Source organism: Vibrio sp. D3, assembly GCF_043995865.1.
Classification (GTDB): Bacteria; Pseudomonadota; Gammaproteobacteria; order Enterobacterales; family Vibrionaceae; genus Vibrio; species Vibrio diabolicus.
In genome coordinates, this window is record NZ_CP171887.1 from 57,672 (window position 1) to 173,014 (window position 115,343).

The window sequence follows — 115,343 nt, forward strand, 5'->3', positions numbered from 1 at the left end:
ATCTTGTTTTAAGCCTTATGGGTTGGTGCTGTCCTCAGACGCACAATTTGGCTGACAACTCATTGGAGTAGTTAGGTGCTTCTTTGGCACCGGTGTCATCATCGCCAACAACATTTTTTGTTTTATATGTTTGGGGATATCTGGATTAGAGAGTATCCGCCTTCGTGTTAACTCCATCATGGAGCTCACTGAGAGGTGTTCGACATTCTGCCCCTTCGCGTGGAAGATAAGGCGAGTCATTTCGTACATCATATCTTCTGCAATCTTCTTCTCTTGTTGCAGTTGGATATTCTTTTGCATCATGGCGCTGCCAAATAGCACACCTGATAGCACGATGATGCCTGACAATGCAGAAGCAAGAGGGCGCCGTTGCACCAAGCGAAAGGCGCTATACAAAGGCCAGTGTTTTTTCTGCTCGATAGGGCGACGTTCGATAATTCGCTCGATATCAATGCGTAGCGCTCGCACATCTGGGTATCGCACTTGGGTGGCTGGACGCGTCGCCCGTCTTATCACCCAATACACATCAGACCAAACCGCTGGTGACGGAAACATCAAAGCGAGGATTTTGCCCAATGAATAAACATCGCTTTGCTCTGTCAGTACTTGTCCAGCCTGCTGCTCAGGGCTGGCAAAATTTTGGCTAAACGCAATCAGTGCCGAGGGTGAGCCCTCTCGGGTGGAGTGCGCTTTTTGAGTCAAGTTGAAGTCGAGCAGTTTGGGTCGTTTGCTACGATCAATCAGTATATTTTCTGGTTTTAGATCGGCATGCAAAACATGATGCTGGTGGGCGTGCTCCATCGCCTGACAAATCTGCTTAAACAGCAGCAGTTTTTCTGTCTTTTCCAGCTTATTTTCTGACAGGTATTCATCTAAGGTTTGACCAAATACCCGCTCCATCACGATGTAAACTGAATCTTGATGAAGACCGCCATCAAACACTTTCGCTATGTACGGATGGTTTAGACGCGCGAGCAGTTGTGCCTCATCGAAGAGTGCACGTTGTCCCAGCACATTACTCAAATTGCTTTGAATAAACTTGATGGCCAGATCTTGTTCGAACGTTTCATCTGCACGTAGGGCGGCGTAAACGACACCCATGCCACCGCGACCCAACTCATGAGTTAGGCGATACTTACTGATGACTTCTCCGCTTAGATCGACGTCTCGGTTCGTAGCCTGGTGAGCACCAAAGTAAAGTAACTGCGTTAGTTGTTCTTCAGGTGTCTCATTGGCTAAAAGAGGAACGAGTTGTTGATACAGCTCAGGTTGACTTTGTTGCAATGCTTGGAGGTATTGCTGCTTTTGGGAGTCGTCCAGATCAAGCAAGTGATAGTAAATCTGGGTTTCGCTAGAGCCTAACTGCACTGTGCCTAATGTCTTATTCTTTTAGGTACGGCATTTTATAAGAACTTTGATATAAATGTCATTTATTTATTCGGCTTTGACTCACAATGTATGAAACGCAATTTGGTGGCTAATAGAATAATAACGTCATGATTTTGCGAATTATTTTCACTGAGCTTGTCGGCAGAGAGTCTATTCGTCATAATGTTACTTGTAACATTACTGATAAATCACATATTTATGGCTCAACAGAATAAGAAAACTCGCACGACATTGCAGGATGTCGCAGACCAAGTTGGCGTCACGAAGATGACGGTTTCACGTTATATGCGTAACCCTGAATCGGTGGCAGAAAAGACTCGGGCCAAGATTGCGACTGCGATTGAAGAGATGGGATACATCGAAAACCGCGCCCCCGCTATGTTGTCAAAGTCGTCCAGTAAAGCCATTGGTATTTTACTGCCCTCATTGTCCAACCAAATTTTTGCTTCCTTTGTTCAGGGCATCGAGATGGTGACCAAAGCCAATGGTTATGAGACGCTTTTAGCGCATTTTAGCTACGATGAGCTTGAAGAAGAACGCAAGATCGCGTCATTACTCTCTTATCAGGTCGATGGACTTATTCTAACTGAAAGCCATCACACGCCGCGTACATTGCAAATGATAAAAAATGCAGGGATCCCTGTGGTGGAAACCATGGAGTTGCCTCCAGAGCCGATTGATATGGCGGTTGGGCTAGATCATGAAGATGCCTCGTACACGGCGGTTAAGCAGATGCTAGATTCAGGTAAGCGTACAATCGTTTATTTTGGGGCGCGTTTGGATACGCGAACCAAGCTGCGTATGCAAGGTTATGATCGCGCGATGACGGAAGCAGGGCTAGAACCTAAGCACGTATTAACGGGTGATCACTCTAGCTTCTCTTTAGCGCATGATTTGCTTGAACGCGCGCTAGAAACTCACCCAACGCTTGATGGCGTATTTTGTACCAACGATGACATCGCGATAGGGACCATGCTGAGCGCGCAACAACGTGGCATTCAAGTTCCGCAGCAGTTGGCTGTTGTGGGCTATAACGCGTTGGATATCGGTCAAACCATCAGCCCCAAACTGACTAGCGTCGATACGCCGCGTTTCAAAATCGGTGAAAAGAGCGCAGAGCTTTTGATCGCGCGTCTGAAAGGTGAAGCGCAAGAAGAAAAAGTGGTTGATATGGGGTATCAAATTACCTCCGGAGAGAGTGTTTAACTCGCAGTTAACTGCTCTCTGTATTCGCTCATCAATGGTATTGGCAGGTTAGGGTATGGCACATCAGCTGGATGCATTGGATCTCAACTTAATGCGTTTATTAAAGGCCGTGGTGGAAAACCGCAGCATCAAGCTGGCCGCGATGCAGCTGGGCATTTCTCAACCGAGTGCCAGTCGCGGCGTAATGAAGCTTAAGCAAGTGTTTGATGACCCGCTGTTTGTGCGTAAAGCGCATGGGGTTGAGCCGTCACCGATGGCGATACGTCTCGCCGCCGAGTTCGACAACATGATTGCACCACTGGAAAAAGTGGTGCAAGAGTTTGAAGTGTTCGACCCACTGCAATACCAAGGGCAGATCGCGATTGTAACCGACCCTTATTTGATGGATGAACAAGGGCAGCGATTGCTAACTGGCTGCCATCGAGCGTTCCCTAAAGCGCACTTTGCCTTTTCCAGCTGGAACAGTTATTCGCACGATGAAATGCTCGAAGGTGAGCACGATTACTGCATTCTCGACCAAGAGACCGAACTGTCGAAAGACATTTACATGCGCCCGTTATTCGTTGAAAAACGAGTGATTTTGGCGCGTAAAAACCATCCGACTTTGTCGAAAGTCAGCAATGATTGGGACACGGTCTCCAAACTGCCCCTTGTTTCTTTGCCTGCGCCCGCGTCATATAAACCTCTTTGTACCGTGGAGTCTGAGTATCGCCGCATGGGCTATGAGCCTGTGGTGTTATTGAAATCCTATAATTTGCGCGTGGCTTGCCAAATGCTGCAAGAAACCGACGCAATTATGTATGCCAGTCAAAGCTCGGCATTGTTGATGCCGGAACTGGCGTCCTACGCAATGCCACTCGTCAACCGTGAGTTTAGCCAGTTTGTCGTCTCTGGCGGTTTCTTACAAACCAATCGCAACCATCCTTTGCACCGACACTTACATAAAGTGGTACGCCAAACTCTGAAGACGCCATTAATTTTCGCACAGTGACGACTGATTATTGTCTCTCGTCAACGAGATTCTCTGCACAATTTAACCATGAAGAAAATGTGTGATTACATAGACAACTCGATCCTATAGATATTCAAAAATGAATATCTCAATTACCTGTCTCTTTTTCCTGCTCAGCGCTAACCTTATCTCAAATAGTCAGGAGAAGTGGCTCATTTTTATCTTTTTAACTTTTTGAATGTCGATATAGATGCGTGACATTCACCATTCTCCGTTATGCAGTTTTTTAATTTCTGATGGAGGATTCATCATGCTAGTTGCACGTCTATTTTTATTGCTCGCCATCGTTGCCGAAGTAGCAGGCACCAGCACCATGTCTTTTATCGGACAAGGTCATGGATGGTTGGGCTACATCGTGATGTACGTATTGATTGCGGTGTCGTACTACTTCCTCTCGATTGCTGCGAAAAAGATTTCTATCGGCGTGGCATACGCTGTTTGGGAAGGATTGGGTATCTCATTGATCACGGTCGTTTCGATCGTGTTGTTTGATTCTGACTTAAATTCCCAAGAGCTGCTTGGTTTGATGTTAGCTGTCATCGGCATCGTTTGTGTGACTTTAGGTGAGTCACACGGTCAATCTAACACCAAGAAAAACGCCGATAAACTGGCAAAAGAACGTTCATTTTCTACAAGTGTAAGGTGTGAATCATGAGTCAATTTTTTACGATGTCATTTGGATTTGTCGTGATGGCTGCCTTGGTCGACATTGTGGCTAACATGGCGCTCACACGTTCTCACGGCTTTAAATACAAAGGCTGGGGCATTACAGCGATTGTGTTGGTGCTGGCTGCATTCACGTTATTGGCGCAAGCGGTGAAAGAGATCGACTTAGCCATTGCTTATGCTTCTTGGGGCGCGATCGGTATCTTGGGTACCGCAGTAGGTGGTGCCTTGCTGTTTAAGCAGAAACTCAAGCCAATCGGCTGGTTTGGTATCTTTGTGGTGATTGCTGCGGTCGTGGTGATGAAAACCGCTTAATGCAATCCTCTGAGCCCCAGATATCTTCATTCGGAACAGCGAGGGACGAGCGTGATTCAGAACCTACCAACAAAAAGTGCTGTGACAGAGTTGTTTTCTCTGGCTTCACAGCACCTTGATAGTAGATTCCTGATCTCGCCTAGGCTCGTCGGAATGACGGATTTATTCGTTTTTTAGAAAGAACCGAGGCCAATTCCAAAGCTTGCCATTCTGAACAGCGAGGGACGAGCGTGATTCAGAATCTACCGACAGCAAAGTTCTGTGGGGTGTTTTCTCTGGCTTTACAGCACTTTGATAGTTGATTCCTGATCTCGCCTAGGCTCGTCGAAATGACGGAGTCATTCATTTTTAAGAAGAACAGTGACCAACCCCAAAGCTCGTCATTCTGAACAGCGAGGGACGAGCGTGATTCAGAATCTACTAACAAAAAAGTGCTGTGGCAGAGGGATTTTCTCTGGCTTCACAGCATTTTGCTATTAGATTCCTGATCTCGCTTAGGCTCGTCGGAATGACGGATTCATTTTTTAGAAAGAACCGTGATCAACCCCCAAAGTTTGTCATTCTGAACAGCGAGGGACGAGCAAGGTTCAGAACCTACCAACAAAAAGTGCTGTGGCAGAGGTGTTTTCTCTGGCTTCACAGCATTTTGCTATTAGATTCCTGATCTCGCCTAGGCTCGTCGGAATGACGGACTAATTCGTTTATTGAAAAAGAAAAATGACCAATCCCACATCTCGTCATTCTGAACAGCGAGGGACGAGCGTGATTCAGAATCTACCGACAACAAAGTGCTGTGGTAGGGGTGTTTTCTCTGGTTTCACAGCACGTTGATATTAAATTCCTGATCTTGCTTAGGCTCGTCGAAATGACGAGGTCTTTCATCTCGCCTTAAACAATGAAGCTTGCGCCTTCTTCTGCGCTAGAGATGTTTTGGCGGATCACGCTAAACAAGCCTCGTCCCCATGTTTGTTGGGTAGATTCGGTGTCGAAATGAATCAACTCGCGACCTGTGGTGTCGCTTAAGTTGTTCAATTCGCCCGTTTGGCAATCCAGGCGAATCAAATCACCGTTGCGCACTAAACCAATCGCGCCACCACGAATGGCTTCTGGAGAAACGTGAATCGCAGACGGAATTTTACCTGACGCACCAGATAAACGACCGTCCGTCACTAGCGCGACTTTAAAGCCCGCTTTCTGCACGTTGCTGAGAATTGGCATCAGTTTATGCAGTTCAGGCATGCCGTTTGCCGCTGGGCCATTGTGTGTGACCACAACGATGCAGTCTTTGTTCAGCTCGCCACGTTTGTACGCGGCTTCCACTTCATGTTGGCATTGGAATACGATCGCTGGTGCAACAATCACGCGTTGCTCTTCTTTCACCGCAGACACTTTCACCACGGCTTTGCCCAAGTTGCCAGTCAATACGCGAGTGCCGCCAGTATTTTGGAAAGTGGCGTCCGGTTTGGCGATCACGTCACCGTCTTGGCTGCCTTGGCACGGTGTCCAAGTCAGTTGTCCATCGACAAGACTCGGCAACGTCATTTGGTCTTCAAATTCACCAAACACGGGTTTCACATCGCGATGCAAAAGCTCGGATTCGTTCAAGCGGTGCAATAACGCAGGCACGCCCCCCGCATCTTGGAACGCGTTCATATCGGCTGGGCCGTTCGGGTAAACGCGAGCTAACAAAGGAACCACATCCGACAGATCGCTGATGTCTTGCCACGTGAGCAAGATGCCAGCAGCACGCGCCACGGCGATCATATGAATGGTGTGATTGGTGCTGCCGCCAGATGCAAGTAGAGCGATGATGCCGTTGACCAAGCTCTTTTCTGTGACCACCTCGGCCAGCGGACGGAAGTGTGCAGAACCCGCCGTCATTGAGGCGATTTTCAGAGCCGCGTGATCGGTTAACGCTTTACGCAGTTGGGTATGGGGATGAATGAATGCCGAACCTGGCAGCATCAAGCCCATGGCTTCGAACACCAACTGGTTGGTGTTGGCGGTGCCGTAAAACGTACACGTACCCGCAGAGTGGTAAGCCCGACACTCCATATCCAGCAGAGTGTCTTTGCCGACTTCTCCCGCTGCGTATTTTTGGCGCACGTCGACTTTCTCTTCGTTGCTGATGCCTGTTGCCATCAGACCCGCTGGTACAAACGCAGTCGGCAGGTGCGCGTAAGACAGCGCGCCCATCAGTTGCCCCGGGGCGATTTTGTCACAGATGCCAAGCAGTAATGTGGCATCAAAGACATTGTGGCTCAAAGACAACGCCGTTGATTGCGCAATTAAGTCTCTCGAAAACAGCGACATATCCATGCCTGCTTGACCTTGAGTCACCCCATCGCACATCGCTGGCACACAACCTGCGACTTGCGCTGTATGGCCGTAGTCCGCCAGCACTTGTTTGATTTGCGCTGGGTAGTCTTGGTACGGCTGGTGGGCGCTCAACATGTCGTTGTAGGCGCTGATCAGCGCGACATTGGCATGAGTAAAATCGAGAATATTTTTCTTTTCAGAAGAGCAAGATGCGGCGACTGCATGAGCTAAGTTACCACAAGATAAACCAACACGGCCTTTGCCTGCTTCGGCTTGCACTTCGGTGCGAGCAAGAAACGCAGCGCGCGCTTCACGGCTGCGCTCGGTCAAACGTTGTGTGACCTCAAGAACAACAGAGTGAGTCATTACGCCACCTCGATCGCTTGCATTTTGATTAGCTCAGCGGCAGAGCGTTCCACCACGTCGCTGATGTCTCCGTCGATACTGATGATCAGAGTTTGAGGCTCGTTGTCTGGGCGCTCTAGCGTCTCGAATTGGCTCTTCACCATGTTTTCTTTCATGAAGTGGCCTTTGCGCATACGCATGCGATTCAGGATCAACTCCATATCACCATCAAGGAACAGGAAGGTCACGTTGTCGTTGCCTTCGCGGATCTGATCGCGGTAAATCTTTTTCAGTGCTGAACAGACAATAATGCCGTGTTCGTTTTTGCTTTCTAGGCTGTACGCCGCATCACGAATGCGTTCTAGCCATGGCTTGCGATCATCATCGTTCAGAGGCTGGCCCGATGCCATTTTCTGAATGTTCGCTCGTGGATGAAGATCATCACCATCAATGAATTTACGCCCTAGCTTTTTCGCTAGATGCTCACCAATTGTGCTTTTACCACTAGCACAAACGCCCATAACGATGACACTACTACCAGCCATAACTTATCCTCATAACCAAATTTGCGCGTGATCTCAATTTTTGAATTCACTTTAAAATATGGGTTTATCTTATTCATGTTATCGGTAACATGTTACCGGTAACTGAAATAAATGTGAACCATAACACAAACAATAATTCTTAAAGGTGAACCTATGGAGCAATTAACCCAAGCCCCAGATCCTACGTTCCTACTGACGATTGCAGGCCTTGCCATTGCAGCGTTACTCGTTCTGATCATTAAACTGAAAGTCCATGCTTTTGCTTCCCTTACTATGGTGAGTTTAGGCACAGCAATCGCCACTGGCGTTCCTTCTGAGAAAGTCGTATCGACCATGATGGGCGGCTTCGGCGGCACACTGGCTTCCGTGGCATTACTGGTTGGTCTTGGTGCGATGATCGGTAAAATTCTTGAAGTGACTGGCGGTGCGAAAGTGCTGGCAGACACTTTGATTGGTCGCTTTGGTAAAGAGCGCGCACCATTTGCTTTGGGCGTCGCTTCATTACTGTTTGGCTTCCCAATCTTCTTCGATGCTGGCCTTGTAGTGATGATGCCAATCATCCTAAGTGTGGCGGCTCGTTTTGGTGGCTCACCAATTAAATACGCGTTGCCTGCTGCCGGTGCTTTTGCGGTTATGCACGCGTTTGTTCCACCACACCCAGGTCCGGTTGCAGCGGCAGAATTCCTTGGCGCAAACATCGGTCTGCTATTGGTGGTGGGTATTTTGGTTGCTATTCCCACTTGGTACCTTGGCGCTTACCTATTTGGCTTGTACGCGGGCAAAAAATTCGATATCCCACTATCTAAAGCCTTCTTTAATGGCGAAGCTATGGTGGATGAGCGCAACGCACCAAAATTTGGCACGGTTATGACCATCCTTGTGCTGCCAGTCCTGCTAATCTGTTTGGATACGGTATTGAACACACTGGCGGTTGCAGGTTTGATTGATGGCAAAACGGCACTAGTTGAGTTCCTACGTATGCTAGGTAAAACCCCAGTCGCGTTGCTGATTACTTTGATTGTCTGTCTGGCTGTGTTTGCCAAAGACTACGGCATGGCAAAACTAGAAAAATTGTGTGGTGAGTCATTGGCTCCAATCTGTGGCGTTATCCTTGTAACGGGTGCTGGTGGCATGTTTGGCGGCGTACTGCGCTCAAGCGGCATCGGTGATGCACTGGCTGACGTTCTTACAGACACAGGTATGCCTGTGATTGTGGCGGCGTTTGTGATTTCAACCTGTCTACGTGTTGCTCAAGGCTCGGCAACCGTAGCGCTAACCACTACGGCGGCTCTTATCGCGCCAGTTGTGGCTGCATCAACAGGTTTGAGTGAACTAGACCTTTGCTTTATCGTAATCGCGATTGCGGGTGGTGCAACGGTACTGTCTCACTTCAATGACTCTGGTTTCTGGTTGGTATCTCGCCTGCTTGAGATGGATGAGAAAACCACATTAAAAACTTGGACGGTAATGGAAACGTTACTTGGCGGTATCGCGTTTATTATCGTCGCAACATTAAGCTTTATTCTTTAGAGGTTCCCCATGACAACACTTGAACAACGATTAAGAGAAATCAAAATCGTCCCAGTTATCGCAATCAACGACGTAGCACACGCTCTGCCACTGGCAAAAGTGTTGGTAGAAAACGGTTTACCATGTGCGGAAGTGACATTCCGCACCGAAGCGGCGGCGGAGTCGATTCGCATCATGCGTGAAGCGTACCCAGAACTGTTGATTGGCGCGGGCACCGTTCTGACCACAGAACAAGTGGATATCGCCATCGAAGCGGGCGTGGACTTTATCGTTAGCCCAGGCTTCAACCCAACCACAGTGAAATACTGTCAGCAACGTGGCGTGACTATCGTACCGGGTGTAAACAACCCAAGCTTGGTTGAGCAAGCGATGGAAATGGGTCTGCGTACGTTGAAGTTCTTCCCTGCTGAGCCATCAGGCGGCGTAAACATGCTGAAAGCACTGACGGCGGTTTACCCAGTGGAATTCATGCCAACAGGTGGCGTAAGCCCATCCAACGTGGAAGATTACCTAGCGCTGAAATCGGTTGTAGCTTGTGGCGGTACTTGGATGGTGCCAACCGCAATGATGGACAACGGCGATTGGAAAGGCATTGCTGAATTGGTTCGTGCAGTTAAGTAAAACGCACAAACGGCTCCGAAATACCCCCGAACGTTAGAAAACGTGACACAAAAAAGGGTCATCAAGTTACTTGATGACCCTTTTGCTTTTGGGAATGAAACGGCTTTAGAAGTGATGCTTCATAAAGCGCTTAATAAAGCGAATGAAATCTGCTTCGGCTAGCTTCGCGCACTTCAATGTTTGGGCGTGAGACAATTCTACATCTCCCAAGCCTTCTGCCATGTTGGTGATCGCACACACTGCCAATACGGGTAAGCCGCAATGCGCCGCAGAAATCACTTCTGGCACGACCGACATGCCCACCACATCACCACCGATGATTTGCATCATGCGGATTTCGGCTGCGGTCTCAAAGTTGGGGCCTGTGTAAGAGACAAACACACCTTCATTCAGGTGAATGCCATTGGCTTTGCCGACTTCAAACGCTTCTGCGCGCAGGTCTTTGTCGTACGCATTGGCGAGGCTGAAGAACCTCGGGCCGTACTCTTCATCATTCGGACCGATCATTGGCGACTCAGGCATGGTGTTGATGTGGTCATGAAATACCACCAGAGAACCGACGTCGATGCGTTCAGGGCGAAGTGAGCCTGCCGCGTTGGTGACGAGCAGAAACTCACAGCCCAGCTTTTTAAAGGTGCGCACGGGCGTTGTCATGACCTTCATTGAGCCGTGTTCATAGTAGTGACCGCGACCTTTCATGCACACTACGTCTACGCCGCCCATGGTACCAAGTACCAACTCACCAGAGTGGCCTTGCACGGTGCTAACCGGAAAGCCTTCGATCTCTTCGTATGGAATGACCACTTTGTCTTGTAGCTCGTCTGCCAATACGCCTAAGCCAGAGCCTAAAATAAACGCCGCTTTAGGTTGGAAGTTTGGTTTGCGTTCGCGAATGGTTTGTAGCGCGCCGATTACTGGATCCTGATTCATGTTAGTCACCTTCTGGTTGTGTGTTGATTCCATTGTGTGACTTTCTGCGCTGGTTATCTTTGCTTTATTCGCTACTATCATCCTTAAAAAGAGGATGATGAAATTCGCTAGGACTCAATGCATGAAGTCAGAACCATTTGAGCGCGTGACGCTGAAGATGCTGCGTTACTTTTACGAGGTCGCACAAACCAAGCATTTCACTAAGGCCGCCGAGAACCTCAATATCACCAATTCGCCGTTGAGCAATCGCATCAAAGAGCTGGAAGAAGTGCTTAACGTCAAACTGTTTGAGCGTGATTCAAGAAACGTCATGCTGACGGAGGCCGGACGATTGTTGGAGTCCAAATGCCAACTGATTTTTCAGACCTTGGATGTCTCACTCAATCAAGTGCAGCAAGTGGGTTTGAACCAGAGAAATATCTTGCGAGTTGGTGTGGTAAGTAGTGCATTTTGGGGTGGCTTTGATCGCCTGTTGCAGCGCTTCCATGCTGAGCATGACACTTATCACGCCGACATTTTTGACCTTAACCCAGAGACGCAAAAGAAGCATCTGAGTGAGAAGAAAATCGACGTGGGCATTGTACGTTTTGCCGATGCACTCAACATTTATCCGTATCAGTCGGTGTCTTTGGGCAAAGATGTGTTTGTGGTGGCGGTGTCGGAGCAACATGAGTTAGCCAGCAAATCTTTGCTGCGGCTCCAAGATTTAAAGGCGTGTGAGTTTGCGTTTATGAGTTTGGCGAATTCTGCCTCGGCAAACTTCATCATCAATGCCTGTCTGCAAGAAGGCTTTTCACCCCATATTGGCAAACAAGTGGTGGAGCCAAGCACCTTGATGGCATATGTAGCAAACAGCAATACCGTGACGTTGGTGCCGTCGACGTTTTCTCAGCATCATTGGCATGGGATTCGTTTTATCAAGCTGAAAGAGTCACTGCGTGCAGACTTGTGTCTGATTCATGATGGTAAGCAGGAGAGTGCTATCAAAGCCGAGTTTATTCGCACGTTATTGGAGAATGCGAGTTAAGCATGGGCTAACAAAAAAAGGTCACCCTAAGGTGACCTTTTCAAATGATTCGCTGAAATCAGCAATGCGATTAGCGCGCAATTAACGCATCGTTGCAGGTTACTGACACACGTAAAATCTGAAAAAATTCTGTAAAACTTTTAACCGTAAAGTAAGTATGTGCTTTCCAGAAAAATGAGATTTAGTGGTTATTTTCCAAAAAACATCTCAATTACAATAGTAGTTTTCCAGAGTTTTTATGTGTTATACCTCACTTTTTTTATACAAAAGTTTCAGAAAAACTATATTTAGTTGCTGTAAGTTCATCTTCTTGATTATCTTCTAAAACTAGTGGTGTCATAAGCCTATAGTTTGATAATTTACAGTAGAATGTAGGTATGTGCGCGCGTATGATTATAAAAAACTATAGAACAAGGTTTTAATGACAATGGAAACAGTAATAACCTCGAAGCTATTTGAAAGTTTACCTTTAGCTAAGCTAGTGGTAGAGCACCTTAAAGCCAACAGTGAAGAATTAGGTCTGGATCAAGCCATTGTCTATTTTGGTTTTCCGAAGTTCTATGGTTATGAATCAGATGTAATGAAGACATCTGATCTAGTCATACTAAGCGAGCAACATGGTATTTTAGCTCTTCGTTTTAGTCAGTTTGATAACACTACTTCATCAGACCAAATCGATGAAGAATGGGATGAGTTTAGAAGTTTAATCTTTTCCAATCTTTACGAAAGTAAACTGCTTAGAACTAAAAAGAAGAGAACACAAGAGTTAAGTATTGGATTTGACGCATTATTCTATGTCGAATCTATTAAAGGTTTGGATTGTGATGCAGATCTCTTCGTAACGTCTATAACAGAGCTTGTCGATACTCTCAATATTATGAGGGATGAAGCTTCAACATTATCTCAAGAAAAATTCAATGAATGTCGTGCGATACTAGAGGGTACAAAAGCTCTATCTGCTGATAAACCAAGAAGCGTAAACGAAGGCGAAAAAGCTAAAAAGGCTTTTACGTTAATGAAGCTTGAAGAAGAAATTAAAATCTTCGATATTCGCCAAAGAAATAGCGCCGTAACTATTATTGATGGCCCACAACGAATTCGAGGATTAGCTGGTTCAGGAAAAACAGTTGTTTTAGCAATGAAAGCTGCTCACATTCACATGGAGTACCCTGAGAAAAAAATTCTATTTACGTTTTTTACTAAAAGCCTCTATGTACATGTAAAAAATCTTATCACTCGTTTTTATCGTCACTATAAGAAAGTGGATCCAAACTGGGATAATTTACAAATCAAACATGCTTGGGGTGGAGCTGGGGTCGATGGGGTCTATTACTCCGCGTGTAACGACAATGGTATTCCTATAGTAAGTTTTACTCAGGCAAAAGCACAATTACCAAGTAATCCGTTTGAGTATGTGTGTTCTGATGCGATCGCTAGTAATAAGCTTAGACCAGAATATGATTACGTATTGATGGATGAAGCTCAAGACATGACGTCAGCATTTTTCCGTCTTATATATCAGATAACAAAAGGGGATAAAGATACTAAGAATATAATTTGGGGTTATGACGAACTCCAAAATATTTTCAAGGTTAAAACACGTTCTCCTAAAGAACTATTTGGTCAAGATAAAAATGGAGAAGATTACATCGATCTTCAAAGAGCTGGGCGAAATTTGCCAGAGTATTTAGACAACGATATCGTACTTACTAAATGTTATCGAAACCCTCGAGAAGTGTTGATTGCTGCCCATGCTTTAGGGTTTGGTTTATATCGAAAGGATGGTTGTGTTCAGAACTTAGAAGACAAAGCTCATTGGGAGGATGTCGGGTATGATGTTTTACAGGGTAATTTTGAAGTTGGCAGTAAAATTCTTGTAGAAAGGCCAAGCCAAAATAGCCCTCTGTCGATATCGGCTTACGAACCTATAGAAGAACTCATTAAATTTAAATCTTTTGATAATCTATCACAGGAGTCTGATTGGGTAGTAGAAAATATAGTTTCTCTACTAAATGAAGGCTTGAAGCCAGAAGATATTATGATTATTGCATTGGATGATCGTAATGCTCGTAGTTATTTCAAAGCTATCCAAAACAGATTAATTGCGAAAGATATTTCATCAAACAATGTATTACTCAACCCGTATAGCTCAAAGTCTTTCATTGAAAAGGGGCAGGTTACAATGTCGACTATTCATAGAGCTAAAGGAAATGAGGCCCCTGCAGTACTTGTTATTGGAATTGACTCCTTGTTTTTCACAGAAGGCAGCCACTACTCACGAAACCGGATCTTTACTGCTTTCACTAGGGCAAAAGCTTGGCTTAGAGTTAGTGGTATTGGCTCGAATGCGGATCACTTTTTCAATGAACTGCAGAAATCTATTAGCAGTAGCCCACAGTTAGAATTTATTCAACCAGATCCTGATTTAATCGAAACGCTCCAAAGAGACTTATCAGAGAAGAGTCAAAAACTAAAAGATCTACAACGTAATTACCGCGAACAGCTAGAGCTACTAGGTGTTAGTGAGGAAGAAAAAGCTGAGTTTTTCAAAGGAATCTAAATGAAACAGCAAGACTTCGATAGCGGGATAACGCGTGCACTGGCGATATGTACCAAGCTGAAATTAGAACCAAGAATGGTTTCGCCAGTTAGCTTAAAGGTGAATAAGAATTTCAATAAGGTAGCATTAGCAAATGGATCGACACATGAGGAGATTTACTTTGCAGGGTTAAATGAAGGCTACTACAACTTCATTCTTAATGATTTCTCCTACTTTCACTTCTCGTTTCGAGAGGTGAAAGCTAAACCAGGACAACCTAAGTTATCTTATCCGTATGAAATTCGTATGGCTTTTTACCCAAACCCTATGAATTCTAGTACGTATACAGATACTCCTGACTCACCACAAGACTTATTACAAACTTATCACCAGTATTACATTGATGATGAATGGTCATTTGAGGACTACACACAAGCACTTTGTGAGCTAAGGGCGAATATAACAACTCCAATATTGAGGTATGACTTAAGTGAAGATCAGCATAAGAGAGTTAATCATCCCATAGCCCACCTTCATTTAGGTGTAAACAACAGTTCGAGAATTGCAACTAACAGAGTTTTTACACCAGAATTATTCACGACTTTTGTGCTTAGCAATTTTTATAGAGTTCAGTGGGAACTAATGAGTGGTAGTGACTTGAAGTTAGATGGGGAATACAAGCGAACTAAGAACAACTGCAAAACAATTAACGCGAGTTTTTACTGTGATATTCAGCGTGGTGCTCTAAATATTGTCTGATCTTTGATTATCAACGCATCGGTAGTTTGATCAATAAATAGTATTTTAAGGATAAGTGTCCAAAAACTATATGAACGGGCTACTCTATGAAGGGGCATCCTTATTAGTAGGTCTTTGCTAACAAGAATTAGCCCCAAAATATTACTTTTCTTTCTTGTGTATTTTTATTTAAGCTAGGCAACTAGTGGTGTTTTTATAAACTTTTGTATTTCACAAGGAACAGTTTTGATAATTTGGTTGAGGTTATCTTCTGATCCTGTCAATTGGATAAGTTTTTTAACGGTAGTTTTTAGATCTTCAGAGCGATCCCATTGCACTTTGTAACGACCTTTTCCCACCTTTTGCTCTACCGATTGTAAATACATACTTTTGCTATACGTGTATTTCATCGATATGCAGTTGATTTGATCATTATCATCTACTTCTTCAAATGAGTACGTCATCACTAAAGAGTCTGAGCTCTTTTTGATATTCATATCGACATAATGTTCCTCAAACATTGTGTCAACGATATCACTGGGTTGTACACCTTTTGATAAGTAGGTAGCTACTAGCTTTTCCAGTACTTTATTGGTTTGATTGCTTAACATGATAACATTTTCCTCAACTCATTCATGAGCGATGGCACTTGATTGATTGAGTCTAGCAAAGCTTTGTTATCGCGGTCGTTAACTTTACCGTACTTCTTTGCCAGCTTTGTGTTTATATACCTAACTAATACTCCATCATTTGGGGTATCAGCTTTGAGGTAGGGGATTATACTCATAAATCTAGGTGCTAGCTCGCAATTTTTTTCATTGATTCCTAGATCACTTAGAAGGCTAGCAGCTTCATCTTGAGCTTTCTTCGTCAGCAATTCTCTTAGTCTTTTTCGAGCTAAATCAGGTCTTTTTTCGATTAGTGCGGGGTCAATTTCAGATGATATCTTGTTTGTTTCTTTTTCAATTAATTTGTTTTTGATTACCTCAAAATCATCTTCATCAAGAATACCGGCTTGTTTCAAGGCTTCGATTTTCCCTGAGACATTATCTCTAATTTCAGCTCTTTTTTTCTCAAAAATGTCGTTAAAGTCTATGTCATTCAAGTAGGAGTCTTTGTCACTAATGTAGACATTTTCACTTGAAACTCCAGCTAAGCTAGTAGTTCTTTCTGCATACTCCCCAGATAGACCAGTGTAATCACGAACTCTTTGTTGTTTAGCTCTGTCGACTTCTTGTTGAAACTTGTTCCACATGAAGTTGAGTCCCGTTTCTTCATGGAAGATAACAACAGCGTTATTATCTAACTCAAATGCAGTTGTCTCTTCTTCTGGAATTGCGCGAAGAACTCGTCCTACTATTTGTGCAAAAGCGTTGATACTTCTATATGGCCTAAACAGCGCGAGTATTGTGAGGTAACGATGGTCATATCCCTCCATGAGCATGTTTACTGAAATTATAACTTGGCACCCATGCCTATTTATTTGTTCAAAAGCAGCTTGAAGAGCATCTGGGGCCATTTCGCTGTGAACAATAATGCTGTCCAAGCCTTTAGATTTATACCATCTTAGTAAATCTTCTGCGTGCTTTATACTACAGCCAACTGCAAGTATTTTGTGGGGCACATTTGGGCTGAGATCTTCTAGTTCTTTTAGACGTTGTATACTGTTTTCTATAACATCAAGTGAACATGCCTCTGATAATGCTACGCTTTTCTCTAACCACTCTTTATCTTTAAGTTGAAGTACTTCGTCTTTGGTTAACTTAACATCCGGTTGCTCTGCTATTGTAAAGTAAAGTTCGTTGGCATTGACTGTTTCTTTCCTAAGCCATTTGACGTAGCGATCTCTCATTACTTCAGATAGCGGTGTTTCGTGGATTTTTTCACCAGGGATAGCTTGGTTATCACCACGATACGGTGTTCCAGTAACATGTAGTTTTTTTGCATTTGGAAAGTACTCTAAAACTTCTTGCCATGTGGATGCAGGGGCATGATGTGCTTCATCTATGATAACCATATCAAAGAAATTATGATCTACGATATTTCGACTCAAAAGGCCAGACTCTCGGCTACTAGTGAGTTTTTGTATATTAGAGTAAATAATATGACTTGCTCTTAGGTGCTCATCAGATAGTTGAGAACGATATTCAGATATGACGGGAAGATGTGAGGGATTGAAGATTACGTCATAATTTACCCAAAAATTATCATCTAAAACCTCTTGGGTTTTTTGAATACTTTGTTTCGTTACTAAGCCTGGTGTGATGATTAAAACTCGTCCCTTGCAGATGCCAAAGGGAGCAATAGATATTAGTCCACTTTTACCGGTGCCGGTTGGTAGAACAACTAGTGCTTCACCGCTCGGGCTATCCTGGAAATAGTCTTGGATTTTTATGTAGGCTTCAATTTGTGGATTTCGTAGTTTTTGATTTGCCTCGATATTAACAGGCGTGGTCATGAAGTAAGACATTTAGGAAGTGCTCTTATACGTATTGTTACATACTCCCATTGTTGTATATGATGCTCTTTTGAACAATCATACTGCTGTGCTAAACAGAGCAATTGTGAGCTTTAATAAGTTTCTATATTGCAAATCCGCAGTAACTCGCGAAATGTGAGGTCGGTTTAGGTGATCCCTATTTCCTGCCAATGATTAATTTCAATAAAATACAACAATAAATCAATATTTGTGATTGCTCGGAAAAATGACGCATCCTGTTCGTATAGGGAACTTAGCCATGGCCACCGTAGTGCAGTATTGTCTTCTTTTAGCGCTGTTTTTGTATCTCGTACAAGGAATTGAGGACGTTTGAAAGAGCGTTTAAGTTCCCTAAAAGTTCTACCGAACGTTCATGAGCTTTTTGAGTAAGGGGATAAACTATCTTTACAAGTTTGGGGAAACGCTCCTCTAGTTGCTTGTACCTTGTTATTTCACATAAAGTAATTTCAAGTTCAGCTTCCACTGCCCTTTTTTCATTTTTAATTGTTTCAACTTCACACGCGGGAACTTTATTACCTCGAAGATGAGGTGAGCTTTCTAAAGGGGAGCTCAGTTTGTTCGGAGTGACGCAGAGACTCTTAAAATCTTCGGTTACGGAATACCTCTTAGTTCGCCCTTTTCCAGAACTACTTAACCATCCCTTTTGTTCGAACTTGTAGAGCTGTTGATACAGAGATTTTCTAACATCATTTAATTCTAGGATTTCCCCAGTCGAAGATATCAGATTATTACTGGCTTCCGTGACAGTAAACTTATCCATCTGATTAGTTACCAGAATGGTATACATATTCGCGTTGATTTTATTGGTTTTTGTCATTCTTCTAGTTACCACATGAAAACTTAGGATTGCTAAGTATACGTGAATCAGTAAAACTTAGACAATCTAAGTCATCAAGGCCTCTAGTTATGAACATACTGTGGAACAAAATCCGATACCATATAGACTCAAAATGGCTCGTAAGAAAGCCGGCATCACCCAAAAAAATCTCGGGGTGATTATTGGTATGGATGAAGGTTCAGCAAGTGGTCGAATGAACCACTACGAAAAAGGAAGGCATACTCCAGATATAAGTACATTAAAAAAAATGGCTGAAGCACTTGGAGTTCCACTAAATTACTTTTTTTGTGAAGATGATGATTCTGCAGAGTTGGCTTGTTTGATCGCCAAATTGAATGAAACTGATAAGAAGAACCTTATCGAACACATAAAAAGTCTTTCAACTGATGCTGACGAATAATAATCTTATCGTCGTATTCGAAAGCTCACCTGATTGAAACAATCTGACTTCGCTTGAGTTGCGCTAATTCCTCACGTAACTTCGCATTTTCTATCTCTAGCTCTTCGATGGCACTCAGCGCTTTTACCAGTTTATCATTGAGGTGATGTTGTGCTGAAGCGAACAATGCTAACTGTTCTTTTTTAGTCTCAAACTTCTCTTTGTAGTTTTCTTTTATACGCTTTTGATCTCGAAGTTTAATTTTTACGGATTCAATTTCTGGTTTAACATATTCGCCCTTGGTTTCGGCAATATCAGCTTTGACCTGTTTTACCTTTTGAACGAAGTCAGGGTAGTAATAACCACTACCATTACCTAAATTTGCCTCTTCCTCTACAGCTCTTACGCTAAGTTTTCGTGTGGAGGGAATACGCTTTTGTTGACCTTGGACAATCCTCTCAAGAGCAGCTTCTAGCGCCAGTAGTGTATTTTCACCTTTACCCATGCGAAACAATCTCCTTCATATTTAATCCAGCTTCAAAGGGCGTAAAATCCATTTCAAAGTCGGTCATCACATTTTCGGCTGCTCTAATCTGGGTAATATAATGACTTCGTTCAATGACGGATATATCTTCACCAGACTCCATATAGGCGACTAAACTACGATGTTTTTTTTGCCACCATTTAGCTTGTTGTTCATCTATGATGCTACTACCAGATCTACAATCAACACAGAATTGAGGAGTGACAATTCCATCCATATCGCACTCATATCCTGATTTGCAGTAGCTATGCGCTGTACCATGTAGAGTTAGCTTTCCTTCTTTTACTGCCTTATAGATAATGTCCCAGGAGCTATAAATGATCGGCACATCTCCTCGCATTTTCATGATCGCTTTGCCATGACTGCCCGAGAGCGTTTCGTCAGAGTGCCATTGTTTGAATATTTTATTGGCGGTGGTTTCTGCATTAATTTCATCGAGCAATTGCTGCATTTTAGGATCGACCTTTAAATCTCGAAGGCTCGCCAACTTGCCACCGTTGGTGTACCACTCAGTCATTGAGAGATACAGGTGTTTAAATTGCTGCTTAAGCGCAACCAGTGTCCCCAAACGATTCTTCACGCAGTAAAACGCTAGTGTGCGCCTAAATTGGTGAGTGCTCATAGGCCATGGTTTTCCGATAATAACTAATGTTTTTATTCTATCTAGCGAGCGAGGGTTGGAGGCTAAACATTCTTGATAATCATCTTCTGTGACTAGGAAACCAAATTGCTTGCAAAAACGCTTTAATCGCGTATTCCAATCCGTGATTACTCTAGGTGGTACTGAGCGCGCTCCCTGATTCAGCCATAATGAATCTGCATACTTTTCATCAGGGTATACAGTTTCATTTCGCCAGCGTTTAGTCAAAACTGTCATTAAGTCTATTGCTGTTTTGGAAGCTGCCGCTGTTACCCACGTCTCGCGTTTTTCTCCTAATTTAAAGGTATGAGATTGCAACATATGATGAACTCGACCGCTCAAGGAATCTTCGTAATAACTATTTGGTGTTATCTTGTCTAGCTCTGAGTCTCGCATTCCGCTGAACCCACCACAAACAATGTAGCTAGCAGTAATGAGTTGGCCCAAGTAACGTCTAAATTCATTTGCGTCGTTAAGAGCAATACTAGGCAATTCGTCTTTTAGTGGTTGAATGATATTTTTTCGCTCATGGGGTTGGTAGTGAGGAACGAGGGATGCGTATTTGCGGGTATTTATGCTCCCATCATCATTTAAAAAGGCATAGGTGTAACCCTGTTGAACCTTAAAATCTAAAGCTCTCTTGCCTTCAAGATAGTTGTCTTGTAGTGCGCTTTCGGTATTGGCCAAGAGCTCTGCATGAGGCAATGCTTCTTCAATTAGTGCTATCGCCTTGCCATAGATGGCATGACATAACTGTTCAGGAATGACCAGAAATTGCTGATCGCCTTTTTCACTTAGTCTTAGAGCTTCTTTTTTAGATTGTATAGGCTTGATACCCAGAGGTATGTTGTGCCAACCTTCGTAGTGGGTTACTCCATTTATAGCAACAAATGCCCTTAAAAGTGTTTGTTGAGCATAACCTTGCCGCTGAAGGTAATTGTCAAGTTTCAATCTTAATGATGCAGAGGATAGTGCAGATAATGATTTTTGGTTTTGTTGCATTAAGAATGTGTAAACTTTTTTTATGGAGCTAACTTGAGAATATACACTTAAAAAACGGAGTGTTTTTTTTGTTTTTTGATTGGAATAAAAAAGCCATCCAGAGGTGAACACTTTGAGTTCACGCTGTAATTCAGGTGCGGAGTCAAAGTTTGAAAAGTCGAGACTATTTTTTGCCCTGTTTCGCGAAAAAGGGTGGCAAGGCCAAATACTTTGTCCAAAAGTAGCTGTTACATTACCGTCTTTATCTTTGCAAATTACGACGTCATCCAATTCATCAAATCTCTTTTCGTGATACAGATTAATAATATCTATGGGATGTACTTTGTGGTTTTCGGGGAAATTCGAAGCATATAAGTGGTTATTTTTCATTTTGACATCCCTTGAGCTGAGGATGAGGTAAGATTAGTTACAGAGTCCGCATCATTCCAAAGAGGGTGATAGCTTTCATTATCAAGTTTAGTTTCTACTTGTTTTAGCAGTTTTTTGTTTATGTTGGGTAAGATTTTTTCGTCTATGAACGCCACGACTCTTTTAAAGTTTTGGTTGTAGTGATTGGCATCAAGGTGCAGATATAGTGATTCTTCTATACACGCTTTGAAGCTAAGTAGACACCAAATATCTGGGAGCGACTGAACAATCACCTGACTGGGACAACCAAAACAACCTAGCAAATCAGCACAAGACAGTTTTTCTCCTTCACTTAGCAATCCTCGCTTAAGGGCTTTCTTGGTGTACCTTTCGGACTTCTCACCAAAGGGAGTGGCGCAACTCGTACCATTTGGAGTTCGACTCAGATCAGGTAAATTGATTTTGTTTTCTTCTTCTATGACTAAAACATTAATATTTAAATTGGCTTGTGCCTCTTTTGTGTTAACACCCGCTTTAATCTCCTCTTCTCGTATCGACATCGTGTCTTGCATCATGCCAATGTTGGCTATTCGGTTTCCTTCGCTATAGCATTTTTTCCTCGTGTTAGGGGTGTTGCCTAACATGATGTCATTTACTATTTCTCCTTGCTGATAGGCCGTTAGTTGTGCACCTGTCTCACGAAATCGGCTTACCATTGGGCGTAATCGACGTCCAGTTTGATCGACGAATGCAAAATGTTTTTCAACCCAGATTTTTAAGAAGCTTTGAAGAACGACATTTTTCATCGGCGTGGCTTGCCGCTTTGTTACGGTTTGAAGTAGTGTTGCGCTCTTATCCGCTGATATTAAGCGAGAGGCTCTGAGCAAATTGTCGAAAAATTGCATTGCATATTTCGGAATGCCCAGTCTATGCCCGCCCACCTCAATCTGAATGGTTTTAAATGCTCTACGCTTAAATGCGGGCATGGTGTACCAAACTTCTCCAGCTGACATAGAGGCACTATGTGGCTGCGGGAGCCGTAATAAATCACTGGTGTTTGCATAGGTATAATAAGATAAAAGATACGTAGCTGCGCTCATCATTTTTGATATACCACCAAATAGCTCATAGGTTTGACCTTTCCACTCAAAGGTCATGGTGGGCCTGCCTTTGTTAGTGTTGATGTGCGTTTCAGGTGACTCAATGAATTGATAGTAGGTTTGTCTGAACAGACTACGCAAGAAAGGAAGTAACTGATTTAAATCGCTGCGAGTATAGGCTTCAAAAGGTTCCGAATCAGCCTTATCCATCATCGTTACTGCGTTGAAATAGCTTGATGGAAAATCTAAATAATCACGAAATATTACCAAAAGACAAGAGTACTGCCGTTGATAAGTTGAGCGTTTTAGTGTTCCTTGCATAACCCTTGTATGCAAGTGGGACATATAGCCTTCGAGTGATTTCTGCGTGAAGGCAACTGCATTCTTTTGATCACACCATCGGAAATATTGAGATAAAAGCATGTATTGAGAAAGTAGAGTGTTATGACTCGCCCCTTCTTCTATCTTTTCACCAAAGCAAGTTTTTATTTGATTCACAGAGCTTTTACGATTCGCGTCTTCAAATTTCCCGCCTTTCTGTAATTCATTCGTGGTAGGAAAGTGCTTAACCAAAAAACGATTAAAATCTACGAGGTTATTACTTTCCGTATCCAACTGGAAACAAAGCTTTGAATCCCAGCCGTGGAGGTATGAAACATTATCACTCATCCTCGCCACCTAGCGCTTCGTGCATAATGGAATCGAGGATGCCAAACTTCACTTTGAATGCCTCTTTGCGTTTTAGAAAGCGTAAATACTTCCAAGTGGTACTCTCGTCTTTATGTCCCATCCAGCTCATTAGAAGCTCCATACATTCGGTAACGGGCAATTTCGCCTCTAACATATCATTGAGACGGTAAGTGCAATAAGTGGCGCGTAAATCATGAAAGCGGTGTGTAAATGATCCTTCTACCTGTTTTAATTCAGCCCTAAATTCAACCCATCGAGCCTCAATGGATTTTCCTGTGGCAGGATTGCCTTGCTGACTAACAAAGAGGGGGTCATGACGCTCACAACGCTCCAGTATTTCAACGTTTTTTTGAGCGAAAGAAGGAGCATCACCATCCAATTGATCGATTTTTTCGTTGAGCTTGGTGACACGCTGAAGGCGGCGCTCTGATGTTCGATACTCATTCAATAAATGGAGTAAATCTGATGAAATCTCAACACGTCGCGTTTTTAGATACTTGGTTTGTACGCCCGTTGTTCGAGGGCATAACAACATTTCAAACCGATGCTGGCTTTCAGCAAGCGGGGTTGCAGTATCCAGCGCATCTAACGACAGCGTTGCTACTTCTTCAACTCGCATTCCTGTATCAATTGCAAGCAAGACTTGTAAGCGTAACTCTTCAGACGCTTGTGGTAGGTGTTGAGTTAAAATGCCAAGAGCATCACGGCTTAATGGGGATAGCGGTCTAATGTTTTTGCTATCTGCATCCCTCGGTACTTTTATGCGTAAATCACTGGTCTCAACAATAAAGGTTGGGGATAGATGGGCAAGCATCCCATTGTTCTGAATAGAGGCAAACTCCATTTTGAATGGGGCTTCTTTCTCTTTTTTTATGTTTATATAACCATCGTGCATCAGCCATTTATAGTAATTGACGATTTGGTTCATACGAACGCTGGCTGTGCTGTGGGCAAGCTCGCCTTTTTTTATCTGCTTAAGTAGGTGGGAGCGGAAAAGGTAAGTCGGCTTGAGCCGTTTGACTGGCGGGAATTTATTCCAACTCAGCTCATTATCCTCAAGAAATTGGTAATAGGCACGCAGAGCCTGTGCGCAGGGAGATAGGTCTTTTGCCTTTTTTATGGCCTTGAGATAAAACAGGTAGCTGTTAGCTTCGTGATTGAATACACCATCTTGCGAAAAGAGGGTTGGCAGCGAACCGATATTGTCATTGAAAGGCAGGCAATGGAATGTACCATTATCCAGTTTTTGCAGCTCTGTCTCATTGAAAACATCGCTGGAGTGTACAAGGTATGTCATAAATCATCCTGAAAAATATCACTGTCCATGTATACAATATGGACAGTGATTAATTATTTCCCAGATTTATTTACGTGTGTAAGATGCTTTTCCTACACTAACCCCTCATGGTAACGAACTCTTCTGAGCCCGTTGGGTGGATAGCCACAACAGAGTCGAAGTCTGCTTTGGTTGCGCCCATCTTCATTGCTACGCCGAAGCCTTGGATCATTTCATCTACCGTGAAACCGATGCCGTGCAGACCAACAACCGTTTCTTCTTCGCCCGCACATACAAGCTTCATCTTACATGGTTGACGGTGCTTAGTAACAGCGGTGTACATCGCAGTAAAGCCAGATGTGTAAACTTTGATGTTGTCTTTGCCGTACTTCTCTTCTGCTTCTTGCGTTGTAAGACCGATAGTGCCGATTGGTGGGTGGCTAAATACCACAGTTGGTACCAAATCGTAGTCCATCTTCGCGTTTGGTTTGTTGTTGAACAAACGCTCAGAAAGTTGACGACCCGCTTTCACTGCTACTGGTGTTAGTTCGATACCGCCTTCCATGATGTCACCCACACAGTAGATGCCTTTCACGTTAGTTTCTTGGTATTCGTCTACCTTGATGTAGCCTTTTTCGTTCGTTGCCACACCGGTTGACGCTAGGTTGATTGCGTCTGTCGCTGGGTGACGACCGATTGCCCAAATCAGTTGGTCAACGTTTTGGCTTTCACCGTTTTCTAGGTGCAGAGTTAGGCTGCCATCGGCTTCTTTTACCACTTCTTTTGGTACAGAGTGGGTGTGCAGTTTTGGACCTTCTGCGTCCATCACTTCAACCAATGTATCGATGATCATTGGATCGAAGCTACGCAGTGGTGACTCTTTACGTACGAACAGGTGCGTTTCTGTACCTAGCGCGTGCAGTACGCCAGCAATTTCAACTGCGATGTAGCCAGCGCCCACAACCGCAACGCGTTTTGGTTGCTCTGCTAGGTCGAAGAAGCCGTTTGAGTCGATGCCGTATTCAGCGCCTGGAATGTTTGGAATAGTAGGACGACCACCAACCGCGATCAGGATGTGATCTGCTGTGTAGTGTTCACCGTTTACTTCGACAGTTTTTTCGTCAACAAACTTAGCAAAGCCTTTAATCACGTTTACTTTATTGTTGCCTAGAACGCGATCGTAAGATTGGTGAATACGACCGATGTATGCCTGACGGCTCTCAACCAGTTTGCTCCAGTCGAAACCTTTCACGTCGACATCAAAACCGTAATCTTCTGCGTACAGGTTCATCGCTTCTGCGATTTGCGCGCCATGCCACATCACTTTTTTCGGTACACAACCTACGTTTACACAGGTACCGCCAAGGTCTTGAGCTTCGATTAGCGCAACTTTCGCGCCGTACATCGCCGCACGGTTTGCAGATGCGATGCCGCCACTGCCGCCACCGATACAGATATAGTCAAAATGAGTCGCCATTACTTTCTCCAAGAGCTTATAAATTTTATCTGGTACATAGATAGATTGGGATGACCTTGTCCGAACTCAATGCCACCGTTATCCCACTATCATAAATCGAATTCGACTAATTCCTAAATGGGAAAAAGCGACAATACTTATGACAAATAGCGATGAGAGGCACAAAAAGAAGAATAAGCACGACTGGAGGGAGAAGGTGAGAGCATAAAAAAGCGCAACGAGAATATCGTTGCGCTTGAAGATATCGGTACTGAAGTGCTTACTCTGGCACAATCCAGTCCACTTTCCAGTGGCCAGTTGCTGGTGCGATCGCGTCTTGCAGGAATGGCAGAATCTCTTTCATCTGGCTTTCCAGTTTCCATGGCGGGTTAATCACAATCATGCCGGATGCCGTCATGCCGCGCTCGTTGGTATCTGGTGCAACACCTAACTCGATTTGCAGAATTTTACGAATACCGAGTGCTTCCAAACCTTCGATCATATCTTCGATGTCGTGACGGTTTACCACTGGGTACCAAATCGCGTAGATACCGGTTGCCCAACGTTTATGGCTCTGATGAATCGCTCGCACCACATCGCGGTACTCTTTCGCGAGTTCGTATGGTGGGTCAATCAGCACCAAACCACGACGTTCTTGTGGCGGTAAGCTTGCTTTGAGGCGTTGGAACCCGTCCTCTTTGAAGATGCTCACTTGGCGATCACGATGGAATTCTTGCTCTAACAATGGGTGATCGGCCGGGTGCAACTCGGTCAGCACCATGCGATCTTGTGGGCGGATTTGCGCGCGCGCCACACGTGGTGAGCCTGGGTAGTAACGCAGTTTTTCGCCGTTGTTGAGTACTTTGATGGCATCGATGTAGCTTTTGATGTCTTCAGGAATATTTGGGTTATCCCAAATACGCGCGATGCCTTGTTTGTATTCGCCCGTTTTTTCAGACCATTCGTGAGTCAGATCGTAACGGCCCACACCCGAGTGGGTATCGTGATAAACGAATGGCTTATCTTTTTGTTTCAGCGCATCAAGAATGAGGCTTTGAACGATGTGTTTGACTACATCGGCATGGTTGCCAGCGTGGAAGCTGTGGCGGTAACTTAACAAATTAAACTCTCGAAACACTCTTTGGCTGAGTGTGGTCTGTGATTTTCACTCTATGGCGGTATTATACTCAAGTAACTTAAAGATGTAGAACTTCCAATCAAATCCGTTCCTCTAATAGGGGCTCACTATTGAAATTTCTTTAAGTCACCCACACTTACTATTGGTAATCGAATTGAACTAGGTGAGTTTCTCGTGCTCAAAGAGTGTGAAATCTCATTTAGGTATAACAAGACTCAAGGACAGAGTAGCGCTCGTTGACTATATGGTCATCGCAGCATAGAGAAAGGGAACGGAGCTCCCCCAATCCATGTTGCTGGCTCGTCTGTACATTGAGTTGGCCTATCTACACAAAATAGACAGGCAATCACAGAGTCAAAACACAAAAGGAATTATTCATGTCTAATCCTCTTCTGACGTTTACGGACTTACCTCCGTTTTCTCAAATTAAACCAGAACACATCAAGCCAGCCGTTGAACAAGCGATTGCTGACTGCCGAGCGAAAATCGATGAAGTTCTAAAAGATAATGCTCACCCAACTTGGGACAGTGTGATTGCGCCAATTGAAGAAGCGGATGACCGCTTAAGCCGCATTTGGTCGCCAGTGGGTCACATGAACTCCGTGGTGAACAGCGAAGATCTGCGTGAAGCGTACGAAAGTTGTTTGCCAATTTTGTCGGAATACGGCACTTGGGTTGGTCAGCACAAAGGCCTGTACGAAGCGTACAAAGCGATTAAAGCCAGTGATGCATTCGCAACGCTGACTCGCGCTCAACAAAAAACCATCACCGATGCGTTACGAGACTTTGAGCTATCGGGTATTGGTTTACCATCCGATGAGCAGCACCGTTACGGCGAAATCAGCAAGCGCATGTCTGAGCTCAGCTCTAAATTCTCTAACAATGTACTGGATGCCACCATGGGTTGGACCAAGCACATCACGGATGAGAAAGACCTTGCTGGCATGCCAGAATCGGCGCTGGCAGCAGCGAAAGCCGCGGCAGAAGCAAAAGAGCTCGATGGTTACCTCATTACGCTGGATATCCCATCTTACCTACCTGTCATGACGTACTGCGACAACCAAGAGTTGCGTAAAGAAGTGTACGAAGCGTATGTGACGCGCGCTTCTGATCGCGGTCCAAATGCTGGTAAGTGGGACAACTCAGAAATCATTACTGAGCAACTGAGACTGCGTCACGAAATTTCACGCATGTTGGGTTTCAATACTTACAGCGAGAAATCGTTAGCAACGAAAATGGCCGAAACGCCAGATCAAGTGTTGGGCTTCTTGAATGACCTAGCGACACGTGCGAAACCACAAGGTGAACGTGAAGTCGAAGAGTTGCGTCAGTTTGCGAAAAGTGAGTTTGGCGTTGAAGAATTGAATGTGTGGGATATTGCTTACTACAGCGAGAAACAAAAGCAGCACTTGTTCCAAATCTCGGATGAAGAACTGCGCCCGTACTTCCCAGAGTCAAAGGTTGTCAGTGGTCTGTTTGAAGTGCTAAACCGCGTGTTTGGCATGACAGTTACTGAGCGAGAAGGCGTGGACACTTGGCACGAATCTGTGCGTTTCTTCGATATCTTTGACGCTGAAGGCGCACTGCGTGGCAGTTTCTACTTAGATCTCTACGCACGTGAGCACAAACGTGGTGGCGCGTGGATGGATGACTGTCGTGGTCGTCGTATTACGCTCTCTGGCGAACTGCAAACGCCGGTGGCTTACCTAACGTGTAACTTCAACCGTCCAGTGGGCGACAAGCCAGCACTGTTTACGCACGATGAAGTTGTGACACTTTTCCATGAATTTGGTCACGGCATCCACCACATGCTGACGCAAGTCGAAACTGGCGCGGTATCAGGCATTAATGGCGTACCTTGGGATGCGGTTGAATTGCCAAGTCAGTTCCTGGAAAACTGGTGTTGGGAAGAGGACGCGCTTGCGTTTATTTCTGGTCACTATGAGACAGGCGAGCCGTTGCCAAAAGCGATGCTAGATAAGATGCTCGCGGCGAAGAACTTCCAGTCGGCGATGGGCATTTTGCGTCAGCTAGAATTCGGTTTGTTCGACTTTACTCTGCACACTGAATACGACCCAGAAGTGGGTGCACGCGTTTTAGAAACGCTGGCGAAAGTGAAAGAGAAAGTCGCGGTGGTTCCAGCCGTTGAGTGGGCGCGCTTCTCGCACAGCTTTGGTCACATCTTCGCTGGTGGTTACAGCGCGGGTTACTACAGCTATCTGTGGGCTGAAGTGCTGTCGTCAGACGCGTATTCTCGCTTTGAAGAAGAAGGCATCTTCAACAAAGAAACGGGTCAAAGCTTCCTGAATAACATCCTAGAAATGGGTGGTAGCGAAGAACCAATGGAGCTGTTTAAGCGCTTCCGTGGTCGTGAACCACAAATTGATGCGCTATTACGCCATTCTGGTATTGCAGCGTAAGCGCACGCTGTCTTTCCAAAAATACTAAGGCCAACCATTCGGTTGGCCTTTTTTGTCCATTTTTATAAAAAATTCACGGATTCACACTGCGGTTAATTGGGTTCTGCAGCGATATCAATGTCTCCGTAGACTGAACCTCATCAATGGCTTGCAGCTTGTCGATCAACACAAATTGCAGTTCTTCAATCGATTTGCACATCAATTTGACGAATATGTTATACGCGCCCGTGGTGTAGTAAGCTTCAACGACTTCGTCGAGCGCGTTGAGTTTTTCTAGCGCGGAATGGTAATCACGAGCTGCGTTTAGGTTAATACCAATGAAGCAGCACACATCGTAGCCGAGCTTTTTGGTATTTACGATCACCTCCGTTCCTTCGATGATGTCAGCCGATTTCATCTTCTCAATACGCACATGGATAGTGGCAGGGCTGACATCGAACTGCTTTGCCATTTCTGCGTAGGGCGTTCTGGCGTCAGCCATCAGTGTTTTTAATATTGCGCGGTCAAGGTCGTCGAGTTTCGGCAGGCTCGCATTCATACTATTATTTCCGTTAGGGATAGAGTTTTACCTCCCTTTTATACTCATAGCGGATAGGATTCACAAGGTTTGGCAGGAGTAACTGCGGGTTAACTCCGAGCTATGGAGATAATGTGCAGCGTTTTTTGGTTATTGTCGCGCTATGTTGGAGCGCGTTTGCCGCGGCCTCAGATCCGAAAGTTTTGGTCGTGCACTCCTATCATCAAGGTTTTTTCTGGACGGATTCCATACAGCGAGGTATCGAGCAGCAATTGGGTGATCGATCGCTGAATATGCGCGTGCTCTATTTAGACTCGAAACGTAACCAGAGTGAGCAGTTTTTCGCTCAGCTTGAATCCTTATATCGTACGAAATTAAGCAAAGAACGATTCGATGCCATTTTAGTGAGCGACAACAACGCGCTTGAACTGATGCAGCGTTTGGCGCCAATCATCAAAGACACCCCGGTTATATTTAATGGCATCAATAATTATCATCCTTCTTTGCACCAATCTCTGAACGCAACAGGAGTAACAGAAGATGTCGATTTGGAGGCAAATTTAGCCCTCATAGAGCGCCTACACCCTGATTACACCCAAATTCTTATTGTCAGTGACCATTCCGTAACGGGAGAGGTATTACGCTATCAAATCGACGATTTTGTACATGAACATCCGCAATATCGCGACAAAATCGTGCAAGTTATTCCCGATAGTATCATTGACTTAAAGCAACAAGTAGCGAAGCTGAATAAAGATAAAGTCGTCCTGTTTTGGACCTATTACCGAGATAAACAAGGTGTGGTTGGCAGTGAACGTGACTGGATTGGCGTCAACAGAGCCTCAAATGCGCCGCTGTTTATGGTGCACGATATTGGCTTAGGGCACGGTGCGGTTGGTGGCGTGATCCAAAGTGGTTATCGGCATGGCATAGAGAGCGCTGAGATACTTGAGTTTGTGTTGGATAACCCTGACCAAGCTCTGCCAGCCGTGAAGAAAAGTGATTCTGAAATCAAGCTCGATTATCAAGCTGTAGTGCGCTGGGGGCTGGGTGCTGAGCAAGAGGTCTCTGCGGTATTTTTTAATAAACCGATGAAGTTTTCTGAGCGTTTTGCCAAAGAAATTCGCTTGTTTGGTAGCCTGTTTGTGGTGATGTCGGTGGTCATTTTGTTGATGGGTTACTATTTACAGCGGATGCGTCGCAGCGAGAGTGCCGCGCGAGAAAGCCAAGCCATCTTAGAGTCGATTTTTGATCAGAGCATGCAGTATATAGGCATTTTGGATGCCAACGGTGTACTTAAATCGGGCAACGATCACCTGCAATCTTTGCTGTATCACCAAGGGCTGCGTTTAGACCGACCACTTTGGTTTCATCCCAATTGGAGTGAGAAAGCACAATCGTTGCTTGAGGCGTATTTCCACGCGCCTCACCATCAAGTGTCGACGTTTGAGGCTGAAATTTGGAGTAAAGAGCACGGTACATTGGTGTTGGAAATTTCACTCAAGCCTTTTTCTCAGCAAGTAGGAAATCAAAAGCAATACTTGTTTGAAGCGCGCGATATCACTAGTCGTAAGTTGATGGAAGATAAGCTCTATCAACGCGAATCAACCCTGCGTAACTATTATGAGCAACAGCCCGTCATGATGGTGACACTCGACAGCAATAACCGCATTCAAGAAGTGAATCGATTTGCTCAGCTACTCCTTGGCTACAAACCGATGGACATGCTCGGACACCGCCTAAGGGAGTTTTATTTTGATGACAAGGTACTGTTTCCTCGCCAAGTGCTATTGCAACCCAATCAACAGGTGCATGGGGTCTGGCGACGTGAAGTCGAGTATCGCCATGCAAACGGTCATCGTGTTTGGGTACGCGAGAACATTCGTCCACTGAGTGAATCTGATCAGCTATTGATTGTGGGTGAAGATATTACAGAAACCAAACAGCTTTCCGAGAAATTGGAATATCAAGCGCGTTATGACTTACTGACAGGGACTTATAACCGAAACCACTTTGAACTAGAGCTCAAGACCGCACTGCGTGAGGTGGACAGCCATCGTCGCGTCCACGCCATGCTGTACCTCGACTTAGATCAGCTAAAAGTCCTCAATGATACGGTTGGGCATGATGCGGGTGACGCGGCGATTCAATTTTGCGCCAGCATGTTAGAGGAAGTGCTGCCATACAATTCCATCTTGGCTCGAATGGGAGGCGATGAGTTTGCGGTACTACTCAAAGATTGCGACGAATACGGCGCCATTAATATCGCCAAACTGATCATCTCGACGTTGAGTGAACATCTCTTTATTTGGGAAGATACACGCTTGTTCATCAGTTGTTCTATTGGTATTCGTATCATCGACCATACGGCAGAGACGCCGCAAATGGTGCACGCTCAAGCAGACTCTGCGTGTCATGCCGCCAAGGAGCAAGGCCGTAACCGCTACAATCTGTTCAGCTTAGATAACGAAGAGCTACAACGTCGCCAGATGGAAATGCAGAGCGTCAATTTGGTGCATGAGGCATTGTCGAATCAGCGTTTAGAGTTGTTTGCTCAACCGATCAAAAGCTTACAACAGCACGATGCTCAGATGTATTTTGAGATTTTAGTGCGCATTCGCAATGGATATGGTGATTATGTTTCTCCTGCATTGTTTATTCCTGCCTCCGAGCGCTACAACATTGCGCATTGGATTGATAAACAGGTCATTACTCAAACGCTAGAATGGTTTGAGCAACGCCCGGAGGTGGTTGAAAAACTCGGTCGTTGTTCGATAAACCTTTCAGGTCAATCTATGGGGAATCAAGAGTTTATCGATTTCTTATTGGAGCGATTGGAACGTTCGTTCATGCCGTGTGAAAAAATCTGTCTAGAAATCACCGAGACAGCAGCGATGAGTAATCTTGAGCAAGCCATTGAGCTCTTCACCAAGCTCAAAGCGCTGGGTTGCATGATTGCATTGGATGACTTTGGTTCGGGCTTGTCTTCATTTGGTTACTTAAAGAAACTTCCCGTTGATATTGTGAAAATTGATGGCCTTTTCGTGCGAGATATCAACGTAAATGAAATGGACCGTGTAATGGTTCGCTCGATCAATGACTTGGCAAAACAGCTAGGCAAAGTGACGGTGGCGGAGTTTGTCGAAAACGAACAAGTCATGCAGCATTTGATCGATCTTGGTGTGGATTATGGCCAAGGCTACGGTATTGGGCATCCTCAACCGCTTTCTGAGTTAGTTGAGCGACTGACGGCTGAGTAGTCTTGTCATATCAAGCTCAACCTAGCATTGAGAGGTAACTTAGGTATACACTCAGCGCCAGTTACCGCGATTTTTTATTGGAGCCTCCTTTTGCAACTGCAATTGATCTGTGAAGACCCGTCTCAACAACCTCATCTGGATGAACTGGCTGCGCGCTGGCAGCTTTCTCACACTGACGAGAGCGATTTTGCTTTGGTGTTGACCACCGAGCGTTTAGAGCTGCGTAAAGTGGATGAGCCAAAGTTGGGCGCTATTTTTGTCGATTTAATTGGTGGCGCAGTGGGGCATCGCCGAAAATTTGGTGGTGGTAAGGGCCAAGCCATCGCAAAAGCCGCAGGTTTGAACAAAGGGGCAACGCCAACCGTTCTAGACGGCACGGCGGGGCTGGGACGTGACGCATTCGTTTTGGCTTCGCTCGGCTGTAAGGTACAGATGGTGGAGCGACACCCGGTAGTCGCAGCGTTGCTGGATGACGGGTTAGCGCGTGCGAAACAAGACCCTGAAATTGGAACTTGGGTATCAGAGCGTATGTCGCTGATCCATGCCTCCAGTCATGATGCATTGGAACAGCTGGCACAAGATGAAGACTTTGTTCAGCCAGATGTGGTGTATCTCGACCCTATGTATCCGCACCCAGAAAACAAGAAGAAATCGGCGCTCGTAAAAAAAGAGATGCGCGTTTTCCAATCGTTGGTTGGCGCCGATTTGGACGCCGATGGTTTGCTAGATCCTGCCATGGCGTTAGCCACAAAACGCGTGGTGGTGAAGCGGCCAGACTATGCAAACTGGCTGAACGAGCAAAAGCCGACTATGGCGATTGAAACCAAAAAAAATCGCTTTGATGTCTATGTTAAAGCCTCAATGGCATAACTTCCTGACCGCTCAACTTTTCTTGTCACAGTACGGTGTATCGTGCTGTGATCAAGCCTCTCTTTCTGAACCGTTACTGATAGTTTTCTCTTGCTAATTCTCCTCCCTGACTGTATATCTAACTAAGAATTATTATTATTTCACTTGTTGTGGTGCGGTCGATAATTGGGAAGCTGGAGTAGTAGAATGGCTAAACGCTTATGTAAAATGAGTCGTAAACAGATCGCGGCGGAGCTTGGCGACATCCATCGTTTAGTTGTCGCACCAAAGTTTGTTTGTCGCTCTTGCGCACGCTCTTCAGCGGCCAAAGATACCTTGTGTAAGCCAGCCGCTATTCCGCCGAAAAAGTGCCAAGACAAGCCATTGAACGAGCAACAATCATGTGGCTTATTGGCTGAAGCGTTGCCAGTACAACCGATTCCTGTGACAACAAAACAAAGCAACGAAAAAGCAGCGATTGTGAAGCGTGTTGTTGAGCGCGTGAAAGAGAAAAAGCAAGCCGAAAAATCCCTGGAGCCAGTAAGAACCGACGTACCAGTATGGTTTGATTTAGCGGATAAAAAATCGCTTAAGAAAGCGAAAAAAGCGCTGAAAAAGCATTATAAGCAGCAGAAGAAGTTGTTAAAAGTAGCGAAAAAGCAACAAAAGTTACTTAAGCGTCAGCGCAAGCTTGAAGCGTGCAATGCCAAGCTAGAGGCGTTGTTGCCAACGTCGCCCAAGGCGTTGATGAGCGCAAGCTCGCAAGTCAAAGTGCATTAATCTAATCCAAAAAAACGCTCTCCAGTTGGAGAGCGTTTTTTATTGTCGGTATGTGTGTTGGGAGCGGTCGCTTTACTTCTTGGCGTAGCTCATTTCGACGCGCTTTTTCACCCAGGTTTCGTTAATCCATAGCGATAGCATGATGATCGCACCGCCAATGGCGAGTCGCATGACATCAACATCGCGGTTCCAAATCACAATGTTCACAATCAAACCTGCTGGCACTAACGCGTTGTTCATTACTGCAAGTGCTCCTGCGTTTACCATGGTTGCGCCTTTGTTCCACGCGAAGTAACCAAAACCGGAAGCAATTAAACCAAGGTACGTCAGAATGCCCCATTGCGTTGCGGTGGTGGGTAGTTTGTCGAGGTTGCCCATCAGAGCGAAAGCCACGGTTGCTACACAAAGCGCACCTAAGTAGAAGTAACCAAACACGGTGTGTTGTGGCAAATCAACCGGCTCATTTTCCATGATGTATTTGTAGCCTACCTGACCAATGGCAAAACAGAGGTTTGCTCCTTGTACGACCAAAAAGCCCAGCAGGAAGTCTTCATTAATGCCTGCAAACTTAATCCAGGCTGCGCCAAATACAGCAATCGCCGCGGTAACCAAATACCAAGGTGAAAAGCGACCTTTCAAGAAGTCATAGATCAGCGTGACGTAAATGGGTGTGAATACGGTGAACAGCAATACTTCTGGCACGGAAAGGAGCAAAAAAGATTGGTAGTAGAAGCAGTACATCAGACCAAGCTGAAAGCCACCGACCGTCATCAGTTTCGCGATTAAGGATTTGCTAACGCCGCGGAATTTTAAAAAGGGAATGAAAACCAGACTCGCCAGTGCCACGCGCATGAACACCGAGAACCAAGAATCAACCTGACCAGCGAGGTAAACGCCGATCAGGCTAAATGAGAATGCCCAAAGTAGGGTAACTGCGGATAGATAAGCCATGGATGAGAATCTTTATCAACAACAAATGTGCCCGCAGTCTAACCAAGTTTTAACGTCGCGCCAATCAGTCTTTTAGCGGTACGACCAGCATATCGACTGGAGAGCAGTTAATCAGTTGTCGAGTCGAAGACAGAATCTTGCTCCAGAAATCTTGGTGATGACCACAAACCACCAAATCGATACTGTAGTCTTGAATGGTATCGCACAGCTCATTACTCAAATCGCCACTACCGACCAACGTATGGGCTATTGGGTATTGCGCATATTCTGCGAAATTCGCCAATTGTGTGCGCGACGCTTCCATTGCTTGATGTTGCGCTTCTGCCATATTGATGTCGATAAGCCCGGTGTAGAGCTCTGCGTAGTTCACGTCGATGTGAATAAAAGAGACTTTCGCATCCAGAGGTTTAGCCAGTGATACGGCTTTTTTAATCAACACTTTACTGTCGTCTGACAGGTCGACTGCCACAAGTATGTGTTTGTAACTCATATTGCTATCTCCTTGTAAGGTCATAGTTTTAGATTAGCACTAACCCCCAAAAAAATTTGCTGAAGTGATCTCATATCAGTGTCGTAGGTACAAAGTCTTGTCTCAGTAATCATGTTATAGTGGCGTTATACCCAAGTGACTTTGAGATGCGGAGTTCAGCGCTCCGTTACTGACTATAGTTCAAGTAAAACCTTGCCTCTGATGTAGAGCAAGTCAATCTCGCGGCGTCGTTTATCTCGAGGTTACTTGGGTATATTGCATGCACATTAATAGGAGTTAACATGCTGTCTCAAACTATGGTCGAACAATTGAATGAGCAAATTAACCTAGAATTTTTCTCATCCAATCTATACTTACAAATGAGTGCTTGGTGTGAAGACAAAGGTTTTGAAGGTGCGGCTGAATTTTTACGCGCTCACGCCGTAGAAGAAATGGAGCACATGCAACGCCTATTCACCTACGTAAGTGAAACTGGCTCAATGCCAATTTTGGGCGCTATTGATGCACCAAAGCATGATTTTGCTAGCTTAGGTGATGTTTTCCGCGAGACCTTCGAACATGAGCAAATGATCACGGAAAAAATCAATAAATTGGCACATGTTGCATTTACTAGCCAAGACTACTCAACGTTTAACTTCCTACAGTGGTACGTGTCTGAACAGCACGAAGAAGAGAAGTTGTTTAAAGGGATTTTAGATAAGATCGAATTAGTAGGTGAAGATGGTAAAGCATTGTTCTTCATCGACAAAGATCTAGCACAAATGGCGAAAGAAGGTTCATCTTCAATCATGGATGCTCCAGCTGCGTAAACGCGTTTTTTGACGCTATAAGTAGCGGGTAAAGACGAAGCATTGATCGTCTTTTTCTCTTGAGCATTGTTGAAGGTGTAGGGAGGAAAAGATGATCAGTGGAGACACAATCTTATTTGCGCTAATGGTGGTAACTGGAGTCAACATGATCCGGTATCTCACCGCTCTTCGTTCTCTAATTTACATCATGCGTGAAGCGCATCCGTTGTTATATCAGCAAGTTGATGGCAATGGCTTTTTTACCACCCATGGAAATGTCACCAAACAGGTGCGTTTGTTCCACTACATCAAAAGTAAAGAATATCACCATCACCACGATGAGATTTTTACTGGTAAGTGCGAAAGGGTGCGTGAGCTATTTGTTTTATCGACCGCTTTGCTCGGTGTTACCCTACTCGCGGCCTTCATTCTTTAAAGAATCAATAATCTAGCGAGTTAATCTCCTAGGATTGTACGGGTATGCATAGCGCTTACCGTTTAAGCGCTTTTCCCCTTCGAGATTTGTCGGTAGAATGTCGCGCCTAGAAAGCAAGGATGTGCAATGTGCACATCCTTTTTTATTTCGATTCGATACCAATCAGTCTAAGAGCTACCGATGAGTAAGAAATTTGATGTTGTTGTAATTGGCGCAGGCGCAGCGGGTTTGATGTGTGCTGCAGAAGCCGGCAAGCGAGGCCGCCGTGTTTTGGTGCTCGATCATGCTAAAAAGCCAGGACGTAAAATCCTTATCTCAGGCGGTGGCCGTTGTAATTTCACTAACTACGATGTTTCAGCCAGCAACTACCTATGCCAAAACCCGCATTTCGTTAAGTCGGCGCTTTCTCAATACACCAACTGGGATTTTATCTCGATGGTGTGTAAGCATGGTATTGAATTTGAAGAGCGCGATCACGGTCAGCTGTTTTGTGTCGATGCGTTTACGGCGAAAGACATCGTGAAGATGCTGCTGGCTGAATGTGATATGCCGAATATCGAGCAGCGTTACCAATGCGATGTTCACTCAATTGAGAAAATCGATGAAGGCTTTCGTTTGCATGCTGGCACTGAGATTGTTGAGTGTGAGTCTTTAGTTATCGCAACCGGTGGCTTGTCGATGCCAAAACTGGGGGCGACACCATTTGGCTATAAAGTCGCGGAACAATTTGGTCTTCGAGTTATCCCAACTACGGCAGGGCTGGTGCCATTTACGTTGCATAAAGAAGACAAAGAAGACTTTGCTGAGTTATCTGGTATCGCAGTACCTGCGGAAATTACAGCTGAAGATGGCACGATGTTCAAAGAAGCCCTGTTGTTCACACATCGTGGTTTATCTGGCCCAGCCGTTTTACAGATTTCATCATTCTGGCGAGCGGGGCAAAAGGTGTCGATTAATCTGGTGCCAAACGATGATGTAGCCGAGTTATTAGAACGCAGCCGTGAAAAGCATCCGAATCAGTCGCTCAAAAATACGCTCGCTAAAGTGCTACCAAAGCGCTTGGTTGAAGTCTTGATTGAACGTAAAGAGCTGGTCGATAAACCGCTAAAGCAGTTCAATCAAAAGGAGCTTGCGGCGATTGTGGATCGTTTAGAGCATTGGGATATCGCCCCGAATGGCACTGAAGGCTACCGAACCGCGGAAGTGACACTAGGCGGTGTGGATACCGATCACTTATCTTCGAAAACCATGGAATGCAAAGACATCAAAGGGCTGTACTTCATTGGCGAAGTGATGGATGTGACTGGCTGGTTAGGGGGCTACAATTTTCAGTGGTGCTGGTCGAGCGGCTTTGTCGCGGGTCAGTGGGTGTAATCAAACGCTGCACATCCGCATAAAAGATAAGATAAAAAAGAGCACTGAATTGTATTCCGTGCTCTTTTTATATTCTCATTGTATTCCCACAGCGAGTTACTCGTCTTGATACTTTTCGAGTTTGTTGTAGAGCGTTTTAACGCTAATGCCCAACTCTTGCGCAGATTCCGTTTTATTGCCTTGATTCTCTTCAAGCGTATTGAGAATGGCGGCTTTTTCTAGCTCTTCTAGCGAAACGCCCGCTGGAACAAGGTCTTCGATGCTTGTGCCTGTTTCCAATGGTGGTGTATCGAATATCAGGTGTTCATCTCGGATGGTGTCATCAGCCAAAATAAATGCACGCTCGATCGTGTGTTTGAGCTCACGGACATTACCTGGCCAATCGTGTGCAGCGATTTTTTGGATGGCAGAATCAAGAATGGTTTTGGTTTTAGCCTCATTTGCGTTGCGGTGCGCGATAAAGTGTTTAGCCAGACCGACGATGTCACCGCCTCGCTCTCGCAGCGGCGGTATCGTTAATGGAAAGTGCGATAAGCGGAAAAACAGATCTTCACGCAGGAACTGCTCTTCAATGGCGACTTTAGGATCACGGTTGGTGGCGGCAATGATGCGAGTGTTGGCGATATGCACCGTATTACTGCCCACTGGGCGATACTCTCCGGTTTCCAAAACACGCAATAGCTTCACTTGATGCTCGATAGGCATCTCGGTGATTTCATCTAAAAACAGCGTGCCGCCTTCTGCCTGTTTAAATACACCTTGGTGAGTTTTATTCGCTCCGGTAAAGGCGCCTTTTTCATGGCCAAACAGTTCACTATCGACCAACTCTGGGCTAATCGCACCACAGTTAATCGCGATAAAGGGTTGTTGCTTGCGATCACTGGCTAAATGAATGGTCTGTGCGACTAACTCTTTACCCGAGCCACTTTCTCCGACAATGAGGACGTTGGCTTCTGTTTTTGCGACGCGTCGGATCATGCGATAGAGCTGATGCATTGGCGATGAGGACCCCACCAAAAGGCCAAATTGGTCGAGATCGCTAGTGGACACTTTACGTCCTTGATCTTGTTTTTGCTGATAGTACTGGCTGACTTCGCTTAGGGTGTCCGTCAAAATGGCAATATCGACGGGTTTTCTGTAGTGAAAAATTGCACCTAAGTTCATTAGCTTATCCAAATTTTCGTTTGGAGCACCAGAGCTAATGATGATCAAGTCCATATCGTAGATGTCTTCGATATTAGAAAGGCGCTGGTAATCTGCGCTAGTAAAGTGGGCGACTTCAACAATCGCAACTTCCGGCTTGAGTTGTAGGAAATCTTCAATCCAACTATCTGCGGCATCGGTATTATGCAGACGAAATTTGTTCAGTTCCTGGCAAGAGGCAATAGCATCTTTAAGTGTCGGGTCTTGTATTCGTAGAAACAGGCTTGGCAACGACATAGAAATGTCCTCTTTACTATGACAGAAACAATGTACGTGGATTATTCTAAGTGCACAAGACAAAATATTGTCAGCATAGATTTAAGGGGCTGTAGGCTATTTTAATTTTGTTTAACCTATCTTGGTATATATCAGTAATAATTCTGATAAATATTGCTTCTTTATTCGGTTGTCTCACGCTTTAAATAATAGTTCTGCGATTAAGTGAAGTCGAAGAAATAATGTCTCATCTTTTGTTGGCGTATTATGTAATTGATTGCGAAATTATTAACGATTAAAAATTACATTTCTTCTGTGTAAATAATTCATGCTTATATTTTCTTGTTCGTCTTATTTTTACCTCTTGTTTTTATTATTCCTTTAAAAATAACAAGTTACAAACTTGGCACATGGTTTGCTCCTATGGAAATACAACGTCAATAAAGGAGAATTACCATGAATAACATCGCAGCTAAAATTGTACTTACGTCAGTTCTTGCTACTTCATCTACAGCAGTCTTAGCGAGTGATAAATGGGAAAAAGAATCCATGGACGCTTGGCTAGATGGTAAAGCCGAAACTACGCTGCTGCTAAACAGTAACCTTAACTCTTTTGATATCAACACCGATGTTGAAAATCAGGTGGTTACCCTTTCTGGTTCGGTAAACAATGACCTTGAAAAATCGCTTGCCGAAGAGCTTGTAACAGGTCTTGATGGTGTGAAAAAAGTAAACAACGAATTGTCAGTGGTGAATGAAAGTAAGAAAGAAACCGATTCAGAGGCATTAGCCACACTGACCGACTCTAAAATCACGACTATAGTTAAAACGCGCCTACTGATGGATACCAATGTAAGTGGTACGGACATTGATGTAACGACGGAACGTAAAACGGTAACGTTGGCAGGTAAGGTTAATTCAGATGCGGAGCATGATCTTGCACTTTCAATTGCAAATAATACCAATGATGTAAATAAGGTGATTGATAAGCTAGAAGTGGTTCAATAATAACGAGCCGAGTGACCTAACCCAATTTTATTAGGAGGTAACACTATGGTTCGTTGGATGTTTATTTTTCTGGCTTTGGCACTGGTTTCTGCACTACTAGGTTTTACTGGTATTGCAGGGGCGGCAGCCTCTATCGCGCAAGTGATATTTTACCTATTCCTATTGTCATTAATTGTATCAATAGTGATTGTTCTGCTAGGAAGAAAAAACGTAAATAGATAGGAGATTTCATGCGACTTACGTCATTAATTTACCGTATCGCCGCAGTATTTGGTTTGGTGTTCGCACTGGCTGCTTGTAGTGAAGAAGGGCCAATGGAACAGGCAGGCAAGAAGATAGATGAAGCCGCCGAAGAAACTCAAAATGCGATTGAAGATGAGTGTGAGAATATTAAAGAGAACTTGAACGCAGAAGACCAAGATTGTTAGTCGAGTCAGGTCAGCTTTTTGTTCACAGCAATGTAAGAGAAGGGCGGTCAATCACCGCCCTTCCTTTTATCCCAAGTGTTTACAATCAGATGAGGAGTCAAAGATGAAAAACATATTTGATGTACTAAAAGAGAGTCATGAAAAGCAACGCCTTTTACTCGATGCTCTGATGGAAACGTCTGGAGATTCCCCTGCACGCGAAGAGTTTTACCACAATCTGAAGGATGAACTCGAACAGCACGCCGCCGCAGAAGAGCGTTTTTTCTACGCGCCTTTAATCGAGAGCGATAAAACCATCGATCTTACTCGTCATGGCATCGCAGAGCACCACGAGATTGATAAAGTGATTGCACAGCTTGATGCAACCGACATGAGCTCGCCAGCATGGCTCAACCTCATGAAAACTTTGCGTCACAAAGTATTGCACCACCTCGAAGAAGAAGAGCAGCGTTTTTTCCAATTGGCCGGTAAGGTGATGACCGATCAGCAGAAAATGAAACTAGCGGATAGCTACGTCGAAGAAATGGCTAGTTAGGTGGAGTATTGGTCCTTTTCGTGCCATTTCGGCACGGGAAGGGGCCCAATCAAAGCGTTTACCAAGCTAATTAGCCTAAACTAAAACCAGCTTATTCTCACTTTCACTAAAAAAGCGCACTCGCTGAAGGCAAGGAGAGCGAATGTTTATCATCAAATATTATATTCTTGGCGCTCTGATCAGTTTATTGGCCGCTATTTATATTCCCCAAATCATGGTTAGCCTGTTGTTCTTGTGGGTATCTCTTTCTTTAGCATTAGTCAGCGTAGCCTACGTTTTCGACATTCCCTCCATTTTTAGAAAAAACCAAGACGGCAAGATTGTCAGATGGATCCGCTGGGCATTCATCCCCTTTTTGCTGGGTGCTAGAGCGTATAATGCCTGGGAAAGACGGCGCGATACCGTGCCTCCGATACAAAAAGTCAGCGATAATTTATACCTCTCCCGTCGGCTATTTCAGAGTGACTTAGATTTTCTCGAATCCAATGACATCTCTTGTATTGTCGATGTCACCGCAGAATTTGCTGGGCTTGAAAGTGCGATGACCGACAAGCAGTTTCATTACCTTTCGATTCCGGTACTTGACCACAAAGCCCCAACGTTGGAGCGCTTGCGTCATGCGATTAACTGGATTGATACGCAAATCTCGTGCTCGCGAGCTGTGGTTGTGCATTGTGCGTTAGGGCGTGGTCGCTCGGTGTTTGTTGTTGCGGCGTATTTACTGAGCAAAGATCCGTCGCTGACGGTTGAATCTGTGATGAAAAAAATCAATGACGTGCGCAGTACCGCGAGATTGAATAAATTGCAGATCAAAACGTTACGAGCGATAAGTGAAAAAGGCGTACTGGGTCTGGATCAGTCCACTTGGATGGTGGTCAACCCTGTTGCAGGTGGCGGCAAATGGGAGGAAAACGAACAGCACTTGATTCGTGAACTAACCAAAAAATATCGCTTGAGTATTCATCAAACCACCACAAATCTCAGCGCCGAGCAGCTAACACAACAGGCAAAAGAAAGTGGTGCTAAGCAAATTATCGTAGCGGGTGGTGATGGCACAGTGACGGAAGTGGCGAGCCAGCTGGTAGGTACCGACATCAAACTCGGTATTGTTCCGCTCGGAACCGCCAATGCGTTGTGTCATGTGCTCTATGGAGTTGGCGCAAAATTCTCACCAGTCGAAAAAGCGTGTGAAGCATTGCTAGCAGGTCACTGCCAACGTATTGATACGGCGGAGTGTAATCAGAGGCTTATATTGTTAGTCCTAGGTATTGGCCTAGAGCAGAAAATGATCGAGCATGCGCAGCGAGAAGAGAAAAACACCTTTGGACAATTGGCCTACTTAACGGGCTTTTTTAACGCGGTGGTGGCGGAAGAGACGCAGACGTTGACTGTTGCGATGGATGCGCCATTTGAAGATGGAAACCGCGAAAATGGATCACAAACGCTAGAAGTTCATAGCTTTGTCGTTGCGAATATCGCTCCTTTTAGTACGTTGCTCGCGCAAGGTGGTGGTGCTCCGCAGCCTGACGATGGCAAGCTGCATATCACGTATTTAGATAACACCGAATCTTTAGGCGGACGCCTCATCGCATTGTCTGATCTGACATTAACCAGCGTAGGTGCGCAGGAGGAATCGACTCATTTTCAATACGCGACGGCTCAGAATGTCACTATTTCTGCGAACAAACCGATTGAGTATGTGATTGATGGTGAGCTTTATTCTGATGAGCAATTAGCGATTAAGCTTCGTCCAAAATCGTTGAATGTATTTGTCCCAAGCGGGAGAAGTAAATCGACTTAGCTTTAAAACAGATAAGCAGTGGATAATGCGCCATTTGCCTAGTGCTTTATAGCGTGCCTTTGTTTACCGGTTTAGTCGTAGTTTTGAAGGAACCAATAAGGTCGCTGCGTAGGTGCAGCGGCTTTTTTATATCGGCATTTTTTGTATCTGAGAGAGCGTCTATTTATCGTTCTCGAAGTGAAAGGAAGAAGGGGGTGAGTATGACTACTCACCCTGGGGTAAGTGCTTTTCAATTTCATCGTTTTCGACTTGTAAAGCAGCTAACCAGTAAGAAACAAGCGCCGTTAAGTTGGTGTCATCAATGGCTCTGAGTAGCGCTTTTAAATCATCTAACAACAACTTGTTCATGAAATGCATTTCTTTGTAATTACCTAGTTCGGCAACGCCGTATTCGGTGGCATTTTCCGCAATGAATTGTTCACCATCTTGGTCGAAGAACAACTTCGCCATCTTTTTGATCATCACTTTTTCTATTTTAACGAATCGATACGCCGCTCTTGCGAGTGTCATATGCGATTTCGGATTAACGAGAGGCAAACACGTTTGGCGATGGTGTGTCATTTTTACGAGTAGCTCCCTTACTCGATTATTATCCAATGTCATACTGACCTCTTTATTTATGACTACCGTGTTGATTACTCGGTTTAGTGTTTTCTAGTTTTGGTTGTATTGAGGTGCCTGTGGCCTTATCAGAAATGGCCAAAACGAGTTGGCCATTTTCTCTGCCAGCGCTTGATTGCAAGGCGACCACTAAGGATTAGCTGATAAGGCTGATGCTGCTGAGCTTTTCTTTACAGCTTTTGATATCACTGCGAACTTTCAGTAGAACCGAATTATCCGCTTGCTCTGGGTGGCTAGTAATTAGGTTTTCGATCTCTTTGAGCACCTTGCTTTCAACACCTTCGAGCTGTTCCAAATACATGGACTCTTTGTCAGAAGACACCTCCTTCATCACATCGCTGTACACTTCACGCGCTTTAATGGTGTAGGAAACCGGAGTGTCGTCGGCAGAGTCTTCCTGGTTATTTGCCAATGTGTAGGGAGTAAGCTCAAGCACCGCTCGCTCACGTACTCTAAGCAGTTCTACCAACACATTATTCAAAGAAGTGTTGTCAATGTTCTCAATGGCCTTGTTGTAAATGTCATTTCCGCTCTCGATAAGCTCAATGATTGAGGCGATATTTTCATTTTTCATATCTCACTCCTGATTTGGTTGGTGATGGGAGTGTTTGTACGTATGGGGAACAAACACCGATGTTTCATCTTTAGTTGCAGGTTGTATGCCAATGAATGTTATTTTTCTATTAATCAATTGGTTATGAGTTTATTGCGCAAGAATTGGAGGGTTGCAGACGTGGTGCTAAGAAAAAATTACAAGAATGTTGGGGAAGTCTGGAAAGAATTACACGTACAGATAAGGGTTTGTCGTGAAACAAAATAAAAATCAAATAAAAACAAATGCTTATAGTTTTGGCACGGATATGGCTTTGTTGTGAGTAAGTGAGTTCAAAAGTTGTTTCACTTGATTTACTACTCAACTCATCAACGGAGGCTAGTTATGGCTACAACAAAAGAAAGCACAGTAAAACCTCAAGAGCAGTTAGAAGAAGCATATCACTTGGCGGAGCAAGCCACGACGGAAGCCGTCGGCACAATGAAAGACCAAGCTAAAGAGAAATTTGATGTGGGCGCGGAACACGTTCAGCAGGCGACCAAGTCGGCAGAGAACGTTATCAAGGAGCGTCCATTGCTGAGCATTGGTTGTGCCTTCCTTGCGGGTTGGGCGGTTTCGAAGCTGATCAAATAATCACGGTCCAACGGATTAAGCCACATAACAGAAGGCGAGGGTTCCAATGAATAACTCCGGACAAGTCACCAACCAGCAACCAGGCTCGGCCGCAGCAGACAGCGGTCGAGCCCCAAGTGGGGCACAAGAGCAGGATATCCAACAAACCATCAATGGTTTGAGCAGTATTCTTTCACAACTGGACCAATTGACTCAATCGCTGAAAGCGTGGTCGGGTTCAACGTTGGATTTGTTCCTCTTGGAGGTGAAAGTTAATGCGTCCGCAGCGCGACAGATTTTGCTGTGCACCATTGTTTTTACCTTATTGTCGGTATTGTTCGTGTTCAGTTTGTGCCTTGCTTCTGGTGTGGTGGCTTATCAGCTGACCGCTAACGTGTATGTTGCCGTGGGCGTATTTATTGCGTCCTTAGGTTTGGCATTATTGTCTTTAGCTTGGTGGCAGAAGCGTTTAGTTGGTTTCCTTGGATTCAAAAATACGACAGAACAGTTGCAGGAGGGGTGGGATGCGCTCGCTACAAAAGCTCAATCGAGCCATGCGAATCAAGCGGATGGAAGGTAAAGCATCTTTAGAGCAATGCTGCTTATCGATGGAAATGTTCACGTTTACCACTAAGAAGTTTGTGAAAGAAAATCCTTGGACGACGCTAGGTATTAGTGCTGTCGTTGCTGTTACCGCTGCCAAAGCGGGTCGATTGTCTCGACTGACTTCCTCTATCTCTTCCATGGGGCTATTGGCGAGTAGTGTCTCCGAACTAACGGATTCGCTTGCCAAGCCAGTTATGGCCGCGTCTTCTAACCAGTCGGGCGTAGAACAAGAGCGAAATGCTGAACCACAAGCAAGCAATACTGCTTCGACAGAAGAGACCGCGACAGAAACAGAAGTCGAGCAACCCCAATAACGGCTTTCGCCGATAATGATTCCTACCGACCTTGAGCCTTTTTATGACAGCGAAATTGAACATTCCTGCCAACACCGCGATTGGTGCAACCCTTCTTGTCTTATTGCTCGTTCCTGGGCTGTATTTTGCTAAGCCAATCTTGTTACCTATTGTGCTTAGTACCTTTATTTCTCTGTTATGCAGTCCTTTCATTAACTATCTTGAAGACAAAGGTTTACCGCGCGCGATTACCGTCGTGGTGACTCTGTCATTCTTGGTTGGTGCTTCAATTATTGGCCTTGCTGCCATGTCGGAGCCAGCTAAGCAGTGGTGGTCTGAACTACCCAGTATCGTGAAAAATGTGTCGCAAGAAGTGAGTGAAGTGACTCAAGCCTCGGCGGATCACCTTAATACGCCGCTGAATATTGCCAGCGATATGGGTATGGATGAGGTCGGGAATAACACCGTATTTTCTTTGGTGAAGACACTCGCGACCACGACGCCGACCATTTTGACACAAGCGATGATCGTGCTGTTTATGGTTTATTTTATGCTCAATCACGGACGCAGCTTATTTCGAAAGTCAGTGTCGTACTTGCATGGGTTTGCCAAGCAGCGCCAAGCGATTGAACTGGTCAAAGCACTACAGAAAGACCTATCTCGATACATTGGCACTATCACGTTAGTGAATGCGGGACTTGGGTTGAGTGTTGGGGCGGTGTTTTTTGTTTTAGGCCTTGAGGATCCGTTCTTGTGGGGCGCGTTTGCTGGCGTGATGAATTTTGCGCCGTATCTCGGCCCAGTCATCTCCATGGTGAGTTTCGGTTTTGTGGCTTATCTGCAGTTGGAGTCGGTCAGTTTTATGCTCACTGTGGTGTCTATCTATTTGTTGATCAACTTGATTGAAAGCCAGTTTGTCACGCCAACGTTATTAGGGAAAAGATTCAACTTAAATCCGTTAGTGATCTTCGTTTGGCTCGTGTTCTGGGGTTGGCTTTGGGGCGGTATGGGGCTCTTAATCGGTGTACCGCTATTGGTCTGCATTAATATTTTGGTTGAGCGTCTGGAGCTGTGTCAATCAACTCAAAGTCAACCAAGCCAAACCATCCCCGAGGATGTGGCTCCACGAGAATGACTTGGGCTACAAGCTGGCTCAACGAAAAAGTTTTTCCGCACTTACTGGCTGGCTAAAAAGATACCCTTGACCGTAAACACAGCCTTTTTCGAACAAGTAATCGGCTTGCTCCTGAGTTTCTATTCCTTCCGCTACGACTTTCAATGACAGTGTTTTTCCCATGGCGATAATCGCATTCACAATCGCATTGCTATCGCTATTGCTGGGTACATTACTGACAAACGAACGATCTATTTTCAGCTTATTGATGGGTAAACCTTTCAAATAAGACAAAGACGAATAGCCTGTGCCGAAATCATCCAGAGAAATCTCGATGCCTAAGCCTCTTAGTTGATTTAACGACGCAATGGCTTGTTGAGGGTCGATCAGTAAAAAGCTCTCGGTGATCTCCAAATCCAGCCGTTGAGCAGGAAAACCGGTTTGATTGAGGATATCGCTCAATCTCTGAATGAAATTCGATTGCTGAAGCTGTAATGCCGACACATTAACCGCAATTCTGCCAAACTCAACGCCTTGTTCCAGCCAAGCATTTCCTTGCTGACAAGCGTGTAGCAAGACCCACTCGCCAATGCTTTGGATAAGCCCCGTTTTTTCTGCAATTGGAATAAAATCGGCTGGTGGTACAAGGCCAAATTCTGGGTGCTGCCAGCGTAATAAGGTTTCAACGCCAACAATTGCATGTTGCTCCAAGTTGTATTGCGGCTGGAACTCTAATCGAAGCTGCTGTTTTTCTATCGCTTGATGCAAAGCAGATTGAATGCGCACATGGGATACCGATTTATCGGTTAAATCTGGTGAGTAAAATGCGTAGCCGTTGCGCCCATTTTTCTTCGCTAAGTACATTGCTGTATCTGCGTTTTTGAGTAAGGTTTCGCTGTCTTGGCCGTCTCTTGGGTATAAGGCTATGCCAATACTGGTCGAGACGCGCAGTGAGTCGTGATTTGCCAAGTCGAATGGTTGTTGGAAAACGCTGAGAATATCGCCGACGGTTTCCAGCAAAGCCACATCACTGTGGACGTCCGGCAAAATGATCACGAACTCATCGCCGCCAATGCGAGCCACATGCGCATTTAAGTGAAGAATATCTTGCAGACGGATAGCCAACTTAGACAGCAACTGATCACCACAAAAGTGCCCCATGCTATCGTTGATGTGTTTGAAATGGTCGATATCCAGAAATAGGGTGGCAAACGTCTGTTGGTTCTTGTGCCCGGTTTCAATGTGTTGCTCAAGCAAGCTAAGTAAATGGGTGCGATTAGGCAGATTCGTTAACGGATCATAAAAGGCCATGCGCTGCAGTTTTTCTTCGTGCGCTTTACGCACGGAAATATCTTCAAATACACAGATGTAGTTAATGAGATGATTTTTATCGTCCATTACGGCACTAATGGTCGCTAACTGCGGGTAAATGCTGCCATCTTTCTTTCGGTTGATGAACTCGCCTTTCCATTGACCTTTGGTTTCGAGCTGATGCCACAACTGTTTATAGAAGCCTTGGTCATGATGACCTGAGCGCAGAATTCTGGGGTTCTTTCCAATCACCTCTTCAGAGCGATAGCCGGTGATTTGAGTAAAGGCTGTGTTTACATCAATGATGTTGGCATTGCGATCAGTAATGACCATGCCTTCTTGTGAATTATTAAAAATTTTGGACGCCAATGAGAGTTGCGTTTCGACCATTTTCCGGCGTGTGATGTTGCGCGTCATGCCCAGAATACCAATTAAGTTTCCGTCATTATCACGAACAGGAGACTTAATGGTTTCTAGCCAAGTTGGGTTATTGTTTTCATCAATTTGGCGGCATTCTTCGACGATGTTCAGCGTGCCTGTCGCCACGACCAAGTTATCGGCCTCAATGAACTTCTCTGCTCGCTCGTGGCTAAATAGTGCGAAATCATCTTTGCCGATGATCTCACTGTTGGTCTTTTGCCACGCATTTTCTACGCTTCGGTTGGTCATCGAATAAAGACCATCCATGCCTTTTATCCAAATATGGTCTTCAAGGCAGTCGATAAACTCTTGCAGCGTCGGTAATGGTGTGGTCGCTGTAGTTTGATGGCGTGTTCGTTCTTGCTGGTAGTGTGAGCTGACATCAAAGCTCATTCGCCCCACTAATGCACTCAGCCAAGCAGACACTACCGTGATTTGATCGTCAGGGTGAGTCAGCGCCAATACGGCAAACAGATCGCCATTTGGTAGCCAAATTGGACCTATGCTCAAGGTTTGCTGTCCAAAGGATGTGTGGCTTATCGTCAAGTCTGTCGGTGTAAATTGATCGGCAACTTGCACTACCACTTCGACGATAGCGCAATGATTTTGAACCGAGGTGGACACCTCAGTTGATAGCCACTGCTGGGTATCGCTCAGAGTATAAAGTTGTCCCTGAGCTTGAGTAGCATCACAGCATTGTTGCAGAGCCTGTTGCCAGTCTGCCATCAAAGGCGAAGGAATAGCGAAGCTAAACATAATTAATAACGTGTCCTGAAGCGCCCAAAGATAGTGGTATTAGAATCTAGCTTAAGCTATTGGGCCGTGTTGGTATCGTATCCAACGCTTAGGTAATTCCCAGCAGCGTAAGGCGCTTTCTATCATTAAACTGTTAGCTATATCTCTTTTTTATCCAACTCATTGCATCGTTTATTGAGGTTTTTTGTTCATCATTGAGAAGTGCTCATGGCTTTGGTTTTTTTACCCCACGATACTTGTTGGACCACTAATCCACTGATGATCAGTATTAAACCAATCAAGGTTGATGGATGAATTTCTTCACCAATGATGGTTGCCAATAGCATCAGTGAGATGAATGGCGAAGCAAAGATCAGATTACTGATGCGGGCTGTGTTTTGCGTCGATTTGAGGGCGCCTAGCCATAGGACGAAAGTAATCCCCATTTCAAATAGCCCGACATACGTCACCGCTGCCCAGCCTTTAATTGAGATTGCCTGCCAGCTCGCACCTTCATAAATACTTAAACCAATGGCAAATGGAATAGCGACTAAAAAACCAAGTAATACACCAACCACAGGGTCGGCCTTATTTTTGGTGTTTAAAATCCAGTAACCAGCCCACAACAGTGTCGATAGCAGCGCCAGTCCCACGCCCAATGGGCTCTCGAATTGCATGCCGAGAACATTGCCCTGCGTGGCAATCACAATCACGCCTACATAGCTAAAACCGCAAGCGAGCCAATCTTTAGCACGGATCTTCTGCCCTAAGAAAACAGCAGCCATTAGCGTCAAGGTAATGGCCCAGCTGTAGTTGATCGCTTGGGCTTGGGATGCAGGCAGCAAGTCATACGCTTTAAAGAGAATGACGTAATACGCCAAGGGGTTAATCAACCCAAGCAGTAGGTAATACCAAGGATTTGAGAGGAAGGTGGCACTTAACTGGCCCAACTTGCCTTGCACACCACAGATTATCGTCAGCGCAATCGCAGAGACGATACTGGCAATGCACAGCATTTGGATTGGCGTAAATTCTGCCAACGTGAGTTTAAATGCGGTTGCAACGGTAGACCAAAGTAATACTGCTGAGAGCCCAAATCCTAGGGCGCGACGCTCGTTCATGATGCCTCTGCGTGATGATGTGCCGCTCGGTCTGGTTCATTTGAGCGGAAGAAAGAATATTATAGGAAGGCCTAGTGTATGCGAGGATTTTTCATCCAACAAACTGGACATTTATCCAGTGTCTAAATACCATTGTTATAGATACAAAACACAGGCTAACCCGCTATTATGCAATGGATTCTTGAGTACCAATCTCTCATTCTCTCTTCTCTTTGCGCTGCCACGCTTAGTGGTGTCGCCGTCGGTTGGTGGGTGAAACAACGTTTTATCACCCAAACTCAGCTTCTCGAACAACAACTTGTTTCAGAAAAGCAGCTTCACCAACAGCAGCTTGAACAGGTTAAACAAAGCCTTGCTGATGCCCAGCAAGAGTTGGATGAATTAGATGATGAGCGCGATAAAGCTGCGTTTGAAGTACGCCAAACACACGGAAAGCTGATGGCCGCAATGGAAAAACTGCGTTACTTCGAGGCTGTAAAGCAAGAGCGCCAGCAATACTTTGATGAGCTTGGTCAGATGCGTGAGCACAAATCACGTTTAGAAACGCAACTACGTGAGCAGCAAGCACGTCATGAGCAAATCAACCAAGCCAATGCCGAAAAACTGCAAATTCTAGAGCAAGCGGAAGCGCGCCTGAAACAGCAATTTGAGCACTTGGCCAACCAACTGTTTGAAGAAAAAACCGCGAAGGTCGACTTGCAAAACCGTCAGAGTTTGGAAGGTTTGTTGTCACCGCTCCGAGAGCAGCTAGAAGGATTCAAAAAGCACGTTAATGACAGCTTTAGCCAAGAAGCTAAAGAGCGCCATACCTTAGTGCATGAGCTCAAAAACCTGCAACGTTTGAATGAGCAAATGACGCGCGAAGCGGTTAATTTGACCCAAGCGTTGAAAGGGGACAACAAGCAGCAAGGTAACTGGGGCGAAGTGGTGCTCGCTAGGGTGCTTGCCGAGTCGGGACTGCGTGAAGGGCACGAATATCAGACTCAGGTGAATTTGCAAAATGAAGCAGGCAAGCGCTACCAACCTGATGTGATTGTTCATCTCCCACAAAACAAACAAGTGGTTGTGGATTCCAAAATGGCGCTAGTCGCCTATGAGCGCTATTTCAACGCCGAAACTGATGCCGAGCGAGATCAGGCTTTGAGTGCGCACTTAGCCGCACTGCGTGCTCACATTAAGGGTTTAAGCATGAAGGACTACCACAAACTCAAAGGTATTCAGAGTTTGGACTATGTGCTGATGTTTATTCCGGTTGAGCCTGCTTTCCAAGTCGCGATTCAAGCCGATCCAAGTTTGATCAAAGACGCGATGGAGCAAAACATCATTTTGGTGAGCCCAACAACGTTGCTGGTGGCACTGCGCACCATTGATAATCTATGGCGCAATGAACGCCAGAATGAAAACGCCAAAATGATTGCGCAGCGCGCGACAAAACTCTACGACAAATTACGATTGTTTGTGGACGACATGGAAGGGCTCGGCGGTGCGCTGGATAAGGCGAATCAAAGCTATCAAGGCGCAATGAACAAGCTTGCCACAGGGCGCGGGAATGTGATTCGTCAAGCCGAAAGCTTTAAGCACCTTGGGGTTGAAATCAAACGACCAATTTCTTCTGACCTCGCACAGTTAGCGCAGAGTGATTCATTTTCAGAAAATGACCCGTTAGTAGAAAGACATCCGGCTGAGGATAAAGTAAACTAATCGCCCGCAGTGCAGTGGGCGATTTTATTTGTCAGCAAACGCCCCGCAGAGAGAAAGCGCTGCCTAAGAGGAATTAGAATGACGGACACAAGTTTGCAATCCAATACAGCGTTAGAGAATGAAACCACCCACTTTGGTTTCTCTACAGTGGCAAAAGACGAAAAAGTGACTAAGGTTGCCGAAGTATTCCACTCCGTGGCAACAAAATACGACATCATGAATGACCTGATGTCTGGTGGTATTCACCGCCTTTGGAAGCGCTTCACTATCGATTGTAGTGGTGCTCGCCCTGGCCAACGTATTCTTGACCTAGGTGGTGGTACGGGTGATTTAACGGCGAAATTCTCGCGCATTGTTGGCGATGAAGGCCATGTCATCCTCGCTGATATCAATAATTCAATGCTTAACGTTGGCCGCGATAAACTGCGCGATAACGGAATTGTGGGTAACGTGCATTACGTTCAAGCCAACGCAGAAGAACTGCCGTTCCCAGATGATTATTTTGATGTCATCACCATCAGTTTTTGTTTGCGTAATGTGACTGACAAAGACAAAGCGCTTCGTTCAATGTTCCGCGTACTGAAGCCAGGCGGCCGTTTATTGGTGTTGGAATTTTCAAAACCAGTGCTAGAGCCGTTATCGAAAGTATACGACGCATATTCATTCCACTTATTGCCGAGAATCGGTGAGCTAGTTGCGAATGACTCAGAGAGTTACCGCTACCTAGCGGAGTCAATCCGTATGCATCCAGACCAAGAAACGCTGGAAGGCATGATGCAAGACGCAGGTTTTGAAAACACCAAATACTACAACTTAACTGGTGGTATTGTGGCTTTGCATCGCGGTTATAAATTCTAAGGGTTAACGGCATGCCATTTGAACCACTTATCACCGCTGTGATTGAAACGTCACTGAATACTCTGATCAAAGACGACCCTGCATTGGGCCGTCGTTTAGCGCGTCTAAAAGGTCAAGTTATTCAAGTTCACCTGAAAGAGATCAATAAAACACTGACGTTCGTTTTTAGTCAGCAAATTGATGTGCTCGGTCATTATGAAGGACAGCCAAACTGCTACTTATCGCTCAACTTGAGCGTGTTGCCAGAGCTGCGTGACCAGGCCAACATCACTCGCCTTATTAAACAAGATAAACTCGAGCTTGAAGGCGATATTCAATTGGCGCAGAAATTCTCTCAGTTGATGGTGGATTGCAAGCCAGATGTTGAAGAGTGGTTGTCTCGCGTAACTGGCGATGTCGCCGCACATACCTTTGTGCAAGGTTCAAAAAACATAGGCAACTTCCTCGTATCTCAAGCAGAGAAACACCAGCGTCATCTTGCTCAAGTAGTGACTGAAGAGTGGAAGTTGGCACCTGCTCCTCTAGAAGTGGCGTATTTTTGCGACCAGGTTGATGAGTTTCGCAGCCAGGCTTCTCGCGTTGAAGCTCGCTTGACTGCTTTGCTGAATAAGCTGGATGCAGATAAGCCGGCATTGGAGAAACCATGACGCCAGCAGAACTAAAGCGTTTATACCACATCGCCAAAGTACAACTGGAATACGGCTTAGATGAGCTGCTTCCCGATCACCAACTGACTAAAGCTCCGTTATTACTGCGCAAAAGCCTGTTCTGGATTAAGAACAAGCATCCAGAAAAACCACTCGGTGAGCGCCTGCGTTTAGCGTTGCAAGAGCTGGGACCAGTTTGGATTAAGTTCGGTCAGATGATGTCAACGCGCCGTGACTTATTTCCTCCGCACATTGCTGATCCCCTGGCTTTGCTTCAAGACCAAGTGGCGCCATTTGATGGTGAGCTAGCAAAAAAGCAGATGGAGCAGGCATTAGGTGGCCCGTTAGAAAACTGGTTTACCGAGTTTGATATCAAACCACTGGCGTCAGCATCGATTGCTCAGGTGCATACTGCGCGTTTAAAAGACTCTAACCAAGAAGTGGTATTAAAGGTTATCCGCCCAGATATTCGCCCGGTCATTGATTCAGATCTAAAACTGATGCACCGAATGGCGCGTATAGTCGCCGGAGCGATGCCTGAAGCACGTCGTTTGAAACCGGTTGAAGTTGTACGTGAGTACGAGAAAACATTGCTTGATGAACTCGACTTACGACGTGAAGCGGCGAATGCCATTCAGTTGCGCCGCAACTTTGAAGGCAGCGAAGAATTGTATGTTCCTGAAGTTTTTCCTGACTTCAGTAATGAAACTGTCATGGTTTCTGAGCGAATATACGGCATTCAAGTCTCTGATATTGATGGCTTGAAAGCAAATGGCACCAATATGAAATTGCTCGCGGAGCGCGGCGTGAGTGTGTTCTTCACTCAGGTGTTCCGAGACAGCTTCTTCCATGCCGATATGCATCCGGGGAACGTGTTCGTCAAACCCGAACATCCAGAGAACCCAATGTGGATCGGGCTAGATTGCGGAATCGTTGGTACACTTAATAGTGAAGACAAGCGTTATCTGGCGGAAAACTTCCTGGCGTTTTTCAATCGAGACTACCGCCGAGTGGCGGAGTTACATGTGGACTCAGGATGGGTGCCTGCCGATACCAATGTCGATGAGTTTGAGTTCGCGATTCGTATTGTGTGTGAGCCTATTTTTGCTAAGCCGCTGTGCGAAATCTCCTTTGGTCATGTGCTGTTGAATTTGTTCAACACGGCACGTCGATTCAACATGGAGGTTCAGCCACAGCTTGTATTGCTGCAAAAAACGCTGCTGTACGTGGAAGGGCTTGGTAGGCAGCTGTACCCTCAGCTTGATTTGTGGGAGACCGCAAAACCATTCCTTGAAGAATGGATGATGAATCAAGTTGGGCCGCAAGCTTTGGTGAATGCAATTAAAGATCGCGCACCATTTTGGGCGGAGAAGTTACCGGAACTGCCAGAGCTGCTTTACGATAGCCTGAAACAAGGTAAAGCGATGAACCAACGCATGGATCAGCTTTACCAAGGGTATCGTCAGAGCAAGCGCCAGCAGGCGACAGGAAAGTTTTTATTTGGCGTTGGCGCCACTTTAGTCGTATGCTCGGCAATATTGGTGAACAATGCTTTTGAGCAGCTTTCGTTGGCCAGCGGTATCGCAGGTGTCACATTTTGGCTGCTTAGTTGGCGAGCTTATCGTCAATAGACGTTAAACTCTTGAAATATTTTTGTTTATTTAAAGACCCGAGGTAAAGAGAATGGGTGGTATCAGTGTTTGGCAACTTCTAATCATTGCTGTAATTGTTGTATTGCTATTCGGAACTAAGAAACTACGCGGTATCGGTGGCGATCTGGGTGGTGCCGTTAAGGGCTTCAAAAAAGCGATGAGCGAAGATGAACCTGCGAAAAATGACAAAGACGCAGACTTCGAACCAAAAAGTCTAGAAGAGCAGCAGAAAAAAGAAGCTGCTCCTGAAACGAAAAAAGACAAAGAGCAGGCGTAAAACGTGTTTGATATCGGTTTTTGGGAACTGGTATTAATATCTGTTGTTGGTCTGGTCGTTCTTGGGCCGGAGCGTTTGCCTCATGCTATTCGCAGCGTGTCTCGCTTTATCGGTGCCGCTAAGAGTATGGCAAATAGCGTCAAAGACGAATTGTCACACGAGCTGAAAGTCCAAGAGCTGCAAGAAAACTTGCGCAAAGCAGAGCAAATGGGGATGGATGATTTGTCCCCTGAGTTGAAATCTTCAGTCGAAGAATTGAAGAAGGCAGCGCAATCTGTAAATCGTCCTTACGCAAAGAACACCGATTCAGAGGCTGAGCCTGTAAAAACAGAGCCAGCAGCAGAAAAGGTAGAGAAAGCGGAAGAGAGCAAGGTTACAGCGGCAGATAAGAAAGCCGAATAGTCTCATTAGGAGGAGCTACTAGTGATTGGTAGCTCCTTTTTGATCTGGTTTTTAATAAGAGGTTTGCCATGTCTACCGTCGAGCAGACACAACCTTTAATTAGTCATTTGTTGGAGCTTCGCAACCGACTACTGCGTTCAATCCTTGCAGTGTTGGTCGTGTTTGTTGGACTAATTTATTTCTCTAACCACATTTACGAGTTTGTTTCCGCACCTTTAGTGGAGCGTCTACCTGAAGGCGCAACCATGATTGCTACGGATGTGGCTTCACCCTTTTTCACGCCACTGAAGTTGACGTTAATCGCTTCGGTATTTATTGCGGTGCCGTTTATTTTGTATCAAGTTTGGGCCTTTGTTGCTCCTGGCTTATACAAACATGAGCGTCGTTTGATTATGCCGTTGCTGTTTTCCAGCTCACTGCTGTTTTATTGCGGTGTGGCATTTGCGTATTTTGTGGTGTTTCCACTAGTGTTTGGCTTCTTTACTGCTATCTCATTGGGTGGTGTAGAGTTTGCGACCGACATTTCTAGCTATCTCGATTTTGTTCTAGCACTATTTATGGCGTTTGGCATCGCGTTTGAGGTGCCTGTTGCGATCATTTTGTTGTGTTGGACTGGTGCCACCACTCCAGAAGATCTAAGACAGAAACGGCCTTATATCATTGTGGCGGCGTTTGTCGTAGGTATGGTGTTAACGCCACCAGACATGATCTCGCAAACCTTACTCGCTATTCCGATGTGTTTACTGTTTGAAGTTGGTTTATTCTTTGCGCGTTTTTATACGCGTCGAGGCGAAGAGGCAGAAGCGGAAACCGAAGAATAAGTTTACTGTAGATGTAAAAAGCGGCTCAATTGAGCCGCTTTTTTTTGCGGTTGGTTTGTTTCTTGGGCTAATTACTTAACTTTCATGACGTAACCACACTTTGTGCATACGTATACTTCCTTGATGCCCAGCAGCTTTTGAAAAAAACTGCGCGGTACGCGTTGTAAGTAAGCACCATGTGTACACACTTCAACTTCCATATTCATGCTGTTTTACATTTGTGCTAATTAATGGGCATAAAGCAGTATAGAAAAAGAATATGTCTAATTGTCGACAGTTTTGCAAAACAGACGAAGTAAAGTGGCGATATGAGAGGTAAGTAGAGTTGCTAGTTAATTATTATGTTTATCAATAACTTTGTGTGGGTTGTTCTATTATTTCAATAGGTTGAATCATTCATTCAATAGTTTAGGTAATAAAAAAGCGACGTTGATTTCGTCGCTTTTTTCAATTTTCGTGAATTAAATATTAAACAGCTTTTTGGCATTTTCAGTCGTTATGGCATCGATAGTTGCGACATCGACATCACGCAAGTCGGCAACACGTTGTGCAACGAGAGAAGTGTAGGCTGGTTCATTACGCTTACCACGGTGCGGTACTGGCGCTAAGTATGGACAATCGGTTTCTAAAATGACCCACTGCATATCCAAATGTGGAATGACTTTATCCATCCCGCCATTCTTAAAGGTCGATACGCCACCCAAGCCTAAGTGGAAGCCTAGCTCATTGATTGCTTGCGCTTCTTCTAAGCTGCCTCCAAAACAGTGGAATACACCACGCAGACGACCATCTTGCTCTTGTCTTAGCAAGGTGAGTGTTTCTTCAATCGAATCACGAGTGTGGATAACGACTGGTAAATCCATCTCTTTTGCCCAGTTTAGCTGAGTCACGAATGCCATCTCTTGCTCGGCGCGATAGGTTTTGTCCCAATACAGGTCGATACCAATTTCGCCCACCGCAATAAACTTGTGTTTCTCAAACCAGCCGCGGATGATTTCCAACGTTTGCTCAACGTTGTTATCCACATAGCAAGGGTGGAGTCCCATCATTGAGTGGCACACGTCAGGATATGCCGCTTCGGTTTGTAGCATGGGCTCAATAGAGTCCAGATCGATGTTTGGCAACAGGATCTTATTAATGCCTTGCGCTAAGGCGCGTTGTACTACTTCATCGCGGTCGTTATCAAATTCGCTGGCATAGATGTGCGCGTGGGTATCGATCATCGTTACTCTCTGTGCTTCATGATTGGTTTCGTATTCGAAGTATACTTGAGTGTGAGTGCTGGGTCATTTTCAGTTTTTTTCATTACCTTTTTCCAGATTGTCACTCGCAACATGCATCAAGAGTGATATGATTTTGTTCACCAGATGATTTGATCATCATAACCGTCCAGACAAGGAGAAAATGGTGTCTGTATCAATTCAAGGTCCATTCCCTGCACGCCGTATGCGTCGTTTACGTAAGCACGATTTTAGTCGTCGTTTGATGGCTGAGAACCAACTTTCTGTTAATGATCTGATTTACCCAATGTTCATCCTAATGGGTAAAGATCGTCGTGAGAGCGTGGAGTCCATGCCGGGTGTAGAGCGTTTGTCGATTGATTTAATGCTAGAAGAAGCGCAATACCTTGCAAATCTAGGCGTTCCAGCAATCGCGCTTTTCCCTGTCGTAAACCAAGACGCTAAAAGCTTATGTGCTACTGAAGCCTACAACCCAGAAGGTTTGGTCCAGCGAGCAGTACGTGCGCTTAAAGAACATATTCCTCAAATCGGTGTGATCACAGACGTGGCACTTGACCCATTCACGACGCACGGCCAAGACGGCATCATCGATGAAGATGGCTACGTAATGAATGATGAAACCACGGAAGTACTGGTTAAGCAGGCTTTGTCTCATGCAGAAGCGGGTGCTGACGTAGTCGCGCCTTCAGACATGATGGATGGCCGTATTGGTAAGATCCGCGAAGCATTAGAAAATGCGGGCTACATTCATACACAAATCATGGCTTACTCGGCTAAGTACGCGTCGAACTACTACGGACCATTCCGTGATGCGGTTGGCTCTTCTTCAAATCTAAAAGGCGGCAACAAGAAAAACTACCAAATGGACCCAGCAAACATTGACGAAGCGATCCATGAAGTGGCGCTAGACATCAATGAAGGTGCGGACATGGTGATGGTTAAACCTGGTATGCCATACTTAGATGTAGTTCGCCGAGTAAAAACTGAACTTCAAGTACCGACATTTGCTTATCAAGTATCTGGCGAGTACGCGATGCATAAAGCGGCGATCATGAATGGCTGGCTCAAAGAGCGCGAAATTGTGATGGAATCACTACTATGCTTCAAACGTGCAGGTGCTGACGGCATCTTAACGTACTTTGCGAAAGATGTGGCTGAGTGGTTGGCAGAAGAGAATGCACAAACTGCTCAACACCTAAATCGTACTCCGGAAGCGACTGAAGAGTAATTATCGCTCAGTGAGAAACACCAGACCAACAAGAGTTGTTCGTCTGTATATACCCAAGTAACCTCAGACGGATTACAACAGTAACAATCCAAGGTGCTTGGGTATTTTTATTTTGGAGAAGAGAACAATGACAATGCTGATTCGTGAAGGCACATTGGAAGAAGCACTTCAAGTTGTGGCACGTGTTACCGAATTTTCGAAAGGAGAAACGGTAGACTCCATGACTCAACGTTTAGAAGAGAAAAACAGTTTAATCCTCGTTGCAGAAAAAAATGGCACGATTGTCGGCTTCAAAATAGGTTACGAATTAGAGGATGGTGTTTTCTATAGCTGGTTGGGTGGTGTTGTTCCTGAGGCTCGAAATGAAGGCGTGGCACAATTGCTTTTGGAAGCACAAGAAGATTGGGCGGCTGAGCAAGGCTATAACACGTTAAAAGTGAAATCTCGAAATCAGTTTCCTGCTATGCTTCGATTGTTATTGAGGAATGGCTATATTATTGAAAAATTTGAAGAAAAAATCAATCTTCGTGAATCTCGAGTTCATTTCATTAAAGCGATGTGAAAATAAATGAGATTTTTTCTCATTTAACTGTTGACTACGAAATGAGAATCATTATTATTAAACCTGTCTTAGGGAATGAGGAAGAGTTCACAAGGACGTTGAATGACTTATTAACAGAAGTTGATTAACTGAAAGTTGAGAAGTGATGAAACATTTCCGAGAACTTGCACGAATTCTTTTTGACACGACATTGCTCACATTGCTTCCAGTGTAATTTATAGCTTCTTGGTTAAGCTGCTCTATTTACAGAATTTGCTTTACCACTTCTGCTAGGCGACCCCATTCGGGTCGCTTTTTTCTTTTCTACGATTTCTATTTGACGTCACTATTCGTATTTTTTCCACACACGATGATCATTTAAGGATCGTTGATCTTCTCGCCGTTTTATGAAATAAACATTTAAAAACAATAACTTAACGCGCGTGTTTTTTGTGTTTTCTATCATTGGATAACCAGTGGATAATTTCTATAAACAGAGTTATCCACAGGGTGAGGTTATCTTCGTGAATAAAATCGAAAAATTTACGCGACCTAGATCGAGCGAACAAGATAGATTCGGATCAGCAGTCATGGCATCCTAGACAGATCTCTCAAGTACTGAATTGGATACAGACAATTATGGCAAGTATTCCTGAAAATCCGTTGATCCTTATCGACGGCTCTTCTTACCTATATCGCGCTTTTCACGCCTACCCGGGCACCATGAGTAATGGTGAAATTCCAACTAATGCCGTTTACGGTGTCGTGAACATGTTACGCAGCATGATGCGTCAGTTTGCGTCTGAGCGCATCGCGGTGGTTTTCGATGCGAAAGGAAAAACCTTCCGTGATGATATGTATGCAGAATACAAAGCTAATCGTCCGCCAATGCCGGATGATCTGCGTTGCCAAATTGAACCATTGCACAATGTTATTCGCGCGATGGGTTTACCACTGATCTGCGTTCCTGGTGTCGAAGCAGATGACGTCATTGGCACGTTGGCGCATCAAGCATCACAAAAGGGCATGTCTGTATTGATCAGTACTGGTGATAAAGACATGGCGCAGTTGGTGGATGATAATATTACCTTGATCAACACTATGACGAACGTCGTGATGGATCGTGAAGGTGTGGTTGAAAAGTTTGGCATTCCACCTGAGTTAATCATCGACTACCTAGCGCTGATGGGCGATAAAGTAGATAACATCCCTGGTGTACCAGGCGTGGGTGACAAAACAGCGACTGCACTACTGCAAGGTATTGGTGGTCTGACGAAGTTGTATGAAAATCTCGATGACATTGCTGCGCTTGGCTTCCGTGGTTCTAAAACCATGGCGAAGAAGCTCATCGATAACAAAGAAAATGCCATGCTGTCGTACGAGCTCGCGACCATTAAATTGGATGTTGAACTTGAGGAAACGCCAGAATCACTGCTGAAAGCGGAACCAAATAAAGACGAACTAGTGAAGTTGTATGGTCAACTGACGTTTAAATCTTGGTTGAACGAGCTATTAGAAGGCGGTACAGGTGTAGTAGAAGCGGATGAATCAACTGGTGCGATTCGAGTAAGTGAACAGGCTGCTTCTGAAAGTAGCAATAAAAGCTTAGATCCGAAAGAAGATTTCTCTGAGCGGTTTGACCGTCAAAAAGTTCGAATGAAGCTTACACCTATCGTTAAAAAACCAGTTGGAGGAGTTGCGTCTCCCAATGTCGCAATGAGTACTGTAGTTCCCCTAGCATCAAGAATTTCAGAAAAAGGCATACCACCGATCGTTAAAGATGGCAAAGCTGTCGGTGGAGTCGCAGCTCCTAACGTTGCAATGGGCAATGTCATTCCACTGGCATCAAGAACTTCGGAACAAGGTATAGCTCCTATTATTAAGAAAATAGCCTTAGGCGGGGTGGCCTCTCCTAACGTCGCTATGGGGGCAGTAATTCCTCTTGCTTCAAGAGAATTCAGCAAATATGAAACGATTTTGGATCGAGAAGGGTTTGCTAAGTGGCTTATAAAGTTAGAAAGTGCACAACTCATTGCTGTGGACACCGAGACAGATAGTTTAGATTACATGGTGGCAAACTTGGTTGGCTTGTCATTCGCGACTGATGAAGGCATTGCTGCTTATGTACCAGTGGCTCACGACTACCTAGATGCACCTGAACAGCTTGATCGTGATTGGGTTCTAGGACAGCTGAAGCCAATTCTTGAAGATGCAGCGAAAGCAAAAGTTGGTCAAAACTTAAAGTATGATGCGTCTGTATTGGCTCGTTATGATATTGAGCTAAAAGGTATCAAGCACGACACGATGTTGGAATCGTACATTTACAACAGTGTCGGCGGTAAACACGATATGGACAGCTTGGCGCTTCGCTTCCTACAACACAGCTGCATTTCTTTTGAGCAAATTGCAGGTAAAGGCAAAAATCAGCTGACGTTTAACCAAATCGAGTTGGAACAAGCATCGCCATACGCGGCAGAAGATGCGGATGTGACCCTTCGTCTGCACAATCGCTTGTTTGCGAATATCGAGCAGGATGAAAGCCTGAAGACAGTGTACGAAGAGATTGAAATGCCGTTGGTGCCAGTTCTTTCGCGCATTGAACGCACCGGGGTCTTTATTGACGAAATGAAGCTGAGTGCGCAGTCGGTAGAGATTACCGCTCGCCTTGATGAGCTTGAAAAGAAAGCGTATGAAATTGCAGAGCAAGAGTTCAACATGAACTCGCCAAAGCAATTACAAGCCATCCTATTTGAAAAAATGGGTTTACCGGTGGTGAAGAAAACGCCATCAGGTACACCATCGACGAATGAAGAAGTGCTACAAGAGCTTGCCTTAGATTACCCACTGCCAAAATTGATTTTGGAATATCGCGGTTTGGCGAAGCTTAAATCGACGTACACGGACAAGCTGCCGAAGATGATCAACCCAACAACAGGGCGTGTGCATACTTCTTACCATCAAGCAGTAACCGCAACAGGTCGTCTATCTTCTACCGATCCGAACTTACAAAACATTCCAATTCGTAACGAAGCCGGCCGTCGTATTCGCCAAGCGTTTGTCGCACCATCTGGGCATAAGATCTTAGCGGTCGACTACTCGCAAATCGAACTGCGCATCATGGCTCACCTTTCTGGCGACCAAGCGTTATTAGATGCCTTCCGTGATGGTAAAGACATTCACGCGGCAACTGCGGCAGAAATTATGGGTCTGGATATTGAACAAGTATCGAGCGAGCAGCGTCGTCGTGCTAAAGCCGTTAACTTCGGGCTTATCTATGGCATGAGTGCATTTGGTTTGGCGAAGCAGCTTGGTATCCCTCGCGGCGAAGCACAAGCCTACATGGATAAATACTTTGAGCGTTACCCTGGCGTTATGCAGTACATGGAAGACACGCGCAGCACGGCTGCAGATAAGGGCTATGTTGAAACGATTTTTGGTCGACGTTTGCATTTACCAGAAATCAAATCGCGCAACGGGATGCGTCGTAAAGCTGCTGAACGTGCGGCAATCAACGCACCGATGCAAGGTACAGCTGCGGACATCATTAAGAAAGCGATGCTGTTGGTTGATCAGTGGATTCAGGAAGAAGGCAATGGCCGTGTGAAGTTGTTAATGCAAGTACACGATGAATTGGTCTTTGAAGTTGAAGAGTCATCATTGTCCGAAATTGAAAGTAAAGTACAGAAATTGATGGAATCTGCAGCAGAGCTAAAAGTACCATTGGTTGCAGAGGCAGGGCACGGTGACAACTGGGATCAAGCTCATTAGTCACTTTTAGACCAAAATAACCAATTAATTATGAGCCAGCGCACAAACGCTGGCTTTTTTTTGCGATTAAAAAAGCTAGCGTAAAGTTAACTTTGATGTTGCTTAATAAAAATTTCATGAAAAAAAACTACAAAAATTCTTTGCAATTCTGACCAATTGTTGTACATTAATACTCGTAGGGTACAGAGGTAAGATGTTCTATCTTTCAGACCTTTTGTTTCACGTTATTGGATTAGGCTGATTCAGCCGCCCCAGTCAGCTTTTGACTGGGGCGTTTTTTATTGGGCGAAAGAAAATTTTTCTTTTTGCTCAATGTGTTGGGTTGGTAACGACTTATCTTTATATTTCTCCCACCTTTAACCTATTGTCTAAACTCCAATTTTCTTCAAAAACTCACAAACTATTCAGTCTGTAAATTTATGCCAATCACACTATGATTTTTTCTCGAAGGAAACTAAGTTGACGTGGAAGTGGGTAGATTTCTGTCTAACTTGTTGAATTGTATTTTCTTTATTGGTTATGGTTGTGAGTTGATTAAGCGAAAGCTAAAGTTAGGCGGCTTTTTAAGCTATTGAAATCATCCGATAGTTCAGCAATGCTTCGTCACATAACAATAATTACCAATTTTTCTCTCCCGTTATCCCTGCCAGGAAGGTGGGGATTTTTATTGCCTGTTATTTAGCTCAGATAAACAAAAGCCCCACCAAATGGTAGGGCCGTGTCGAAAAAATTTAACAAATATTGTTAATTATTCTTCGTCGCTTGCTGGGGTATCCAGTTCGCCTTCTTCTATCAGGTGTGCGAGCGCCGGTGCAAACCAGGTATCCAGTTTTGCGCGCAGCTGATCAACGCCTAACCCTTTAAGGGAAGAGAACACATCAACGGAAACGTCGCCACCGAAAGTTTCCACTTGTTTGCGAACTTTCAGCAGGGTTTGTTTGCGTGCGCCACTTTTTAGTTTATCTGCTTTGGTTAGCAAAACTTGCACAGGAATGTGGCTATCGATGGCCCAGAAAATCATTTGCTGGTCGAGATCTTTCATTGGATGACGAATGTCCATCAGAACCACTAAGCCTTTTAGGCACTCGCGTTTCTGTAGGTATTCACCTAAAGATTTCTGCCATTTGTTTTTCATCTCTACCGGTACTTGAGCAAAACCGTATCCAGGTAGATCGACAATGTGACAACCTTCTTCTACTTTGAAAAGGTTGATTAATTGCGTACGACCAGGTGTCTTTGATGTCTTGGCTAAGCTTTTTTGATTAGTTAGACGGTTAAGTGCACTCGATTTACCAGCGTTTGAGCGTCCTGCAAACGCAATTTCGACACCTTCGTCTTCCGGTAGGTGACGAATATCGGGTGCGCTGGTGATGAAATGCGTATTTTGGTAATGAATTTTTACGCTCACTGTTAACTCCATCTCGACTTTGTGTAGTCGATTGATTACTTTTTTGTGAAAATGTGTAAAATAACCGTGCTCGGCATAAGGTCGCCTATTGTACCATGAGTGTACGCGGTATGTTCACATTCCGTGGTACTGGAAGCTTGATAATTATAATGGAATGTCATGAAGAAATTAGCGCTAATTTTGAGTCTTTTAGCCAGTTGCTCAGTATGGGCCCAAGGTAATATTGAGGCTGGTAAAGCAAAATCACAAACCTGTGTCGCCTGTCACGGAGCAGGTGGCAACAGTGCAATAACAACGTACCCGAAACTCGCAGGCCAACACGCTAAGTATCTTGAGAAGCAGTTAAAAGAACTTAAGCTAGGCATGACAAGTGGTGGTAAACAAGGTCGTTACGATCCTGTAATGAGTGGTATGGCAATGCCACTGAGCGATGAAGATATCGCAGACCTATCTGCTTACTACGCTTCGCTACCAGTTTCAGAAAACTCAACACCTGAAGATGTGGTAGCAAAAGGCAAAACGCTTTATACCGCTGGTGATGCCGAGCGTGGCCTAACCGCATGTATTGCATGTCATGGTCCTCGTGGCAATGGTACTGAGCTTTCAGGTTTCCCGAAAATTTCTGGTCAGCATGCTGACTACATCAAAGCTCAGCTAGAAAAATTCCGTGATGGCGACCGTGGTAATGATATGAATGCCATGATGCGCGACATCGCGAAGAAAATGACAGACGAAGATATCGAAGTGCTGTCTAAATACGTTGGCGGTCTGCACTAATATACCTAAATCGCTCAAGATCCTGCATCTTGAGCTGGTTGGGTAGATGTCCCTACATCGTTCGAGCAACTTGTACAAAAATGCCCTAGTGAATCCACTAGGGCATTTTTGTTCGTGACAGATATCACAGTCGAGTTTGGATGCGAAAGCGATAGTTGGCTCGGCAGTTTGTGAGACATTTGCCATACTTGATGTTGGCTTTTTCTTGTTAGTGTTTTTAAGTTTTTGATTAAATGACAATTTTGATATTTTTAGAAAATAGGCGGATTATTTTTTCAACCCATTACTTGTGAGTATCGCGGGATGGCGTAAAGTAGAAGTCGTTCACAGGGGGTGAATGTAAGGATTTTAGACCACGGTTTAGGTCTCCAAGGATGTAGCTCGGATGCTTGGTGATTTAGAAAGGGATTTAGATAGGTAGGGAGCCTATCTGATAAGGATGGTCATCTCGTCTGACGGTTAAGACAGTGAAACGGATCAGGCACAGGAAGTTGCTCAGTAGACAGGAAGTAAACGGATAGCCAAAACTCATCAGGAAGATGAAAAACAACTCTTTTTGGCAGGGAAAGCTCGAAAAACAAAGGGATCATTGGTGCACCAAATGTGTGCAACACAGTTTCGCCACTTGATGGCACTTAGAAAGCGACAGTCTGACTGTCGCTTTTTTTATATTCTTTTCCCTTGGTAAGTCGCAATCTGAATTACGATTACTGCACTTATTTACTTCGATGGGTTGTAAACAAAGTTTTTTAACATAAATTGCTGAAAAAATGCTCAGTAACACTCCAATCTGAGTTCACTTTCTGGTATGTTTCGCATCCCTGTTTGAGGAAGTCAGCATGCATACCTGTCCTTTATGCCAAAATCAGCGTACTCACCACTATTTTGAAGATAAGCGACGTGAATATCTTCAATGTGAGCAGTGCAGTTTGGTGTTTGTGAATCCAGACCAACGTTTGGATGCGGAAACCGAAAAAGCTCACTATGATTTGCATGAGAACAACCCTGAAGATTTAGGTTACCGACGCTTTTTGTCGCGTATTGCTGACCCGATCACAGAGCGAATTTCTCCACAATCAAATGGTATCGACTTTGGTTGTGGTCCTGGCCCAACGCTCTCCTTAATGTTGGAAGAGGCGGGGCACAACATGGCGTTGTACGATCTCTACTACCACCCTGATACGTCGGTTTTAGAAAAAACGTATGACTTCATGACAGCAACAGAGGTGATAGAGCACCTCTACCACCCAGATTTGGTGTGGAAGCAATGGTTGAATTTAGTTAAGCCAGGGGGCTGGATAGGCCTGATGACGAAAATGGTCATCGACGTGGAGGCTTTCAAATCATGGCATTATAAGAACGATCTCACTCATGTAGTGTTCTTTAGTCGTGACACGTTCCAGTTCCTAGCAGAGCGGGATAAGCTCGAACTCGAATTTATTGGTAATGATGTAATTTTACTGAGGAAACCCCAGTAATGAGCCGTAGTAAAAAATCTAGAAAGCCAGGTGCCGCTGGCGCACCTGAGTTTGTTGTAACTCGTAACCGTACAGAATCTGATGTGGAAGGCCGCCTACGCAAGCGTGCTAAAAAGCGCAAAGGCTTGAAAACGGGTAACCGTAACTCAGAAGTTAACGAGCAGAAAAAGCAAGCTGCTGCACAAAACCGCGACCCGCGTTTAGGCAGTAAAAAGAAAATTCCTCTGGTTGTTGAGCCTGCGAAGAAAATGACGAAGCAAGAGCGTCGTTTGTCGGCAGAGCAAGAACTAGAGATGCTAGAAAATGATGCGCAATTGAACGTGTTGCTAGACCGTATTGAAGCGGGTGAAAACCTAGGCACAGGTCTACAGAAATACGTCGATGAGAAGCTCGACCGCATTGAGAAGCTAATGGACCAACTAGGTTTGTTGGAACCTGAAGAAGAGGAAGACTTCACTGCTCCTGCTGAGAAAAGCACGCGCAATGATGATGACTTGCTGGCAGATTTCGACGACATTAACTTCGACGACTACAAAGGATAATTAAGCTATGAATGTAACCTTATTAGCTATTGCTGGTGTTGTGATTATCATCGCACTTGCTTCTTATGCAGGTTACCTTCTGCTTCAATTGAAAAAGCAAAAGGAATTGCAGCTAAAGCATCAAAAATTGGCGATAGATAAACGTAACGCCAACATTTTTGAGAATGTGCATACCTTGTGTCAGGCGGGTATTCAAGGCCAATGCGATTTATCTGAAATCAGTATTCGTGTGTATAACATCATGGATTATGTACAAGGTGAAGACCGTGTCGATTTCGATAAAACGTACCCTGCAATTTCTGAGCTTTACCATATCGTGAAAGATATGGCGCGTGGTGAAGAACGCCAACAACTTGCCAAGAAAGAGCGTATGCAACAGAACTTGACGCGTCACAAAGCGGAAAGCCGCCTCACTGATGCGATCATTGAGGAGCTCAAAGTGTTGCAGAAAAACGTCCAGCCACTGAATAATCAAATCAATATTCAGATGATTTAATAGTTACCCCCAATGGTTTCCTTATGACTGCTGGGGGTATCGTGATCACGCTAGCACTTCTTTAGTTTTATAATTAAAAAGCCAGTCGGCGTTGCCACGCTTGTCATCGTCGTATGGCAAAATAGCGGCTCTGAATATCGGGTGACGGCTTTCGTTGCCCTAGCATTTAACGGAAAGTACCACCATGTCGAATCAACACACTGAATCGAAGCAGCAAATCGTCTGGGATCAAGCGGTATTGGATAAGTACAACTATTCCGGTCCTCGCTACACGTCGTACCCAACGGCGCTGGAGTTCCATGAAGCGTTCACCATTTCTGATTATGATATGGCATGCACTCAGTACCCAGACCGCCCATTATCGCTGTACGTACACATTCCGTTCTGTCACAAGCTTTGTTACTACTGTGGTTGTAATAAAGTCATCACGCGCCACTCGCACAAAGCGGACGAATACCTCGATGTGCTTGAGCATGAGATTCGTCAACGTGCAGCCTTATTGGTGGGCAGAACGGTAACGCAATTGCACTTTGGTGGTGGTACGCCAACATTCCTTTCTGAAAAGCAAATTACACGCGTAATGAGCCTGTTGCGCCAAGAGTTTACCTTTAGCAGTGATGCTGAAATCAGTATCGAAGTTGACCCGCGTGAAATTCAGATCACCATGCTGGATCACTTGCGTAGCGAAGGCTTTAACCGCTTGAGCATCGGTGTTCAGGACTTCAACAAAGAAGTGCAAAAACTGGTGAACCGTGAGCAAGATGAAGAGTTCATCTTTGCGATGGTTGCGCGCGCAAAAGAGTTGGGTTTCCGTTCGACAAACCTAGATTTGATCTACGGCTTGCCAAAGCAAACCAAAGACTCTTTTGCCAAGACGTTAGAACAAGTACTGGAAATGCAGCCGGGCCGTCTGTCCGTGTTTAACTACGCGCACATGCCACAGCTATTTGCAGCGCAGCGTAAGATTAAAGACGAAGATCTGCCTAAAGCAGAAGAGAAGATGGCGATTCTGCAAGATACCATCGCGACACTGACTGGTGCTGGCTACCAGTTCATCGGTATGGACCATTTTGCATTGCCTGATGACGAACTTGCCGTTGCTCAGCGCGAAGGTATTTTGCATCGCAACTTCCAAGGCTACACCACACAAGGTGAATGTGATTTGGTTGGCTTTGGTGTCTCTGCAATCTCGATGATCGGCGATGCATACGCGCAAAACCAGAAAGAGCTGAAGAAATACTACGCTCAAGTCAACGAACTTCGTCACGCACTGTGGAAAGGGGTTTCGCTGGATTCTGATGACTTGCTACGTCGCGAAGTGATCAAGCAGCTGATTTGTAATTTTAAACTAGACAAGAAAGCGATCGAGTCTGAGTTTAAAGTGAAGTTTGATCAGTACTTTAAAGAAGACTTGCAGCTACTTCAGACCTTCATCAACGATGAGCTGGTGGAAGTGGATGACAATGAAATTCGTGTGACGCTGCGAGGTCGTTTGCTGATCCGTAATATTTGTATGAGCTTCGATAAGTACCTGCGAGCGAAGGCGCGTCAGCAACAATTCTCTCGTGTTATCTAATCATAGACGCCGATTCAAGATATAAAAAAATGCCAGCAGATGCTGGCATTTTTTTATGTTTTCGCTGGATTTAAGCGCGATCTTTTACTTTTGCTTTCAGTTCCGCTTTTTCTGCTTCTGAAAGGAATGCAATCTCAAGACCATTGATTTGTGCTTGGCGAATCTGGTCTTGGCTCAGACCAGCTGCTGGTGCCGCTACTTCGTATTCGTATGGCAGCTCGATACCTTCAACCGCTGGGTCGTCAGTGTTCAGACACGCAAGAACTCCATGCTCTAGGAACTGTTTGAGAGGGTGGCTTTCTAACGTTTCTACCGTGCTTGTTTGGTAGTTTGATGTTAGGCAAGACTCAATACCAATGCGGTTTTCTGCTAGGTAATCCATCAGTTTTGGATCGTGGATCGCTTTTACGCCGTGACCGATACGAGTTGCGCCCAGCTCATTGATTGCTTGCCACATGCTCTCTGCACCTGCTGCTTCACCAGCATGAACCGTTACCCCAAGGCCAGCGTCGCGTACTTGTTTGAAGTGAGACACAAAGCGATCGCCCGGTTGGCCCAGTTCGTCACCCGCCAAGTCGACAGCAACGATGTGATCTTTTTGGCTCAGAATGCCGTCCAGTTCTTGTTGGCACGCGTCGGTGCCAAATGTGCGGCTCATGATGCCGATCAGGTTGGCTTTCACGCCAAAATCGCGCATACCCGCTTGCACACCGTCCACGACTGCTTCAACAACACCCGCTACTGGTAACTTGTGTTTCATTGCCATGTAGTATGGTGAGAAACGCAGTTCAGCGTAATCGATTTGAGCGTTTAGTGCGTCTTCCACGTTTTCGTACGCCACACGACGACATGCATCTAGGTCGCCCAGTACCGCAACACCCCAGTCGAGCTTAGAAAGGAAAGCAACAAGAGAGGGTTCCGCTTCGACAATTTGAACGTGAGGAGTTAGAGACTCAATATCGTACGCTGGCAGAGCAATACCAAATTTTTGGCCAAGCTCAAGAATCGTTTTGGTACGAATGTTACCGTCTAGGTGGCGGTGCAAATCAGTAAGAGGAAGGTTCTTCGTTATCATTATGTCGATCCGGATAGTTATGAACTGGAACAGGGCCCAAACATCATCTGTGACAATACATGGGTAAGATTTGCAGTTAAGTATAAATAACAGTTAGGTAGATTGTCAGTAGAGGATGACTAGGAAATCAACGATTCTCGCTCTTTTCTACTTCATGTTAACCAAATGTGTTGGCCACTCTTCTAGTGGCATTGGACGGCTGTAATAGAAGCCTTGCACTTGGTTGCAGCCTAAAGAGCGCAGTAATTGTGCTTGATTGCTATCCTCTACGCCTTCTGCGACGACATTGGTTTTGAGGCCAGCGGTGATATTGATGACCGCAGCAACGACCGAACTGTCTAAGTTTTCTTGCGTGAGTTGATTGATGAAGGTGCGATCAATCTTCAAACAAGTAAATGGCAGTGAATGAAGATAACCCAGTGATGAGTAACCGGTACCGAAATCATCGATCGCGATACCAATCCCCATATCACGCAGTTTGGTCATATTTTCCAGTGTGGTTGGTGCGCTATCAATAATGCGCGACTCGGTGATCTCCAGTGTTAGGTTACTGGTGGGTAATTTTGTGATATCCAACACGTTGGTCACTGTATCGACAAAATCAGGGCAGGACAGTTGATTAACGGAGATGTTCACATGCAGTTGGAAGTCTGATGGCCACTGATTACTTTGAATGGCTTGGTATGTATCGCGGCAAGCTTGTAACAGAATTTGTTGGCCAATGGCTTTGATCATGCCGCTTTCTTCTGCGATTGGAATAAAATCTAGTGGTGACACCATTCCTAAGTCACTGTGCCAGCGCGCCAGCGCTTCTGCGCCACACACATTACCACTAGCGAGATCCACAATAGGTTGATAATGAGGGACAAATTCTTGGTTTTCGATGCCAGTTTGAATCTTAGTCAGCATTTGGGTGCGGAACTTTGAAGCGCTTGCCAGTTCAGGGCTGTAATGACAGACACCGGTCAGTGAGTCTTGCTTGGCGTAGCTTAATGCGATGCTGGCGTTGCGAAGCCACAGCGGCATGGTTTCATTTGGTTGGGTTTGCACAATGCCAAGTGAAATCTTCATCACTACATTCTCACCTTCCACCATAAATGGGGTGGAAAAGAGTTGCTGTAATCGACGCTCGGTTTGTTTAACTTTGGCTTCCGTATCGGCGTTTGAGAGAAACACTGCGAACTCATCACCGCCAATCCGAGCCAGTAACGCGTTATCACTAAACTCTTGTTTTAGCCTTTCTGCGATGCTGACCAACAGTTGATCACCGTTATGATGACCCACACTGTCGTTGATATCTCTAAATTTGTTGATACCAAGTAAAAATAAACTGCCGTGGCACAGGTGAGATTGGTTCTCACAGATTTCGACCAAGCCCTGACGACTGTATAAGCGTGTCAGAGAGTCATAAACCAACTGCTCACGCAACGCTTTAAATGAGGCTCTGAGGTTACTCGTCATCTCATTAAAGGCATGCACAAGTACCGTTGTCTCATACACATAACCAGGTTTTGGCATACTGCTGTCCCAATCGCCATTCGCAAGGTGTTGGGCGGCGTCGGCCGTCGCGTTAATCGGTCTGGTGACTCGGTTGAAAATGATCCAACTGATGGCGATACCAAATAAGCTGACGATAAACCCGACCAGCCAACTCTTTTGTTGGCTTTTCGGCAATGTACCCAGCAACTCGGATTCAGATATAGAGGTGCCAATAAACCATGTTAAACCGTTTTGATCTCGGTATGGGGTTAGTCGGCTGAAAATACGTTGGCCGTCATGCTCAAATGAAAAGGTGTAAGGTTGCTTAGTATTGTTGAGATCAAACGACCGAACGCGGCTCGCACTGATTTTGATGATCGGATCTGCGTTTTCAGCCGCAAACAAACGCTGCCCTTTATCAGAAAACTTTGTGCCCCATGAGATAACGCTTCCCGGGCCTGAGTGAGCGATTAAACGATGATCTGGGTCCATGATGTAGACCGAAGCTTTGGTGTTGTATTTTAACTCGCGCAGAAATTCGTTGAATGTATTGATACGAATGTCTGTCACCAAAACGCCAGCAAATTGGTCGTGTTTATACACCGGTGTCATGGCTGACAGCGTAATATCCTGGCGTTCATCGGCATTCGTATAAATCTCAGACCACATCGAGGTTTGAGTCTCAGCGACGGGCGTATACCATGGGCGAGTGCGAGGATCGTATGGAGAGATAACTGTTCGAATGCTATTACTCACATGGTTGGTGCCATAAATAATCAGATCACCATCGGTATATCGATCTTGAACCATTAAGGTGTAATCATCGGAGAGCTCGCGGCGGAACCCGGCAAAGTCACCGCTTTCTGAACCAAATGCGATGACATCCAACTGCGGTATCGATTGGTAAAGGTTTTTGAATGCACTCAGCAGGTAGCTTTGAATATCTGAGGTGTCGTGAGGGTGATAAAGGTTGTGATAGCTGACGTTATGCGCGAGAGCCATAACCGCAGTAAACGGCTTGCGCAGATAGCTATTAAGGTGGTCGTGGACACTTTCGGTTAACACGGAAAGTTGTTTGTCGCTGATATCTGTGACCACTTCTTCGTAGCTTTGTTTTTGGACGTAGACAATGACACCGATCGCCAGTAAGAAGATCATGACAAATGGAATGAGAACAGCGGTACGCAGTGTAATTTGAGTCGTAGCAGTAGACATTGCCTAATCACATAGATGGTGGTGCGCCACAATTGTACTGATATTTTTGTTAATATCGAGTGACAAACGACTCTCGTTGTTAACGCACCACGTAAGTGATTGTCAGTACAATTCTTTTAATTTTCTGGTAAGCGTGTTTCGCCCCCAGCCTAATACTTTAGCGGCATCTTGCTTGTGACCTTTAGTGTGCTCCAAAGCTGCCTCTAATAAAATGCGCTCAAATTCTGGTAAAGCATAAGAAAGCAGTTCTTTATCTCCTGCCGCGAGTGATTGACGTGCCCAATCCGCCAATTGTTCTTGCCAGCTGCCATGTTCAGAGTCCGAAATGGATTTTTTCTCTTCGAGCAGTTCGCTTGGTAAGTCGTTTGGCAATACCTCGCTACCACTGGCCATGACGGTTAACCAACGGCAAATATTCTCTAATTGACGCACGTTGCCCGGCCAATCAAGGCGGTTAAGAATTTCAACGGTCGACGGATGCAGAGTTTTGGTTTCGACCCCCAGCTCATCAGCCGCTCGGATAAGAAAATGCTGCGTAAGTTTTTCGATGTCCTGCTTACGTTCACGCAATGCCGGAATCTGCACTCGAATCACGTTCAAGCGATGGAATAAGTCTTCACGGAAATCGCCTTCATGCACCAGCTTTTCTAAATTCTGGTGTGTTGCCGCGACAATCCTTACGTCGACGCTGATTGGGGAGTGACCGCCCACTCGATAAAACTGTCCGTCGGCCAGAACACGCAGCAAACGGGTTTGAATATCTAACGGCATGTCACCGATTTCGTCTAAAAATAGGGTGCCGCCATTGGCTTGTTCGAATCGACCCTGACGAACATTGTTCGCCCCGGTAAATGCCCCTTTTTCATGACCAAACAACTCTGACTCAATCAGATCTTTGGGAATCGCCGCCATATTGAGTGCAATAAAAGGTTTGTTGGCGCGAGGACTATGGCGGTGCAACGCATGAGCAACGAGCTCTTTACCCGTGCCCGATTCACCGTTAATCAATACTGAAATTGAGGAGCGAGAAAGACGACCAATGGCTCGAAATACTTCTTGCATGGCTGGCGCTTCACCGATGATTTCTGGCGTTTCCGCAGGAATGTCTTCTGGAGAGAGTTGCTCACGTTTATTTTCGTGACTGTGTGCAATCGCTCGTTCAACCAGAGTTAAGGTTTCATCGATATCAAAAGGTTTTGGTAAGTATTCAAAGGCGCCTTTTTGGTACGCATTCACTGCCGCATCCAAATCCGAGTGGGCGGTCATGATAATCACGGGAAGGTCTGGGTAATCGCGCTGTACTTGTTTTAGCAGCTCTAATCCATCAATGCCCGGCATGCGAATGTCCGATACCAGCACATCTGGTACTTCGCGTTCGAGCGCCATCAAAACGCTTTCCCCATCGGCATAGGTTTCGCATTTTATGTTGGCAGAGGAGAGCGTTTTCTCCATCACCCAGCGAATGGAACTGTCGTCATCAACGACCCAAACATATCCTTTACTCATGTAGTAATCCTTGCAGCAAACCGAAAAATTGATGCGACTTGAAGTCCATTAGCGCAATCAGATCGGCAAATAAATAGTAAATGTTGTGTGACCAGGCCAGCTTTCTACGTCTATTTTTCCATTGTGCTGGTCGATCAAATTTTGTGAAATAGACAGCCCTAATCCAGTTCCTCCCTCGCGGCCACTGACCATGGGATAGAACAGCGTGTCTTGTAGTTCCGGTGGAATACCTGGGCCGTTGTCTGTGATTTCGACACGCGCAGCGAGTTTACAGCGTTTGCCGTGAATATTAGCTTGATGCACCGTTCTGGTGCGAATGGTGATTTTACCGTGTTCTTGATGGCTAAGAATTTGCGCCGCATTACTGACGATATTAAGCATCGCCTGTTCGATTTGGTCCGCATCCATCAAAATTTCTGGCAAGCTCGGGTCGTAATCACGTTCAATCACGATTGAACGTTGCGATTCTAGTTCAACCAACTGGCGGACCTTTTCCAGAATTTGATGCAAGTTTTCTTGTGTCTTCTTACCTGGCTTTTGTGGCCCGAGTAATCGATCAACGAGCGCTCTTAAACGGTCGGCTTGCTCAATAATGATGTGCGTATACTCGGTGAGAGAGGGATCTGGCAGCATTTTTTCTAGCAATTGCGCTGCACCACGTAATCCACCTAGCGGGTTTTTGATCTCATGTGCAAGCCCTCGGACTAACAGTTTCGCCGCTTGTTGCTGGGCGTGCTGGTTCAGTTCTTGAGAGAGTCGGCGCTGTTGATCAATTTTGCGCATCTCGACGAGTAACATCAGTTGTTTTTGCCAAGTGATTGGGCTAACTGTCACCTCTAGCATTAAGGGGCGGCCATCAACAACGAAAGTGACGTCACTGTCGGTGATGCTTTGGCCACTTTGCAATGGTTGAGTGAGCAGCGCGAGATCCAGCGACGCATGTTGAATCAATTGAGAAAGCGATTGTTCAACAATACGTTTCGCGCTTTGAGAAAACAGCAACTCGGCAGCCGGATTGGCATAACGGATAGCCAATCCATCATCAAGAATCAGTGTTGCTGTCACCATGTTGTTAAGAATGGCACTAGGAAGACTGGTATCCACATTACGTCCTTGTTTTGCTTTAAGATTGTGCGTTGCACAATAATGGTGCAATTGAACGTTAAGTATGGCGAATAAATCTCAGAAGAAAAAGTGAAAAGCACCGCAGTGATGCTATTTTTTTCACCAGATATTCTATTTTGCCCCTTTTACGGTCGGCTTAACACTTGCTCTATGTAAATGCACCGTTATAGGGCTAGTAGATGCAATAAGCTTGCCGCTTCTTTTCGCGTGCACGGCCAGTGTGTGGGTGCCTCGGTCAATATTGTTTAACTGCCACATCATATGGCTTTGTGGCGCACCATAAGGTTTTCCGTCGAGCAGCAGTTGCAACTGTTCGCCGATACCAAGCTTGCGATTGGTTTCCAGTTGAATATTGATGATGCCTCGGTTGCTGCGGATGGTTTCGTTATGTTGAGGAGTCAGCATCGAGAGCTTTAATGGGAGAGGTTTATCGGTTTTCTTTTCCGGCTTGTCTTGTGGCTCTTTCGATGGCTTGGTCTGAGGGGCGAGTGATTCCGTGCTTTCTACCTTAGGAGCGGGTGCGCTGGCTTCAAGGTTTGGCAGCGCGATGGCTTTTGCACCTTGGTTTGGCGTATCACTAAAATGAACCACGCCATTTTTATCTACCCATGTATAAGCAACCTGCGCTGATGCGATGGAGGCGATTAACAATCCGCTGAGAGCACATAGCGATGGAATAAGCTGAACTTTCATTGCTCACCTTCTTTTGATCGATGATTTCACGTTTCAATGGCTTAGCTCTTTGACCTACAAGGTAAAAAGTCCAAGCGTATTTTTATTATCCCCTCATGTTAAACGTCGAATCTTGACTGACGAATACAAAAAAGGCCCGCCTGCGAGGCGAGCCTAATATTTTGTTGCTGTGTTTACATTTTACACAGTGTCGACCTTATACAGAGTAGTAAAGTTCGAACTCAACTGGGTGAGTTGTCATGTTCACGCGCTCTACATCCTGAGATTTCAGCTCGATGTAAGAGTCGATGAAGTCGTCAGAGAATACACCACCCGCTGTTAGGAATTCACGATCAGCATCTAGCTCTGCTAGTGCGTCTTTCAGTGAGTATGCAACCGTTGGGATTTCTGCTGCTTCTTCTGCTGGTAGATCGTAAAGGTCTTTATCCATTGCTTCGCCTGGGTGGATCTTGTTCTTAATACCGTCAAGACCAGCCATTAGCATTGATGCAAAGCATAGGTATGGGTTAGCCGCTGGGTCACCGAAACGAACTTCGATACGACGTGCTTTCGGGCTTGGTACCACAGGGATACGGATAGAAGCAGAGCGGTTACGTGCAGAGTAAGCAAGCATAACTGGCGCTTCGAAGCCTGGTACAAGACGTTTGTACGAGTTTGTTGATGGGTTAGCAAATGCGTTGATTGCACGAGCGTGTTTGATGATACCGCCAATGTAGTAAAGCGCCATTTCAGATAGACCGCCGTACTTGTCACCAGCAAATAGGTTTACACCATCTTTCGCTAGAGATTGGTGAACGTGCATACCGCTACCGTTGTCACCAACAAGTGGTTTAGGCATGAACGTCGCTGTTTTACCAAACGCGTGAGCAACGTTGTGTACAACGTACTTGTAGATTTGGATTTCGTCAGCTTTGGTTGTTAGCGTGTTGAAACGAGTTGCGATTTCGTTTTGACCCGCTGTTGCCACTTCGTGGTGGTGTGCTTCAACAACAAGACCCATCTCTTCCATTACTAGACACATAGCAGAACGGATATCTTGAGATGAATCCACTGGAGCTACAGGGAAGTAACCACCTTTAACGCCTGGACGGTGACCTTTGTTACCTTCTTCGTAATCAGAACCTGTGTTCCATGCTGCTTCTACGTCATCGATCTTGAAGAAAGAGCCTGACATGTCAGTCGCGAATTTCACGTCGTCAAATAGGAAGAATTCTGGCTCAGGACCGATAAGTACAGTATCTGCAACGCCAGTAGAGCGCATGAAGTCTTCAGCGCGTTTTGCGATAGAACGTGGGTCACGGTCGTAGCCTTGCATTGTTGCTGGCTCTAAGATGTCACAACGGATATTTAGTGTTGCGTCTTCCGTGAATGGGTCAAGCACAGCAGAAGATGCGTCAGGCATCATTACCATGTCTGATTCGTTGATACCTTTCCAGCCAGCAACTGATGAACCATCGAACATTTTACCTTCTTCGAAGAAGTCTGCGTCGATTTGGTGAGCAGGGATCGAAATGTGCTGCTCTTTACCTTTTGTATCAGTGAAGCGTAGGTCAACAAACTTAACTTCGTTTTCTTGGATCAGCGATAGAACGTTTTCTACTGACATCTTGGATAACCTCCAGTGTTAATAAGCGGTAAAAGCTCGATTTATGAATTATTCATGAAACCTGGCATTGATTAATCAATTTGACTTTTCATTAATCGATGCTGTTTTAACTAAAGCCAAAACCGTGCCAAAAAAAATATTCCATTAATTTCAAGCAATTGTGTTTTTTGGCGCTAGCTTGGTGCAGATGATTGCACCAAAATGATCTTTACTTGCACTATTGTGGTGCGGAAAATAATTATTGCACCATAATGTGACAGGCGCATTGCTTATTCAGCCCAGTTTTTGAGCAAGAGTCAATTTGAATTATGCATCGATTGGAATAAAGTTGCGTTTAATCAATTCGTTCTGAGGAAGAAAATGGGCATTAAGCGTAAAAATCGCAGAAATGCTCGGGAGTAGATCACATATTTCTAGGCTTTTTGCTAAAATCTGGTACATTATGGCCGTTTTTTTAATCAGCAAATGTCGCCAGAGAGCACCCGTTCTCAGCGTGGGGGCATTTCATCTATCTAAGTGAATCAATATCCATGGCTACTCCACAGATTGATAAATTAAGAAATATCGCGATCATCGCGCACGTTGACCACGGTAAAACCACGTTGGTTGACAAGCTGCTACAACAATCAGGCACGCTTGAGTCTCGCGGTGAAGCTGAAGAGCGAGTCATGGACTCGAACGACATCGAGAAAGAGCGCGGTATTACCATTCTTGCTAAAAACACAGCAATCGACTGGAACGATTACCGTATCAACATCGTAGATACCCCGGGACACGCGGACTTCGGTGGCGAAGTTGAACGTATCATGTCGATGGTAGACTCTGTACTACTTATCGTTGACGCGGTTGATGGTCCAATGCCTCAAACGCGTTTCGTAACACAAAAAGCGTTTGCTCATGGTCTAAAACCAATCGTTGTTATCAACAAGATTGACCGCCCTGGCGCACGTCCTGATTGGGTTATGGACCAAGTGTTCGACCTATTCGACAACCTAGGTGCTTCTGACGAACAGTTAGACTTTAAAGTGGTTTACGCTTCTGCTCTTAACGGTTGGGCTTCTCTAGAAGAAGGCGAAACTGGAGAGAACATGGAACCGCTATTCGAAACTATCGTTGGCGAAGTAGCTGCGCCAGAAGTTGACCTAGATGGTCCACTACAGATGCAAATCTCTCAGTTGGATTACAGCTCTTACGTTGGCGTTATCGGCGTTGGCCGTGTAACTCGTGGTAGCGTTAAGCCAAACCAGCAAGTAACGGTTGTTGGTGCAGACGGCAAAACTCGCAACGGTAAAGTGGGCACAGTAATGGGCTACCTAGGCCTAGAGCGTCACGAAGTTGAGCAAGCTAACGCGGGTGATATCATTGCAATCACTGGTCTTGGCGAGCTTAAAATCTCTGACACTATCTGTGCACAAAACGCAGTAGAAGCTCTACCAGCACTGTCTGTTGATGAACCAACAGTAACCATGACGTTCCAAGTAAACACGTCTCCATTCGCTGGTAAAGAAGGTAAGTTCGTCACTTCACGTAACATCCTTGAGCGTCTAGAGAAGGAACTGGTACACAACGTTGCACTGCGCGTTGAGCAAACAGACGATCCAGACAAATTCCGCGTATCAGGCCGTGGTGAGCTTCACCTGTCTATCCTGATCGAAAACATGCGTCGTGAAGGCTTCGAGCTTGCCGTATCTCGTCCAGAAGTAATCATCAAAGAAGAAGATGGTCAGCTAATGGAACCGTTTGAAACGGTAACTATCGACGTAATGGAAGAGCACCAAGGCGGTATCATGGAGAATATCGGCCTACGTAAAGGTGAGCTGAAAGATATGGCTCCAGACGGTAAAGGCCGTGTACGTATGGACTTCATCATGCCATCTCGTGGTCTGATCGGCTTCCAAACGGAATTCATGACACTGACTTCTGGTTCTGGTCTTCTATACCATACGTTTGACCACTACGGCCCACACAAAGGCGGTAACATCGGTCAGCGTATCAACGGTGTTCTGATTGCTAACGCTGCGGGTAAAGCGCTAACTAACGCACTGTTCAACCTTCAAGAACGTGGTCGTCTATTTATCGGTCACGGTGTGGAAGTTTACGAAGGCATGGTTATCGGTATTCACAGCCGCGACAACGACCTAACAGTAAACGCACTGAAAGGTAAGCAGCTAACCAACGTTCGTGCATCTGGTACAGATGACGCACAGGTTCTAACTCCGCCAATCATCATGACGCTAGAGCAAGCGCTTGAGTTCATCGATGACGACGAGCTAGTAGAAGTAACACCTGAAAGCATCCGTATCCGTAAGAAATTCCTAACGGAAAGCGATCGTAAACGTGCTTCTCGTGGCGCGAAATAACTTTCGTTAAGCGATTCAATTAAGAAGAAGCCCTGAGTTATGCTCAGGGTTTTTTGTATCTAGAGAATGAAAATATCAGCATGAAGCCAATCGTGATTACTGGTGGCCCTGGTGCGGGGAAAACCACCCTACTGAATGCATTAGAGCGGCAAGGGTATGCGACGTTTGTAGAGAGCTCTCGTACGCTAATTGAACAGCAAAACCAGTTAGACGACGGTATCTTGCCGTGGACGAACCTGCCTGAGTTTGCTCAATTGTGTCTCGACTTGATGAGCAAGCAAAAGAGTGATGCGCGTTGTCATGACGTTGCGTTTGTTGATCGCGCCATCCCAGACATCATTGCTTACTTACAAGTGGGCGGTTGTAAGGTTGACCAAGCTTTCTTAACCGAAAGTGCTGGGTACCATAGTCAGGTGTTTACTTGTCGACCTGAAGCATCCATTTACGTGCAAGATGAAGTGCGTCCACACAGCTTTGAAGAAGCATTGGAGATTCATCAATCCTTAGTGGATATCTATGCTGAGTTGGGTTACGAAGTGGTAGAAGTGCCATGGGGCAGTGTGCTAGAACGAGTAGGCTTTGTTCGAAGAGTCATCGGTTTAGTTGGTGAGGTCACAGACTAAAACCTCCTCGCTAGGAGGAGGTTTGAATCATTTACTTTTGATTGAGCTTTTGTAGGAATTTATCAGACTCTGCAATCGCTTCGTTCATCTGTTTGATGGCAAACTGAATGTCTTTCTCTAGACTAGAAAATTCACCTTGTAGAGAGCCAATCGCACTCGCGTTAAGGTTGTGTTTCAAGTACAACGTGTTGTCGCGCAGTGTATTTAGTACCGGCGTCATCTTTTTCTCTGCACGCTTCATTGCGCTAAGCATGGTTTTGTACGAGGCTTTGGTTTCACGTAGCTTTTGCTCGCTTGAACGGCGCAATTTCGCGCTCGAGTACAGCTCTAGTTCGTCTTGCCATTCATCGAACAGTGCGCCGGAAACGTCTTCAATCGCAGCAATGCGGTCACGAACGTCTTGCGCCGCTTTTTCGCTGTCTTCGTACTTGTCATTGATTTTGTTGTAGACACTTTCTAGCTCACCACCATCAAAATTAGTGATCGCAGATAAGGCTTCGAGCGCACTGGTGAATTCTTCTTGTGCATCTTGTTGAGATTCTTTGGCATCTTCAACGCGGTCGACCATAATATCTCGTTTATGGTACCCAACTTGCTCCATCGCTGAGTAATAAGCAGATTGACACCCTGTTAAAGTGAAAATTGATAGTACAATTGCTAATAAATAAGGCATTCTTATGTCCTCGACGCTAATTATGGGATGAACTATGAACCAGTTATCAGAGAGTTACAAGGCAAGATTAATCAATCTACTGCCAAGTTGCGTCGCGTTTTTTAAGTATCTTCTTAAGCGATTAACGCATGATCGCGTCAATGTGAACGCGGGCTATCTTGCCTACATTACCTTGTTATCCATTGTGCCAATGCTGACGGTATTGTTATCAATATTGTCGAAATTTCCCGTTTTTGCGAACGTCGGTGAGGTGTTGCAAGGCTACATTATTGAGAATTTTGTTCCGGCATCTGGGGAAGCTGTACATACGGCATTGCAGGAATTTGTGGCGAATACGGGCAAAATGAGCGCGGTTGGCGGTGGGTTTTTATTCATTGCTGCAGTCATGCTGATTTCGAACATTGATAAGAACTTAAACTACATTTGGCGAGTTAAAGATAAGCGCCGTTTAGTCTTTTCATTCTCTATGTATTGGATGGTACTCACGTTAGGGCCGATCATGGTCGGTGCGAGTATCGCGGCTACATCGTACGTGACCTCACTGCAAATTTTAGAGAACGAGACATTATCTGGTGCGTTCAATCTGTTTTTACGTTGGTTACCGCTGTTGTTGTCTTTTTTCGCTTTCCTTGGCTTATATATTCTGGTGCCGAATAAAAAAGTGCACCTGGCTCATGGCGCGATGGGGGCAGCAGTCGCTGCGATACTGTTCGAATTAAGTAAAAAGGGCTTTGCACTCTACATCACGCAGTTCCCATCTTATCAGCTCATTTACGGCGCGTTAGCCGCGATTCCTATCTTGTTTGTTTGGGTGTATTTATGCTGGATGATCGTGTTATTGGGTGCGGAAGTCACAGCTGCGCTTGGTGAGCGAGAGCACTGGAGTGAAGATTTAGACATGATACACTCGACCGCTGAATCTCAGTTAACAGATGAAGGAAGCGAGAGTAGTGATAGCGCTAATTCAACGAGTCAGTGAAGCTGCCGTCCGTGTAGATGGTGAAGTCGTAGGGGAAATTGAACGTGGTCTGCTGGTCTTATTAGGAGTAGAGAAAGACGACGATGAGGCCAAAGCAAAACGCTTGATGGAGCGTGTTACGACCTACCGCGTGTTCGAAGATGATGAAGGTAAGATGAACCTGAACGTCAAACAGGTAGAAGGCAAAGTGCTGGTGGTTTCTCAATTTACGTTACCTGCGGATACAAAAAAAGGCACTCGTGCTGGCTTTTCTCGCGGTGCGCATCCTGCTGATGCTGAGCGCTTGTATGATTACTTTTCTGATTTGTGTGAACAAGTTTTACCCACACAGCGTGGCCGCTTCGCTGCCGATATGAAAGTGTCCTTAGTGAATGACGGTCCGGTGACGTTTTGGTTGCAGGTCTAGTCTGGTAACACAAGCGCCATGGTCTAAGCTTTAACTCCAAGCTCATGGAATTGGCTTGGAGTGATTTTCCCGACATTTATTAGTGTTGTGCTTTCAAAGGATTGATATGTTCAAACTCATTACTCCCAAAACCGATAATCAGATAAACAAGTATTATCAGTTTCGCTGGCAACTGCTTCGTGAGCCATGGCGTATGCCAATTGGCTCTGAACGCGATGAATACGATGAAATGAGCCATCACCGTATGATTGTTGATGGCCGAGGTCGTCCTATGGCGATCGGTCGTTTATACATTACGCCGGATAATGATGGCCAAATCCGCTATATGGCGGTTAAAAATAATCGCCGCAGTAAAGGTATGGGCTCGCTGGTTCTGGTCGCGCTAGAGTCGTTAGCACGCCAAGAAGGGGCGAAGCGCTTGGTGTGTAATGCCCGTGAAGATGCCATCGCCTTTTACGAGAAAAATGGCTTTGAGCGTCGTGGTGAACTGACCGACGAGCGCGGTCCTGTGCGTCACCAACAAATGGTGAAACCATTGGATCCGATGGCGAATGTGTTGCGTCGCCCAGAATGGTGCACTGAACTTCAGCAGCGCTGGGAGCAACAGATCCCAATTAGCGACAAAATGGGGATAAAAATCAACCAGTACACGGGTTACCAGTTTGAATGCTGCGCGCAACTTAATCCAAACCTTAATCCGCATAACACCATGTTTGCGGGATCGGCTTTTACTTTAGCCACCTTGACGGGGTGGGGTATGACGTGGCTGCTGCTTAAAGAGCGCGGTTTGCATGGTGATATTGTATTGGCCGACAGCTCGATTCGTTATCGTCAACCAGTCGAACAAAACCCCGTGGCGAGTACTTCGTTGGATGGGATCAGTGGTGACCTAGATCGATTGGAGTCAGGGCGCAAAGCACGCATCGTCATTCACGTGGTGATTTATAGTGGCGACACGCCAGCCGTAGATTTTGTTGGTACCTATATGCTGATACCGAACTATTCGCAATTACTCAGTTGTTAATGAGAGGGCGCCTTACTGATCTGTAGGGCGCTTATTCTTTTCGCTTTCTTGCTCTGTCGGTGGGAGGATTTGTTCCTCTGCGGTGGGATCAGTGACAGATGCTTCGTCTTCTTCGACAATTTCTTCGGAAAATTCTTCCTCTTGAATCTCCACCTTGATGTTATCAATCGTAGTTGGCAGCTCCATGGCTGATTCACTTGTTTGTGGAGTACTTTCAACATCAGCCGGTTCTTTTGGAGCTGGTGCTTTTAAACACTCATTATGATGGATTTCGCCACTGAGTAGATCGCCTTCAACGCTCCCGCACGACTCTTTCCATTGATAAACAATGCCACTTAGCGGGTTGTTGGCCATATCAAACTCGCCCCAAACCCTACCACTCATAGCTTTCCCTGAAATGGTGACTGGTTCTATGGCGACTTCCCCTCGTTGTGCGGTTAAACGCAGCGGACTTAAGGTAATGGCTTTGAGCGAATGATTCGCTTGGGACTTTAAACGGGTATCTCGTAGGTTGGCTTCCACTTCACCCGATAAGCTGTAGGCCAGCATGTTGCGATCACCTGATAACCCTTGTAGATCGAGGCTGAGATCGGAAAGACCATCAATAGCCAGTGTGTCGGGTAAATAATCGTGGAAGAGTGATAAGGGAATGCCATCGGCATTGAGGTTGAGTGCCCAAGGCTGACTCGGAGTACTTAGGTCTATCTGTCCGACGCCTTCAACGTAGCCTTGCTCGAGTGGTGCAAAAAGGCGTGTCAGTTGCCAAAAGCCATTCTCACTTTGCATGGCAAGTGCAGCATGAGACGTGAGCACTTGGTTATAACTGGCGTTGACAACGCTGACTTCCAGATCGCCATGCCAAAGGCCCCAACGTTGATTGACCTGTTTAAGATCAAGCTGTTGCCCTTCGATGTTTAAACCGGAGAACTGCCAATAAGGTTTGTGAGATAGCTGAATGATTTGGCTGCGCTCGATGTCGAGTCGTTGGACTGTGACATGATCTAACTTACTGATGGCGGCGTGCCACCAGTTTTGGTTATCTTCAGGTTGTATTGCCCACTTGAGGCCTTGAATGGAGGCTTCTTCGAGTTGCCATTGCGTTGGAGTGAACACCCCAGAGACCTGCACACGACCTTGCTGCCAATCTAAGCTGAGCTCGTTGAGCTGGATTTTTCCAGGCTCTATAACAGCACTTAAACGCGGCTCTATTGCGGTTTGCTGTTGGAATTGGACGCTATCCGCCTGCAATGAAACTTGAGCCGTTGTCTCCCAGGGAGACAGTGGCAGTGTGGCGTTTTCTACGGAGAGCTCTAAGTTTTGCCAGTGCCAATCGCCCCATTCAATATCGGCGTTCAGTAAGTCTAAGCTATTTATGTGATTAATCTTGAATGGTATTGCTTGCCAAGGTTTAGCAAGCAGTGATTGGAGTTGGATATGATTGAGTTGCAACTTATTGATGGTCACATTCACTAAAGACCAGCCTTGTGGATACTGCTCGCCTTGCCCTGAAATTTGACTGTTACGCCAGTTAAATGAAGTGCCATAGAGCGTACTGTCTTGCGGTTTGTAGTCCATGTCGACCAAGACCTGATTAAAGGCTTCGCCATTCCAATAGATCTGGTCGGCTGCAAGTTGAACCTCGCCATATGGTATTAACTGGCCATTCCATTGTGGTGATTGAATTTGAAGGTCAATGCCATTACCAGAAAACTGCTCGTCGGCGTAATCAATATTTTTGAGCGCGATTTGATGGAATAAAACGTTATCTAAAGGCGGGAGCTTTGGCGCGCCATACTGCAAATTAAGTCCATCAATCAATAAGCTATCAACGATCCATTTACCATCGCGATAAACATCGGGATTCATCCATAAATCGACTTGCTCGATGTAAGAGCCGTCGTCTACGTTTGTGTTCACACCCTGTAAAGTTAGGTGGTAGGGAAAATCGTAACGCACGCTTTCTGCTTGAAAGGGCAGGGAGAGGCTGTTTGATAGTAGACGCCAAGTTGCATCGGCGTAAGATGTTGTTAACAGCGCAATCATAGTGGCCGGAATGGCAACTAAGATAACCAGTAACAGAATTAGAACTCGACGCGCTGTTTTCATCCCTGCTAGAACCTACGTTTGCTATTAAATAAAACTAGATAGGCTTTAGCTTGTATCAATATTCTGCGGTATTCAATAAAAAGCCCCTCAAAAGAGGGGCTTGAAGCGGTTTTTTGTAACTTGGTCTACGTAAAAGTGATAAGTGGCTGCCCACTTATCACTGTGGTTTACGCGACGTCGTTGTTACTCGATTTAATCAATCTGAGGGCCAGCGGCAACCAGAGATTTACCTTCCGCATTGTCCGTGTATTTATCAAAGTTATTGATAAAGCGTTCAGCCAAGTCTTTCGCTTTGCTTTCCCACTGAAGTGGATCAACGTACGTGTCACGAGGGTCTAGAATGCTTGGATCCACACCTGGTAGTGAAGTCGGTACCTCAAGATTGAAGATAGGAATGTGCTTAGTTGGTGCATCTTCAATCGAACCATCAAGAATCGCATCAATAATTCCGCGCGTATCTTGAATCGAGATACGTTTGCCAGTGCCGTTCCAACCTGTATTCACTAGGTAAGCCTCAGCGCCTGCTGCTTCCATACGTTTAACCAGTACTTCTGCGTATTTAGTTGGGTGAAGCGTTAGGAACGCTGCGCCAAAACATGCAGAGAAGGTTGGCGTTGGCTCAGTAATACCACGCTCTGTTCCTGCCAGTTTTGCAGTAAAGCCAGATAGGAAGTGGTACTTCGTTTGCTCAGGTGTCAGTTTAGACACTGGAGGTAGCACACCAAATGCGTCCGCCGATAGGAAGATCACTTTATTCGCGTGACCGCCTTTTGATACTGGCTTAACGATGTTGTCGATATGGTAGATAGGGTAAGAAACACGTGTGTTTTCTGTTTTCGAACCATCATCAAAGTCGATAGAACCATCGCTACGTACCGTTACGTTTTCTAGCAGTGCATCACGGCGAATTGCGTTGTAGATGTCTGGCTCCGCTTCTTTCGATAGCTTGATGGTTTTCGCGTAACAACCACCTTCGAAGTTGAAGACGCCGTCATCATCCCAACCGTGCTCATCATCACCAATTAGCGCACGTTTAGGATCAGTCGATAGTGTGGTTTTACCGGTACCAGAGAGACCAAAGAATACCGCTACGTCGCCGTCTTTGCCCATGTTAGCGCTACAGTGCATTGATGCGATGTCTTTTAATGGAAGGAAGTAGTTCATCATTGCGAACATGCCTTTCTTCATCTCACCGCCGTACCAAGTACCACCGATAAGTTGCATGCGCTCGGTTAGGTTAAATACGGTGAAGTTTTCTGAGTTCAGACCTTGCTCTTCCCATTTTGGGTTAGTGCATTTTGCGCCATTCATTACCACGAAGTCTGGTTCAAATGTTGTCAATTCTTCTTCTGTTGGGCGGATAAACATGTTTTTAACGAAGTGCGCTTGCCATGCGACTTCCGTGATAACACGAATGCTCAAACGCGTATCTGGGTTTGCACCACAGTAACCGTCAACAACAAACAAGCGCTTGTTAGAAAGCTGGTTTGTGACCAGTTCTTTCAGCTCGTCCCACACTTCTGGAGTGATTGGTTTGTTGTCATTTTTTACTTGATCAGACGTCCACCACATATGCTCTTCTGTCGTAGCGTCTTTGACGATGTATTTATCTTTTGGTGAGCGACCAGTAAAGATGCCAGTGTCAACGGCAACCGCACCTAGTTCAGTAACCACGCCACGCTCATAACCAGTTAGGTCTTCACGCGTTTCTTCCTCAAACAACATTTCGTAGCTAGGGTTGCGAATAACCTCTTTAACGTTATGCAGTCCGTGCTTGGTTAGATCAAGTGTTGCAGCCTTAGTATGTTCCATAACGGTCATAGGTGCTCCTTATAAGGATTTTTGTAGGGATTTTGTAAGAATGTTTTAATTTTAATCTGCTCACCATGCTAGCAACGGGGCGGGGAGAAAACAGGGAGATAGCTCAAAATTTATCCATGATTTCAATAAGGTTTTAGGTAACCCGTCACATATTGGTGGGAATAGTTTATCGTGCACGCAATCCTTTGCGCTAGGGCAAAATCATTATTAATTGTTTAAAATTAAGCAGTTGTTTTATTACGCTTGAAGCGAGGTATTACGAGGGGTTGATCACAAAAATGCCAGCATTAAGCTGGCATTTTGTAGGGTAAATTACGTGCTTGATAAGCTATGTAAATTAATGCAGGGTTTTCTTGTCCGCAGAAGCTTGTGCATACAGCTCGGTGACTTCCGCTTCGTCGAACGTATAGGTCGTGCCACAGTAATCACAATGTAAAGAAACGGATCCTACTTCAGCCAAAATGTCATAAATTTCAGCTTTCTCAACGGTGATGATAGCGGCACCACTACGATCACGAGAACAGCCACAATGGAATTCGACAGGTTGCGGTTCGTAAAGGCGCACTTTGTCTTGGTTATATAGGCGGTATAGTAATTCGTTAGCTTCTAAACCAAATAGCTCTTCATCTTTTACCGTGTCAGTCAGTTGCTCTAGATGCTCGAAATCATCTGGTGAACCAGTGCCATCAGGGATTACTTGAATCAACATGCCTGCTGCGTGGGCTTTACCTTCGTGCTCGCCCGTGCGGATCCATAGGCGCGTTTTTAGCTGCTCTGAGTTTGCGAAGTAGCCTTCTAGTACGTCGGCTAGAGTATCACCTTCTAATCCAACGACACCTTGGTAACGCTCACCGTTTTTCGGTTCGATAGTGATAACGAGGTAACCTTTGCCCATGAGATCGTGGAGGCTTGCATCATCGGCAATATCGCCTTCCCAGCGAGCCACGCCACGAACGCGTTGCTTGTGGTCACCGTTGATAACGGCAAGAGATACAGGGCCGTCGCCTTGTAGCTGAATGGTGATTGAGCCTTCGAACTTAAGAGTGGCAGTTAAAAGAGTGGTTGAAACGAGTAGCTCACCCAGCAGTTTCTCTATTGCTGCCGGATATTCCTTGCTGGAGATAACACGTTGGTACGCTTCATCCAATTGTACCAACTCGCCACGTACTGAAAGATCTTCGAATAGGTAGCGGTTTAAAACATTATTTGCCATGGAGTGCTTTCCTCGTTGGTAATTCCGGCTTTTATTGGTGTTTGAACTTAATGATGTCTCTGCGCTGCTTTTTATCTGGGCGGCGTTCTGGACTTGGGTTGTGGGCATTAAGCTTACGTTGAGTCGCGTGTTCCTCACGTTTCGCTATACTTTCATTAGTTTCGCGATACAAGGTCTGTGCGATGGGAGCGCCTCGGCGTTGATCAGAAATTTTTTCGATGATCACAGTTTTTTCTTCGTTGCCTTGACGAAGTCTTACTTCGGCGCCCACTTCAACGATTTTACTCGGTTTGCTTCGTTGGCCATTATAGTGGACTTTACCACCATCGACCATGTTACGAGCGATAGAGCGGGTTTTATAAAATCTTGCGGCCCATAGCCATTTATCTAGCCTAACGGCTTCATTTAGGGAACTCATAGAACACTACGCTATCTAATCACTGCCCGAATATGGCAATGAGTGATGGATTATTCACCTACAGATGGAGTCAAGGCGTATTTTTTTCAAGGGAGTTGGCAAAAACTGCATAAGAAAAAGGTATGAAAGACAACTTGTGATATAGTTCACTGCTCTTTGTTGAGTAATAATTTTATTGCAAATTTAGCAATTTAAAGTCGATAGCTATTGTTATAGCTTACATGACGAACGTTAGAATAAAGGAATCCATTCAGTGAAACGTTTAGAGCTAAGTGCAGGATTATCAAGCAGACCGCTACTGGCTCAGATCAAGTCCAATAATTATACAATTCAAGCCAAACTTAGCTTGTTGCTCACCTGTCTGTTTATTGCGATAACCGGATGGATACTTGGCAAAATTGTATGGTTAGCCATACCTCAATCGTCGGAAGTGCCGCAATGGCGTCCATCGACGAGCAGCGTTGTTGCGAGCAATAAAGGCGACGCGATAGATTTTAATGCCCTTCAGAATGCCAACCTATTCGGTAAATTCACTGAACAAAAGCCTGCAGTTGTAGAACAACCTGTTGTTAAAGACGCTCCTAAGACGCGCCTTAACCTTACACTGGTTGGCGCGGTTGCAAGCAGTGATGCGAATACCAGCCTTGCTGTCATTGCCAACCGTGGCAAGCAAGCAACGTATGGTTTAGGTGAAGAAATTGAAGGTACGCGTGCGACACTAAAAGCCGTATTAGTGGATCGAGTCATCATTGATAACCAAGGTCGAGACGAGACCTTAATGATGCAGGGTATAGAATATAAGAAGCTATCTGAATCGCCGCAGATAGCCAGAGCCCAATCTCAACGAGCAGCTGACGTTGGAGAAAAATTAGAGCAAATCCGAGAGGAAATTGCGAAAGATCCACAAAGCGTTTTCAAATACATCACCATTTCACCCGTCAAAAGAGACGGAGGCATTGTTGGTTACCGAGTGTCACCGGGTCGTGATGCCGCGCTGTTTAATGATGTGGGTCTAGAACCTGGTGATATTGCGGTGCAGCTTAATGGGATCGATTTAAGTGACCCATCTTCTTCAGTACAACTGATGCAAGTGATGAGCGATCCGCAAGAATTAAATTTAACTGTTGAGCGCGACGGCCAACAGTACGATATCTATATCCAATTGTAAGACTTAGGCAACCGGCGTAAGTTCAGGGAGACATACGTGAAACATTGGTTCAGCAAAAGTGCCTGGCTACTAGCAGGAAGTTTACTCTGCGTCCCAGGTGCAATAGCAAACGAATTTAGTGCCAGCTTTAAAGGCACTGACATTCAAGAATTCATCAACATAGTGGGTCGTAATCTCGAAAAGACCATCATTGTTGACCCTTCAGTGCGCGGTAAAATCGATGTCCGCAGCTATGACGTGCTTAACGAAGAGCAATACTACAGCTTTTTCCTTAACGTACTCGAAGTATACGGCTACGCCGTCGTAGAAATGGACAACGGTGTACTTAAGGTTATCAAAGCGAAAGACTCAAAAACGTCAGCAATCCCTGTATTAGGTGATGGCAGCGCGCAAGGCGACAGCGTTATCACTCGAGTTGTTGCGGTACGTAATGTGTCGGTTCGTGAGTTGTCTCCTCTACTTCGTCAACTGATTGATAATGCTGGTGCTGGTAACGTAGTTCACTACGATCCTGCGAACATCATCTTAATCACAGGTCGTGCGGCGGTCGTGAATCGCTTAGCGGAAATCATTAAGCGTGTTGACCAAGCGGGTGATAAAGAAATTGAGCTGGTGGAACTGCGCAATGCTTCTGCTGCCGAAATGGTGCGTATTGTTGAAGCACTGAATAAAAGCACCAATCAGAAGAGCACGCCTGAGTTCCTTGAGCCTAAAATTGTTGCCGATGAACGCACCAACGCGATTTTGATTTCTGGCGATCCTAAAGTACGTGCGCGTCTGAAGCGATTGATTCGTCAACTTGACGTTGAAATGGCGACCAAAGGTAACAACCGCGTGGTTTACCTGAAGAACGCGAAAGCTGAAGATTTGGTGGATGTACTAAAAGGTGTCTCCGATAACCTACAAGCTGAAAAGCAAGTCGGCCAGAAAGCGTCAGGTGCCCAGCGTGGTGAAGTGGTGATTGCTGCGCACGCAGCGACCAACGCCTTAGTATTAACGGCTCCACCAGATATCATGAATGCGCTACAAGATGTTATTGCTCAGCTTGATATTCGTCGTGCTCAAGTCTTGATTGAGGCGCTGATCGTTGAAATGTCAGAAGGTGACGGCATTAACTTAGGTGTTCAGTGGGGCTCACTGGAAACCGGTGCGGTGATTCAGTACGGTAACTCTGGTGCACCGATTGGTCAGGTGATGGTTGGTCTAGAAGAAGCAAAAGATCAAACTCGAACTGAATACTACACAAATGCGAATGGCGAACGAACGCCATATGATGTTACTGAATCTGGTGACTATTCTACTCTTGCATCGGCACTGAGCGGTGTTAACGGTGCTGCGATGAGCATCGTGATGGGGGACTGGACTGCCTTAGTCAGTGCCGTAGCGACTGACTCCAACTCAAACATTCTATCTTCTCCAAGTATCACCGTAATGGATAATGGTGAAGCATCATTTATTGTTGGTGAAGAAGTGCCTGTTATCACAGGCTCTACGGCTGGCTCAAACAACGACAATCCATTCCAAACGGTTGATCGTAAAGAAGTGGGCATCAAGCTTAAGGTTGTGCCACAAATTAACGAAGGTGACTCTGTTCAGTTAAATATCGAGCAAGAAGTGTCCAATGTATTAGGTGCAAACGGTGCGGTTGACGTTCGCTTTGCTAAGCGTCAGTTAAATACCTCAGTCATGATCCAAGATGGTCAGATGCTGGTTCTTGGTGGCTTGGTTGATGAACGTGCACTCGAAAGTGAGTCAAAAGTACCGCTACTGGGTGACATCCCAGTGCTTGGTCATTTGTTCAAATCAACCAGCACGCAAACAGAAAAGCGTAACTTGATGGTGTTCATCAAGCCGACGATTATTCGTGATGGTATGACCGCAGACGGCATTACACAGCGCAAATACAACTTTATTCGCGCAGAGCAACTCTACAAAGCGGATCAAGGATTGAAGTTGATGGCTGACGAGAAGATCCCAGTCATGCCGGCCTTTGGTCAGGAGCGTCAGCACCCAACCGAGATCCAAGCGTTTATTGATCAGATGGAAAATAACTAATGGTTGATATGTTAGACACAGCGCCAAGTATGCGTCGTCTGCCATTCAGTTTTGCCAATCGCTTTAAACTGGTGCTGGAGACAGAGCATCCTGAGCGTCCGCCCATTCTTTACTATGTCGAGCCGCTCAACCCAGCGGCTCTGGTCGAAGTCCGTCGTGTGCTGAAGAAAAGCTTCGTACCGCAGCCTATCGATAAAGAAGCCTTTGATAAAAAGCTGACCGAAGCATATCAACGTGACTCGTCTGAAGCGCGTCAATTGATGGAAGACATCGGTGCCGATAGCGACGACTTTTTCTCATTGGCTGAAGAGCTGCCGCATGATGAAGACTTGCTAGAGTCAGAAGACGATGCACCAATCATTAAGTTGATCAATGCGATGTTGGGTGAAGCAATTAAAGAAGGGGCGTCGGATATTCATATCGAAACTTTCGAGAAAACCCTTTCGATTCGTTTCCGTGTCGATGGCGTATTGCGTGAAGTGCTCACTCCAAGTCGTAAGCTTGCACCACTGTTAGTGTCGCGAGTGAAGGTCATGGCGAAGCTGGATATTGCAGAAAAGCGTGTACCTCAAGATGGTCGTATCTCGCTGCGTATTGGTGGTCGTGCGGTTGATGTGCGTGTTTCTACAATGCCGTCGTCACATGGTGAGCGAGTAGTTATGCGTCTGTTGGATAAAAACGCGACGCGTCTCGATTTGCATAGCTTAGGTATGACGCCTTCCGTGCACGACAATTTCCGTCATCTTATTCAGCGTCCTCACGGTATTATCTTGGTCACCGGCCCGACGGGTTCTGGTAAGTCGACGACTTTGTACGCTGGCTTGCAAGAGATCAACAGTAACGAACGCAATATCTTAACGGTTGAAGACCCGATCGAATTTGACATTGATGGCATCGGTCAGACTCAGGTGAACCCGAAGGTCGACATGACTTTTGCGCGTGGCTTGCGTGCTATTCTGCGTCAGGACCCTGACGTGGTGATGGTCGGTGAGATCCGTGACTTAGAAACCGCACAAATTGCAGTGCAAGCGTCCTTAACGGGTCACTTAGTAATGTCGACCCTTCACACCAACACCGCTGTTGGTGCGATCACGCGTCTACGCGATATGGGCATTGAACCATTCCTTATTTCTTCATCGTTATTGGGTGTGTTAGCACAGCGCTTGGTTCGTACGCTTTGCCCGAGTTGCAAAGAACCGTATGAAGCCGATGCTGAACAGAAGAAACTGTTTGGTATGGAAGCGCATGAACCACTAGAGCTACACCGTGCTAAAGGCTGCGAAGCGTGTAACCAAAAAGGTTACCGAGGTCGAACAGGTATCCACGAGCTCATTATGGTCGATGAGCAAGTGCAAGAATTGATTCACCGAGAGTCTGGTGAGCAAGAAATTGAGAGAGCCGTTCGCGCCCATACGCCAAGTATTCGCAGTGATGGTCTAAGCAAAGTACGTCGTGGTATTACGTCACTTGAAGAAGTGATGCGAGTGACGAAGGAAACCTAATGGCGGCATTTGAGTACAAAGCGCTAGATGCAAAAGGCAAGCATAAAAAAGGCACGATAGAAGGGGACAACGCCCGACAAGTGCGCCAGCGACTCAAAGAGCAAGGGATGATCCCGATTGAAGTGGTTGAGACGAAAGCTAAATCGGCTAAGTCTTCAGGCTCAGTCAGCTTTAAGCGCGGCATCTCAACATCTGAGCTGGCACTAATCACACGTCAATTGTCCACGTTAGTCCAATCAGGTATGCCTCTGGAAGAATGTTTGCGCGCGGTCTCTGAGCAGGCTGAAAAGCCGAGAATTCGTTCTATGCTGGCTGCGGTTCGCTCGAAAGTAACCGAGGGTTATCCGCTCGCCGACAGTTTTGCTGATTACCCACACGTGTTTGATGAACTCTATCGCTCCATGGTTGCGGCGGGTGAAAAGTCAGGCCATCTTGATACGGTATTAGAGCGTTTGGCGGACTACGTCGAAAACCGTCAGAAGATGCGTTCCAAACTGCTTCAAGCCATGATCTACCCGGTGGTTTTAGTGGTGTTTGCGGTTGTTATTGTTTCTTTCTTATTAGCGACAGTTGTACCCAAAATCATTGAGCCAATCATTCAGATGGGACAAGAGTTACCTCAGTCAACGCAGTTCTTACTGGCAGCCAGTGAGTTTGTGCAAGATTGGGGGCTTATCATCTTCGTCGTGCTGGTGGTGTTTTTCTATGGGCTCAAACTGGCGTTGCAAAAACCAGACTTTCGCTTGGCTTGGGATAGAAAAATCTTGAGCCTACCGCTATTAGGCAAAATCTCTCGAGGTTTGAATACCGCGCGATTCGCACGAACACTTTCGATTTGTACTTCCAGTGCGATTCCAATTCTAGAAGGCATGCGCGTTGCGGTGGATGTTATGTCTAATCGCTATGTGAAGCAGCAAGTATTGCTTGCTGCGGATAACGTTCGAGAAGGTGCCAGCCTGCGTAAGGCGTTGGATCAAACTCGTCTGTTTCCACCAATGATGCTACACATGATCGCCAGTGGTGAGCAAAGTGGTGAATTGGAGAGCATGTTGACGCGTGCTGCCGATAACCAAGATCAAAACTTTGAATCTACAGTCAATATTGCGCTAGGTGTATTCACTCCGGCATTAATTGCCTTAATGGCTGGATTAGTGTTGTTTATTGTGATGGCGACCTTGATGCCAATGCTAGAAATGAATAACTTGATGAGCGGATAAATTCGAATTAAGACGTGTCTACTTACGGCATGGCTTGAATCTAACTTTCGGAGAAAAAAATGAAATTTAAGCGTAGTAAACAACACGGTTTCACACTTTTAGAAGTGATGGTTGTTGTCGTTATCCTTGGTATTTTGGCAAGTTTCGTTGTTCCAAACCTATTGGGTAACAAAGAGAAGGCTGACCAACAAAAAGCGATTACGGACATCGTAGCGCTGGAAAATGCCCTAGATATGTACAAGTTGGATAACAGCGTTTACCCAACGACAGACCAAGGCCTGGAAGCATTAGTTAGCAAGCCTTCTAACCCAGAGCCTCGTAACTACCGTGATGGCGGTTACATCAAACGTCTTCCTAATGACCCTTGGGGTAACCAGTACCAGTACCTAAGCCCAGGCGATAACGGTACGATTGACATCTTCACTCTAGGCGCAGATGGCCAAGAGGGTGGAGAAGGTCCAGCTGCAGATATTGGCAACTGGAACATGCAAGATTTCCAATAAATAGAGCCTAAGCCAGCACTAATGAAGCAAATGCGAAAACACAACGGTTTTACATTGATAGAAATTCTATTGGTGCTGGTTTTGCTATCTCTCACGGCAGTGGCCGTGCTCTCGACATTACCGACCAGCCAAAAAGATCTTTCCAAACAGTATGCTCAAAGCTTTTTTCAGCGTTTACAGCTGCTTAACGAAGAAGCCGTACTAAGCGGTAAAGATTTTGGCGTTCGAGTGGATGACGCTAAATCAACGTACGCTCTACTGAGTTTGACCGCGGAAGGTTGGCAGCCTCTGGAGTTAAAGCAAATTCCGAGCAAAACCAAGTTGGAAGATGACATTACGCTACTGCTCGAACTAGGTGGCGGTGCTTGGGATAATGATGATCGCTTATTCAAACCGGGCTCTCTTTTTGATGAAGACATGTTTGCTGAAGAAGAAGACGACGAAAAGAAAGTTAAGCCACCGCAAGTGTTTATCTTCTCCAGTGCAGAAGTTACGCCATTTACTCTGTCTTTTTTTCCGCAAAATGGTGACGCCTTTAATGACGGGTGGCGAGTCATCGGCAAAGAAAGTGGACAAATCTTGTTACTAGCGCCGGGCGAAGAAGTGAAAGAGGATGAGAATGCGCAATTCTAAGCAAGCTCGCCCACATTGGAGTCATCGCCGGACGAGAGGCATGACACTACTGGAAGTATTGGTCGCACTGGCTATTTTCGCCACCGCTGCCATCAGCGTCATTCGCTCGGTGAGCCAGCATATTAATACGATCAGTTATTTAGAAGAAAAAATGTTTGCAGCCATGGTTGTGGATAATCAGATGGCCAACGTGATGTTGAGTACCAGTGAACTTAAAGTAAAGAACGGCACAGAAGAGCTGGCTGGGCGCACTTGGTACTGGAAAATCACGCCTGTTGCCACCACGCAGCCATTGCTGAAAGCATTTGATGTGAGTGTCGCGCTCGAGAAAAACGCGAGCCCAGTCGTGACGGTACGAAGTTATGTGGCGCAATAAGAATCCACGCGCAAGTAAGCGCCAACTGGCAAAAGGTTTTACACTTATTGAAGTGCTGGTCTCGATTGCCATTTTTGCCAGTTTAAGTGTCGCCGCGTATCAAGTGGTATCGCAAGTGCAGCGCAGCAATGCACTATCACAAGAGCGAACTCAGCGCTTAAATGAAATTCAGCGCGCCATGGTGATGATGGATAATGACTTTCGTCAAATGGCGATGCGCCAAACGCGGACAAATGGTGAAGAGCCCGCGAGCCAACTGATTTTTTGGTCAGATTACTTGCTCGACTCCGACACTAAAGGGCTAATGTTTGCTCGCTTAGGATGGCACAACCCTCAACAGCAGTTTCCCCGAGGGGAGGTCACTAAGGTTGGCTATCGTTTAAAAGAAGAAACATTACAACGAGTATGGTGGCGCTACCCTGACACGCCAGTGGGTCAACAAGGCATCGTTACCCCATTGCTGACGCAGGTCGAATCGTTTGATATGCGTTTTTACGATGGTAAACAATGGAAAAAAGAGTGGGATGATGAAAAATCGCTACCGAAAGCGGTTTCTGTAATCCTTACTCTAAAAGATTATGGAGAGATTGCCCGCACCTATCTGACTCCTGATGGCACATTGAGTCAGAAAGAAGGAAGTTCAGGAGGCAGCAATAATGGTTAATCGTCAGCGCGGTGTCGCTTTGATTATTGTGCTGATGTTACTGGCGATTATGGCGACAGTTGCCGCCAGTATGTCGGAGCGTTTGTTTTTGCAGTTTCAGCGGGGCGCCAATCAAGTTAACTACCAGCAAGCGTATTGGTATAGCCTTGGGGTAGAGGCGTTGGCAAAAGTCGGTATCGAGCAAAGCTACAAAGACACCGATACGATCAATATGAGTCAGCCGTGGGCAATAAAAGAACAAGTCTATCCGCTAGATTATGGTCAAGCGGCGGGACGAATTAGAGACAAACAAGCGTGCTTTAACCTCAATGTATTGAGCCGTGTACAACCGACGGGACAGCAAATCGCAAGACCTTATTTAGTCAATGTGCTGCAGCGTTTATTGGAAGAATCGGATGTTGAATCGTATCAGGCAGAAATCATTGCAGACTCTACCTGGGAATACATTGATGCTGATGACACCGTTCGCTCCACAACCGGGGTCGAAGACAGCACATATGAAGCGATGAAACCCGCGTATTTAGCGTCAAATGGCTGGATGGCAGATGCCACCGAGTTGCGAGCGGTTTATCAGGTGAGTGGTGAGATTTTCCAAAAATTGGAACCGCTAATCTGCGCATTGCCTAGTGATGATTGGCGTTTAAACGTAAATACGATTGAAGTCGAGCAAGCTCCGATTTTGGTGGCAATGTTCTCACCAAACTTAAGCAGTAGTGATGCGATTCAGCTAATTGAAAAACGCCCATTTGATGGGTGGGATAGCATTGATGAATTTTTAGCAGAGTCAGAGATCGCTGGCTTGAGCGAAGATGTAAAGAAAAACGCCAAAGGCTATTTGGGTGTGGATAGCGCCTTTTTTGAATTGGATGCACAAGTGTTGGTGGATGAATCACGTGTACGTATCCGAAGCCTTTTGCAGAGTACAAATAGAGAGACGGTGACCGTAGTTCGCCGTCGTTTTGGAGGGATCAGTGAGCGAGTTTCTGACCGTTCGGCTGAGTAGCGAACAACAAAGTACCATTCCTTGGGTGGTGTGGTCGACAGATCAACAGGAAGTGATTGCCAGCGGTGAAATCGCCGGATGGGAACACTTAGATGAGTTGATCTCTTATGCAGGTCAGCGCCAAGTTGTGGCGCTATTGGCGAGTAATGATGTGGTCTTGACGCAAGTGGATATACCGCCAGGCGCAACACGTCAGTTCGACGCGATGTTACCGTACCTCGTGGAAGATGAAGTCGCGCAGGACGTTGATGGCCTTCACTTTACCGTGTTAGGTAAACAAGCGGATAAAGCGCAAGTGTGCGCTGTTGAACGCGCTTGGATTCAGACCGTATTGCAGCGTTTTTCAAGCCAAGGCATCACCATCAAACGCATCTTGCCAGATGTGCTTGCGTTACCTGTTCAGGGAGAGCATAGCAGTGCCGCGATGCTTGGTGATCAATGGTTGATTCGTCACTCAGCGACAGAGGGTGCGGTTGTCGATGCTTCTTGGTTAGACCTTTACCTCTCTTCTTATCTACAAAATCATGAAGGTTGGAAGCTCGATTGCTATAGCTCAGTCCCTGAATCTGCGTTACCTGAAGTATGGGAGCCGCAGCCAGAAGAAATGACCATGGGGTTACTGGCGAAGGGGGTTACAGAAAGCAAAGTCAATTTGCTGACCGGGATCTTCAAGCCTAAATCTTCTTGGGGTAAATACTGGAAGCTCTGGCAAAAAGCCACCATTGCTGCGGGCGTGCTTATCGTCGTCATGGTTGCGCAGCAGTTGCTCGTGGTCCACAAGTACGAAGCACAAGCTCAAGCGTATCGTGAGGAGAGTGAGCGTATTTTCCGCCAGGTGTTCCCGAATAAACGACGAATTCCTACCGTTAGTTATCTCAAACGACAAATGGATGATGAAGAGCGCCGCTTATCTGGTGGTGGCGGTCAGCAGGCGATGTTGTCTTGGTTGGCGGCACTGCCCGCGACACTGGGTCAGGTCAGCGATTTGGAAATCACCAGCTTTAAATATGATGGTCAACGTGGCGAAGTGCGAATTCAAGCTCGCAGTTCAGACTTCCAACCTTTTGAGCAGGCTCGTGTGAAATTGGCAGAGAAGTTTAATGTTGAGCAAGGACAGCTGAACCGTAGCGATAACGTTGTGGTTGGCAGCTTTGTTTTGAAGCGTTTGTGAGGTGATGATGAAAAACTTAATTTCTCAAGCTCAGGCTTGGTGGAGCAGCATCTCTCAGCGTGAGCAGCGTTTGGTCATGGGATGTGGCGCTATTGCCGTTATCGGCATTATTTATTGGGGGTTGCTACAGCCAATGAGCCAACGTGCGGAGCTAGCTCAATCACGCATTCAAAGTGAAAAACAGTTGCTGGCTTGGGTACAAGATAAAGCGGATGGCATTACTGCACTGCGCAAAAGCAGCGGTGTGAGCTACTCTAGCCAACCGTTGAATCAACTGGTTTCTTCTTCAGCCCGTCGTTATAAAGTTGAGTTGATTCGAGTGCAGCCTCGCAATGAGAGTGTTCAGGTGTGGATCAAACCACTCGCGTTTAATCAGCTGGTGGACTGGTTACGTTACTTGAAAGAGCAACAGGGTATTGAAGTCGAATTTTTAGATATCGACCGAACGGATCAAGCGGGCATGATTGATGTGAACCGCCTTCAGTTTAAGCGAGGTTAAGGTGAAGCGAGCAGTACTTTACGTTGTTATCTTTATCGTCTTTTTTTCAGTCAGTCTTTTAATGGGATTACCCGTTTCTTGGGTGTTACAGCAAGCACCAACCGTGAGAGGACTAGACATTCAGGGTGCCAATGGCTCTCTATGGCTAGGTCAAGCTTCTAGTGTTCGTTGGCAGCGCCAGAACCTTGGAGAAGTTAATTGGGATTTCCAGTGGTCGAGTCTACTAACTGGTAAAGCTGAGTTTGCCGTACGCTTTGGTCGTGGTAGTGAAATGGACGTTCGTGGTCGCGGTTTTGTTGGCTATAGCTTGAGTGATGGCCCTTATGCCAAAAACTTAGTTGCCTCGATCCCGGCAGTAAAAGTTGTTGAGCAAGCACGTCTCCCTGTTCCCGTCGGCGTTGATGGGCAACTTGAGTTAAATATTCGTCATGCGACTTATGCCGCGCCTTGGTGTAAGAATGGTGAAGGCACTTTAGTATGGAATGCCAGTGGTATTCAAAGCCCTGTTGGTAGCCTAGAACTCGGTCCTGTGATTGCCGATCTAAACTGTCAGGACAGTGTGTTGACGGCTGCAGGTGAGCAAAGCAGTAAACAAGTCTCAGCGGCGTTCTCGGCAGAGCTGATGCCTAATCAGCGATACTCAACCAAAGCCTGGTTTAAGCCAGGAGCTGAGTTCCCATCCAGCATGAGTGAGCAACTGAAATGGTTGGGCAAGCCGAACCCTCAAGGTCAATACGAGTTTAATTACCAAGGTCGCTTCTAACCTATCATGACAAAAACCAAAATTCTCAAAGAGCTGCGATTGTGCAGCTCTTTTTGCTTTTGGAACATAGTAGGCGAAACCCTCTATTCGCTGTACAAAGATCGTGGTGATAATAGGATGTAATTCTAAGGTTTTGATTTTAAAGGGATGCTTTTCTTGTGTTCAGCACTTTAAGCGATTGGAACATGGTAGGCCAAATGCTCCTAACGCTGTACAAACAGGTCAAAAAGAAAAGGCCACGAACATATTCGTGGCCTTTCAATTGCTAGTATTTAGGCGCTAACTTTGCGGATAGAGCGCTTAATCTTTGCGTTGTAAAATCTCATTCCAAGGTAAATCCGCGTCACCAAGCACAATAAAGTTTGGGTTCTCTAGCGTTTCCCGCTCGTTATATGACAGCGGCTCCAATTGCGTGCTGAGAATGCGACCGCCCGCTTCTTCAACAATGCACTGTGTCGCGGCGGTGTCCCACTCACCTGTTGGGCCTAGTCTGAGATAGCAATCCACAGCGCCTTCTGCAACAAGACACGCTTTTAATGCCGCAGAGCCGAGCGGAATTAAATCGTAATTCCAAGCACTGCTCATGCGGCTAGTGATGCGATTGATGTCTTGACGGCGGCTAATAGCAATCGCGATGCTTTGCCCTGGCTGCTCGTGTTTGTGCGTATGGATTTTTACGCTGTCCGACATGTCGGGAATTTTCCAGGCACCTTTGCCACTATAAGCGTAATAAGTCACGCCAGAGACAGGGCCATAAACGACCCCCATGGTTGGTTTATTGTTGTCGACCAGTGCAATAATAGTCGCAAAGTCGCCGCTGCGAGCGATGAATTCTTGAGTACCATCGAGAGGGTCGACTAACCAATACCGTTCCCACTGAGCCCGTTGCTCGAGGCTGATGTCTGCGTCTTCTTCTGACAATACGGGAATGTCGGGTGTGAGTTCACTCAAGCGTTCTGTGATGAGCTTGTGAGCCGCGATATCTGCGCTCGTTACCGGAGTCTCGTCACTTTTTGTGTAGGCCTCGTACTGTTTTTTTTCATATATTTCGAGGATCATTTGCCCGGCACTACGGGCAATTTCGATGACTTGAGGAAGCAGGTGAGATAGATCTTTTGTCATTGGCATAAGTGATAGTCCTTACTCACAGTATTATTCGGTTCTCATGACCGTTATTGGTTATGTTTGTGAGTGGTGTTTGGTAAGTGTTTCAGTGCCAACATTAGCGCGGTGATGCTTCGTGCTTCACAGAAATCCATGTGAGTTAATAACTCTTCGGCTTGCGCAAGTGGCCAACGCACAATTTCCAGTGGCTCAGGCTCATCGCCTTCTTGCTTCTCTGGATAAAGCGCCTGTCCTAAAAATAGAGTCATTTTGCTCGAAAAGTAAGACGGCGCGAGGATAACTTGTTTCAACGGAGTCAGCTGATTGCAGCCAAAGCCGATTTCTTCTTTTAATTCTCGATCCGCAGCTTGATGTGGGGTTTCACCTGGATCAATCAACCCCTTCGGGAAGCCCAACTCGTAGCGTTCAGTCCCAGCGGCGTATTCACGTACCAGTAATAAATCGCCTTGCTCAGTCACAGGAACCACCATCACCGCATCGCGTCCACTTGGCTTCATGCGTTCATAAGTACGGTGTTCACCATTGGAAAAACGAAGGTCGAGCGCTTCCACGGCAAACAGTTTGGATTTTGCGACCGTTTGGCATGAGAGTATCTCTGGTGGGGTCCGTTTCGACATGGCGCTGGCTCCTTGGTGTCGTTGGCGTTTACGAGATGCGTAAGATTCTTAATATATGAGAACTCCGCCTGAGTTTCTAGCGGATTTTGCGGGCAGAACTAAGCATCTCAAGGTTACCTCAGTATCGATACAAAAATGGGAGACCGAAGCCTCCCATTTTCTGACCGTATTTACTCTTAGTAGTAAGAGTGATCACCACGGTCATGTTCTGTAGCATCACGAACTGCGGTTAGTTCACCAACGAATTGGTTTAGCAGTTCTTTCTCGATGCCTTCTTTTAGTGTTACGTCAACCATAGAACAGCCATTACAGCCGCCACCAAATGCAACAATAGCAATGCCGTCTTCAGTGATCTCAACCAAGTTTACGTGACCACCGTGGCCAGCAAGCTGTGGGTTGACTTGAGTTTGGATAACGTATTCAACGCGCTCAACCAGTGGCGCGTCGTCCGCAACTTTACGCATTTTAGCGTTCGGAGCTTTTAGCGTTAGCTGAGAGCCCATTTTATCGGTAACAAAATCGATTTCAGCGTCTTCAAGGAATGGCAGACTTAGCTCATCCACGTAAGCTGAAAAACCGCTGTAAGGGATTTCAGTGTCGGTCGCTTCTACTGCTTCTGGTGGGCAGTAAGACACGCCACACTCAGCGTTTTGTGTACCTGGGTTCACAACGAAAATACGAATGTTAGTCCCTTCAGGCTGTTGACCTAAAAGGTTAGCGAAATGCGTTTGCGCAGTTTCTGTAATAGTAATATTTGACACGACGAATACCCGAGTAAATTTGTAGGTTACTGCTGCTATTCTACTCTTGTTGACGTATGGGTCTAGTCTTTTTGATGCTAAGGCATGGCGAAGCGATCTAGAGAGAACGAGGAGCAGGTGTTCTGCAGATGCAGTAAATATCGATGCTTTCTACGCCAACTTCAAGTAGTAAATGACATAATTGTCGGACGGTACTGCCTGTGGTGACTACATCATCGACGATGGCAACGTGGGAAGAGTGAGGGCGCTTATTGAGAATAAACGCGCCTTTTAGGTTTTGTTCACGGCTTGCTTTGGTATTACCACGCTGTGATTGAGCGAGCTTTACTCGACGAAAGACCTTCGCATCAAAATTGGTCTGCAATTGCTTGGCGAGGTGTCGGGCTAAAACATCACTTTGATTAAAGCCCCGGCGCAGGTAACGCTGCCAGTGCAATGGCACACTGGTAATGATTGGAGCTGGCGTGGTGATGCGCTGTGCCAGTTGCTCGGTTAATGCTTTTACATGCCAAGACTCTCCGTGATCTTTAAAGCGTTGTACTTCCCGTGAAAGGGGAAAGTCGTAATCGCCTAACGTGTATAGCCTTTGCCATGGCGGTGGCTCTGAAAGACATTCACCACAAATACTATCCGTACTCATTTCTTCTTTCTGTAATGATAAACCGCAGCGTTGACATCGTTTTACCGGAGTTAGGTATTTTAAACAGTGCTCGCACCAGCGCAGAGTATTTGTGTGGCTTGGTGTGTGAATAGGGAACCGACACAGACCGCATTGACTGCTCAACACGCGATGCATGATGTTTTGCCAGTGATGAGATAACATAGCGCTTATTCATGGTGATATTTTACTCAGCCTAACGCTTGGCTGATGGCGTAGGGAATAAAATTAGTGGGAGAGATTGAGAGCATGAGCACGAAATTACATTGGCAGTCGTTTGGTGAAGGACCTGATCTGGTGTTGTTACATGGTTGGGGTATGAATGGCGCGGTTTGGCAGCAAACCGTCGAATCACTTCAAACCGATTTCCGTGTTCATGTTGTTGACCTTCCGGGCTATGGACACAGTGCCGAACATCATGGTGAAGATTTAGACCATATTGCTAACTTGGTCGCGCAAAGTGCGCCAAAGAAAGCGATTTGGCTTGGCTGGTCCCTCGGAGGCTTAGTGGCGACGCATGTCGCATTAAACATGCCCGAGCGTGTGACTAAGTTGATCACCGTCGCCAGTTCACCAAAATTTGCCGCAGAGAAGCCTTGGCGCGGTATTCAACCGAGTGTACTGAGCGCATTCACCTCTCAGTTGTTAGAAGATTTTTCACTGACCATTGAGCGCTTTATGGCGTTGCAAGCGATGGGCAGTCCATCTGCACGCAAAGATGTGAAACAACTCAAGCAAGCGGTACTGTCGCGCCCTCAGCCAAACCCTGAGTCGCTGTTGGTTGGGCTAAACATCCTTGCTGATGTGGATCTGCGCGATGCATTGACGTCTCTTTCTGTACCAATGCTGCGTCTTTATGGTCGTTTGGATGGATTGGTGCCGATTAAAGTGGCGAATGATTTAAGTGAACAGTTACCTCATACTCAGCAGTTTGTTTTCAATCAGTCCTCTCATGCGCCCTTTATGACCGAACATGACGAGTTTTGTGCCCAAATTCGAGAGTTTGCTCACGATTAATCAAATACAAGCGGAAAAAGCTCAAGCTGTTTAAAAAGTGGTCGATATAAAGGTTGGTGAGGTTTTATTAGCCAATAAAGCTAAGCTATATTGACGAGTTGGGCGACTCTGAGGAGGGTTCGCAATGATTGTGTCACCGACCAACGTAAGTGTGCCACTGATCGCCCCATCCGTGAATGTGCAGACGGAACAAGCAGCTCGCGACAACAAAGTCCGAGAGCCTGTGACGCCAACGGTCGCATTGGCCAAAACCAATGCAGAGCGAAAAGTAAAAGGCGATGACAAGCGCCGACGTCAGTCTTCTTGGGATCCTTCAGAGCATCCTGATTATGACATGGAAACAGAAGTCGACACGCGTTATCAAGAAGAGCCGGAAGATACACTAGAACGGCTTTTTAGTTTGCTTGCGCTCAAGTCGTACAGTGAAGACCAGGGTAAGGGCTACGCAATTCGTTTTCGCTTACCAAAGCGCATTTTGGATGCTGCGATCAATGAAGGATTAATGGAAAAGCGCAGGAAGGTGATCAAGTTTCATTATGGTCATGCAGTCGCTCCCCATACCCCGTCAGAAGTGATAGCAGTATTATGACGACTCAATATCCTACTCAAACAAAAACGCTCCAAGCAGATTAAACTGATTGGAGCGTTTTCTTTTTAGTTATGAAAGCTCGTTAGCGGTGAAGCCTAGGTAAGATTACTTTTTCGCTTTAGCAAACGCTGCCGCAAACGCACCGCCCATTGCACTATTCGATGAAGACTCATCGCGGCGAGGCTGACGACGTTGCGCTTGGTCATTACGACGCGGTGCGGCTGAAGAGCGTTGGCTGCGGTTATCTTGACCCGGTTCGTCTTTCAAACGCATCGATAGACCAATACGCTTACGCTGTACGTCCACTTCCATCACTTTCACTTTTACGATGTCGCCCGCTTTCACCACTTCACGTGGATCCGACACATAACGATCTGTCAGTGCAGAGATGTGTACTAGACCATCTTGGTGAACGCCGATATCAACAAAGGCACCAAAGTTGGCTACGTTAGACACCACGCCTTCGAGGATCATGCCCGGTTCTAGATCAGAAACTGAGTTTACGCCTTCTGCAAACGTAGCGGTCTTGAATTCAGGACGTGGGTCACGACCCGGTTTATCCAGTTCTTTGATGATATCGGTAACCGTTGGGACACCAAAGTGTTCATCGGTATAGTCCACAGCGTGTAAGCCTTTGAGGAATGCTGAGTCACCAATCAGTGCCTTGATGTCTTTGCTGTTTTTCTCTGCAATTGCTTTGACTACTGGGTACGCTTCCGGGTGGACTGCTGAAGCATCAAGTGGGTTCTTGCCGTCCATAATACGTAGGAAGCCCGCACACTGTTCGAACGCTTTAGGACCCAAGCGAGGTACTTTCTTCAACGTCGTACGTGCTTCGAAGCGGCCATTTTCGTCGCGGAAGTCGACAATGTTCTGCGCGATGGTGCTTGATAAGCCTGCTACGCGCGTTAATAGTGCGGCAGAAGCCGTGTTCACATCAACGCCAACCGCGTTTACACAGTCTTCCACAATCGCATCTAGGCGTTTTGCCAACATAGATTGGCTTACATCGTGCTGGTATTGGCCCACACCGATCGATTTCGGATCGATTTTCACGAGCTCAGCCAATGGATCTTGCAAACGACGCGCAATCGACACTGCACCACGCAGTGATACATCCATATTCGGGAACTCTTTCGCTGCGAGTTCAGAGGCCGAGTACACCGATGCGCCTGCTTCGCTGACGATGATTTTCTGAACTTTTAGGTTGCCGCGTTTGATTACGTCTGCGACAAAGCTATCGGTTTCACGAGAAGCCGTGCCGTTACCAATCGCAATTAAATCCACGTTGTACTTACGCACTAACTGGTCAACGATTTGCGCTGATTTGTCGTATTGTTTTTGCGGAGGATGAGGGTAGATGGTTTCCGTAGCCAGAACTTTACCCGTTGAATCGACAACCGCGATTTTTGAACCGGTACGCAGACCAGGATCGAGACCAAGTGTTGCACGAGGACCTGCTGGCGCCGCCATCAACAAATCTTTTAGGTTAGTCGCAAATACTTCAATCGCTTCAATTTCAGCACGCTCTTTCATTGCGCCCATTAGCTCGGTTTCCATGTGCATCGATACTTTGATGCGCCATGCCCAGCTGATCACTTGTTTGCGCCATGCATCTGCTGGTGCGCTACTTAACGTCACGCCATAATGGTCGGCAATGATGGTTTCACAGTAAGATTGGCGAGCACCTTCTTCCTGCTCTGGATCAGCGTTCATGGCTAAAGTCAGGAAGCCTTCATTGCGGCCGCGCAACATCGCAAGTGCACGGTGAGAAGGGACTTTGCTCAGCGGTTCGTTGTGATTGAAGTAATCTTTGAACTTCTCACCCTCTTGCTCTTTTCCTTCAACGACTCGTGAGACAAGTTCCGCATTACGATTTAAGTGGTTACGGATTTTTTCCAGTAAGTTTGCGTCTTCAGCAATGCGTTCCATGATGATCGCACGGGCACCGTCTAGGGCGGCTTTGGTATCTGTGATGCCTTTGTCGGCATCAAGATATTTGCTTGCTTCGCTTTCTGGCTCGGTTTGCGGATGATTCCACAGCATGTCAGCTAGCGGTTCTAGGCCGGCTTCAATGGCGATTTGGCCTTTAGTGCGGCGTTTAGGTTTGTAAGGTAAGTAAAGGTCTTCAAGGCGAGTCTTGCTATCGGCTTGAATAATTTCTTGCTCAAGCTCAGGCGTCAGTTTGCCTTGCTCTTGGATCGATTTGAGAATGGTTTGACGGCGGTCATCCATTTCACGAAGGTAAGACAGACGGCTGTCCAGAGTACGCAGTTGGGTATCATCAAGGCCACCCGTCACCTCTTTGCGGTAACGTGCAATAAAAGGGACGGTGTTACCGTCATCAATTAGGGTGACAGCGGCGTTGACTTGCTCAGGGCGAACATTCAGTTCTTGAGCAATCATACGACAGATAGCTTGGCTCATCCGTGTTTTCTCTTTCAATTCGGTTTGGGTTGTATAGAACATTGGGGTCGTTCGAAGAATTTGCAATGTTTTAAATTAACGAGACAAAAATTTACCGGGCGCTGGTGGACATCAGTCAGATTTGTGTCAAAACTGTAATTAAATTGAGAACTTATATCCGCAACTATCGACTAACCTATATCCACGGTTATTGATATAACTAAATGTACCTCGGCTTATACGGATAATCATGATGAAAAAAATGTCTTTGGCGTTAGCGCTTACGAGTGCCTTACTTGTCGCCCCGCTTAGTTGGGCACAATCCATATCAGCAACCACACAAGACCCTGTATATCAGCTTGATGACAAGTTGGTGCTTGGACGAGTGGAGAGCGTTTACTACAGTGATATTCCAGAGCTAAAAGCGGTACCATTTATTGGCAAGATTGATACTGGTGCTGACACCACGTCTATGCATGCAGAGAACATCCATGTCAGTAGCTCTCATCCTGACTACCAGAACTTGAAAGACAACGAGTTGTTGTGGGCGATTGTCGATGATTTAGGTGGGACGAAGGCGAAGTGGGATGCCGATACTTTTAAACCATATCAAGTGAAGGTGAGCTTTACGGTTCCTCATCCTTACACAGGAAAAGAAATACAGATTACCGATGATCTGGAGCGAGTGAGCGCCATTCGTAGTCGAACAAGCAAAAAGCCTATTTTACGCCCGACAATAAAAATGCCGATGACGATTGCAGGCCATACCGTTGATACAGAAGTGAACCTGACCAAGCGCACGCAATTCTCTTCTCCTATCTTGATTGGTAAAACCTATCTCGATAACAATGCGTGGGTATTCGCTGGCTACGATTATCTTCAAGAGCAACCAAGCGCAAAAATGATCGGCAAAAAAGAGACGGTTGAAGTCGAGGGCGTGCCATACAAGATCAGCATCTCAACCACCAGCCGCTACACCAACGTTCACGCACTGGATATCAAGGTCGATAAAAAGAACAATGAAGTTTCTTTCACGCTAGAAGGTGAAAACGGCAAGCGCCACCCAATGACGTTACCTTTGGTACGCATGCTGAAAACCACTAAGAGCGAGCGTCCGTTGGTCTACTTACCAGTGAAAATCGACGAAAACGAAACTCAACGTTGGTTAGTCTATTTGCGTGACCGCAGTAAGTTCAGTTCACAAATTCGCTTGGGTCAGGATGTTGCGAGCCAACACTTTGTGATTGATACCGACAGAGAAAACCTATTGGGCGGTGTTGAAAAAACGTTCAAGAGCGCACTCAAGTCAAAGCCCCTCGTGATTTCACCGGAAGAACAAGTCACCATTGATGGTTATACCGTTCCTGCTTACCCCACGTTTACGGTGAAAACGCCATTACTGCGTGTAAATGGCTTTGAAGTAACAGAAAAAGGTAAGGATGAATCCGTCACGTTTTATTTAATGAACGATGAGGGTAAAGAAGAAAAAATTACCAAGCCTGTGGTGAAAAAACTCAAAGTGGGTAGCACTGTGCGTCCCGTTGTTGATGGCGATTTCCTTTTCGGTAGTAAAGAGACATCAATGGAATTTGCACTCGATGTGCTAGATGAAGACGAGACGCAACCATTCTTCGTCTTTGGTCATGATATCGCCAAAGGCGGTGTGCTGCTGAATACTCGCGCCGACCATTTACTAGATGCAAGGCCACTTTTCAAAGCCGGTCATATCGAAGTGGCTGAAGTGGAAGGGATGTCTTTCCCTGTCAAATTGGACACTGGTGCTGATGTGAGCTCGATTAATGCCAAGGACATCAAGCGCTTTCAAAAAGACGGTAAAGATATGGTGAGTTTTACTTATGAAAACGATCTAGGCATGACCAAGGCGTTTACCCGTGAGGTAGTGGATGTCATGCGTATAACGGCCAAAAAAGGAGAAAAGGCCAACGAACGACCTGTAGTAGAAATGCACGTTAAGCTTGGCGAGTTAGAGAAGAAGATCCGAGTCAATTTGCAAGACCGTGGTCGCTTCCATTACAGCATGATTTTAGGTAAAAACTTCCTAAAACATGGCGCGGTTGTTTCGAGTGATACGAATTACATCGTGACGCAAAAACCAGATTACGAAAAGTAGCACTCTGGCCGCCTTATTATCTTGATACCCAAAGCCCGAACGAAGCCAGTGCTTTGGGTATATCATCTCCTTAATGCTGCTCAAGAGCGGCATTTTTTAGTTGAGATAGGAGTTAACTTGAAAACTAAGCTGATTACCCGTGAAGGTTATAACAAACTCAAACAAGAGCATGATTACCTTTGGAATGAAAAGCGTCCTGAAATCACCAAAATCGTCACTTGGGCGGCGAGCCTGGGCGATCGCTCAGAAAATGCGGATTACACCTTCAACAAACGTCTGCTTCGTCAGATCGATCGTCGTGTTCGATTTCTTCGCAAGTTTCTGCCTGAAGTCACGATCGTTGACTATTCTCCGCAGCAAGAAGGCAAAGTCTTTTTTGGTGCTTGGGTTGAAATAGAAAATGAGGCAGGAGAGGTGAAGAAGTTCCGCATTGTTGGGCCTGAAGAGATTTATGGAGATGCGAAAGACTACATCTCTATCGATTCACCTATGGCGCGAGCGATGTTGAAAAAACAAGTGGATGAAGAGTTCACGGTGCGAACCCCAGAAGGTGAAAAAGAGTGGTTCATTAACTCGATTGAATACAACAAACCAGCCTTGGAAGACTGAGGCTTTATCACCGATTCAAGTCTCTTGAAGTTCACTAGAAGTGACTTGAGTCTCAACGTCAGCTTATTGGATACAAAGGCATGGTGCCTTTATCGGAGAAGTAAAATGAACAAAGCAGTCATGTGTAGCGCTGCACTAACAATAGGATTCTCACTCTCAGTTTTTGCTCAAGATGAAGTTAAAGGCTGTGACGCCAAAGAGTTAGCGGTAGAACAGCAGCTTGAGTATGCGAAAGCACAAGGTAATGAACATCGAATTAAAGGCTTAGAACAGGCACTTACCGCTATCCAGAATGAATGTTCGGAAGGTGAACTGCGTCAAGAACTGCAAACGGAAGTGGACGAAAAGGCGCGAGACGTTGAGGAGCGTGAGCAAGAACTAGCGGAAGCGCAGCGTTCAGGGAAAGCAGACAAAATCGAGAAAAAACGTCACAAATTGGCAGAAGCACAACAAGAGTTGCTTGAGGCCAAACGTGAACTGGAATGGAATTATGGCCAATAGTAGGTGCTGAAAATACCTGCTAGAGAGAAAATAAAGCGCTTAAGATAAAAAGAGTAACAATTTGCTTGAGCACGTTAGGAAAAACAGTGATACATTTTCGACAATAGATGCTTCTGAAAGGATGTTTCAATGCAAGAAAATCATAAAATTTTAGTGGTTGATGACGATGCTCGTTTACGTGCTCTATTGGAGCGTTACCTTTCTGAGCAAGGTTTTCAGGTCCGAAGTGTCGCCAATGGCGAACAGATGGATCGCCTACTAACGCGCGAAAACTTTCACTTAATGGTGCTAGACCTAATGTTGCCAGGTGAAGACGGTTTGTCGATTTGTCGTCGTCTACGCCACGCGAACAACATGCTGCCAATCTTAATGCTCACCGCGAAAGGTGATGAAGTGGACCGCATTGTGGGTCTGGAAGTGGGGGCGGATGATTATTTGCCAAAACCATTTAACCCACGTGAATTACTCGCTCGCATTAAAGCCGTACTACGCCGTCAAACCGTAGAGTTACCGGGCGCGCCAAGCACCGAAGAAAAAGTAGTGGAGTTTGGTGAGTTCCGACTCAATCTAGGCACTCGCGAGATGTTCCGCGGTGACGAGGCAATGCCACTGACCTCAGGAGAGTTTGCTGTCCTGAAAGCGCTCGTGACGAATGCGCGAGAGCCGATGTCACGTGACAAATTGATGAACATGGCACGTGGCCGTGAATATTCTGCGATGGAACGTTCTATTGACGTGCAAATCTCACGTTTGCGTCGCATGTTAGAAGACGATCCGAGCAAGCCACGCTACATTCAAACCGTGTGGGGGTTAGGTTACGTTTTCGTCCCAGACGGCAAAGAGGTGTAATCTCCTCACTCCATAGCCAGCACTTGGCTATAGCAACTTCAGCCTTCAAGTCCTTCCTTTCGAAGGCTGAAATTTCGCGATTAGGACCACCAGGAACGTTCCATGCGCATCCGAAGTTCACTGACACAATCTATTCTGCTGTTCATCTCTTTGCTCCTCGCTAGCCAAGTTTTCTCTTACTACGCCGTTTTTAACTACGCGTTGATGCCGAGTTTGCAGCAGTTCAATAAAATTCTCGCCCATGAGCTCAATTTGGTGCTTGATGATGAAGGGCCATTAAAATCTGATGCACCGCTGAGACGTCAATTATTAGAAAGGCTGGGGGTGACGGTTCACAGCCTCGACAGCGATAAAGCGGTTGAATTTCATCACGCGATGTCGATTGATTTGATGTCTGAAGAAATGAGCCAAGAGCTAGGTTCGCCCACCGAAGTACGCTTATTGCTTGGCAATGAAAGTTACATCTTGTGGATGCACATCGAAAAGTTGCCGAACTCCATCATTCGTATTCCTTTATCTGAGCTGCAAGAAGAAGATTTTGCACCGCTATTTCGTAACAGCTTGATTATGGCACTGCTGATCATTGCTGGTGGTTGGTTGTTTATTCGTTTACAAAACCGCCCACTTTTGGCTTTAGAGAGAGCCGCGAAAGATGTCGGTCGAGGTGAAATCCCGCCACCGTTGGCAGAAAAAGGCGCATCGGAAATTCGCTCTGTAACCCGAGCGTTTAATCAAATGTCCAAAGGTATTCAGGAGCTCGAAGAAGATCGCGCCCTATTAATGGCGGGGATTAGCCATGACTTGCGAACACCGCTGACGCGCATTCGCTTAGCGACAGAAATGATGTCTCCCGAGGATAGCTACCTTGCTGAAGGGATCATTAGCGATACGGAAGAATGTAATGAGATCATTAGTCAGTTTATGGACTACCTCAAACCGGTGAACAAAGAATCGTTTGAACCTGTGGATATCAGTACGATTGCCAGTGATGTCGCCAGTTCGGAAGGTGGTTATGAGGCTGAAATTGAAACGGATCTTAATCCTAACCTGCCACCAGCCAAAGGAAGCGCTATTGCGATTAAACGGGCGATCAGTAATTTAGTTGTCAATGCACTGCGTTACGGCAATGGATGGGTCAAAATCAGTACCGGTGTGACGGCAGATAAGCAGCTAGTGTGGATATCGGTAGAAGACAACGGACCGGGTATCGAGCATTCTCAAATCGCAAAATTATTTGAACCCTTTACGCGTGGTGA

At 45.7% G+C, this 115,343-nt stretch carries 105 protein-coding genes (2 of these 105 cut by a window edge); 65 read left to right on the top strand and 40 right to left on the bottom strand.

Translation table 11 applies throughout. From position 1 onward, the window contains the following. On the bottom strand, nt 1-2 hold a 2-nt sliver of the coding sequence (locus ACHFJ9_RS08305) for a chromosome partitioning protein ParA (protein ID WP_395193065.1). Its footprint begins 1,471 nt before the window's first position; just 2 of its 1,473 coding nucleotides fall inside the window; only part of the start codon is in view: it crosses the left edge, with 2 bases visible at nt 1-2; the stop codon falls past the left edge of the window. A 13-nt stretch (nt 3-15) separates the two neighbouring features. After that, on the bottom strand, nt 16-1,368 hold the full coding sequence (locus ACHFJ9_RS08310; protein WP_395193064.1) for a serine/threonine-protein kinase: 1,353 nt from the start codon (nt 1,366-1,368) through the stop codon (nt 16-18). Between the two features lie 219 nt (nt 1,369-1,587). Here ACHFJ9_RS08310 and ACHFJ9_RS08315 point away from each other — a divergent pair, with 219 nt between their 5' ends. From ACHFJ9_RS08315 to ACHFJ9_RS08330, 4 genes are all read left to right on the top strand, one after another. After that, nucleotides 1,588-2,595 (top strand): LacI family DNA-binding transcriptional regulator, encoded by a 1,008-nt coding sequence (locus ACHFJ9_RS08315; protein WP_012841242.1) that lies wholly within the window; start codon nt 1,588-1,590, stop codon nt 2,593-2,595. A 55-nt stretch (nt 2,596-2,650) separates the two neighbouring features. Then, entirely contained in the window at nt 2,651-3,586 is a 936-nt protein-coding gene (locus ACHFJ9_RS08320; protein ID WP_256935883.1) for a LysR family transcriptional regulator, read from the top strand. A gap of 271 nt (nt 3,587-3,857) precedes the next feature. Continuing rightward, the gene (locus tag ACHFJ9_RS08325) at nt 3,858-4,262 is read left to right on the top strand and encodes an SMR family transporter (RefSeq protein WP_258643221.1); all 405 of its coding nucleotides are present in this window, start codon (nt 3,858-3,860) and stop codon (nt 4,260-4,262) included. Beyond that, on the top strand, nt 4,259-4,588 hold the full coding sequence (locus tag ACHFJ9_RS08330) for an SMR family transporter (RefSeq protein WP_053807555.1): 330 nt from the start codon (nt 4,259-4,261) through the stop codon (nt 4,586-4,588). Before ACHFJ9_RS08325 ends, ACHFJ9_RS08330 begins: the two co-directional genes overlap by 4 nt. 888 nt (nt 4,589-5,476) lie before the next feature. Here ACHFJ9_RS08330 and edd read toward each other — a convergent pair. Beyond that, nucleotides 5,477-7,273 carry a phosphogluconate dehydratase gene (edd, locus tag ACHFJ9_RS08335; protein WP_395356456.1) on the bottom strand — a complete coding sequence of 599 codons (1,797 nt, stop codon included), beginning with the start codon at nt 7,271-7,273 and terminating at the stop codon, nt 5,477-5,479. Then, a complete protein-coding gene (locus tag ACHFJ9_RS08340) occupies nt 7,273-7,797 on the bottom strand; it encodes a gluconokinase (protein ID WP_005478642.1) in 525 nt (174 codons plus the stop codon). The genes edd and ACHFJ9_RS08340 overlap by 1 nt, the downstream gene beginning before the upstream one ends. Nucleotides 7,798-7,950: 153 nt before the next feature. Between ACHFJ9_RS08340 and ACHFJ9_RS08345 the strand changes: the two genes are divergently transcribed. After that, nucleotides 7,951-9,327 carry a GntP family permease gene (locus ACHFJ9_RS08345; RefSeq protein ID WP_005478622.1) on the top strand — a complete coding sequence of 459 codons (1,377 nt, stop codon included), beginning with the start codon at nt 7,951-7,953 and terminating at the stop codon, nt 9,325-9,327. 9 nt (nt 9,328-9,336) lie between these two features. Further along, nucleotides 9,337-9,948, top strand: a complete 612-nt coding sequence (locus ACHFJ9_RS08350; protein ID WP_395356459.1) for a bifunctional 4-hydroxy-2-oxoglutarate aldolase/2-dehydro-3-deoxy-phosphogluconate aldolase — start codon at nt 9,337-9,339, stop codon at nt 9,946-9,948. Nucleotides 9,949-10,053: 105 nt separating this feature from the next. On the opposite strand, the gene xapA is transcribed toward ACHFJ9_RS08350, so the two are convergent. Further along, complete coding sequence (gene xapA / locus ACHFJ9_RS08355; RefSeq protein WP_029821937.1) at nt 10,054-10,878, bottom strand: xanthosine phosphorylase; 825 nt, start codon at nt 10,876-10,878, stop codon at nt 10,054-10,056. Nucleotides 10,879-10,999: 121 nt separating this feature from the next. Here xapA and ACHFJ9_RS08360 point away from each other — a divergent pair, with 121 nt between their 5' ends. The 3 genes from ACHFJ9_RS08360 (at nt 11,000) to ACHFJ9_RS08370 (ending at nt 15,203) form a co-directional block, all read left to right on the top strand. Next, nucleotides 11,000-11,905 carry a LysR family transcriptional regulator gene (locus ACHFJ9_RS08360; RefSeq protein WP_025533060.1) on the top strand — a complete coding sequence of 302 codons (906 nt, stop codon included), beginning with the start codon at nt 11,000-11,002 and terminating at the stop codon, nt 11,903-11,905. 427 nt (nt 11,906-12,332) lie between these two features. Continuing rightward, a complete protein-coding gene (locus tag ACHFJ9_RS08365) occupies nt 12,333-14,465 on the top strand; it encodes a DEAD/DEAH box helicase (RefSeq protein ID WP_395356462.1) in 2,133 nt (710 codons plus the stop codon). Further along, nucleotides 14,466-15,203, top strand: a complete 738-nt coding sequence (locus ACHFJ9_RS08370; protein WP_395356464.1) for a DUF2290 domain-containing protein — start codon at nt 14,466-14,468, stop codon at nt 15,201-15,203. It begins immediately after the preceding gene. A 173-nt stretch (nt 15,204-15,376) separates the two neighbouring features. Here the strand turns inward: ACHFJ9_RS08370 and ACHFJ9_RS08375 are convergent, their stop codons facing one another. From ACHFJ9_RS08375 to ACHFJ9_RS08385, 3 genes are all read right to left on the bottom strand, one after another. Continuing rightward, nucleotides 15,377-15,793 carry a hypothetical protein gene (locus ACHFJ9_RS08375; RefSeq protein WP_193270262.1) on the bottom strand — a complete coding sequence of 139 codons (417 nt, stop codon included), beginning with the start codon at nt 15,791-15,793 and terminating at the stop codon, nt 15,377-15,379. Beyond that, complete coding sequence (locus ACHFJ9_RS08380) at nt 15,787-17,652, bottom strand: DEAD/DEAH box helicase (protein ID WP_395356466.1); 1,866 nt, start codon at nt 17,650-17,652, stop codon at nt 15,787-15,789. The genes ACHFJ9_RS08375 and ACHFJ9_RS08380 overlap by 7 nt, the downstream gene beginning before the upstream one ends. A 298-nt stretch (nt 17,653-17,950) precedes the next feature. Continuing rightward, on the bottom strand, nt 17,951-18,499 hold the full coding sequence (locus tag ACHFJ9_RS08385; protein WP_395356468.1) for a hypothetical protein: 549 nt from the start codon (nt 18,497-18,499) through the stop codon (nt 17,951-17,953). 133 nt (nt 18,500-18,632) lie between these two features. On the opposite strand from ACHFJ9_RS08385, the gene ACHFJ9_RS08390 reads away from it, so the two are divergent. Next, entirely contained in the window at nt 18,633-18,920 is a 288-nt protein-coding gene (locus ACHFJ9_RS08390; protein WP_193268347.1) for a helix-turn-helix domain-containing protein, read from the top strand. Nucleotides 18,921-18,945: 25 nt separating this feature from the next. On the opposite strand, the gene ACHFJ9_RS08395 is transcribed toward ACHFJ9_RS08390, so the two are convergent. From ACHFJ9_RS08395 to ACHFJ9_RS08420, 6 genes are all read right to left on the bottom strand, one after another. Beyond that, nucleotides 18,946-19,404, bottom strand: a complete 459-nt coding sequence (locus tag ACHFJ9_RS08395) for a hypothetical protein (protein WP_395356471.1) — start codon at nt 19,402-19,404, stop codon at nt 18,946-18,948. Further along, complete coding sequence (locus ACHFJ9_RS08400; protein WP_395356473.1) at nt 19,397-21,454, bottom strand: hypothetical protein; 2,058 nt, start codon at nt 21,452-21,454, stop codon at nt 19,397-19,399. The genes ACHFJ9_RS08395 and ACHFJ9_RS08400 overlap by 8 nt, the downstream gene beginning before the upstream one ends. Then, a complete protein-coding gene (locus tag ACHFJ9_RS08405) occupies nt 21,451-23,202 on the bottom strand; it encodes a hypothetical protein (protein WP_395356475.1) in 1,752 nt (583 codons plus the stop codon). The genes ACHFJ9_RS08400 and ACHFJ9_RS08405 overlap by 4 nt, the downstream gene beginning before the upstream one ends. Further along, on the bottom strand, nt 23,195-24,520 hold the full coding sequence (locus ACHFJ9_RS08410; protein WP_395356477.1) for a tyrosine-type recombinase/integrase: 1,326 nt from the start codon (nt 24,518-24,520) through the stop codon (nt 23,195-23,197). Before ACHFJ9_RS08410 ends, ACHFJ9_RS08405 begins: the two co-directional genes overlap by 8 nt. A 97-nt stretch (nt 24,521-24,617) precedes the next feature. Beyond that, on the bottom strand, nt 24,618-25,976 hold the full coding sequence (gene gorA / locus ACHFJ9_RS08415; RefSeq protein ID WP_042522575.1) for a glutathione-disulfide reductase: 1,359 nt from the start codon (nt 25,974-25,976) through the stop codon (nt 24,618-24,620). 259 nt (nt 25,977-26,235) lie between these two features. Beyond that, a complete protein-coding gene (locus ACHFJ9_RS08420; protein WP_005394390.1) occupies nt 26,236-27,075 on the bottom strand; it encodes a 23S rRNA (adenine(2030)-N(6))-methyltransferase RlmJ in 840 nt (279 codons plus the stop codon). Nucleotides 27,076-27,470: 395 nt separating this feature from the next. On the opposite strand from ACHFJ9_RS08420, the gene prlC reads away from it, so the two are divergent. Next, entirely contained in the window at nt 27,471-29,513 is a 2,043-nt protein-coding gene (prlC, locus tag ACHFJ9_RS08425) for an oligopeptidase A (RefSeq protein WP_006741761.1), read from the top strand. A gap of 73 nt (nt 29,514-29,586) precedes the next feature. Here prlC and asnC read toward each other — a convergent pair whose 3' ends face one another. After that, complete coding sequence (gene asnC / locus ACHFJ9_RS08430) at nt 29,587-30,051, bottom strand: transcriptional regulator AsnC (protein ID WP_005394393.1); 465 nt, start codon at nt 30,049-30,051, stop codon at nt 29,587-29,589. Between the two features lie 113 nt (nt 30,052-30,164). Here asnC and ACHFJ9_RS08435 point away from each other — a divergent pair, with 113 nt between their 5' ends. The 3 genes from ACHFJ9_RS08435 (at nt 30,165) to ACHFJ9_RS08445 (ending at nt 34,919) form a co-directional block, all read left to right on the top strand. Beyond that, nucleotides 30,165-33,290, top strand: coding sequence for an EAL domain-containing protein (locus ACHFJ9_RS08435; RefSeq protein WP_395356480.1), 3,126 nt, complete (start codon nt 30,165-30,167; stop codon nt 33,288-33,290). 90 nt (nt 33,291-33,380) lie between these two features. After that, nucleotides 33,381-34,160, top strand: a complete 780-nt coding sequence (locus ACHFJ9_RS08440; RefSeq protein ID WP_005394395.1) for a class I SAM-dependent methyltransferase — start codon at nt 33,381-33,383, stop codon at nt 34,158-34,160. Between the two features lie 186 nt (nt 34,161-34,346). Further along, nucleotides 34,347-34,919 carry a hypothetical protein gene (locus tag ACHFJ9_RS08445; RefSeq protein ID WP_395356482.1) on the top strand — a complete coding sequence of 191 codons (573 nt, stop codon included), beginning with the start codon at nt 34,347-34,349 and terminating at the stop codon, nt 34,917-34,919. Nucleotides 34,920-34,991: 72 nt separating this feature from the next. On the opposite strand, the gene ACHFJ9_RS08450 is transcribed toward ACHFJ9_RS08445, so the two are convergent. Together ACHFJ9_RS08450 and uspA are read right to left on the bottom strand one after the other, a co-directional pair. Then, entirely contained in the window at nt 34,992-35,870 is an 879-nt protein-coding gene (locus tag ACHFJ9_RS08450) for a carboxylate/amino acid/amine transporter (RefSeq protein WP_258587100.1), read from the bottom strand. A gap of 64 nt (nt 35,871-35,934) precedes the next feature. Then, nucleotides 35,935-36,360 carry a universal stress protein UspA gene (gene uspA / locus ACHFJ9_RS08455; RefSeq protein WP_005379165.1) on the bottom strand — a complete coding sequence of 142 codons (426 nt, stop codon included), beginning with the start codon at nt 36,358-36,360 and terminating at the stop codon, nt 35,935-35,937. 281 nt (nt 36,361-36,641) lie between these two features. Between uspA and ftnA the strand changes: the two genes are divergently transcribed. The 3 genes from ftnA to ACHFJ9_RS08470 all read left to right on the top strand — a co-directional run bounded on the left by ftnA (nt 36,642) and on the right by ACHFJ9_RS08470 (nt 38,958). Continuing rightward, nucleotides 36,642-37,169: a non-heme ferritin gene (ftnA, locus tag ACHFJ9_RS08460; RefSeq protein WP_005379167.1), complete on the top strand. Its 528-nt coding sequence runs from the start codon at nt 36,642-36,644 to the stop codon at nt 37,167-37,169. 91 nt (nt 37,170-37,260) lie between these two features. After that, entirely contained in the window at nt 37,261-37,584 is a 324-nt protein-coding gene (gene uspB / locus ACHFJ9_RS08465) for a universal stress protein UspB (protein WP_005394407.1), read from the top strand. Nucleotides 37,585-37,764: 180 nt separating this feature from the next. Then, a complete protein-coding gene (locus ACHFJ9_RS08470; RefSeq protein ID WP_374093157.1) occupies nt 37,765-38,958 on the top strand; it encodes an NAD(P)/FAD-dependent oxidoreductase in 1,194 nt (397 codons plus the stop codon). A gap of 96 nt (nt 38,959-39,054) precedes the next feature. Here the strand turns inward: ACHFJ9_RS08470 and ACHFJ9_RS08475 are convergent, their stop codons facing one another. Continuing rightward, entirely contained in the window at nt 39,055-40,398 is a 1,344-nt protein-coding gene (locus ACHFJ9_RS08475; RefSeq protein WP_258459904.1) for a sigma-54-dependent Fis family transcriptional regulator, read from the bottom strand. Between the two features lie 435 nt (nt 40,399-40,833). Here ACHFJ9_RS08475 and ACHFJ9_RS08480 point away from each other — a divergent pair, with 435 nt between their 5' ends. The 5 genes from ACHFJ9_RS08480 to ACHFJ9_RS08500 all read left to right on the top strand — a co-directional run bounded on the left by ACHFJ9_RS08480 (nt 40,834) and on the right by ACHFJ9_RS08500 (nt 44,149). After that, the gene (locus ACHFJ9_RS08480) at nt 40,834-41,385 is read left to right on the top strand and encodes a BON domain-containing protein (RefSeq protein ID WP_258669839.1); all 552 of its coding nucleotides are present in this window, start codon (nt 40,834-40,836) and stop codon (nt 41,383-41,385) included. A 45-nt stretch (nt 41,386-41,430) separates the two neighbouring features. Further along, nucleotides 41,431-41,607, top strand: coding sequence for a DUF1328 family protein (locus ACHFJ9_RS08485; protein ID WP_012841233.1), 177 nt, complete (start codon nt 41,431-41,433; stop codon nt 41,605-41,607). Between the two features lie 8 nt (nt 41,608-41,615). Continuing rightward, the gene (locus ACHFJ9_RS08490) at nt 41,616-41,813 is read left to right on the top strand and encodes a hypothetical protein (protein ID WP_048624594.1); all 198 of its coding nucleotides are present in this window, start codon (nt 41,616-41,618) and stop codon (nt 41,811-41,813) included. A gap of 103 nt (nt 41,814-41,916) precedes the next feature. Next, nucleotides 41,917-42,348 (top strand): hemerythrin domain-containing protein, encoded by a 432-nt coding sequence (locus tag ACHFJ9_RS08495; protein ID WP_005394414.1) that lies wholly within the window; start codon nt 41,917-41,919, stop codon nt 42,346-42,348. Between the two features lie 142 nt (nt 42,349-42,490). Further along, nucleotides 42,491-44,149, top strand: a complete 1,659-nt coding sequence (locus ACHFJ9_RS08500) for a diacylglycerol kinase family protein (RefSeq protein ID WP_395356488.1) — start codon at nt 42,491-42,493, stop codon at nt 44,147-44,149. A 204-nt stretch (nt 44,150-44,353) separates the two neighbouring features. On the opposite strand, the gene ACHFJ9_RS08505 is transcribed toward ACHFJ9_RS08500, so the two are convergent. Further along, complete coding sequence (locus ACHFJ9_RS08505) at nt 44,354-44,752, bottom strand: hypothetical protein (RefSeq protein ID WP_161444785.1); 399 nt, start codon at nt 44,750-44,752, stop codon at nt 44,354-44,356. A 154-nt stretch (nt 44,753-44,906) separates the two neighbouring features. Further along, nucleotides 44,907-45,344, bottom strand: coding sequence for a DUF2383 domain-containing protein (locus ACHFJ9_RS08510; protein WP_005394423.1), 438 nt, complete (start codon nt 45,342-45,344; stop codon nt 44,907-44,909). Nucleotides 45,345-45,707: 363 nt separating this feature from the next. Between ACHFJ9_RS08510 and ACHFJ9_RS08515 the strand changes: the two genes are divergently transcribed. Genes ACHFJ9_RS08515 through ACHFJ9_RS08530 form a run of 4 tightly spaced genes read left to right on the top strand, consistent with a single transcriptional unit; the run spans nt 45,708 to nt 47,969 of the window. After that, the gene (locus tag ACHFJ9_RS08515; RefSeq protein WP_395356491.1) at nt 45,708-45,956 is read left to right on the top strand and encodes a hypothetical protein; all 249 of its coding nucleotides are present in this window, start codon (nt 45,708-45,710) and stop codon (nt 45,954-45,956) included. Nucleotides 45,957-46,002: 46 nt separating this feature from the next. Continuing rightward, a complete protein-coding gene (locus tag ACHFJ9_RS08520; protein ID WP_005394427.1) occupies nt 46,003-46,515 on the top strand; it encodes a hypothetical protein in 513 nt (170 codons plus the stop codon). Continuing rightward, a complete protein-coding gene (locus ACHFJ9_RS08525; protein WP_242456810.1) occupies nt 46,460-46,855 on the top strand; it encodes a hypothetical protein in 396 nt (131 codons plus the stop codon). The genes ACHFJ9_RS08520 and ACHFJ9_RS08525 overlap by 56 nt, the downstream gene beginning before the upstream one ends. A 43-nt stretch (nt 46,856-46,898) precedes the next feature. Then, nucleotides 46,899-47,969, top strand: a complete 1,071-nt coding sequence (locus ACHFJ9_RS08530) for an AI-2E family transporter (RefSeq protein WP_005394430.1) — start codon at nt 46,899-46,901, stop codon at nt 47,967-47,969. 18 nt (nt 47,970-47,987) lie between these two features. Here ACHFJ9_RS08530 and ACHFJ9_RS08535 read toward each other — a convergent pair whose 3' ends face one another. Continuing rightward, nucleotides 47,988-50,435 carry an EAL domain-containing protein gene (locus ACHFJ9_RS08535; protein ID WP_395356494.1) on the bottom strand — a complete coding sequence of 816 codons (2,448 nt, stop codon included), beginning with the start codon at nt 50,433-50,435 and terminating at the stop codon, nt 47,988-47,990. Between the two features lie 191 nt (nt 50,436-50,626). Continuing rightward, nucleotides 50,627-51,535 carry a DMT family transporter gene (locus ACHFJ9_RS08540; RefSeq protein WP_046874160.1) on the bottom strand — a complete coding sequence of 303 codons (909 nt, stop codon included), beginning with the start codon at nt 51,533-51,535 and terminating at the stop codon, nt 50,627-50,629. 168 nt (nt 51,536-51,703) lie between these two features. Between ACHFJ9_RS08540 and rmuC the strand changes: the two genes are divergently transcribed. The 7 genes from rmuC (at nt 51,704) to tatC (ending at nt 57,893) form a co-directional block, all read left to right on the top strand. Beyond that, nucleotides 51,704-53,236, top strand: a complete 1,533-nt coding sequence (gene rmuC, locus ACHFJ9_RS08545) for a DNA recombination protein RmuC (protein WP_005394435.1) — start codon at nt 51,704-51,706, stop codon at nt 53,234-53,236. 78 nt (nt 53,237-53,314) lie between these two features. Then, nucleotides 53,315-54,094, top strand: coding sequence for a bifunctional demethylmenaquinone methyltransferase/2-methoxy-6-polyprenyl-1,4-benzoquinol methylase UbiE (ubiE, locus tag ACHFJ9_RS08550; protein WP_005379210.1), 780 nt, complete (start codon nt 53,315-53,317; stop codon nt 54,092-54,094). 11 nt (nt 54,095-54,105) lie between these two features. Then, complete coding sequence (locus ACHFJ9_RS08555; protein WP_395356497.1) at nt 54,106-54,741, top strand: SCP2 domain-containing protein; 636 nt, start codon at nt 54,106-54,108, stop codon at nt 54,739-54,741. After that, nucleotides 54,738-56,372, top strand: a complete 1,635-nt coding sequence (ubiB, locus tag ACHFJ9_RS08560; protein WP_006741774.1) for a ubiquinone biosynthesis regulatory protein kinase UbiB — start codon at nt 54,738-54,740, stop codon at nt 56,370-56,372. The genes ACHFJ9_RS08555 and ubiB overlap by 4 nt, the downstream gene beginning before the upstream one ends. Before the next feature lie 52 nt (nt 56,373-56,424). Continuing rightward, entirely contained in the window at nt 56,425-56,670 is a 246-nt protein-coding gene (gene tatA, locus ACHFJ9_RS08565; protein ID WP_005382958.1) for a Sec-independent protein translocase subunit TatA, read from the top strand. 3 nt (nt 56,671-56,673) lie between these two features. Continuing rightward, nucleotides 56,674-57,072 (top strand): Sec-independent protein translocase protein TatB, encoded by a 399-nt coding sequence (gene tatB / locus ACHFJ9_RS08570; RefSeq protein ID WP_005382959.1) that lies wholly within the window; start codon nt 56,674-56,676, stop codon nt 57,070-57,072. A 68-nt stretch (nt 57,073-57,140) separates the two neighbouring features. After that, nucleotides 57,141-57,893: a twin-arginine translocase subunit TatC gene (gene tatC, locus ACHFJ9_RS08575; protein WP_005394442.1), complete on the top strand. Its 753-nt coding sequence runs from the start codon at nt 57,141-57,143 to the stop codon at nt 57,891-57,893. A 461-nt stretch (nt 57,894-58,354) separates the two neighbouring features. Here tatC and ACHFJ9_RS08580 read toward each other — a convergent pair whose 3' ends face one another. Next, on the bottom strand, nt 58,355-59,116 hold the full coding sequence (locus ACHFJ9_RS08580; protein WP_006741775.1) for a TatD family hydrolase: 762 nt from the start codon (nt 59,114-59,116) through the stop codon (nt 58,355-58,357). Nucleotides 59,117-59,300: 184 nt separating this feature from the next. On the opposite strand from ACHFJ9_RS08580, the gene hemB reads away from it, so the two are divergent. The 3 genes from hemB (at nt 59,301) to polA (ending at nt 64,671) form a co-directional block, all read left to right on the top strand. Then, nucleotides 59,301-60,362 carry a porphobilinogen synthase gene (gene hemB, locus ACHFJ9_RS08585; protein WP_031777176.1) on the top strand — a complete coding sequence of 354 codons (1,062 nt, stop codon included), beginning with the start codon at nt 59,301-59,303 and terminating at the stop codon, nt 60,360-60,362. Nucleotides 60,363-60,489: 127 nt separating this feature from the next. Then, a complete protein-coding gene (locus ACHFJ9_RS08590) occupies nt 60,490-60,924 on the top strand; it encodes a GNAT family N-acetyltransferase (RefSeq protein WP_012841227.1) in 435 nt (144 codons plus the stop codon). A gap of 618 nt (nt 60,925-61,542) precedes the next feature. Beyond that, complete coding sequence (gene polA, locus ACHFJ9_RS08595; RefSeq protein WP_395356501.1) at nt 61,543-64,671, top strand: DNA polymerase I; 3,129 nt, start codon at nt 61,543-61,545, stop codon at nt 64,669-64,671. A gap of 748 nt (nt 64,672-65,419) precedes the next feature. Here polA and yihA read toward each other — a convergent pair. Further along, the gene (gene yihA / locus ACHFJ9_RS08600) at nt 65,420-66,079 is read right to left on the bottom strand and encodes a ribosome biogenesis GTP-binding protein YihA/YsxC (RefSeq protein WP_005394452.1); all 660 of its coding nucleotides are present in this window, start codon (nt 66,077-66,079) and stop codon (nt 65,420-65,422) included. Between the two features lie 159 nt (nt 66,080-66,238). On the opposite strand from yihA, the gene ACHFJ9_RS08605 reads away from it, so the two are divergent. The 5 genes from ACHFJ9_RS08605 to hemN all read left to right on the top strand — a co-directional run bounded on the left by ACHFJ9_RS08605 (nt 66,239) and on the right by hemN (nt 70,948). Further along, nucleotides 66,239-66,856 (top strand): c-type cytochrome, encoded by a 618-nt coding sequence (locus ACHFJ9_RS08605; protein WP_395356504.1) that lies wholly within the window; start codon nt 66,239-66,241, stop codon nt 66,854-66,856. Nucleotides 66,857-67,695: 839 nt separating this feature from the next. Then, a complete protein-coding gene (locus ACHFJ9_RS08610; RefSeq protein WP_005394454.1) occupies nt 67,696-68,334 on the top strand; it encodes a class I SAM-dependent methyltransferase in 639 nt (212 codons plus the stop codon). Then, the gene (yihI, locus tag ACHFJ9_RS08615) at nt 68,334-68,876 is read left to right on the top strand and encodes a Der GTPase-activating protein YihI (RefSeq protein ID WP_005394455.1); all 543 of its coding nucleotides are present in this window, start codon (nt 68,334-68,336) and stop codon (nt 68,874-68,876) included. Before ACHFJ9_RS08610 ends, yihI begins: the two co-directional genes overlap by 1 nt. A 7-nt stretch (nt 68,877-68,883) precedes the next feature. Continuing rightward, entirely contained in the window at nt 68,884-69,372 is a 489-nt protein-coding gene (locus ACHFJ9_RS08620; RefSeq protein WP_005379254.1) for a DUF2489 domain-containing protein, read from the top strand. Between the two features lie 184 nt (nt 69,373-69,556). Beyond that, nucleotides 69,557-70,948, top strand: coding sequence for an oxygen-independent coproporphyrinogen III oxidase (gene hemN / locus ACHFJ9_RS08625; RefSeq protein WP_048624602.1), 1,392 nt, complete (start codon nt 69,557-69,559; stop codon nt 70,946-70,948). A 70-nt stretch (nt 70,949-71,018) separates the two neighbouring features. On the opposite strand, the gene add is transcribed toward hemN, so the two are convergent. The 6 genes from add to glnA all read right to left on the bottom strand — a co-directional run bounded on the left by add (nt 71,019) and on the right by glnA (nt 79,647). Beyond that, nucleotides 71,019-72,023, bottom strand: a complete 1,005-nt coding sequence (add, locus tag ACHFJ9_RS08630; protein WP_395356506.1) for an adenosine deaminase — start codon at nt 72,021-72,023, stop codon at nt 71,019-71,021. Between the two features lie 147 nt (nt 72,024-72,170). After that, nucleotides 72,171-74,717 carry an EAL domain-containing protein gene (locus ACHFJ9_RS08635; protein ID WP_395356508.1) on the bottom strand — a complete coding sequence of 849 codons (2,547 nt, stop codon included), beginning with the start codon at nt 74,715-74,717 and terminating at the stop codon, nt 72,171-72,173. 102 nt (nt 74,718-74,819) lie between these two features. Continuing rightward, a complete protein-coding gene (glnG, locus tag ACHFJ9_RS08640; protein ID WP_005395036.1) occupies nt 74,820-76,223 on the bottom strand; it encodes a nitrogen regulation protein NR(I) in 1,404 nt (467 codons plus the stop codon). Nucleotides 76,224-76,280: 57 nt separating this feature from the next. Continuing rightward, nucleotides 76,281-77,291, bottom strand: coding sequence for a nitrogen regulation protein NR(II) (gene glnL, locus ACHFJ9_RS08645; protein WP_230198188.1), 1,011 nt, complete (start codon nt 77,289-77,291; stop codon nt 76,281-76,283). A gap of 168 nt (nt 77,292-77,459) precedes the next feature. After that, entirely contained in the window at nt 77,460-78,041 is a 582-nt protein-coding gene (locus ACHFJ9_RS08650; RefSeq protein WP_047009386.1) for a DUF4124 domain-containing protein, read from the bottom strand. Between the two features lie 196 nt (nt 78,042-78,237). Then, on the bottom strand, nt 78,238-79,647 hold the full coding sequence (glnA, locus tag ACHFJ9_RS08655) for a glutamate--ammonia ligase (RefSeq protein WP_005395023.1): 1,410 nt from the start codon (nt 79,645-79,647) through the stop codon (nt 78,238-78,240). 530 nt (nt 79,648-80,177) lie between these two features. On the opposite strand from glnA, the gene typA reads away from it, so the two are divergent. Together typA and ACHFJ9_RS08665 are read left to right on the top strand one after the other, a co-directional pair. Further along, entirely contained in the window at nt 80,178-82,007 is a 1,830-nt protein-coding gene (gene typA / locus ACHFJ9_RS08660; protein WP_046874152.1) for a translational GTPase TypA, read from the top strand. 80 nt (nt 82,008-82,087) lie between these two features. Next, entirely contained in the window at nt 82,088-82,630 is a 543-nt protein-coding gene (locus tag ACHFJ9_RS08665; protein ID WP_256951312.1) for an AAA family ATPase, read from the top strand. Between the two features lie 31 nt (nt 82,631-82,661). Here ACHFJ9_RS08665 and ACHFJ9_RS08670 read toward each other — a convergent pair whose 3' ends face one another. Beyond that, nucleotides 82,662-83,303, bottom strand: coding sequence for a DUF2959 domain-containing protein (locus ACHFJ9_RS08670; RefSeq protein ID WP_031780441.1), 642 nt, complete (start codon nt 83,301-83,303; stop codon nt 82,662-82,664). A 34-nt stretch (nt 83,304-83,337) separates the two neighbouring features. Between ACHFJ9_RS08670 and ACHFJ9_RS08675 the strand changes: the two genes are divergently transcribed. From ACHFJ9_RS08675 to ACHFJ9_RS08685, 3 genes are all read left to right on the top strand, one after another. Then, a complete protein-coding gene (locus ACHFJ9_RS08675) occupies nt 83,338-84,282 on the top strand; it encodes a virulence factor BrkB family protein (RefSeq protein WP_005379281.1) in 945 nt (314 codons plus the stop codon). Beyond that, nucleotides 84,254-84,688 carry a D-aminoacyl-tRNA deacylase gene (dtd, locus tag ACHFJ9_RS08680; protein ID WP_005395005.1) on the top strand — a complete coding sequence of 145 codons (435 nt, stop codon included), beginning with the start codon at nt 84,254-84,256 and terminating at the stop codon, nt 84,686-84,688. Before ACHFJ9_RS08675 ends, dtd begins: the two co-directional genes overlap by 29 nt. Before the next feature lie 106 nt (nt 84,689-84,794). Beyond that, nucleotides 84,795-85,712 (top strand): bifunctional GNAT family N-acetyltransferase/hotdog fold thioesterase, encoded by a 918-nt coding sequence (locus ACHFJ9_RS08685; RefSeq protein ID WP_005395003.1) that lies wholly within the window; start codon nt 84,795-84,797, stop codon nt 85,710-85,712. A gap of 12 nt (nt 85,713-85,724) precedes the next feature. Here the strand turns inward: ACHFJ9_RS08685 and ACHFJ9_RS08690 are convergent, their stop codons facing one another. The 4 genes from ACHFJ9_RS08690 to hslR all read right to left on the bottom strand — a co-directional run bounded on the left by ACHFJ9_RS08690 (nt 85,725) and on the right by hslR (nt 91,270). Beyond that, on the bottom strand, nt 85,725-87,818 hold the full coding sequence (locus ACHFJ9_RS08690; protein WP_395356514.1) for an AsmA family protein: 2,094 nt from the start codon (nt 87,816-87,818) through the stop codon (nt 85,725-85,727). Between the two features lie 192 nt (nt 87,819-88,010). Then, nucleotides 88,011-89,639, bottom strand: a complete 1,629-nt coding sequence (pckA, locus tag ACHFJ9_RS08695; protein ID WP_047009389.1) for a phosphoenolpyruvate carboxykinase (ATP) — start codon at nt 89,637-89,639, stop codon at nt 88,011-88,013. A 337-nt stretch (nt 89,640-89,976) separates the two neighbouring features. After that, nucleotides 89,977-90,852 (bottom strand): Hsp33 family molecular chaperone HslO, encoded by an 876-nt coding sequence (gene hslO / locus ACHFJ9_RS08700; RefSeq protein ID WP_046874147.1) that lies wholly within the window; start codon nt 90,850-90,852, stop codon nt 89,977-89,979. A gap of 31 nt (nt 90,853-90,883) precedes the next feature. Then, the gene (gene hslR, locus ACHFJ9_RS08705; protein WP_031780440.1) at nt 90,884-91,270 is read right to left on the bottom strand and encodes a ribosome-associated heat shock protein Hsp15; all 387 of its coding nucleotides are present in this window, start codon (nt 91,268-91,270) and stop codon (nt 90,884-90,886) included. Between the two features lie 253 nt (nt 91,271-91,523). Between hslR and gspC the strand changes: the two genes are divergently transcribed. The 12 genes from gspC to ACHFJ9_RS08765 are packed head-to-tail and all read left to right on the top strand — an operon-like array spanning nt 91,524 to nt 102,824. Beyond that, nucleotides 91,524-92,438 carry a type II secretion system protein GspC gene (gspC, locus tag ACHFJ9_RS08710; protein ID WP_395356517.1) on the top strand — a complete coding sequence of 305 codons (915 nt, stop codon included), beginning with the start codon at nt 91,524-91,526 and terminating at the stop codon, nt 92,436-92,438. Between the two features lie 36 nt (nt 92,439-92,474). After that, a complete protein-coding gene (gspD, locus tag ACHFJ9_RS08715; protein ID WP_005394995.1) occupies nt 92,475-94,493 on the top strand; it encodes a type II secretion system secretin GspD in 2,019 nt (672 codons plus the stop codon). Further along, complete coding sequence (gene gspE / locus ACHFJ9_RS08720) at nt 94,493-95,995, top strand: type II secretion system ATPase GspE (protein WP_005394994.1); 1,503 nt, start codon at nt 94,493-94,495, stop codon at nt 95,993-95,995. Before gspD ends, gspE begins: the two co-directional genes overlap by 1 nt. Further along, nucleotides 95,995-97,212, top strand: coding sequence for a type II secretion system inner membrane protein GspF (gene gspF / locus ACHFJ9_RS08725; protein WP_005394987.1), 1,218 nt, complete (start codon nt 95,995-95,997; stop codon nt 97,210-97,212). Before gspE ends, gspF begins: the two co-directional genes overlap by 1 nt. A 59-nt stretch (nt 97,213-97,271) precedes the next feature. Further along, nucleotides 97,272-97,715: a type II secretion system major pseudopilin GspG gene (gspG, locus tag ACHFJ9_RS08730; protein WP_005394985.1), complete on the top strand. Its 444-nt coding sequence runs from the start codon at nt 97,272-97,274 to the stop codon at nt 97,713-97,715. A 30-nt stretch (nt 97,716-97,745) separates the two neighbouring features. Beyond that, complete coding sequence (gspH, locus tag ACHFJ9_RS08735; RefSeq protein WP_395356521.1) at nt 97,746-98,348, top strand: type II secretion system minor pseudopilin GspH; 603 nt, start codon at nt 97,746-97,748, stop codon at nt 98,346-98,348. Further along, nucleotides 98,329-98,724 (top strand): type II secretion system minor pseudopilin GspI, encoded by a 396-nt coding sequence (gene gspI / locus ACHFJ9_RS08740; RefSeq protein WP_031780439.1) that lies wholly within the window; start codon nt 98,329-98,331, stop codon nt 98,722-98,724. The genes gspH and gspI overlap by 20 nt, the downstream gene beginning before the upstream one ends. Further along, on the top strand, nt 98,711-99,388 hold the full coding sequence (gene gspJ, locus ACHFJ9_RS08745) for a type II secretion system minor pseudopilin GspJ (RefSeq protein ID WP_006741790.1): 678 nt from the start codon (nt 98,711-98,713) through the stop codon (nt 99,386-99,388). Before gspI ends, gspJ begins: the two co-directional genes overlap by 14 nt. Further along, nucleotides 99,381-100,391 (top strand): type II secretion system minor pseudopilin GspK, encoded by a 1,011-nt coding sequence (gene gspK / locus ACHFJ9_RS08750; RefSeq protein WP_104971138.1) that lies wholly within the window; start codon nt 99,381-99,383, stop codon nt 100,389-100,391. The genes gspJ and gspK overlap by 8 nt, the downstream gene beginning before the upstream one ends. Beyond that, nucleotides 100,360-101,562, top strand: a complete 1,203-nt coding sequence (gene gspL, locus ACHFJ9_RS08755) for a type II secretion system protein GspL (protein WP_005394975.1) — start codon at nt 100,360-100,362, stop codon at nt 101,560-101,562. The genes gspK and gspL overlap by 32 nt, the downstream gene beginning before the upstream one ends. A gap of 7 nt (nt 101,563-101,569) precedes the next feature. After that, entirely contained in the window at nt 101,570-102,061 is a 492-nt protein-coding gene (locus tag ACHFJ9_RS08760; RefSeq protein WP_012841219.1) for a type II secretion system protein M, read from the top strand. 1 nt (nt 102,062) lies between these two features. Continuing rightward, nucleotides 102,063-102,824, top strand: coding sequence for a type II secretion system protein N (locus ACHFJ9_RS08765; RefSeq protein ID WP_395356525.1), 762 nt, complete (start codon nt 102,063-102,065; stop codon nt 102,822-102,824). A 300-nt stretch (nt 102,825-103,124) separates the two neighbouring features. On the opposite strand, the gene cysQ is transcribed toward ACHFJ9_RS08765, so the two are convergent. From cysQ to ACHFJ9_RS08785, 4 genes are all read right to left on the bottom strand, one after another. Beyond that, entirely contained in the window at nt 103,125-103,952 is an 828-nt protein-coding gene (cysQ, locus tag ACHFJ9_RS08770) for a 3'(2'),5'-bisphosphate nucleotidase CysQ (protein ID WP_005394972.1), read from the bottom strand. 44 nt (nt 103,953-103,996) lie between these two features. Beyond that, nucleotides 103,997-104,566: an ADP compounds hydrolase NudE gene (nudE, locus tag ACHFJ9_RS08775; protein WP_005394971.1), complete on the bottom strand. Its 570-nt coding sequence runs from the start codon at nt 104,564-104,566 to the stop codon at nt 103,997-103,999. 176 nt (nt 104,567-104,742) lie between these two features. After that, the gene (nfuA, locus tag ACHFJ9_RS08780; protein WP_005394968.1) at nt 104,743-105,327 is read right to left on the bottom strand and encodes a Fe-S biogenesis protein NfuA; all 585 of its coding nucleotides are present in this window, start codon (nt 105,325-105,327) and stop codon (nt 104,743-104,745) included. 97 nt (nt 105,328-105,424) lie between these two features. Further along, nucleotides 105,425-106,150 (bottom strand): amidophosphoribosyltransferase, encoded by a 726-nt coding sequence (locus ACHFJ9_RS08785; protein ID WP_006741795.1) that lies wholly within the window; start codon nt 106,148-106,150, stop codon nt 105,425-105,427. A gap of 84 nt (nt 106,151-106,234) precedes the next feature. Here ACHFJ9_RS08785 and bioH point away from each other — a divergent pair, with 84 nt between their 5' ends. Both bioH and ACHFJ9_RS08795 read left to right on the top strand, forming a co-directional pair. Continuing rightward, a complete protein-coding gene (gene bioH, locus ACHFJ9_RS08790; protein WP_395356528.1) occupies nt 106,235-107,002 on the top strand; it encodes a pimeloyl-ACP methyl ester esterase BioH in 768 nt (255 codons plus the stop codon). 124 nt (nt 107,003-107,126) lie between these two features. After that, nucleotides 107,127-107,591 carry a hypothetical protein gene (locus tag ACHFJ9_RS08795; RefSeq protein ID WP_005379316.1) on the top strand — a complete coding sequence of 155 codons (465 nt, stop codon included), beginning with the start codon at nt 107,127-107,129 and terminating at the stop codon, nt 107,589-107,591. A 105-nt stretch (nt 107,592-107,696) separates the two neighbouring features. Here ACHFJ9_RS08795 and ACHFJ9_RS08800 read toward each other — a convergent pair whose 3' ends face one another. Continuing rightward, nucleotides 107,697-110,018 (bottom strand): Tex family protein, encoded by a 2,322-nt coding sequence (locus ACHFJ9_RS08800; protein WP_005394964.1) that lies wholly within the window; start codon nt 110,016-110,018, stop codon nt 107,697-107,699. 229 nt (nt 110,019-110,247) lie between these two features. On the opposite strand from ACHFJ9_RS08800, the gene ACHFJ9_RS08805 reads away from it, so the two are divergent. The 5 genes from ACHFJ9_RS08805 to envZ all read left to right on the top strand — a co-directional run. Then, nucleotides 110,248-112,128: a RimK/LysX family protein gene (locus ACHFJ9_RS08805; protein WP_124007334.1), complete on the top strand. Its 1,881-nt coding sequence runs from the start codon at nt 110,248-110,250 to the stop codon at nt 112,126-112,128. Nucleotides 112,129-112,245: 117 nt separating this feature from the next. After that, the gene (greB, locus tag ACHFJ9_RS08810; protein ID WP_005394962.1) at nt 112,246-112,737 is read left to right on the top strand and encodes a transcription elongation factor GreB; all 492 of its coding nucleotides are present in this window, start codon (nt 112,246-112,248) and stop codon (nt 112,735-112,737) included. A gap of 105 nt (nt 112,738-112,842) precedes the next feature. After that, on the top strand, nt 112,843-113,238 hold the full coding sequence (locus tag ACHFJ9_RS08815) for a DUF1090 domain-containing protein (RefSeq protein ID WP_258643185.1): 396 nt from the start codon (nt 112,843-112,845) through the stop codon (nt 113,236-113,238). A gap of 129 nt (nt 113,239-113,367) precedes the next feature. Then, complete coding sequence (ompR, locus tag ACHFJ9_RS08820; protein WP_005394960.1) at nt 113,368-114,087, top strand: two-component system response regulator OmpR; 720 nt, start codon at nt 113,368-113,370, stop codon at nt 114,085-114,087. A gap of 102 nt (nt 114,088-114,189) precedes the next feature. Continuing rightward, nucleotides 114,190-115,343, top strand: the 5' portion of a protein-coding gene (gene envZ / locus ACHFJ9_RS08825) for a two-component system sensor histidine kinase EnvZ (protein WP_164666583.1). 139 nt of this gene lie beyond the right edge of the window; 1,154 of the gene's 1,293 nt are visible here — the first part of the coding sequence; the start codon lies at nt 114,190-114,192; the stop codon falls past the right edge of the window.

Coding starts and splice junctions, on each gene's coding strand:
- glnA (WP_005395023.1), bottom strand. CDS start 79,647: ATGTCAGTAGAAAACGTTCTATCGCTGATCCAAGAAAACGAAGTTAAG.
- ACHFJ9_RS08520 (WP_005394427.1), top strand. CDS start 46,003: ATGAATAACTCCGGACAAGTCACCAACCAGCAACCAGGCTCGGCCGCA.
- ACHFJ9_RS08365 (WP_395356462.1), top strand. CDS start 12,333: ATGGAAACAGTAATAACCTCGAAGCTATTTGAAAGTTTACCTTTAGCT.
- gspH (WP_395356521.1), top strand. CDS start 97,746: ATGCGAAAACACAACGGTTTTACATTGATAGAAATTCTATTGGTGCTG.
- bioH (WP_395356528.1), top strand. CDS start 106,235: ATGAGCACGAAATTACATTGGCAGTCGTTTGGTGAAGGACCTGATCTG.
- ACHFJ9_RS08540 (WP_046874160.1), bottom strand. CDS start 51,535: ATGAACGAGCGTCGCGCCCTAGGATTTGGGCTCTCAGCAGTATTACTT.
- ACHFJ9_RS08450 (WP_258587100.1), bottom strand. CDS start 35,870: ATGGCTTATCTATCCGCAGTTACCCTACTTTGGGCATTCTCATTTAGC.
- ACHFJ9_RS08650 (WP_047009386.1), bottom strand. CDS start 78,041: ATGAAAGTTCAGCTTATTCCATCGCTATGTGCTCTCAGCGGATTGTTA.
- ACHFJ9_RS08580 (WP_006741775.1), bottom strand. CDS start 59,116: ATGATCGATACCCACGCGCACATCTATGCCAGCGAATTTGATAACGAC.
- asnC (WP_005394393.1), bottom strand. CDS start 30,051: ATGAATGCGAGCCTGCCGAAACTCGACGACCTTGACCGCGCAATATTA.
- ftnA (WP_005379167.1), top strand. CDS start 36,642: ATGCTGTCTCAAACTATGGTCGAACAATTGAATGAGCAAATTAACCTA.
- ACHFJ9_RS08400 (WP_395356473.1), bottom strand. CDS start 21,454: ATGAAAAATAACCACTTATATGCTTCGAATTTCCCCGAAAACCACAAA.
- ACHFJ9_RS08370 (WP_395356464.1), top strand. CDS start 14,466: ATGAAACAGCAAGACTTCGATAGCGGGATAACGCGTGCACTGGCGATA.
- gspG (WP_005394985.1), top strand. CDS start 97,272: ATGAAATTTAAGCGTAGTAAACAACACGGTTTCACACTTTTAGAAGTG.
- ACHFJ9_RS08410 (WP_395356477.1), bottom strand. CDS start 24,520: ATGACATACCTTGTACACTCCAGCGATGTTTTCAATGAGACAGAGCTG.
- ACHFJ9_RS08360 (WP_025533060.1), top strand. CDS start 11,000: ATGAAGTCAGAACCATTTGAGCGCGTGACGCTGAAGATGCTGCGTTAC.
- ACHFJ9_RS08445 (WP_395356482.1), top strand. CDS start 34,347: ATGGCTAAACGCTTATGTAAAATGAGTCGTAAACAGATCGCGGCGGAG.
- uspA (WP_005379165.1), bottom strand. CDS start 36,360: ATGAGTTACAAACACATACTTGTGGCAGTCGACCTGTCAGACGACAGT.
- add (WP_395356506.1), bottom strand. CDS start 72,023: ATGATAACGAAGAACCTTCCTCTTACTGATTTGCACCGCCACCTAGAC.
- ACHFJ9_RS08490 (WP_048624594.1), top strand. CDS start 41,616: ATGCGACTTACGTCATTAATTTACCGTATCGCCGCAGTATTTGGTTTG.
- ACHFJ9_RS08345 (WP_005478622.1), top strand. CDS start 7,951: ATGGAGCAATTAACCCAAGCCCCAGATCCTACGTTCCTACTGACGATT.
- ACHFJ9_RS08350 (WP_395356459.1), top strand. CDS start 9,337: ATGACAACACTTGAACAACGATTAAGAGAAATCAAAATCGTCCCAGTT.
- glnG (WP_005395036.1), bottom strand. CDS start 76,223: ATGAGTAAAGGATATGTTTGGGTCGTTGATGACGACAGTTCCATTCGC.
- ACHFJ9_RS08815 (WP_258643185.1), top strand. CDS start 112,843: ATGAACAAAGCAGTCATGTGTAGCGCTGCACTAACAATAGGATTCTCA.
- cysQ (WP_005394972.1), bottom strand. CDS start 103,952: ATGCCAATGACAAAAGATCTATCTCACCTGCTTCCTCAAGTCATCGAA.
- prlC (WP_006741761.1), top strand. CDS start 27,471: ATGTCTAATCCTCTTCTGACGTTTACGGACTTACCTCCGTTTTCTCAA.
- ubiE (WP_005379210.1), top strand. CDS start 53,315: ATGACGGACACAAGTTTGCAATCCAATACAGCGTTAGAGAATGAAACC.
- hslO (WP_046874147.1), bottom strand. CDS start 90,852: ATGGCAAATAATGTTTTAAACCGCTACCTATTCGAAGATCTTTCAGTA.
- ACHFJ9_RS08395 (WP_395356471.1), bottom strand. CDS start 19,404: ATGGGTAAAGGTGAAAATACACTACTGGCGCTAGAAGCTGCTCTTGAG.
- ACHFJ9_RS08555 (WP_395356497.1), top strand. CDS start 54,106: ATGCCATTTGAACCACTTATCACCGCTGTGATTGAAACGTCACTGAAT.
- ACHFJ9_RS08340 (WP_005478642.1), bottom strand. CDS start 7,797: ATGGCTGGTAGTAGTGTCATCGTTATGGGCGTTTGTGCTAGTGGTAAA.
- gspI (WP_031780439.1), top strand. CDS start 98,329: ATGAGAATGCGCAATTCTAAGCAAGCTCGCCCACATTGGAGTCATCGC.
- yihI (WP_005394455.1), top strand. CDS start 68,334: ATGAGCCGTAGTAAAAAATCTAGAAAGCCAGGTGCCGCTGGCGCACCT.
- ACHFJ9_RS08390 (WP_193268347.1), top strand. CDS start 18,633: ATGGCTCGTAAGAAAGCCGGCATCACCCAAAAAAATCTCGGGGTGATT.
- ACHFJ9_RS08605 (WP_395356504.1), top strand. CDS start 66,239: ATGAAGAAATTAGCGCTAATTTTGAGTCTTTTAGCCAGTTGCTCAGTA.
- ACHFJ9_RS08510 (WP_005394423.1), bottom strand. CDS start 45,344: ATGAAAAATGAAAATATCGCCTCAATCATTGAGCTTATCGAGAGCGGA.
- ACHFJ9_RS08800 (WP_005394964.1), bottom strand. CDS start 110,018: ATGAGCCAAGCTATCTGTCGTATGATTGCTCAAGAACTGAATGTTCGC.
- ACHFJ9_RS08610 (WP_005394454.1), top strand. CDS start 67,696: ATGCATACCTGTCCTTTATGCCAAAATCAGCGTACTCACCACTATTTT.
- ACHFJ9_RS08480 (WP_258669839.1), top strand. CDS start 40,834: ATGAATAACATCGCAGCTAAAATTGTACTTACGTCAGTTCTTGCTACT.
- edd (WP_395356456.1), bottom strand. CDS start 7,273: ATGACTCACTCTGTTGTTCTTGAGGTCACACAACGTTTGACCGAGCGC.
- gspJ (WP_006741790.1), top strand. CDS start 98,711: ATGTGGCGCAATAAGAATCCACGCGCAAGTAAGCGCCAACTGGCAAAA.
- rmuC (WP_005394435.1), top strand. CDS start 51,704: ATGCAATGGATTCTTGAGTACCAATCTCTCATTCTCTCTTCTCTTTGC.
- ACHFJ9_RS08380 (WP_395356466.1), bottom strand. CDS start 17,652: ATGTCTTACTTCATGACCACGCCTGTTAATATCGAGGCAAATCAAAAA.
- gorA (WP_042522575.1), bottom strand. CDS start 25,976: ATGGCGACTCATTTTGACTATATCTGTATCGGTGGCGGCAGTGGCGGC.
- ACHFJ9_RS08315 (WP_012841242.1), top strand. CDS start 1,588: ATGGCTCAACAGAATAAGAAAACTCGCACGACATTGCAGGATGTCGCA.
- ACHFJ9_RS08385 (WP_395356468.1), bottom strand. CDS start 18,499: ATGACAAAAACCAATAAAATCAACGCGAATATGTATACCATTCTGGTA.
- ACHFJ9_RS08795 (WP_005379316.1), top strand. CDS start 107,127: ATGATTGTGTCACCGACCAACGTAAGTGTGCCACTGATCGCCCCATCC.
- gspE (WP_005394994.1), top strand. CDS start 94,493: ATGGTTGATATGTTAGACACAGCGCCAAGTATGCGTCGTCTGCCATTC.
- ACHFJ9_RS08620 (WP_005379254.1), top strand. CDS start 68,884: ATGAATGTAACCTTATTAGCTATTGCTGGTGTTGTGATTATCATCGCA.
- glnL (WP_230198188.1), bottom strand. CDS start 77,291: ATGGTGACAGCAACACTGATTCTTGATGATGGATTGGCTATCCGTTAT.
- tatC (WP_005394442.1), top strand. CDS start 57,141: ATGTCTACCGTCGAGCAGACACAACCTTTAATTAGTCATTTGTTGGAG.
- ACHFJ9_RS08635 (WP_395356508.1), bottom strand. CDS start 74,717: ATGTCTACTGCTACGACTCAAATTACACTGCGTACCGCTGTTCTCATT.
- ACHFJ9_RS08495 (WP_005394414.1), top strand. CDS start 41,917: ATGAAAAACATATTTGATGTACTAAAAGAGAGTCATGAAAAGCAACGC.
- ACHFJ9_RS08500 (WP_395356488.1), top strand. CDS start 42,491: ATGTTTATCATCAAATATTATATTCTTGGCGCTCTGATCAGTTTATTG.
- ACHFJ9_RS08320 (WP_256935883.1), top strand. CDS start 2,651: ATGGCACATCAGCTGGATGCATTGGATCTCAACTTAATGCGTTTATTA.
- ACHFJ9_RS08535 (WP_395356494.1), bottom strand. CDS start 50,435: ATGTTTAGCTTCGCTATTCCTTCGCCTTTGATGGCAGACTGGCAACAG.
- ACHFJ9_RS08525 (WP_242456810.1), top strand. CDS start 46,460: ATGCGCTCGCTACAAAAGCTCAATCGAGCCATGCGAATCAAGCGGATG.
- ACHFJ9_RS08530 (WP_005394430.1), top strand. CDS start 46,899: ATGACAGCGAAATTGAACATTCCTGCCAACACCGCGATTGGTGCAACC.
- gspK (WP_104971138.1), top strand. CDS start 99,381: ATGGTTAATCGTCAGCGCGGTGTCGCTTTGATTATTGTGCTGATGTTA.
- tatA (WP_005382958.1), top strand. CDS start 56,425: ATGGGTGGTATCAGTGTTTGGCAACTTCTAATCATTGCTGTAATTGTT.
- hslR (WP_031780440.1), bottom strand. CDS start 91,270: ATGAGTTCCCTAAATGAAGCCGTTAGGCTAGATAAATGGCTATGGGCC.
- ACHFJ9_RS08325 (WP_258643221.1), top strand. CDS start 3,858: ATGCTAGTTGCACGTCTATTTTTATTGCTCGCCATCGTTGCCGAAGTA.
- xapA (WP_029821937.1), bottom strand. CDS start 10,878: ATGAATCAGGATCCAGTAATCGGCGCGCTACAAACCATTCGCGAACGC.
- ubiB (WP_006741774.1), top strand. CDS start 54,738: ATGACGCCAGCAGAACTAAAGCGTTTATACCACATCGCCAAAGTACAA.
- polA (WP_395356501.1), top strand. CDS start 61,543: ATGGCAAGTATTCCTGAAAATCCGTTGATCCTTATCGACGGCTCTTCT.
- ACHFJ9_RS08515 (WP_395356491.1), top strand. CDS start 45,708: ATGGCTACAACAAAAGAAAGCACAGTAAAACCTCAAGAGCAGTTAGAA.
- ACHFJ9_RS08685 (WP_005395003.1), top strand. CDS start 84,795: ATGTTCAAACTCATTACTCCCAAAACCGATAATCAGATAAACAAGTAT.
- ACHFJ9_RS08475 (WP_258459904.1), bottom strand. CDS start 40,398: ATGTCGTTGCCAAGCCTGTTTCTACGAATACAAGACCCGACACTTAAA.
- ACHFJ9_RS08760 (WP_012841219.1), top strand. CDS start 101,570: ATGAAAAACTTAATTTCTCAAGCTCAGGCTTGGTGGAGCAGCATCTCT.
- ACHFJ9_RS08675 (WP_005379281.1), top strand. CDS start 83,338: ATGAACCAGTTATCAGAGAGTTACAAGGCAAGATTAATCAATCTACTG.
- ompR (WP_005394960.1), top strand. CDS start 113,368: ATGCAAGAAAATCATAAAATTTTAGTGGTTGATGACGATGCTCGTTTA.
- typA (WP_046874152.1), top strand. CDS start 80,178: ATGGCTACTCCACAGATTGATAAATTAAGAAATATCGCGATCATCGCG.
- ACHFJ9_RS08470 (WP_374093157.1), top strand. CDS start 37,765: ATGAGTAAGAAATTTGATGTTGTTGTAATTGGCGCAGGCGCAGCGGGT.
- ACHFJ9_RS08670 (WP_031780441.1), bottom strand. CDS start 83,303: ATGCCTTATTTATTAGCAATTGTACTATCAATTTTCACTTTAACAGGG.
- ACHFJ9_RS08505 (WP_161444785.1), bottom strand. CDS start 44,752: ATGACATTGGATAATAATCGAGTAAGGGAGCTACTCGTAAAAATGACA.
- gspF (WP_005394987.1), top strand. CDS start 95,995: ATGGCGGCATTTGAGTACAAAGCGCTAGATGCAAAAGGCAAGCATAAA.
- ACHFJ9_RS08785 (WP_006741795.1), bottom strand. CDS start 106,150: ATGTTATCTCATCACTGGCAAAACATCATGCATCGCGTGTTGAGCAGT.
- ACHFJ9_RS08805 (WP_124007334.1), top strand. CDS start 110,248: ATGATGAAAAAAATGTCTTTGGCGTTAGCGCTTACGAGTGCCTTACTT.
- ACHFJ9_RS08375 (WP_193270262.1), bottom strand. CDS start 15,793: ATGTTAAGCAATCAAACCAATAAAGTACTGGAAAAGCTAGTAGCTACC.
- ACHFJ9_RS08665 (WP_256951312.1), top strand. CDS start 82,088: ATGAAGCCAATCGTGATTACTGGTGGCCCTGGTGCGGGGAAAACCACC.
- ACHFJ9_RS08590 (WP_012841227.1), top strand. CDS start 60,490: ATGACAATGCTGATTCGTGAAGGCACATTGGAAGAAGCACTTCAAGTT.
- ACHFJ9_RS08485 (WP_012841233.1), top strand. CDS start 41,431: ATGGTTCGTTGGATGTTTATTTTTCTGGCTTTGGCACTGGTTTCTGCA.
- ACHFJ9_RS08330 (WP_053807555.1), top strand. CDS start 4,259: ATGAGTCAATTTTTTACGATGTCATTTGGATTTGTCGTGATGGCTGCC.
- ACHFJ9_RS08405 (WP_395356475.1), bottom strand. CDS start 23,202: ATGAGTGATAATGTTTCATACCTCCACGGCTGGGATTCAAAGCTTTGT.
- ACHFJ9_RS08690 (WP_395356514.1), bottom strand. CDS start 87,818: ATGAAAACAGCGCGTCGAGTTCTAATTCTGTTACTGGTTATCTTAGTT.
- hemN (WP_048624602.1), top strand. CDS start 69,557: ATGTCGAATCAACACACTGAATCGAAGCAGCAAATCGTCTGGGATCAA.
- pckA (WP_047009389.1), bottom strand. CDS start 89,639: ATGACCGTTATGGAACATACTAAGGCTGCAACACTTGATCTAACCAAG.
- uspB (WP_005394407.1), top strand. CDS start 37,261: ATGATCAGTGGAGACACAATCTTATTTGCGCTAATGGTGGTAACTGGA.
- nudE (WP_005394971.1), bottom strand. CDS start 104,566: ATGTCGAAACGGACCCCACCAGAGATACTCTCATGCCAAACGGTCGCA.